At 56.6% G+C, this 92414-nt stretch carries 73 protein-coding genes (1 of these 73 only partly in view); 25 read left to right on the top strand and 48 right to left on the bottom strand.

What is annotated here, in order from left to right:
• Positions 1–149: 149 nt before the first annotated feature.
• A complete protein-coding gene (locus ACQCLF_RS14075) occupies positions 150–2438 on the bottom strand; it encodes a DNA translocase FtsK (RefSeq protein ID WP_426988377.1) in 2289 nt (762 codons plus the stop codon).
• A gap of 300 nt (positions 2439–2738) precedes the next feature.
• Here ACQCLF_RS14075 and trxB point away from each other — a divergent pair, with 300 nt between their 5' ends.
• The 4 genes from trxB to infA all read left to right on the top strand — a co-directional run bounded on the left by trxB (position 2739) and on the right by infA (position 5559).
• Positions 2739–3686, top strand: coding sequence for a thioredoxin-disulfide reductase (gene trxB / locus ACQCLF_RS14070; protein WP_426988355.1), 948 nt, complete (start codon positions 2739–2741; stop codon positions 3684–3686).
• A gap of 65 nt (positions 3687–3751) precedes the next feature.
• The gene (gene aat, locus ACQCLF_RS14065; RefSeq protein WP_426988353.1) at positions 3752–4456 is read left to right on the top strand and encodes a leucyl/phenylalanyl-tRNA--protein transferase; all 705 of its coding nucleotides are present in this window, start codon (positions 3752–3754) and stop codon (positions 4454–4456) included.
• Positions 4457–4479: 23 nt separating this feature from the next.
• Complete coding sequence (locus tag ACQCLF_RS14060) at positions 4480–5187, top strand: arginyltransferase (protein WP_426988351.1); 708 nt, start codon at positions 4480–4482, stop codon at positions 5185–5187.
• A gap of 153 nt (positions 5188–5340) precedes the next feature.
• Positions 5341–5559, top strand: a complete 219-nt coding sequence (infA, locus tag ACQCLF_RS14055) for a translation initiation factor IF-1 (protein ID WP_024460472.1) — start codon at positions 5341–5343, stop codon at positions 5557–5559.
• 132 nt (positions 5560–5691) lie between these two features.
• Here infA and clpA read toward each other — a convergent pair whose 3' ends face one another.
• Positions 5692–7965 carry an ATP-dependent Clp protease ATP-binding subunit ClpA gene (gene clpA, locus ACQCLF_RS14050; protein ID WP_426988349.1) on the bottom strand — a complete coding sequence of 758 codons (2274 nt, stop codon included), beginning with the start codon at positions 7963–7965 and terminating at the stop codon, positions 5692–5694.
• Positions 7966–7989: 24 nt separating this feature from the next.
• The gene (clpS, locus tag ACQCLF_RS14045; RefSeq protein ID WP_426988347.1) at positions 7990–8370 is read right to left on the bottom strand and encodes an ATP-dependent Clp protease adapter ClpS; all 381 of its coding nucleotides are present in this window, start codon (positions 8368–8370) and stop codon (positions 7990–7992) included.
• Between the two features lie 276 nt (positions 8371–8646).
• Between clpS and cspD the strand changes: the two genes are divergently transcribed.
• A complete protein-coding gene (gene cspD / locus ACQCLF_RS14040) occupies positions 8647–8952 on the top strand; it encodes a cold shock domain-containing protein CspD (RefSeq protein WP_426988345.1) in 306 nt (101 codons plus the stop codon).
• A gap of 108 nt (positions 8953–9060) precedes the next feature.
• Here the strand turns inward: cspD and ACQCLF_RS14035 are convergent, their stop codons facing one another.
• The gene (locus tag ACQCLF_RS14035) at positions 9061–11292 is read right to left on the bottom strand and encodes an NADP-dependent isocitrate dehydrogenase (RefSeq protein WP_426988343.1); all 2232 of its coding nucleotides are present in this window, start codon (positions 11290–11292) and stop codon (positions 9061–9063) included.
• Between the two features lie 99 nt (positions 11293–11391).
• Between ACQCLF_RS14035 and ACQCLF_RS14030 the strand changes: the two genes are divergently transcribed.
• Positions 11392–11979, top strand: coding sequence for a pseudouridine synthase (locus ACQCLF_RS14030; RefSeq protein ID WP_426988341.1), 588 nt, complete (start codon positions 11392–11394; stop codon positions 11977–11979).
• Between the two features lie 417 nt (positions 11980–12396).
• Here the strand turns inward: ACQCLF_RS14030 and sucD are convergent, their stop codons facing one another.
• The 9 genes from sucD to sdhC all read right to left on the bottom strand — a co-directional run bounded on the left by sucD (position 12397) and on the right by sdhC (position 23743).
• The gene (gene sucD / locus ACQCLF_RS14025; RefSeq protein WP_426988339.1) at positions 12397–13269 is read right to left on the bottom strand and encodes a succinate--CoA ligase subunit alpha; all 873 of its coding nucleotides are present in this window, start codon (positions 13267–13269) and stop codon (positions 12397–12399) included.
• On the bottom strand, positions 13269–14435 hold the full coding sequence (sucC, locus tag ACQCLF_RS14020) for an ADP-forming succinate--CoA ligase subunit beta (protein WP_426988337.1): 1167 nt from the start codon (positions 14433–14435) through the stop codon (positions 13269–13271). The genes sucD and sucC overlap by 1 nt, the downstream gene beginning before the upstream one ends.
• Positions 14436–14575: 140 nt before the next feature.
• Positions 14576–16015, bottom strand: a complete 1440-nt coding sequence (gene lpdA, locus ACQCLF_RS14015) for a dihydrolipoyl dehydrogenase (RefSeq protein ID WP_426988335.1) — start codon at positions 16013–16015, stop codon at positions 14576–14578.
• Between the two features lie 108 nt (positions 16016–16123).
• Positions 16124–17392: a 2-oxoglutarate dehydrogenase complex dihydrolipoyllysine-residue succinyltransferase gene (gene odhB / locus ACQCLF_RS14010; protein ID WP_426988333.1), complete on the bottom strand. Its 1269-nt coding sequence runs from the start codon at positions 17390–17392 to the stop codon at positions 16124–16126.
• Between the two features lie 50 nt (positions 17393–17442).
• The gene (locus ACQCLF_RS14005) at positions 17443–20277 is read right to left on the bottom strand and encodes a 2-oxoglutarate dehydrogenase E1 component (protein ID WP_426988331.1); all 2835 of its coding nucleotides are present in this window, start codon (positions 20275–20277) and stop codon (positions 17443–17445) included.
• Positions 20278–20523: 246 nt separating this feature from the next.
• Positions 20524–21228 (bottom strand): succinate dehydrogenase iron-sulfur subunit, encoded by a 705-nt coding sequence (locus ACQCLF_RS14000; RefSeq protein WP_426988329.1) that lies wholly within the window; start codon positions 21226–21228, stop codon positions 20524–20526.
• Between the two features lie 11 nt (positions 21229–21239).
• Complete coding sequence (sdhA, locus tag ACQCLF_RS13995; protein WP_426988327.1) at positions 21240–23003, bottom strand: succinate dehydrogenase flavoprotein subunit; 1764 nt, start codon at positions 23001–23003, stop codon at positions 21240–21242.
• 3 nt (positions 23004–23006) lie between these two features.
• A complete protein-coding gene (sdhD, locus tag ACQCLF_RS13990) occupies positions 23007–23375 on the bottom strand; it encodes a succinate dehydrogenase, hydrophobic membrane anchor protein (RefSeq protein WP_426988325.1) in 369 nt (122 codons plus the stop codon).
• Entirely contained in the window at positions 23369–23743 is a 375-nt protein-coding gene (sdhC, locus tag ACQCLF_RS13985) for a succinate dehydrogenase, cytochrome b556 subunit (protein ID WP_426988323.1), read from the bottom strand. The genes sdhD and sdhC overlap by 7 nt, the downstream gene beginning before the upstream one ends.
• 495 nt (positions 23744–24238) lie before the next feature.
• Here sdhC and ACQCLF_RS13980 point away from each other — a divergent pair, with 495 nt between their 5' ends.
• The 3 genes from ACQCLF_RS13980 (at position 24239) to xthA (ending at position 28741) form a co-directional block, all read left to right on the top strand.
• Complete coding sequence (locus tag ACQCLF_RS13980) at positions 24239–25516, top strand: citrate synthase (RefSeq protein WP_426988322.1); 1278 nt, start codon at positions 24239–24241, stop codon at positions 25514–25516.
• A 217-nt stretch (positions 25517–25733) separates the two neighbouring features.
• Positions 25734–27914, top strand: coding sequence for a carboxy terminal-processing peptidase (locus ACQCLF_RS13975; RefSeq protein WP_426988320.1), 2181 nt, complete (start codon positions 25734–25736; stop codon positions 27912–27914).
• Between the two features lie 14 nt (positions 27915–27928).
• Positions 27929–28741, top strand: a complete 813-nt coding sequence (gene xthA / locus ACQCLF_RS13970) for an exodeoxyribonuclease III (RefSeq protein WP_426988319.1) — start codon at positions 27929–27931, stop codon at positions 28739–28741.
• Between the two features lie 74 nt (positions 28742–28815).
• On the opposite strand, the gene ACQCLF_RS13965 is transcribed toward xthA, so the two are convergent.
• Together ACQCLF_RS13965 and ACQCLF_RS13960 are read right to left on the bottom strand one after the other, a co-directional pair.
• Positions 28816–31797: a TonB-dependent receptor gene (locus ACQCLF_RS13965; RefSeq protein ID WP_426988317.1), complete on the bottom strand. Its 2982-nt coding sequence runs from the start codon at positions 31795–31797 to the stop codon at positions 28816–28818.
• Between the two features lie 150 nt (positions 31798–31947).
• Complete coding sequence (locus ACQCLF_RS13960) at positions 31948–34401, bottom strand: glycoside hydrolase family 95 protein (RefSeq protein WP_426988315.1); 2454 nt, start codon at positions 34399–34401, stop codon at positions 31948–31950.
• Between the two features lie 440 nt (positions 34402–34841).
• Between ACQCLF_RS13960 and ACQCLF_RS13955 the strand changes: the two genes are divergently transcribed.
• Complete coding sequence (locus ACQCLF_RS13955; protein ID WP_426988313.1) at positions 34842–35249, top strand: HU family DNA-binding protein; 408 nt, start codon at positions 34842–34844, stop codon at positions 35247–35249.
• Positions 35250–35337: 88 nt separating this feature from the next.
• Here ACQCLF_RS13955 and ACQCLF_RS13950 read toward each other — a convergent pair whose 3' ends face one another.
• Positions 35338–35760 (bottom strand): HIT domain-containing protein, encoded by a 423-nt coding sequence (locus ACQCLF_RS13950; protein ID WP_426988311.1) that lies wholly within the window; start codon positions 35758–35760, stop codon positions 35338–35340.
• A gap of 129 nt (positions 35761–35889) precedes the next feature.
• Between ACQCLF_RS13950 and ACQCLF_RS13945 the strand changes: the two genes are divergently transcribed.
• Both ACQCLF_RS13945 and ACQCLF_RS13940 read left to right on the top strand, forming a co-directional pair.
• Entirely contained in the window at positions 35890–37617 is a 1728-nt protein-coding gene (locus ACQCLF_RS13945) for a proline--tRNA ligase (protein WP_426988309.1), read from the top strand.
• A gap of 40 nt (positions 37618–37657) precedes the next feature.
• Entirely contained in the window at positions 37658–38233 is a 576-nt protein-coding gene (locus tag ACQCLF_RS13940) for a lytic transglycosylase domain-containing protein (RefSeq protein ID WP_426988375.1), read from the top strand.
• On the opposite strand, the gene ACQCLF_RS13935 is transcribed toward ACQCLF_RS13940, so the two are convergent.
• The 4 genes from ACQCLF_RS13935 to ACQCLF_RS13920 form a co-directional block, all read right to left on the bottom strand.
• On the bottom strand, positions 38199–38687 hold the full coding sequence (locus ACQCLF_RS13935; RefSeq protein ID WP_426988307.1) for a regulatory protein RecX: 489 nt from the start codon (positions 38685–38687) through the stop codon (positions 38199–38201). The two genes, ACQCLF_RS13940 and ACQCLF_RS13935, sit on opposite strands and share 35 nt — an antisense overlap.
• Before the next feature lie 9 nt (positions 38688–38696).
• A complete protein-coding gene (locus ACQCLF_RS13930; RefSeq protein ID WP_426988373.1) occupies positions 38697–39263 on the bottom strand; it encodes a DUF4136 domain-containing protein in 567 nt (188 codons plus the stop codon).
• A gap of 112 nt (positions 39264–39375) precedes the next feature.
• Complete coding sequence (recA, locus tag ACQCLF_RS13925) at positions 39376–40407, bottom strand: recombinase RecA (protein WP_426988305.1); 1032 nt, start codon at positions 40405–40407, stop codon at positions 39376–39378.
• A gap of 111 nt (positions 40408–40518) precedes the next feature.
• Positions 40519–41064: a CinA family protein gene (locus tag ACQCLF_RS13920; RefSeq protein ID WP_426988303.1), complete on the bottom strand. Its 546-nt coding sequence runs from the start codon at positions 41062–41064 to the stop codon at positions 40519–40521.
• 163 nt (positions 41065–41227) lie between these two features.
• On the opposite strand from ACQCLF_RS13920, the gene ACQCLF_RS13915 reads away from it, so the two are divergent.
• The 6 genes from ACQCLF_RS13915 (at position 41228) to fdxA (ending at position 51350) form a co-directional block, all read left to right on the top strand.
• Positions 41228–42709 carry a Wadjet anti-phage system protein JetA family protein gene (locus ACQCLF_RS13915; RefSeq protein WP_426988301.1) on the top strand — a complete coding sequence of 494 codons (1482 nt, stop codon included), beginning with the start codon at positions 41228–41230 and terminating at the stop codon, positions 42707–42709.
• Positions 42648–43322: a DUF4194 domain-containing protein gene (locus ACQCLF_RS13910; protein WP_426988299.1), complete on the top strand. Its 675-nt coding sequence runs from the start codon at positions 42648–42650 to the stop codon at positions 43320–43322. The genes ACQCLF_RS13915 and ACQCLF_RS13910 overlap by 62 nt, the downstream gene beginning before the upstream one ends.
• A gap of 55 nt (positions 43323–43377) precedes the next feature.
• Positions 43378–47028 carry an ATP-binding protein gene (locus tag ACQCLF_RS13905; protein WP_426988297.1) on the top strand — a complete coding sequence of 1217 codons (3651 nt, stop codon included), beginning with the start codon at positions 43378–43380 and terminating at the stop codon, positions 47026–47028.
• The gene (locus tag ACQCLF_RS13900; protein WP_426988295.1) at positions 47025–48158 is read left to right on the top strand and encodes a Wadjet anti-phage system protein JetD domain-containing protein; all 1134 of its coding nucleotides are present in this window, start codon (positions 47025–47027) and stop codon (positions 48156–48158) included. The genes ACQCLF_RS13905 and ACQCLF_RS13900 overlap by 4 nt, the downstream gene beginning before the upstream one ends.
• Positions 48159–48351: 193 nt before the next feature.
• Entirely contained in the window at positions 48352–50976 is a 2625-nt protein-coding gene (gene mutS, locus ACQCLF_RS13895; RefSeq protein WP_426988293.1) for a DNA mismatch repair protein MutS, read from the top strand.
• A gap of 50 nt (positions 50977–51026) precedes the next feature.
• Positions 51027–51350, top strand: a complete 324-nt coding sequence (gene fdxA / locus ACQCLF_RS13890; RefSeq protein ID WP_426988291.1) for a ferredoxin FdxA — start codon at positions 51027–51029, stop codon at positions 51348–51350.
• A gap of 84 nt (positions 51351–51434) precedes the next feature.
• Here the strand turns inward: fdxA and rpoS are convergent, their stop codons facing one another.
• The 12 genes from rpoS to tilS all read right to left on the bottom strand — a co-directional run bounded on the left by rpoS (position 51435) and on the right by tilS (position 63523).
• Positions 51435–52442, bottom strand: coding sequence for an RNA polymerase sigma factor RpoS (gene rpoS / locus ACQCLF_RS13885; RefSeq protein WP_426988289.1), 1008 nt, complete (start codon positions 52440–52442; stop codon positions 51435–51437).
• Positions 52443–52569: 127 nt separating this feature from the next.
• Positions 52570–53418, bottom strand: coding sequence for a peptidoglycan DD-metalloendopeptidase family protein (locus tag ACQCLF_RS13880; RefSeq protein WP_426988287.1), 849 nt, complete (start codon positions 53416–53418; stop codon positions 52570–52572).
• A 92-nt stretch (positions 53419–53510) separates the two neighbouring features.
• Positions 53511–54425: a DUF368 domain-containing protein gene (locus ACQCLF_RS13875; protein WP_426988285.1), complete on the bottom strand. Its 915-nt coding sequence runs from the start codon at positions 54423–54425 to the stop codon at positions 53511–53513.
• Positions 54426–54502: 77 nt separating this feature from the next.
• Entirely contained in the window at positions 54503–55147 is a 645-nt protein-coding gene (locus ACQCLF_RS13870) for a protein-L-isoaspartate(D-aspartate) O-methyltransferase (protein WP_426988371.1), read from the bottom strand.
• Positions 55148–55234: 87 nt separating this feature from the next.
• Positions 55235–56233 (bottom strand): tRNA pseudouridine(13) synthase TruD, encoded by a 999-nt coding sequence (gene truD / locus ACQCLF_RS13865; RefSeq protein ID WP_426988283.1) that lies wholly within the window; start codon positions 56231–56233, stop codon positions 55235–55237.
• Positions 56234–56274: 41 nt separating this feature from the next.
• Positions 56275–56748: a 2-C-methyl-D-erythritol 2,4-cyclodiphosphate synthase gene (gene ispF / locus ACQCLF_RS13860; protein WP_426988281.1), complete on the bottom strand. Its 474-nt coding sequence runs from the start codon at positions 56746–56748 to the stop codon at positions 56275–56277.
• Positions 56739–57473 carry a 2-C-methyl-D-erythritol 4-phosphate cytidylyltransferase gene (gene ispD, locus ACQCLF_RS13855; protein ID WP_426988279.1) on the bottom strand — a complete coding sequence of 245 codons (735 nt, stop codon included), beginning with the start codon at positions 57471–57473 and terminating at the stop codon, positions 56739–56741. The genes ispF and ispD overlap by 10 nt, the downstream gene beginning before the upstream one ends.
• Before the next feature lie 69 nt (positions 57474–57542).
• On the bottom strand, positions 57543–57818 hold the full coding sequence (gene ftsB / locus ACQCLF_RS13850; RefSeq protein WP_426988369.1) for a cell division protein FtsB: 276 nt from the start codon (positions 57816–57818) through the stop codon (positions 57543–57545).
• 218 nt (positions 57819–58036) lie between these two features.
• Positions 58037–59326 (bottom strand): phosphopyruvate hydratase, encoded by a 1290-nt coding sequence (gene eno / locus ACQCLF_RS13845; RefSeq protein WP_426988277.1) that lies wholly within the window; start codon positions 59324–59326, stop codon positions 58037–58039.
• Between the two features lie 102 nt (positions 59327–59428).
• On the bottom strand, positions 59429–60280 hold the full coding sequence (gene kdsA, locus ACQCLF_RS13840) for a 3-deoxy-8-phosphooctulonate synthase (RefSeq protein ID WP_426988275.1): 852 nt from the start codon (positions 60278–60280) through the stop codon (positions 59429–59431).
• Between the two features lie 65 nt (positions 60281–60345).
• Positions 60346–61977, bottom strand: a complete 1632-nt coding sequence (locus ACQCLF_RS13835; RefSeq protein WP_426988273.1) for a CTP synthase — start codon at positions 61975–61977, stop codon at positions 60346–60348.
• Positions 61978–62098: 121 nt separating this feature from the next.
• The gene (gene tilS / locus ACQCLF_RS13830; RefSeq protein WP_426988271.1) at positions 62099–63523 is read right to left on the bottom strand and encodes a tRNA lysidine(34) synthetase TilS; all 1425 of its coding nucleotides are present in this window, start codon (positions 63521–63523) and stop codon (positions 62099–62101) included.
• Positions 63524–63933: 410 nt separating this feature from the next.
• On the opposite strand from tilS, the gene ACQCLF_RS13825 reads away from it, so the two are divergent.
• Positions 63934–65868: a S9 family peptidase gene (locus tag ACQCLF_RS13825; RefSeq protein ID WP_426988269.1), complete on the top strand. Its 1935-nt coding sequence runs from the start codon at positions 63934–63936 to the stop codon at positions 65866–65868.
• A 2-nt stretch (positions 65869–65870) separates the two neighbouring features.
• Positions 65871–66389: a transcription elongation factor GreB gene (gene greB, locus ACQCLF_RS13820; protein WP_426988267.1), complete on the top strand. Its 519-nt coding sequence runs from the start codon at positions 65871–65873 to the stop codon at positions 66387–66389.
• Positions 66390–66428: 39 nt separating this feature from the next.
• Here greB and mazG read toward each other — a convergent pair whose 3' ends face one another.
• The 4 genes from mazG to cysM are packed head-to-tail and all read right to left on the bottom strand — an operon-like array spanning position 66429 to position 71886.
• Positions 66429–67235 carry a nucleoside triphosphate pyrophosphohydrolase gene (mazG, locus tag ACQCLF_RS13815; protein ID WP_426988265.1) on the bottom strand — a complete coding sequence of 269 codons (807 nt, stop codon included), beginning with the start codon at positions 67233–67235 and terminating at the stop codon, positions 66429–66431.
• Positions 67236–67270: 35 nt separating this feature from the next.
• Positions 67271–69514: a GTP diphosphokinase gene (gene relA / locus ACQCLF_RS13810; protein ID WP_426988263.1), complete on the bottom strand. Its 2244-nt coding sequence runs from the start codon at positions 69512–69514 to the stop codon at positions 67271–67273.
• A 54-nt stretch (positions 69515–69568) separates the two neighbouring features.
• A complete protein-coding gene (gene rlmD / locus ACQCLF_RS13805) occupies positions 69569–70990 on the bottom strand; it encodes a 23S rRNA (uracil(1939)-C(5))-methyltransferase RlmD (RefSeq protein ID WP_426988261.1) in 1422 nt (473 codons plus the stop codon).
• Positions 70987–71886: a cysteine synthase CysM gene (gene cysM, locus ACQCLF_RS13800; protein WP_426988259.1), complete on the bottom strand. Its 900-nt coding sequence runs from the start codon at positions 71884–71886 to the stop codon at positions 70987–70989. Before cysM ends, rlmD begins: the two co-directional genes overlap by 4 nt.
• 144 nt (positions 71887–72030) lie before the next feature.
• On the opposite strand from cysM, the gene ACQCLF_RS13795 reads away from it, so the two are divergent.
• Together ACQCLF_RS13795 and ACQCLF_RS13790 are read left to right on the top strand one after the other, a co-directional pair.
• On the top strand, positions 72031–74850 hold the full coding sequence (locus ACQCLF_RS13795) for a response regulator (RefSeq protein ID WP_426988257.1): 2820 nt from the start codon (positions 72031–72033) through the stop codon (positions 74848–74850).
• A 178-nt stretch (positions 74851–75028) separates the two neighbouring features.
• Positions 75029–76660 (top strand): sodium:solute symporter, encoded by a 1632-nt coding sequence (locus ACQCLF_RS13790; RefSeq protein WP_426988255.1) that lies wholly within the window; start codon positions 75029–75031, stop codon positions 76658–76660.
• A gap of 99 nt (positions 76661–76759) precedes the next feature.
• On the opposite strand, the gene ACQCLF_RS13785 is transcribed toward ACQCLF_RS13790, so the two are convergent.
• The 9 genes from ACQCLF_RS13785 to ACQCLF_RS13745 all read right to left on the bottom strand — a co-directional run bounded on the left by ACQCLF_RS13785 (position 76760) and on the right by ACQCLF_RS13745 (position 87291).
• Positions 76760–78949 carry a galactose-1-epimerase gene (locus tag ACQCLF_RS13785; protein WP_426988253.1) on the bottom strand — a complete coding sequence of 730 codons (2190 nt, stop codon included), beginning with the start codon at positions 78947–78949 and terminating at the stop codon, positions 76760–76762.
• A 135-nt stretch (positions 78950–79084) separates the two neighbouring features.
• Entirely contained in the window at positions 79085–79819 is a 735-nt protein-coding gene (gene recO / locus ACQCLF_RS13780; protein WP_426988251.1) for a DNA repair protein RecO, read from the bottom strand.
• A 35-nt stretch (positions 79820–79854) separates the two neighbouring features.
• A complete protein-coding gene (gene era, locus ACQCLF_RS13775) occupies positions 79855–80760 on the bottom strand; it encodes a GTPase Era (RefSeq protein ID WP_426988249.1) in 906 nt (301 codons plus the stop codon).
• Positions 80757–81467: a ribonuclease III gene (gene rnc, locus ACQCLF_RS13770; protein WP_426988247.1), complete on the bottom strand. Its 711-nt coding sequence runs from the start codon at positions 81465–81467 to the stop codon at positions 80757–80759. Before rnc ends, era begins: the two co-directional genes overlap by 4 nt.
• Positions 81467–81886, bottom strand: a complete 420-nt coding sequence (locus tag ACQCLF_RS13765) for a DUF4845 domain-containing protein (protein ID WP_426988245.1) — start codon at positions 81884–81886, stop codon at positions 81467–81469. The genes rnc and ACQCLF_RS13765 overlap by 1 nt, the downstream gene beginning before the upstream one ends.
• Positions 81887–81901: 15 nt before the next feature.
• Entirely contained in the window at positions 81902–82783 is an 882-nt protein-coding gene (lepB, locus tag ACQCLF_RS13760; RefSeq protein WP_426988243.1) for a signal peptidase I, read from the bottom strand.
• A 77-nt stretch (positions 82784–82860) separates the two neighbouring features.
• Complete coding sequence (gene lepA / locus ACQCLF_RS13755; protein ID WP_426988241.1) at positions 82861–84660, bottom strand: translation elongation factor 4; 1800 nt, start codon at positions 84658–84660, stop codon at positions 82861–82863.
• A gap of 183 nt (positions 84661–84843) precedes the next feature.
• Positions 84844–86253: a DegQ family serine endoprotease gene (locus ACQCLF_RS13750; protein WP_426988239.1), complete on the bottom strand. Its 1410-nt coding sequence runs from the start codon at positions 86251–86253 to the stop codon at positions 84844–84846.
• A 126-nt stretch (positions 86254–86379) separates the two neighbouring features.
• Complete coding sequence (locus tag ACQCLF_RS13745; RefSeq protein ID WP_426988237.1) at positions 86380–87291, bottom strand: OmpA family protein; 912 nt, start codon at positions 87289–87291, stop codon at positions 86380–86382.
• Positions 87292–87423: 132 nt separating this feature from the next.
• Here ACQCLF_RS13745 and pyrC point away from each other — a divergent pair, with 132 nt between their 5' ends.
• Positions 87424–88473 carry a dihydroorotase gene (gene pyrC, locus ACQCLF_RS13740; protein ID WP_426988235.1) on the top strand — a complete coding sequence of 350 codons (1050 nt, stop codon included), beginning with the start codon at positions 87424–87426 and terminating at the stop codon, positions 88471–88473.
• Positions 88474–88508: 35 nt separating this feature from the next.
• Entirely contained in the window at positions 88509–89147 is a 639-nt protein-coding gene (rnt, locus tag ACQCLF_RS13735) for a ribonuclease T (protein WP_426988367.1), read from the top strand.
• On the opposite strand, the gene ACQCLF_RS13730 is transcribed toward rnt, so the two are convergent.
• Positions 89144–89308 carry a hypothetical protein gene (locus ACQCLF_RS13730; protein WP_426988233.1) on the bottom strand — a complete coding sequence of 55 codons (165 nt, stop codon included), beginning with the start codon at positions 89306–89308 and terminating at the stop codon, positions 89144–89146. The two genes, rnt and ACQCLF_RS13730, sit on opposite strands and share 4 nt — an antisense overlap.
• 259 nt (positions 89309–89567) lie before the next feature.
• Here ACQCLF_RS13730 and ACQCLF_RS13725 point away from each other — a divergent pair, with 259 nt between their 5' ends.
• Entirely contained in the window at positions 89568–90392 is an 825-nt protein-coding gene (locus ACQCLF_RS13725; RefSeq protein ID WP_426988231.1) for a universal stress protein, read from the top strand.
• Between the two features lie 80 nt (positions 90393–90472).
• On the opposite strand, the gene ACQCLF_RS13720 is transcribed toward ACQCLF_RS13725, so the two are convergent.
• On the bottom strand, positions 90473–91168 hold the full coding sequence (locus ACQCLF_RS13720; RefSeq protein WP_426988229.1) for a hypothetical protein: 696 nt from the start codon (positions 91166–91168) through the stop codon (positions 90473–90475).
• A gap of 24 nt (positions 91169–91192) precedes the next feature.
• On the bottom strand, positions 91193–92414 hold the final stretch of the coding sequence (purL, locus tag ACQCLF_RS13715; protein WP_426988227.1) for a phosphoribosylformylglycinamidine synthase. It continues 2645 nt past the right edge of the window; 1222 of the gene's 3867 nt are visible here — the last part of the coding sequence; its start codon lies beyond the right edge, outside the window — the gene reads right to left on this strand; it ends in the stop codon at positions 91193–91195.

The following is a 92414-nucleotide window of genomic DNA, read 5'->3' as shown; positions in this document are numbered from 1 at the left end:
GGAAGGGGGTTGCAGACTCTCTGAGGCATGGATGCCGAAGTGAAGCCCCCAGGGAAGGGTTTACGGCGTGTCTGCAACCCCCTTCCCGTCCAACCACCGGGCTCTCCGTTAACCCCCCGAGCTAGCCATTAAACCGGGGCAAACCACTATCAATTCTTCGGCACCAGCACTTCGCGATTGCCATTGTGCCCCGCTTCCGACACCACACCAGCGGCCTCCATCGTATCGATCAACCGTGCCGCCCGGTTGTAACCAATACGCAACTTACGTTGAACCCCCGAGATCGAAGCCTTGCGGGACTCAATGACAAACGCCACCGCCTGATCGTATAGCGCATCGCCTTCGCCATCATCACTACCGTCTTCCCCGCCCGACATACCCGGCACAGGAATTGAGCTGGTGGCACCCTCGTCCGTTACACCATCGATATAATTCGGCTCGCCACGCTTCTTCCAGTCGGCCACGACCTTATGTACTTCATGATCATCCACAAACGCCCCGTGGACACGAACCGGAACACTGGTGCCCGGCGGCAGATAGAGCATATCGCCGTGGCCCAGCAATTGCTCGGCGCCGCCCTGGTCCAAAATCGTGCGTGAATCAATTTTTGACGATACCTGAAAACCAATGCGAGTCGGCACGTTCGCCTTAATCAACCCCGTAATCACATCCACCGAGGGGCGCTGGGTCGCCAGAATCAAATGAATACCCGCCGCCCTCGCTTTTTGCGCAATGCGAGCAATCAACTGCTCCACTTTCTTGCCGACAATCATCATCATGTCGGCAAATTCATCAATGACCACCACAATGGCTGGCAGGTGCTCCAGATCCGGTGCGGTGGCTTCCTCAGCCCCTGCCTCAAAATGCTCATCCGGCTTGAACAGTGGATCTTTCAGCGGCTCGCCGGCCTTGCGCGCTTCATCCACTTTGCGGTTGTAACCCGCCAGGTTGCGCACGCCGAGCGCCGCCATGAGCTTGTAACGCCGCTCCATTTCCCCCACGCACCAACGCAGACCGTTGGCCGCATCTTTCATATCCGTAATAACCGGTGTCAACAAGTGAGGAACCCCCTCGTACACCGACAGTTCCAACATTTTCGGGTCGACCAGCATCAGCCTGACTTCCTCGGGGGAGGACTTATACAACAGACTGAGCAACATCACGTTAACGCCAACGGATTTACCGGAACCGGTAGTACCGGCCACCAGCAGATGTGGCATTTTGGCGAGATCGGCGACGATGGGTTCTCCGGAAATATCGTGCCCCAGTGCCATGGTCAACACGGATTTGGCCTTGTCGTAAACGTCCGAGGCCAGCACTTCGCTCAAGCGCACCATTTCCCGATGTTCGTTCGGAATCTCGATGCCCACCACGGATTTGCCGGGAATGACTTCAACCACACGCACGCTAATGACGGCCAGCGAGCGCGCCAGATCTTTCGCCAGATTGGTAATTCGGCTGGCTTTCACGCCCGGCGCAGGTTGAATCTCAAAGCGGGTAACCACTGGCCCCGGCTGCACAGACTCCACTTCGACATCAATGCCAAAGTCCTTGAGCTTCAGCTCCAACAGCCGGGACATAGCCTCCAGGGACTCTTTGGAAAACGCCTTGTCACTGTGCGCATCCGGCGGGTCCAGCAACGCCAGGGAAGGCAATTCCCCCTCCGGTGGCGAGCTGTCTTTGGTATCAAACAGGGACCCCTGCCGAGCCGGTTTGGATTGGGGTTTGGGGGGCGCCTTTTTTACGGGCTCGGAAATAGTGGGAGGCACCCGCTTCGCGGTTTTCTCCACTTGTTTTGCCACCGCTTCACGACGGTGCTCCTGCGCCGCTTTGGCCGCCTTACGTTCAGCCTGCTGTTGACGCCAGTGCTGCCAGGCGGTGCTGGCTCGCTCAATCAGTATCAGCGTCAAGCGACCCGTTTCATCCATCAGCCTTAACCAGGACAGGTCAGTAAAGATCGTAATACCAAACAGAAACACCGCCAGCAGAATCAACGTGCCACCGGTATAACTAAATGCCCCTTCTACCCCTTCAGACACCGAAGCCCCGAGCAGACCGCCATTGGAAAATGGCAGGTTCACGCCATCCGGGTAATGCAGGCTGGCGATGCCCGTGCCGGCCACCATCACCAGAAACAAGCCCACCACTCGCAGGGAAATCAAGAGCCAGTCAAACCCTGGCTGCCGGTTCCGGTCCCGAAACACCTGCCAGGCTCGATACGCCAGCAATACCGGGAACAGATACGCCAGATAGCCAAACAGCGAGAGAAACACATCGGCCAGCCAGGCGCCTGCGGGGCCACCGGCATTGCGAATGCGACCCCCCTCTCCGGTATGTGACCACCCGGGATCGCCGGCATCGTAGGTCATCAGCGCCAGCATGAGGTAGACACTGATGGCGGCCAAACCGATCAGAGCCCCCTCTTTCAGGATGCGCATCAACAAGCTATCGACCGATGCCGTGCTGCCGCTGGCGGCTTGGCTTTGTGAGCGTTTCAAACGAAGCGTTCCCCATTAAAACGGATTGGTGAGCAATGGCGGCTATTCTAGCGGCACGGAGGAGGTTTGCAAAAGCGATAGCCACAAACTCTGTTGAACACAGGTTACCATTAAAGAAAGCAATACTTCGCATTGGTTCATACTATTTTGCGGACCACACACGATTCACTTATGATGGGCGCCAAATCAGCGCTTACCCAAACATTCGACAATCTCAACACTTCCAAAGGACAGCAAATCATGAGCGACGCACAGCACCATCGCCTGATTATTCTCGGCTCCGGCCCCGCCGGTTATACGGCCGCGATATACGCCGCCAGGGCCAATCTCAAACCGGTTCTGATCACCGGCATGCAACAAGGCGGCCAATTGACCACCACCACTGAGGTGGAGAACTGGCCAGGTGGCATCTCGGACCTTCAGGGCCCAGACCTGATGGTGCAGATGCAGGAGCATGCCGAGCGCTTTGATACCCAGATCATCTTCGACCATATTCACGAAACCGATCTGAGTGGTCGCCCGTTCAAGCTCGTCGGCAATGAAACCTATACCTGTGATGCGCTGATTATCGCCACGGGGGCATCGGCCCAGTATCTCGGTTTGCCTTCCGAGGAAGCCTTTATGGGCAAAGGCGTCAGCGCCTGTGCCACTTGCGACGGCTTTTTCTATCGCGATCAGAAAGTAGCCGTAATTGGCGGCGGCAACACCGCTGTGGAAGAAGCCCTGTACCTGTCCAACATCGCCAGCGAGGTGATTCTCGTGCACCGTCGCGATAAGCTGCGTGCCGAGAAGATCCTCCAGGATAAGCTGTTCGCGAAGGAAAAGAACGGCAATGTGCGTATTGTCTGGGACCACACCCTGGATGAAGTCCTGGGCGACGACAATGGCGTGACCGGCGCCCGCCTGCGCAGCTCTCTGAATGACAGCACTCAGGAAGTTGATGTGCAGGGCGTATTTATTGCCATTGGTCACAAGCCCAATACCGACATCTTCGCCGGGCAGTTGGATATGAAGGACGGCTACATCAAAGTGACCAGCGGCTTGAACGGCAACGCCACCGCTACCAGTGTGCCCGGCGTGTTCGCCGCCGGCGACGTTTCAGACCACATCTACCGACAGGCCATCACGTCGGCTGGCGCGGGTTGTATGGCGGCTCTGGACGCCGAGAAATATCTGGACGACCTGTAACTGGCCCACACCTCCCGATCCTGGCGCCCCTGGGTGTCAGGATCAGGTTTAACCGCCCGGCGCTCATGATAACACTCCCCTGGCTCGATCCAGACACTCTGGACTTTCCCCCTACCCATGAAGCACTGACGGAGCCCAACGGCTTGTTGGCGGCTGGCGCCGACCTTTCAGCGGAGCGCTTGATTCACGCCTATCGCCACGGGATATTTCCCTGGTATGAGGCGGGGCAACCCACCCTGTGGTGGACACCCGACCCCCGGGCCGTGCTGTTTCCGGGCCGGTTGCACCTGTCCCGTTCTCTGCGCAAAACCATTCGACAACAACCCTTTGAGGTGTCCTGCGACAAGGCGTTCGAAGCCGTGATGCGGGCCTGCGCCGAGCCCAGAGACTATGGTGCCGGCACCTGGATTACCGATGAAATGCTGAGCGCCTACTGTCACCTGCACGAACAAGGCATCGCTCACTCAGTCGAGGTGTGGCAGAACGGCAACCTCGTCGGCGGGCTCTATGGCCTGGCGCTCGGCCGGGTTTTCTTTGGTGAGTCGATGTTCAGCCGGAAAGATAATGCCTCGAAGGTGGGTTTTGCTTATCTGGAAGCGCAACTGCGTGCCTGGAATTTCCAGGTGATCGACTGCCAGGTAGGCAGCGCTCATATGTTCAGCCTCGGCGCCGAGGAGATTTCCCGTGAAGCGTTCGAGCAAATCCTGCTAGACTGTGTGTATCTGCCCTCGGTGACAGGGCCGTGGGAACTGAACACGCCAGTGCTTTAACCACCAGGCAAAGAGAGGGCGCAATGACAGACCTGTCGAACCTCAAGCTCTTCGCCACACAGCCTCACCCCTGCAGCTATCTGGACGATCAAGAGGCCACCACGCTGTTTATCGATCCAAATGCGGCGGTGGATCAGGCGCTTTATACCCAGCTCTCCCAAATTGGCTTCCGACGTAGCGGCCCTCATTTGTACCGCCCTCACTGTGCCCATTGCAGTGCCTGTATCTCTTGCCGGATTCCGGTTGAAAGCTTTCGCCCCAATAGAAACCAGCGCCGTTGCTGGAACCGTAATACCGACCTTTCTCTCGAGCTGGTGACGGAGCCCGACCGCGACGAGCACTATCGTTTGTATGAGCACTATATCAACACTCGTCACGGGGACGGTGATATGTACCCCCCATCCCGAGCCCAGTACGATGCGTTCCTCAGCCGGGCCTGGGGTGTCACCCGATATCTGGAGGTACGCGAGGGGGATCAGCTGTTGGCTGTTGCTGTTTGCGACACCCTGAGCGATGGCTTGTCAGCGGTTTACACCTTCTTTGACAGCACGCAGCCGCGCCGCAGTCTCGGTGTGCTGGGTGTTCTCGCCCAGATCGAACAAGCCCGGGTGCTGTCCTTGCCGTATGTCTACCTCGGCTACTGGATCAAGCACTGCCGGAAAATGGACTATAAAACGCAATATCGGCCACTCGAAATGCTGGTCAATCGCCGCTGGGTGCGGGTAACGTAGCTTTATATCCCGCTAACACTTGGCCTTTCGGCTCATTTCAGGCACAATTCACGCCTATTTTCAGCCCGACCGGGCAACATTCAGACCAAACCCGTGCGGCAACCTGCCATCTGCGCAGGCCACGCACGTACTGAAAGCCGAGGAAACTGCCGAATGGCGAAAGAAGACAACATTGAATTTGAAGGCGAAGTGGTTGATACCCTGCCCAACACCACCTTCCGCGTTAAACTGGAGAACGGACATGTGGTCACGGCGCACATCTCCGGCAAGATGCGCAAAAACTACATTCGTATTCTTACTGGCGACAAGGTCAAGGTGGAAATGACCCCTTATGACCTCACAAAAGGCCGGATTACCTACCGCTCGCGTTGAGCCCCAGATCGTAAGACTGGCTGAGCCCCGCTGTTATTCCGTATTTAAACGCAAGAAGCCGCCCTCGGCGGCCTCCTGCGTAACGGTTTCCTGTGAGCGTTACTTTTACAGCGTCAGGAAAGCCCCTCGTCATCAGGACTTACCTTCGACCTTGATGGCCAGCGAATCCCCCTCCGGGGTGACGTCCACATAGACTGACCCACCGCTCTCCGAAAGATCACCAAATAATACCGCTTCCGCCAACGGCTTTTTGATCTTTTCCTGGATAAGTCGAGCCATGGGGCGCGCGCCCATTTTTTCATCATAGCCGTGCTCTGCGAGCCAGGTACGCGCCTCTTCAGAGACATCAAGCGTCACTTTCTTATCGTCCAACTGCGACTGAAGCTCAACCAGGAACTTGTCGACGACGGTTTTGATGACGTCCATGCTCAACACACCAAACTGCACCACTGCATCGAGACGGTTACGAAACTCGGGGGTAAACAACCGCTTGATCGCTTCTTTACCGTCCGTGCTGTGATCCTGCTGTGTGAACCCAATGGAGGGACGAATCATATCTTCCGCCCCTGCATTGGTGGTCATCACCAAAATCACGTTGCGGAAATCGGCCTTGCGACCATTGTTGTCAGTGAGCGTGCCGTGGTCCATGACCTGCAACAGCAAATTGAACACATCCGGGTGGGCTTTTTCAATCTCGTCGAGCAGAACCACACTGTGGGGATGCTTCGTCACGGCGTCTGTCAGCAAGCCGCCCTGGTCAAATCCCACGTAGCCGGGCGGCGCACCAATGAGGCGCGATACCGTGTGACGCTCCATATACTCGGACATATCAAAGCGAACCAGCTCCACGCCCAGGCAGGTCGCCAGCTGGCGGGTGACCTCAGTTTTGCCTACGCCCGTGGGGCCTGCAAACAGAAACGAACCGATGGGTTTTTCACCAGACCCCAGTCCTGCCCGGGAGAGTTTGATGGCCGAGGAGAGTGTATCGATTGCTTCGTCCTGACCAAAAACCGTCAGCTTGAGATTGTCATCCAGCTTCCGCAGCTGTTCTTTATCAGAAGAGGACACACTCTTCGGCGGAATCCGCGCAATCTTGGCCACCACGGCCTCAATATCGGACGCACCCACGGTTTTTTTCCGCTTGCTCGGTGGTTGCAGCTGCTGAAACGCACCCGCCTCGTCAATCACATCGATCGCCTTGTCGGGCAAGAAGCGCTCGCTGATATACCGCTCGGATAACTCAGCCGCCAGCCGGAGGGCCGGATCGGTGTAGCGCAGACCGTGATGCTTCTCAAAACGACTCTTAAGCCCTTTCAGTATCTGGTAGGTTTCATCGACCGTGGGTTCTTTGACGTCCACTTTCTGGAAGCGACGTGACAGCGCCCGGTCTTTTTCAAAGACACCCCGGTATTCCTGATAGGTGGTCGATCCCATGCAACGCAACTCGCCGGACGACAGCAAGGGCTTGAGCAGGTTGGAGGCGTCCATCACACCGCCGGAAGCCGCGCCCGCGCCAATAATGGTGTGAATCTCGTCGATAAACAGGATCGCGTTCTTTTGTTTCTTAAGCTCGCTGAGCAAGCCTTTGAAACGTTTTTCAAAGTCGCCGCGATACTTGGTGCCCGCCAGCAAGGCGCCCATGTCCAGAGAGTAAACGACCGCGTCAGCCAGTGCGTCTGGCACATCGCCATCCACAACGCGCTTGGCCAGGCCTTCAGCAATAGCCGTTTTACCCACGCCCGACTCGCCTACCAGCAACGGATTGTTCTTGCGGCGCCGGGACAAAATCTGACTGACGCGCTCGACTTCGTATTCACGGCCTACCAGAGGGTCAATACGCCCCTGCATTGCCTGTTCGTTCAGGTTAGCCGCAAAGCTCTCCAAGGGACTTTGCGTGCTGGACTCACCGCCGACCGCGTCGTCATCGTGCTGCTCTTGCCCCGCATCGCTGCCGTGATCAGACTGGCCGGCCACTTTGTGAATCCCGTGGGTGATGTAATTCACCACATCAATACGGGCAATACTTTGCTGCTTGAGATAGTACACGGCCTGGCTTTCCTGCTCGCTGAAAATAGCCACCAGGACATTCGCACCTGTTACCTCCTGCTTACCCGAGGACTGCACATGGAACACCGCTCGCTGCAACACTCGCTGAAAACCAAGTGTCGGCTGGGTTTCACGCTCGGTGTCCTCCTCGGGTATCAGCGGCGTGGTTGAATCCACAAATTCAATCAACTCTTTGCGCAACTGCCCAAGGTCTGCCCCGCAGGCACGCAGCACGTTGGCCGCTGAATCATTATCGATCAGCGCCAGCAATAAGTGCTCAACGGTCATGAACTCATGCCGTTTGGAGCGCGCGCCTTTAAAGGCGAGGTTCAGGGTAACTTCAAGATCTTTACTTAACATCGCTGATAACCTCTAACAACAGAGTCACCGGTCGTCGTCCTCCACCGCCTCTATTTCACACAGCAGTGGATGCTCGTTGTCCTTGGCGAACTGATTCACCTGGGCCGCTTTCGTTTCTGCAATATCCCTGGTGTACACACCGCACACGGCCTTTCCCTGCGTGTGCACTTTGATCATAACTTGCGTCGCCTTCTCCCGGTTCATGGAAAAAAAGATTTCCAGAGTTTCCACCACGAAGTCCATTGGCGTGAAGTCGTCATTAAACATGACCACTTTGTACATTGGCGGGCGCCGTAACTTCGGCTTGTCTTCCTGAACCGCTATACTGCCGTCATCTTCGGCATCACGTCCCGGTTCCCTAGCCAGCTTCGGCTCTGTATTTAAGATTAGATGAAAGATTGCCATTTTTCCCACAGGTGCCGTAAAAAGGTTGCGTAAAAAATTGTTTAGGGCCTTAGGTCCGTCAACGAGCCCAAACTTCATTGTACCGGATCAGGAGCCAACCCTCCTAACCACAAGCCAATTACACTTGACAGTGGCTTAAAACTCGGCTAAAACAACTAAGCCTGATCAAAAAACCACCAAATCCAGGTTAACACGGCAAAGGTGGTTATAAGCAGGCAAACTCTAATAACGAATTATGATGAGATGCTATATCTCACCAACCAGAAGGATTCCACCATGCCCACAGGTACCGTTAAGTGGTTCAACAATGCCAAAGGCTATGGCTTTATCCTGCCCGATGAGGGAGGCGAAGACCTGTTCGCGCACTATTCGGCCATCCAGATGGAAGGCTACAAAACCCTCAAGGCAGGTCAACTGGTCGCGTTCGATATCACCAAAGGTGATAAAGGTTTCCACGCCACGAACATCATTTCCTCGGATTCTCCTCAAGGGGCCGAGCGAATTGCCGCCGAGACCGCCCCGACAGAACGTGCCGATTTCGAGGCCAACAACAAGGCCCACGCTGCCGTCACAACACACTGACGGAGCGCCAGCCTCCTCCTTATATTGGGGCGCTGCCTGACAAACAAAACCCCCGACACCCTTTTGGGTGACGGGGGCTTCGCTATGAACCGTCTTACCGGGGCGGAATCAGGCGTTCTTCAACGCGTTTAGTGCCCCGTTAAGGGTGTCACTGGGGCGCATCGCCGACAGCGTTTTTCCCTTATTCGGACGATAATAGCCTTCAATATCGACGGGGTTGCCCTGAACCCCGTTCAGCTCACCCACAATGGTGGCTTCCTTAGCCTTCAGGGTTTCAGCCAGTTGGGTAAAGCGCTGCTTGAGTTCCGCGTCATCGGACTGTGCCGCCAGCGCTTCGGCCCAATACAGAGCAAGGTAAAAGTGGCTGCCGCGATTATCGAGCTCTCCCACTTTGCGGGAAGGGGACTTGTTGTTTTGCAGGAAAGCCGCATTCGCCTGGTCCAGCGTGTCTGCCAGGACTTTGGCTTTTGCATTCCCAGTGACCTTGCCGTAATGCCGCAGGGACTCAACCATGGCGAGAAACTCACCCAGCGAATCCCAACGCAAGTGGTTTTCTTCCAGGAACTGCTGAACGTGCTTCGGTGCCGAACCGCCCGCTCCCGTTTCGAACAGGCCACCGCCATTCATTAACGGGACAATGGAGAGCATTTTGGCACTCGTACCCAGTTCCATGATGGGGAACAAGTCTGTCAGATAGTCACGCAACACATTACCGGTAACGGAAATGGTGTCTTTACCCTGACGCAGACGCTCCAGAGAGAACTTCATGGCCTCTTCCGGGCTCATGATATGAATTTCCAGACCGCTGGTATCGTGATCCTTCAGATACTGCTCGACTTTTCTGGTCACTTGCGCATCGTGCGCACGTTTCGGATCCAACCAGAACACCGCCGGAGTACCGCTTTCCCGGGCACGATTTACCGCCAGCTTCACCCAGTCGCGAATCGGCGCGTCCTTGACCTGGCACATGCGGAAGATATCGCCCGCGTCCACAGACTGCTCCAGCAACACCTGACCTTCGCTATCCACTACCTGTACTTTGCCCGCCGTGGCGATTTCAAATGTCTTGTCGTGCGAGCCGTACTCTTCCGCTTTCTGAGCCATCAAACCCACATTGGACACACTACCCATGGTGGTAGGATCGAAGGCACCGTGCGTGCGGCAATCATCAATAACTGCCTGGTAAATAGTGGCGTAGCAGCGATCCGGAATCACCGCTTTGGCATCGTGGCGGGCGTTATCGGCGCCCCACATTTTGCCGGAATCGCGCAGCATCGCTGGCATAGACGCGTCGATAATCACATCGCTCGGCACATGCAGGTTGGTAATGCCTTTGTCGGAATTCACCATGGCCAGGCTGGGGCGATCCTGGTAGACCGCCTCCACATCGGCGATAACCGCTTTACGCTGATCTTCCGGCAGGTTTTCCACACAGGCATACAGATCGCCAATCCCATTATTGGGATCGAAGCCCACGGACTTCAGCGCGGCTTCATGCTTTTTCAGCGCATCCGCGTAGAACACCGATACGGCGTGACCAAACAGGATCGGATCGGACACTTTCATCATGGTCGCTTTCAGGTGCAGCGAGAACAGTACATCCTTGGCCTTGGCGTCGTTGATTTCCGCTTCCAGAAATTCCCGAAGCGCTTTCTTGCTCATCACCGCCGCGTCGATGATTTCACCGTCCAGCAAAGGCGTTTTTGCCTTCAGCACCTGGGTGTCGCCGGCTTCGGTCACCAGCTGGATTTTGACATCACCTTCCTTTTCCACCAGCACCGACTTTTCGCTGCCATAAAAATCGCCGTGAGACATATGCGACACATGCGATTTGGAATCAGCGCTCCAGGCCCCCATTTTATGCGGGTTGTGGCGGGCATACTGTTTGACTGAGGCCGGTGCACGGCGGTCAGAGTTGCCCTCGCGCAGCACCGGGTTCACCGCACTGCCTTTCACTTTGTCGTATTTGGCCTGAATGGTTTTCTCTTCGTCGGTCGACGGGTCTTCAGGATAGTCAGGCAGGTCGTAGCCCTGCTTTTGAAGTTCTTTGATGGCCGCTTTCAATTGGGGAATGGAGGCGCTGATATTGGGCAGCTTCACAATATTGGCTTCCGGTGTTTTGGCCAGTTCACCCAGCTCCGCCAGGTGGTCGTCAATGCGTTGTTCGTCGGTCAGGCGCTCCGGGAACTGGGAGATGATACGCCCTGAGAGGGAAATATCGCGGGTTTCGATGGCGACACCACAAGGCTCGGCAAACGCGCGAATAATAGGCAGCAATGAATAGGTCGCCAGTGCTGGCGCTTCGTCGGTTTCCGTGTAGATGATTTTGGATTCGGTCATGATAAGCTGTCACTCCATCTGTTCAGGGTGTGTGCCGATTTTTTGAACGCGCGCATTATACCAGTAATGGCCACGCCCGGCATGAATCGAGGTTGATCTGTGCCAAGTCTATTGCTATTTAACAAGCCTTACGGGGTCTTGTCCCAATTCACCGATACGGAAGGCCGTGAAACGCTGGCCCGCTACATTGATCGCCCAGGTGTCTACCCGGCCGGTCGCCTGGATCGAGACTCCGAGGGGCTGTTGCTGCTGACCGACGACGGTCAAGTGCAGCACCAGGTCGCCCATCCTCTCCACAAATTGCCCAAGGTGTACTGGGTACAAGTGGAGGGTAGCCCCGATCAGGCGGTCCTTGGGGCGCTCAGGCAGGGTGTCCGGCTCAATGATGGCCCGACACGACCCGCGAAGGCGAAGGTGATCTCCGAGCCACCATTGTGGTCGCGGAATCCGCCGGTTCGCTTTCGCCAATCGGTCCCGACCACATGGCTTGAGCTGACGATCTCGGAGGGCCGCAATCGGCAGGTACGACGGATGACGGCGGCGGTGGGCCACCCTACCCTGCGTCTGGTGCGAGTCCGTATCGGGACTTGGAATATTGAGTCATTGCAGCCTGGCGAGTATCGGGTTGAGCCGTTACATTTACCTAAAACCCCTCGCAGGCCTCAGCAACGATCTCGCAAACGTTAAGGCGGAAAGTCCGGCATCAGGGAGGGACCGGTGTTCGGAGACCCGCCGTGAATACATCCATGTAGGCTTCTCATCGGCATCCATGCCTCAGAGAGTCTCCGAACACCGGTCCCTCCCTGATGCCTCTGCGGCTTTAGCACCTTTTAAAAGCAAATATGTTCATATTTCAAAGGCCACACTACAATTTTGCACAGGGCGCTCAAAATAGACGGGTGGCACTGAGGCACAGGATAGGGCGCATCAGTTGGGGACTCTCTGAGGCATGGATGCCGATGAGAAGCCCCCATGGACGGGTTTACGGCGGGTCCCCAACTGATGCGCCCTATCCTGTGCCGGACTACCTAGTCGGCACCTCATGTGCACCCAAGCAGACACAAAAAAGGCGACCCGAGGGCCGCCTTTTTTGATCCGAAAGATTTACCACCCAGTGGCTTCTTTCAGCGCCTCGCCGATGTCGGCCAGACTGCGAACGGTTTTAACACCCGCATCTTCCAATGCGGCGAACTTCTCATCCGCCGTGCCTTTACCGCCGGCAATAATCGCACCAGCGTGGCCCATGCGCTTGCCTTTCGGCGCGGTAACACCCGCGATGTAGGAAACCACCGGCTTGGTGACGTTTTGCTTGATGTAAGCGGCGGCTTCTTCTTCCGCGCTGCCACCAATTTCACCAATCATTACGATCGCTTCGGTTTTAGGGTCGTTCTGAAACATTTCCAGAATGTCGATGAAGTTGGAGCCCGGAATCGGGTCACCACCAATACCCACGCACGTGGACTGGCCGAAACCGAAGTCGGTCGTTTGTTTGACCGCTTCGTAGGTCAGCGTCCCGGAGCGGGATACGATACCCACACGACCCGGCTTGTGAATGTGGCCCGGCATGATACCGATTTTGCTCTCGCCCGGCGTGATGACGCCCGGGCAGTTCGGACCAATCAGGCGAACACCCAACTCGTCACACTTCACTTTGCAGTCCAGCATGTCCAGTGTCGGAATGCCTTCGGTGATACATACGATGAGCTTGATACCGGCGTTGGCCGCTTCAAGAATCGAGTCTTTACAGAACGGAGCCGGTACGTAAATAACAGACGCTTCGGCACCTGTGGCTTCAACCGCTTCAGCAACGGTATTGAACACCGGCAGGCCCAAGTGGGTCTGGCCGCCTTTGCCCGGCGTAACGCCACCGACCATTTTGGTGCCGTACGCAATGGCTTGCTCAGAGTGGAAGGTGCCTTGAGCGCCTGTGAAACCCTGGCAGATTACTTTGGTGTCTTTGTTGATCAAAATGCTCATTATTTACCCTCCGCTGCTTTAACCACTTGCTGAGCAGCGTCAGTCAAGCTGGTCGCGGCGATGATATTCAAACCGCTGTCCGCCAGTACTTTGGCACCCAGTTCGGCGTTGTTACCTTCCAGACGCACCACCACAGGCACTTTCACACCCACTTCTTCCACAGCGCCGATCACGCCTTCGGCGATCAGATCGCAGCGAACGATACCACCGAAGATGTTGATCAAAACGGCTTTGACGTTTTCGTCGGACAGAATGATCTTAAACGCCTCGACCACGCGCTCTTTGGTGGCACCGCCGCCGACATCCAAGAAATTTGCCGGCGCACCGCCATGCAATTTCACGATATCCATGGTACCCATGGCCAGACCGGCACCATTGACCATACAACCAATGTTACCGTCGAGTGCTACGTAGTTGAGTTCCCACTGCGCCGCATGCGCTTCACGCGAGTCTTCCTGAGAGGGGTCGTGCATTTCCTGCAGGTCCTGATGGCGGTACAGCGCGTTACCATCAATGGCTACTTTGGCGTCCAGACAATGCAAGTCACCTTGTGTGGTGATGACCAGAGGGTTAATCTCGATCAGCGCCACGTCTTTTTCTTTAAACAGTTTCGCCAGTCCCAGAAAAATCTGGACGAACTGTTTGATCTGCTTGCCTTCCAGGCCCAGCTTGAACGCCAGGTCACGGCCTTGGTAAGGCTGTGCACCGACCAGCGGATCGATGGTGGCTTTCAGGATTTTTTCCGGGGTTTCTTCCGCCACTTTCTCGATTTCGACACCACCTTCGGTGGACGCCATGAACACGATACGGCGAGTGGCGCGGTCTACCACAGCACCCAGGTACAGCTCTTTATCGATATCGGTGCAGGTCTCGACCAAAATACGGCTGACCGGCTGACCTTTTTCATCCGTCTGGTAGGTCACCAGATTCTTGCCGAGCCACTGCTTGGCAAACGCTTCGATGTCCGCTTTGGATTTAACCAGCTTGACGCCTCCGGCCTTACCGCGTCCACCGGCGTGAACCTGTGCCTTCACGACAAATTCACTACCACCAATAGTGTCAGCGGCAGCAGCAGCTTCCGCGGGGGTCTTGGCAGCGATGCCCTTGGAGACTGGCAGTCCGTACTGGGCGAATAACTGCTTACCCTGATATTCGTGCAAATTCATGGTGCAATTCCACATTGTCTGACGCCGGGCCGAGGAGTCCTGCGGCAAGTCCGGCTTAAATGACCAAATGGCAGACCGTTCCAAAACGGCCTGCCCCCTTGGGTTGAGTTCGCAAACTCAGTGTTGTTTCTGGTTATTATTTAGCGCTTCTTCTTGTTGGCGACATGGATCGCATGTCCATGAACCGCCAGAGCGGCTTCGTGTACTGCCTCGGACAGAGTCGGATGGCCGAACACCATCAGACCCAGGTCTTCGGCGCTGCTGCCGAATTCCATTGCAATCGCGACTTGCTGGATCAAATCAGCAGCACTCGGGCCTACGATATGGGCGCCCAGCACTCGATCCGTTTCCGCATGTGCGATGATTTTTACCAGGCCTTGGGTTTCATTCGCAGCCATGGCGCGACCGCTCGCCGCAAACGGGAAAGTACCGACTTTATAGGGTTCACCGTCCGCTTTCAGCTGCTCTTCGTTACGGCCCACGGAAGCCACTTCGGGGTGGGTATAAATGACATTGGGGATGACGTCGTAATTCATGACGGTTTTTTGTCCGGCGATACGCTCGGCCACCATGACCCCCTCTTCTGAGCCTTTATGGGCCAGCATAGGGCCACGGACCACATCGCCGATTGCCCACACGCCCGGCGCGTCAGTCGCGCACAAGTCGTTGACGTAAATAAAACCACGTTCGTCCAGGTTGACACCACTGTCTTCTGACAGCAAACCTTCTGTGTAAGGACGGCGGCCAACGCAAACAATCAGTTTATCGAACGTTTCTTTCTGCTCTTTACCTTCTTTATCGGTAAAGGTGACCGTCACTTTCTTGCCTTTGACTTCTGAGCCGGTTACCCGGCAGCTCAGACGAATATCCAAACCTTGTTTGGTCAGGATTTTCTGGGTTTCTTTCGCAATCTGCTGATCCATGATGGAAAGAAAGCTCTCCATCGCCTCCAGGACCACCACTTCGGAACCCAGACGATTCCACACACTGCCCAGCTCCAGACCGATAACCCCGGCCCCAATCACGCCTAGGCGTTTCGGTACACTGTCGAACTCCAGAGCACCTGTGGAATCCACGATAACCTTATCGTCGACTTTGGCCACGGGAATATCGATGGGCTTGGAGCCGGAAGCCAGGATGACGTTGTCCGCTTCCAGAGTCTGGGTTTTGCCATCAAGACCGGTGACTTCCACTTTGCGATTCGACAGCAACTTTCCGGTACCGAAAACAGACGTCACGCCATTCGCTTTGAACAGCGCAGAAATCCCGCCGGTCAGTTGTTTGACGATGTTGTTTTTGCGCTCAATCATGGAGGGTACATTAATATCGATACCCTTGGTGCTGATGCCGTGTACGCTGAAGTCGTCTTTCGCTTCGTGATACTTGTAGGAGCTGTCCAACAACGCCTTGGAGGGGATACAACCAACGTTCAGGCAGGTTCCGCCATTGACGCCCTTACCCTCGGCATTCTGCCACTTCTCGATACAGGCGGTTTTGAGACCGAGTTGCGCAGCGCGAATGGCCGCCACGTAACCAGCGGGCCCGGAACCGATGACAACAACATCAAATTTATCAGACATAATACCTTTCCCAAATGTGTAAAGCGGTTTATCTCAGCGGGGAACATGCATTCCGCCGGGATCAACGAACCAGTGGCAAAGCGGGCAGTTTCCTGCCCGCTTCAAACATTAAATTTCCAACAGGATGCGCGCCGGATCTTCCAGCAGATCCTTGATGGTCACCAGGAACTGCACCGCTTCTTTTCCATCCAGCAAACGGTGATCATAAGAAAGCGCCAGGTACATCATCGGCAGGATTTTGACCTCCCCATTAACGGCCATGGGCCGCTCCTGAATTTTATGCATACCCAGAATCGCAGACTGAGGCATATTCAGAATCGGGGTGGACAGCAATGACCCAAACACACCGCCGTTGGTGATCGTGAAGGTACCGCCAGTCATTTCTTCAATACCCAGCTTGCCATCGCGCGCCCGCAGACCGTAATCGCGGATGGTGCTTTCAATGTCGGCAAGCCCCATGTTCTCGGCGTTGCGCAGCACCGGCACCACCAGACCTTTATCAGTGGAAACCGCCACACCAATGTCCTGGTAACCGTGGTAAACCACATCGTTGTTATCGATGGATGCGTTCACCGCCGGGAAACGGCGCAACGCCTCGACCGCCGCCTTCACGAAAAAGCCCATGAAGCCCAGGCGAGTACCGTCGTGTGCTTTTTCAAACTTGTCTTTGTATTTGGAGCGCAGCTCCATAATGGGCGCCATGTTCACTTCGTTGAACGTGGTCAGCATAGCCGTCGTGTTGGAGGCCTCCAGCAGACGCTCTGCAATACGCTTGCGCAACCGCGTCATCGGCACACGTTTCTCGGCACGCTCTCCCTGAGGCGCCTCCACCGGGGCTTCCGCCGTCGAGGAACCACTGGCTTTTGACGGTTCGCTTTTACCGCCACCGGATTTGAGGAAGTTGGCAACGTCTTCTTTGGTGACGCGACCGTCTTTTCCTGTGCCGGGAACGCTGTTCGGGTCGATATTGTTTTCATCGGCCATTTTTCGCGCTGCCGGACTCAACAGTTTGTCATCGCTGCTGGAGCTGTCACCGGTGTCAGCCGATTCACCGGACTTGGTGCTCTGTGCCGGGCTTTTTTCCTCGGCCGCTGGCTTCTCATCCTTACCGTCAGAGCCGCCTTTCGCGGAACCTGCAGCGCCCTCTTCAAATTTGGCAATCACTTCGTTGCTTTCAACCGTGTCACCCTCTTCTTTGAGGATTTCGGAGAGGCTGCCATCCGCGGGCGCCACCACTTCCATAACAACTTTATCGGTTTCAATATCAACAATCAGCTCATCGCGGGAAACGGACTCACCGGGCTTTTTGTGCCAAGTGGCAATGCTCCCGTCCTGAACGGATTCGGGAAAAGTCGGGGCTTTGATCTCTATAGTCATTCTTTGTCCTTAGCAATCGCTGTGGATTCTTTGTCGAACACAGGTCCGAGCTAAACGCTCAGGGCCTCGTTAATGAAACGCTTCTGCTCTTCCAGGTGCACCGAGGGGTAACCCGCCGCCGGAGCGGCTGAGGGGTCGCGACCCACGTAGCTGAGATACAGATCCGGGTTGTGATCGTTCACCACACGCCGCATGTGATGCTGACTGCTGTACCAGGCGCCCTGGTTCATCGGCTCTTCCTGACACCAAACGACATCTTTAAGCTTCTTAAAGGGAGCCAGCGCCTTCTTCAGTTCTTCTTCCGGGAAGGGGTACAATTGCTCCAGCCGAATCAGAGCCACGTCGTCCTGCTCACGCTCCATACGCTCTTCCAAAAGGTGGTAATACACCTTGCCGGAACAGAGCACGACTCGTTTGGCTTTTGCCGGATCGACCTGCTCATCGGTAATCACGTTGTGGAAACGACCGTTGGCCAAGTCTTCCAGGCTTGAAGTCGCCAGCTTATGCCGCAAAATCCATTTGGGACTCATGACAACGAGAGGCCGACGCATCGGACGGATTACCTGACGTCGCAGCATATGGAATACCTGAGCGGGCGTCGTGGGTACACAGACCTGGATATTGTGCTCAGCACACAATTGCAGGAAGCGTTCAAGACGCGCCGAGGAGTGCTCTGGCCCCTGCCCTTCATAGCCGTGGGGAAGCAGCATGGTCAAGCCGCACAGACGCCCCCATTTGTGTTCGCCACTGGTAATAAATTGATCGATCACCACCTGGGCGCCGTTGGCGAAATCGCCAAATTGCGCCTCCCAGATGATAAGGCCGTTCGGCGTCGTGGTCGCATAGCCATACTCAAACGCCAGCACCGCCTCCTCGGACAGGAAGGAGTCGTAAAGATCAAAAGCGGGCTGCCCTTCTTTCAAGTGGCGCAGCGGAATATAGGTGGAACCGTCTTTTTGGCTATGCACCACCGCGTGACGGTGGGAGAAGGTCCCACGCCCTACGTCCTGCCCCGTCAAACGAACGCCATAACCTTCGTCGAGCAAGGTCGCGTAGGCCAGCGTTTCCCCCATGCCCCAGTTAATAGGCAGCGCGCCACCGGCCATTTTCCGGCGATCATCGTAAATTTTACCCACTTGTTTCTGGGCCACTACGCCGTCGGGAATCTCACACATTTTCTGTCCGAGTTCCTGCAAGCGCTTCAGGTCTACGCTGGTATCGCCCTTGGCACTCCAGTCGTGGCCGATATACGCGGACCAGTCGACGAACAGTGAGCGGTCGGGCTCGGTCACCAGGCCATTGGCGACGTTTTCGCCGCGATCCAGCGCCGCCCGGTAACTGTTCATCATATCGTCGACTTTTTCACTGTCGACGATGCCCGCTTCCACCAGTTTGTCCGCGTACAACGCACGGGTGGTTTTGTGCTTGCGAATATTTTGGTACATCAGCGGCTGGGTGGCCGAGGGATCGTCGGCCTCGTTGTGGCCGCGGCGCCGATAGCAAACCAGATCGATCACCACGTCTTTTTTGAATTCGTAGCGGTAATCCGCCGCCAGCTGCGCCACAAACAACACTGCATCCGGATCATCGCCATTAACGTGGAAAATCGGCGCTTCAACCATCTTAGCGACATCGGTACAGTATTCGGTGGAGCGCATATCCTCACGCTTGCTGGTAGTGAAGCCTACCTGATTGTTAATCACCAGATGGACCGTACCGCCCGTGGAGTAGGCACGGGTCTGGGACATCTGGAAGGTTTCCATCACCACGCCCTGGCCCGCGAACGCGGCATCACCATGCACCACTATGGGCAGAACCTTGGCACCGATTGGGTCGTCGCGACGATCCTGACGAGCCCGCACAGACCCTTCCACGACAGGAGACACAATTTCCAGGTGCGACGGGTTAAATGCCATCGCCATGTGCAATTCGCCGCCCGGCGTCATAACATTGGACGAGAAGCCCTGGTGGTATTTCACATCCCCTGAGGTATCCACCAACCGTTTGGTGCCTTCAAATTCACCGAACAGCTCGGCCGGACTTTTACCGAAGATATTCACCAGTGTATTCAGGCGGCCCCGGTGAGCCATGCCCAGTACAATTTCTTTGGCACCGTAACCACCGGCGCGCTTTACAATCGCATCGACCAACGGAATGAAGCTTTCGCCCCCTTCCAGGCCAAACCGTTTTGTACCGGGGTATTTGCTATCCAGATGGCGCTCAAGCCCCTCGGCGGCCACCAAGCGATCGAGCACGGCCAGGCGTTGCTCGTTACTGAAGTCCGGCTTGGATCGCACACTTTCCAATCGCTGCTGCAACCACTGTTTTTCAGCCAGATTGGTAATGTGCATGATCTCCGGACCCACGTGTCCGCAGTAGGTCTGTTCCAGCACTTCAACAATATCGCGCAGAGGCGCTTCTTCGCGACCGATAAAGAGGTTGCCAGTGTTGAAATGGGTATCCAGATCCGCGTCGGTCAGGCCATGGAACCCCAGTTCGAGATCGGGCACTCGCTCGCGTTCCATTAGATTCAGGGGGTCGAGTTCGGCTTTCTGGTGTCCGCGAAAACGGTAGGAGCTGATTAACTGGAGAACTTTGACCTGCTTGCGCTCGTGTTCGAGGCTTACGGAGCCGGCCACATTGGTTGACGCTGTAGCGGAACGGGTTTTGGCGAGACGCTCAAACTGCTCACGGACAACGGAGTGCGGGATGTCCTGGGTAACGACCCCGTCGACCCGGGGTAACTGTTCAAAATAATTACGCCACTCTTCAGGAACCGCGTTGGGATCGTGTAAATATGTGTCGTAGAGCGCTTCGACATAGGCGGCATTCCCACCGGAGATATGGGACGTGCGCCAAAAATGCTCCATGATGCTGTCTTGCATTACACCCACCTTGTCATGGGGTCTCCAACTGTCCCCGCCAGGGGGCGGCCGACAGTCAGCTCGGGTGTTACCCGATACTCCCCTGCTAGTCTCTAGCCATTAGCTACCATAACGTCCCCCGCTTTTGGCAGGAGTCGCCGCTCGAAAAAGCGGACAGGCCGCAAGGGGTCTGTCCGTCGGCGGATTCGCCGAATCCGCCATTTATGCCACTGATCGCAGGCAAGTGGCTTGCCGTTTAGCGGTATTCTACGTGGCGCTTCGCAGCAACATTGAGCGAATATGCCCGATTGCCCGAGTCGGGTTCAACCCTTTTGGGCAAACTGCCACACAGTTTTGAATACTGTGGCAGCGGAAAACACTAAACGGGTCGTCCAGATTCGACAACCGCTTTTCTGTCGCCAGGTCGCGGCTGTCCGCCAGGAAGCGATACGCCTGCAGCAAACCAGCCGGTCCAATAAATTTCTCCGGGTTCCACCAGAACGAAGGGCAACTGGTGGAGCAGCACGCACACAGAATGCACTCATAGAGACCATCCAGTTTGGCGCGATCTTCCGGAGATTGTAACCGCTCAATAGCCGGAGCGGGCGTATCATTTTGCAAATAGGGCTCGATTTTGCGGTATTGCTCGTAGAACTGGCCCATATCAATGACCAGGTCGCGGATGACCGGTAAGCCGGGCAGCGGGCGAACAATCAATTTGCCCTTTTTCACCACCTGGGACAACGGGGTCACACACGCTAACCCATTGACGCCGTTAATGTTCATGCCGTCGGACCCACACACCCCTTCGCGGCAAGAGCGGCGGAAGGCAAGGGTTGAGTCCTCGGCCTTGAGCATTTCCAGCACGTCCAGAACCATCAGATCCTTACCCTGAGTATCGACCTCATAGGTCTTCATGTAAGGGGCCTGATCGGTTTCGGGGTTATAGCGATAGACTTCTACCTTCAACATAACATCACCCCTTAATACGTGCGAACTTTGGGTTCAAAAGCTTCCATGGTGCGCGGTGCAAAGTTCACCTGACGCTTGCCCACCCGTTTTTCTGTAGGGTAGTACATGGAGTGGCACAGCCAGTTCTTGTCGTCACGCTCCTGGTAGTCATCGCGGGCATGGGCACCGCGAGACTCTGTGCGCTCATTGGCCGCAATGGCTGTTGCCTCGGCCACTTCCAGCAGATTTTGCAGTTCCAGCGCCTCAATACGGGCCGTATTGAAGGCCTGGCTCTTGTCTTCCAGAACCACATTGGCGATGCGCTCGCGCAAATCGGCCAGTTTTTTGATGCCTTCTTCCATGAACTCACCCTTACGGAACACACCAAAGTGGTTCTGCATAACGGTTTGCAGCTCGGTGCGCAGGGCCGCGGCGCTTTCACCGGACTTGGACTCGTTCAGGCGATTCAACCGGTTGGTAGCGGCCTCCAAATCGTCACGAGACGCGTCGCGGTGTTCCACCCCTTCGCGCAACGCTTTTTCGATGTACTGACCCGCCGCACGGCCGAAGACCACCAGGTCCAGCAGTGAGTTGCCACCCAGGCGATTGGCGCCGTGAACGGAAACACACGCCACTTCGCCACAGGCAAACAAGCCATCGATGGGCTTGTCATTACCATTGGCATCGACCGTCAGGGCCTGTCCGTGAACATTGGTCGGGATGCCGCCCATCATGTAGTGGCAGGTCGGAACCACAGGAATCGGCGCCTTGACCGGGTCTACGTGGGCAAAGGTGCGCGACAGTTCACAAATCCCCGGGAGACGGCTTTCCAGCACTTCTTCACCCAGGTGATCCAGCTTCAGCAGCACGTGATCGCCATTTTCGCCGCAACCGCGACCTTCCAGAATTTCCATTACCATCGAACGCGCCACGACATCGCGGCCCGCCAGATCCTTGGCATTCGGAGCATAACGCTCCATGAAGCGCTCACCATCCTTATTAACGAGGTAACCGCCCTCGCCTCGACAACCTTCCGTCACCAGCACACCAGCGCCGGCAATACCGGTCGGGTGGAACTGCCACATCTCGATGTCCTGAACCGGAAAACCGGCGCGCAGGGCCATCCCGATACCGTCACCGGTATTGATATGGGCATTAGTAGTAGAGGCATAAATACGCCCGGCACCGCCAGTCGCCAAAACCGTGGCTTTGGAGTGAACGAAGACGGTTTCACCGTCTTCCATATTAATAGCGATTACGCCCACCACCGCGCCGTCCTGGTTCTTCACCAGGTCCACGGCGTACCATTCATTCATGAAAACGGTGTTGCTCTTGACGTTGCTCTGGTACAGCGTGTGCAGCAGTGCGTGACCGGTCCGGTCAGCGGCGGCACAGGTGCGGGCCGCCTGGCCACCTTTACCGAAATCTTTGGACTGCCCGCCGAACGGGCGCTGGTAAATGCGACCTTCCTCGGTACGAGAGAATGGCAGACCCATGTGCTCGAGTTCGAACACCGCTTCAGGTCCGACAGAACACATATATTCAATAGCTTCCTGATCACCGATATAGTCAGAGCCTTTCACGGTGTCGTACATGTGCCAGCGCCAGTCATCATTCGGGTCGGAACTGGCAATCGCGCACGTAATCCCACCTTGCGCAGACACAGTGTGGGAGCGGGTTGGAAACACTTTGGTAATTACAGCGGTTTTGTAACCGGAACTGGCCAACTGCAACGCCGCTCGCATACCGGCACCACCGCCGCCAATTACGATGCCGTCAAAAGAGATTGTCCGCATTGTTCAAAACCCCCAGATAATTTCAACACCCCACAGGGTGTATGTCACAGCGACCAGCGCGAGCAATACTTGAGCCAAAAGACGCAAGACGGTCGCCTTGCCGCCCATCATTCGCTCGGTCAGGTAGTCTGTCAGCACCGACCAGAGACCAATCCAGGCATGCGTCACCGCTGACAGCAGGGTCAGCAGGGTAAATATCCGCATCCACAAATGGTCAAACAGCGCTTGCCACTGCTCGAAGGACAAATCGGGGGTAAAAATCAGATAGGCCGCAATAAAAATCGTATAAGCCGCCAGAATAACGGCGCTCACACGTTGAATCAGCCAGTCAAACAGGCCGCTTCGGCCCAGGTTCGTTACTGCGGTTACCATACCCACACTCCCGCCAGAACAATCAGTACCAGGGACAGAACGACAACAATGACTGCGCCGAGTCGCCCACCTTGAAGGCTTTCACCAATGCCGCAGTCCATAATCAAATGGCGAACGCCCGCCACCAGGTGATAAGCCAATGCAGCCAGGACGGCCCAAATGATAAATTGCCATAAAGGACGGGTTAACGCTTCCTGAAGGGCTACAAACTGCTCTTCCGAGGCCAGACTGGCATCAAGGAGCCACAACAGCACCGCCACCCCGGCGAACAGGACCACACCGGACATGCGGTGGAGAATGGAAACAATAGCGGTGATCGGAAACTTGATGGTGGAGATTTCTAGATTGACAGGTCGTTGGTTTTTCACGGTTGATAGTCACCTTCTAGCCCGCACGGTCGGGCAGGTTAGCGAAATAGCGCCAGGCGCATCTCTCCAAACGCACACAGGGCGGCTGCCAGGTTGATTTCGTTGTGCACCGCCCCGTCCGAAAATCGGGATGATGAAGGCTCTCTCACCGCTGCCTGCAAGACGCGGCGTATTATAGAGAGTCACGGCATGAAACACAAACAAAAACCCGCGCCAAAAAACGCGGCAAAAGCCCTGATGACGCACATTGGAAGAGCCATAGCCAGAAGTTATAACAACGCTCACGAATACCGCAGGGCACATTTTTCCGCAGCCGAACCGCCAAACGCTACCGAAAAGGCGGCTTCTCCTCTATAATGCCGCCTCCCAATCAACCCGTGGGCCGTTTGACAAACCCACGCCGGGGCTTATAGTGACGCCTCGATTTTTTATCCAGTCTGGCCATCCTGCCATTCCTGGAAGCCTTAAAAGAGTTTGTAAATACAGGAGTCCGTAATGACTGACAGAAAAGCACGGTTAACGGTCGACGGCCTGGATGCGCCCATTGATCTGCCTGTTTACCCGAGCACTGCCGGCCCCGACGTGATCGATGTTTCCGGTCTGACCAAGAAAGGCTTTTTCACCTACGACCCGGGCTTTATGTCCACTGCGCCCTGCGAGTCCAAGATTACGTTCATCGATGGCGCCAAGGGCATTCTGTTGCACCGCGGCTATCCCATCGACCAACTCGCCGAGCACTCCGATTACCTCGAAACCTGCTACCTCCTTTTAAACGGCGAACTGCCCAGCCAGGCGCAAAAAGAAACCTTCGTCGCCGAAGTTAAACAGCACTCAACCGTTGATGAGTCTGTGGCCAACGTTATTCGTGGCTTCAGCCGCGACGCCCACCCGATGGCCATTCTCGGCAGCGCCGTGGGCGCTCTCGCAGCGGTATACAACAACGATACCGACATCACCAGCGAAGAAAGCCGCCGCATAACAGCCTATCGCCTGATCGGGCAAATGCCTGCTCTGGCCGCCATGGCCCACAAGCACCGCCAGGGCGAGGAATTTATCGCGGCTGACGCCGATCTGGCCTACGCGGAAAATTACCTGAACATGACATTTGGCACCGCCGGGCAGGCACCCAAAGTCAATCAGGTACTGGCCAAGGCGATGGATCGCATCTTCCTACTGCACGCCGATCACGAGCAGAACGCCTCCACCTCGACCGTACGGCTTTCCGGCTCTTCGGGCACCAATCCGTTCGCAGCCATTGCCGCCGGCATTGCGACACTGTGGGGCCCGGCACACGGCGGCGCCAATGAAGCCGTTTTGAATATGCTGGAAGAAATTGGCAGCGTCGATAACATCGACACTTACGTAGCCAAAGCGAAAGACAAAGAGGACCCGTTCCGCCTGATGGGCTTCGGGCACCGTGTGTACAAGAACTTCGATCCTCGTGCCAAGGTGATGAAACTGGCCGCGGACGAAGTGCTGTCCGAACTGGGCCTTGAGAACGATCCGCTGCTCGCTATCGCCAAGCGGCTGGAAAAAATCGCACTGGAAGACGAGTATTTCATCCAGAAAAAACTCTACCCCAACGTCGATTTCTACTCCGGCATCATCATGAAAGCTATCGGCATTCCGTCCGAGGCCTTTACCGTCATTTTTGCCACAGGCCGCGCCGTCGGCTGGTATGCACACTGGCAGGAAATGGTTAGCGCTCCCTACAAAATCGGGCGCCCCCGCCAGCTCTACACCGGCTACGCCAAGCGGGACTACCCTGCCTGACACAATCGCCTGGATTTTACGTCGGCACCGACAACGGGGGCTGCACCGAGAGGGCAGCCCCCGTTGCATTTCGCGCCACCGCTGGGAACCTCGCGCTCCCGCTCGCCTCTAAGGCCCAGCGGTGGTGCTGTCTCAAGCCCTGTAGTAGTATGAAACATTGAGACTCAAATCCCTATTTCTCATAGGTCAGTCCCTGACGTACAGCAGGAAAGAAGTTATGCCCGACATCAAGACGCTTCTGCGCAACAGCACCATCGCCCTTTTGTTGCTGCTCGGCTCCCCTACTCTGTGGGCCGAGGCGCTGGAGCCACTCAAGATTAGCGAACAACATCAAGAGGTCACTGCCAGCGTGGTGCGACAGCTGAGCGAGCACCATTATCGGGAACAGGCACTGAACGACCAGCTTTCCTCTGAGTTTCTCGACAACTACCTGAAAACGCTCGACCCGACCAAGAGTTATTTTTTCCAGGCCGACATCGACAGTTTCAACAAGAGTCGCCGCAAATTCGATGACTGGCTGGCCAAAGGCAACCTGACCGAGGCATTCCGGGTTTTCGATGTCTATCGCCAACGATTGGTCACCCGACTGGAATCCGTCATTGCGTCTCTCGAAAGCGACGAGATCAAATACGATTTTACTAAAGACGATACCCTGGTCGTGGACTGGGAGAAAGCCGAGTGGCCAAAAGACAAACAAACCGCCGATGAGCTCTGGCACAGACGGATTAAAGCCGCCCTGCTCGATCTAAGCCTGGCGGGCAAGGACTTGGAAGACAGCAAGGAACTGTTGCATAAGCGCTATACCAACCAACTGCGCCGCGTAAAGCAGCAAGAGAGCGAGGATGCCTTTGAGGTGATCGTCAACAGCCTCACCACCCTATACGATCCACACACCAACTACCTCTCTCCACGCACGCTGGAAAACTTCAATATCAATATGTCGCTGTCCCTGGAAGGCATCGGCGCCGTACTTCAAACGGAAGACGAATACACCAAAGTCATGCGCTTGGTGCCCGCCGGTCCGGCTGACAAACAAGGCGAACTGCGACCCGCTGACCGTATTATCTCCGTCGGACAGGGCGAGAAAGGAGAGATGACGGACGTCGTGGGCTGGCGCCTTGACGAAGTCGTTGATCAGATAAGAGGGAAAAAGGGCACGGTGGTACGCCTTGAGGTGCTGCCTTCGAAAGCGCCTGCGGATAGCGCCACCAAAACCATTATCATCACCCGCGACAAAGTAAAACTGGAAGAGCAGGCCGCCCAACATGAAGTGTTCGAACTGAACAGTGGCCGTGACCGCTATAAAATTGGCGTTATTAAAGTGCCGACCTTCTACATGGATTTCGAGGCGTATCGCAACCGTGACCCCAATTTCAAAAGCACCACCCGCGATGTACTGAAGATTTTGGGCAAGCTCGAGAAAGAAAACGTGGATGGCATCATTCTCGATTTACGAGGCAACGGCGGCGGGTCTCTCCAGGAAGCCACAACCCTGACCGACCTGTTTATTGATCGCGGCCCCGTGGTACAGATTCGCCAGACCAATTCCCTGATTTCCCGCAACTATCAGGCACACTCACCGGCCGCATATCGAGGCCCGCTGTTGGTGCTGATTGACCGGCTCAGCGCCTCCGCTTCGGAGATTTTCGCTGGCGCCATTCAGGATTACGGTCGAGGGTTAATTGTCGGCAGCCAGAGCTTTGGCAAGGGCTCGGTTCAGTCACTTGTGCCCGTGGAAGCCGGCCAGCTGAAACTCACCGAGTCCAAATTCTACCGCGTCTCAGGCGACAGCACCCAACATCGCGGCATCATTCCCGACATGACGCTCCCCAGCCTTGTAGACGCCGAGGAAGTGGGTGAAAGCAGCTATGACCACGCCCTGCCCTGGGACAGAATCCATGCGGTTTCGCACGAAAAGTACTACGACGTCAATGCGCTGCTCCCAAAGTTAAACCCGGCACACGAAAGCCGCGTGACTCAAAACCCCGACTTCACGTACCTGAATGGCCAAATGACGTTGACCCGCAAAAACAAAGACCGGAAAGTGGTTTCCCTGAACGAACAGGCCCGACTGAAGGAGCAGGAAACGTTTGAGGAGAAACTGTTGGCTCTCGAGAATCAACGCCGCAAAGCAAAAGGCTTGTCTTTATATGAAAGTTACGACGACATCGACGGCGTAGCCGATGACACTCAATCTGATGAAGAAGGCTCTAACGATGAAGCCGCTAATGACGACGGCATGGAAGAAGACCTGGTCGACTTCACCGCTCAGTCTCACAGCAAAATCGATCCGGAAAAAGACCCCTTCCTGAACGAGTCCGGCTACATCCTGATTGACTTTATTGAACTGTTGTCCGATATGGACGAGCAAGAACGCAATCGCGTAGCCAACTGGTAAGAGTAACAAGCATCATGAAAGCCGTATCATTCAACGTTAACAGTATTCGCACCCGCCTGCATCAACTTGAAGCAGTCGTGGAGAAATACCAACCGGACTTTATCGGGCTACAGGAAACCAAAGTAACGGACGATCAATTTCCTGTAGACGACATTCGCGCCCTGGGGTATCACGTCGAATTTTACGGTCAAAAAACGCACTATGGCGTGGCTTTGCTGTCACTCCACCCTTTCCAAAAAGTGATCAAAGGGTTTCCAGGAGATCTTGAAGAGTCACAGCGGCGGTTTATTGGTGGTGTCTTTGAGTCCCCACTCGGGGGAGAGATTACGGTATTGAATGGCTATTTCCCGCAGGGAGAGAACCGCGAACACCCGACCAAGTTTCCAAACAAGAAAAAATTCTACGAAGATCTGCACCAGTTTCTCGACAGTGAGTGCAAGGCCGAAGAACAAGTACTGGTAATGGGCGATATGAATGTCTCCCACACCGACCTCGATATCGGCATTGGGGAACAAAACCGAAAGCGTTGGCTGCGTGAGGGGAAGTGCAGTTTCCTGCCGGAGGAGCGCGAGTGGCTGCAAGGCATTTTAGACCTGGGCCTGAAAGACACCTTTCGTCATCATCAACCGGACGATGAGCGCACCTTCAGCTGGTTTGACTACCGCAGCAAAGGTTTTGATGCCGATCCAAAACGCGGATTGCGTATTGACCTGATTCTGGCCAATCAACACCTCCTTGAACACTGCAAAGACGCGGGAGTGGACTACGACATTCGAGGCATGGAACGGCCTTCTGATCACTGCCCGATTTGGGCGACATTTGCCTGAACCTAAAAACTCCCACAAAAAAAGCCGGCACAAAGTGCCGGCATTAAGTCAAGCTTCAGAAAACAGTTGAAAATTTAGAACGTAGCTCTAAGCGTCAACGCATAGCGAGTGTCATTAACAAAGTAAGAAGAGTAATGACGACCTGCACCGCCCTCTTTCTGTTGCATGATGGTGCGCGTCTGCTCGTTGGTGAGATTATTCATTTCCAAACCGATAGACAAATTGTCATTGATATCGTAGAAAATGGACCCATCGAGCTGACCGCTTGCATCACTGTAAACCGGTAATTTCCAATAGATTGCGTCACCGGCATCTCCAGCACTGCTATTGACTCCACCGTTATCGCCATTAAATCCATTGGCACCCACTGACATCAGGTACTCATCTCTCCAGCTCCAAGCCAAGCGAATAGACAGTTTATCTTTTTCATACATGCCTACCAGATTGTACGCGTGCTCGGACAATCCTTCATACGGGAGATTTTGCGCAAACACCGTACCATCCGTATCGGTAGGGGCAATCAAAGCACCTGTTTCTGGGTCAATGCTATTAGGAATATCGGTGCTGCTGTCAATGTAGGTGTAGTTTGCTTGCATGCCAAGGCCATCAAACGGCGCTGGCAAAAAGTCGAAAAACTGGCTGTAACCCAATTCAAAGCCTTTGATTTTCGCACTGCCTGCATTCACCGGGCGCGTTACCGTATAGGTTTGCATATCGCCATTCAGGTCGGGATACTGCTCTGCCACCGTTTGGTTGCGAATGATGCCCTCAACGTCCTTGTAGAACAGATTCAAGTGCGCCATGCCACCTGCGTCATCAAAATAGTATTCCAACGACAGGTCTGCCTGATCCGACTCCATCGGCTTAAGGTTGGGGTTGTTCCAGGAACCAGAAGTCAAATTAACACTTTGACTTTCCTCATCCATTGTGGCGTCCAAAATCTGATATGCCTGCATTTCAGAAAAGCTGGGCCGCGACATGGCTTTGGAGAGAGCGAAGCGGGCAACCAGCTCATCCGTTATTTTCATGCGCAGGTTCAAACTGGGCAACACATTATCGTAATCATTATTGACACTAATGGGTTCCATTTGACCATTACCATACGGAGCCAGCGAAGGGTAAACCAGGAAGCCATCTGATTGCGAGCTGGTGTCTACATAACGCACCCCGACATTACCGTCAATCGGCATCGGCAGATCATCAAAGCCAAAACGCACTACACCGTACACCGCGTAAGTGTCTTCAGACTGCAGATTGCGCCACTCCGGATCAGCCGGGTTTCGGAGTTGGTAAGCTCCATTGACTTCCGAGTAGGGGTGACCCAATGAGTCAGCATACTCGGCAGCGTCTCCATACAAGTCCACATAGCTGTCCGGATATCCTTCTGCAATTTCCTTATTCGGTGCCCATACTACGCCTGTCAGGTTGGCATCGCCACGGAAGAAGTCATCAAACGTGTTTAAAGACATCTTCGAGCTGTCATTAATATGAGGCATCCCCAGATCGTTGATATTCAGGCCGCCGCCCCAATCCGTGGTCATCCAAGAAGCAAAGATCGCCTGCCAATCATAGCCGGTATTGATGTTATCGGCTTCCCGGTTAGTAAGGCGCACACCGCCTTTAATGGATTTGATGATGGAGTCATCGATAAAAAACTCTGCATCAGCTCGCCACGCAAACTGCTCCGCTTTGCTATCTTCGATATGCGGCATGGCAAACGCCCAGTAATAGTTACTGGGATCAGCCAAATAATCTTCATCCGTGGTGATTTCCGGAGGTTCTGCCGCCGCATTGATTGTCAATGTTTCCAAGCTGATCCCTGTGGCAACGGTACTATCGAGTGTGTCAGTTTTTGAGTCAGTGTATTGGAATTCTGTGCTGAATTCCCAAGCACTGCTCGGCATCCACTTCCAGCCAGCCGCGTAATCCGTGGTTACTGAGTTACGGGCTGACACACGAATGTCCGCACCAAATGGAATACCGGGTGCTTGAGGCGCGCCCTCGGGAGGTTCCGCATTGGTTAAAGTGCCGCTCTGGAAAACGCCGTTGGCATCGAACTGTGAATCATCCGACAGCTGAATAGACCAGGGATCATTGTCCACAAAGATCGCATCTTCGTCCCACTGCATGTCGTATTCGCTGCGGAATACTGTAAAGTAAAATTCTTGATCACTATTAGGGCGCCACTGAAACGCCGCGTAACTGCCTTCACGCTCTCGATTGAAATCCATTCGACGCCAGTCTGCACCACGAGGAACCCAGGCAGTTTGGTCTTCGAGAATATCTGTACGAGCAAAGAAAGGCCGAAGAAAAATGCCGTCCGTGCGGGTGGAGATTTCAGAGTAAGCGTAATTCAACAAAAGCCCAAATTCACCGGCATCAGTATCCCAGCTATTGCTGTAGAGGATAGAAGCTGAAGGGTCAGCCTCCTCAATAAAGTCACCATAGTTTACGCTGACAGAACCAGATAGCACCTGGCCGTCACTGTCAAGGGGCATGCGAGTTCGCAAGTCAACTGTACCGCCAATGCCCCCTTCAATCATGTCGGCAGAGGGGTTTTTGTAAACATCAACTCCCGCCATCAACTCGGCGGGAACATCTTCAAAGCTCAAACTTCGTCCGCCGCTGGCAGAGAATGTGTCACGGCCATTCAGCTCGCTTCGAACGTGTTTCATACCCCGTACAGCGACACCGCTCCCCTCGGCAGAGAAATGCTCGGGATCGCCGATGTCCATAAACCGCTCAATCGTAACGCCGGGTACACGTTGCAGCGTTTCGGTCACCGAACGATCAGGAAGTTTTCCAATATCATCAGCAACAATTGAGTCTACAATTTGCTCGGCATTTTGCTTAATCAGTTGCGCCGATTGAATACTCTCACGCTGACCAGACACCACAATTTCTTCCAGTGCCATAGCAGATGGCTGCGCCTCGCTATCTTGAGCTATGGCAGCGCTCTGCCAGCCTAATGCGCCAAACACTATGGCATGAGAGGCCCATCGAATGGACTTGGCGAGAGCCTTGCGTTTAAATATTTCGTTTGTCTTAGTAGTCATAGTAGGTCGTGTTTGTTGGGTTATTATCATGTGCTTAAGTCTCCACTTTCCCCAGTGAATGTTAACATTTAGGGTTAATGAACCTATCTCCTGGCGGTATCGGTCTAGAGAAACTACCTCTCGACCCTATTTCGTGAAACCACTGTCTATTCAGATCGTTTCACGTGACGGATTGCATTTTCCAAATGCCACCCGATAACTGTGTCCGGCTATGGTTTCCCATCGACTTATGTTGCTCGAATCGCCTGACACAGAAACTTTTTGTTTTTTACCTATATCCACAACGGATACTTCGTCTGATGAACAGATTGAGCGAAGACTAATCTCTCTCGAGTTCAACGCTTTTATCATTAAATTTGTTGGCTTACCATCTTGCCAGTCCAGACTCACAGTCACACCGCCCCTGGCGCGCAGCCCTTTTACCGAACCTTTTGGCCAGGCATCGGGGAGCGCCGGTAATACGTGGATGGCATCGCCATGACTTTGCAACAGCATTTCGGCAATACCGGCTGTTGCGCCGAAATTGCCGTCGATTTGAAACGGCGGGTGCGTATCCCATAGGTTTGGTAGCGTACTGTCGCGCAGTTGATCCGCTAACAGCTTGTGAGCCCGGTTGCCCTCCTTGAGTCGCGCCCATAAATTAACTTTCCAGGCCTGAGCCCACCCAGTGCCACCATCGCCTCTGGCGTTCAACGTCGTGCGCGCAGCGGCCAGAAGCTCTGGCTCATCAGCCGTTATTTGTCGACCGGGATGAAGCGCAAACAGGTGTGACACATGGCGATGATGATTATCCGCTTCGTCCAAGTCCTGCCGCCACTCTTGTAACTGGCCCCACCGGCCAATCCGCAAGCCCGGATCCAATGCGATCAGTTTGGCTTGCACTTGTCGAGCAAACGCCTCATCCCCCACCTCTTCCGCGGCTTGTCGAGTATTGTTCAGCAGGTCCCACACCAACTGCTGGGACATCGCCGCGCCTTCGGTAAAATCACCGTGCTCCGGCGAGTAACTGGGAGACACTATCCATTGCTCATTTGCCGCATCACGCACCAGCGCTTTCAGCCACACAGCTGCTGCTGCTCGCATGACCGGATATGCCCGCTCTTTGAGAAACCGCTTGTCACCACTGAACAGGTAGTGCTCGTAATAATGTTGCGCCAACCAGGCACCGGCTTCAGGCTGCCAGAAGGCGGTGGGCCAATCGATAACGCCAGCAAAACCCCAAATATTAGTATTCAAAAACAGCGTCCAGCCGTCTGCCCCGAAAAACTGTTTGGCAGAACGACGGCCTGGCTCAACCAGTGCGTCCACAAAATCAAACAGTGGATCAGCGGTTTCGCTCAAGTTGGTGACTTCCGCCGGCCAGTAATTCATCTGCAAATTGATATTCACATGATAATCGGCATTCCATGGCGGCGTTTTTGAGTGATTCCACACGCCCTGTAAGTTGGCCGGCAAGGAGCCGCTACGAGAAGAGCTGATCAAAAGATAGCGACCAAATTGAAAGTACAAGGCTTCCAGCTGCCGGTCTTCGGCGGCAGAGTTGCTCTCGGAATAGCCCGCCAACAGCGCTGGGGTGGTTTTCTCTGATGACGCCTGGCCAAGATAGAGGGCTACGCGATTAAACAGCGCCTGATAATCCTCACGATGACGAGCCTGCAGCTGTGTATACTCATGCAAGTTAGCGGCCTGGAGTACAGCATTAACTTCGGGCGTGGGGTCATCGCCCCGATAGTGCGGGTACTGCATCTTATAATCAGTGGCCGCGCTCAAACGGAGCACCACCTCGTCGGCGTTACGAATGTGCCATTTCCCGGTTTCCTCATCCGCTTGGGCATTGCCTCCCTTTACCTGAACTCCGAGCAGTGCAGCGTAGGCCAGCCCATTGTCATCCAGCGTCCCACTGACCTGGAGGCTCTGCTCGCCCCAGCGAAGCGCCACAGAACGATTATCCGGCATTGAAAATCCGACATTCACATTGATCTTGCCACGCTGATCAGCGGCCAATCGCATGACAATCACCTGATCGGGATAACTGGCAAAGTAAGTACGCTGGTAGTTCACACCCTCGTGCCGAAAACTAACGCTGGCTTCACCCAGCTCAAGATTTAACGCTCGACGGTACGCCGTTACCTCCCCGGAAAGCCCGGGGTACTCGAGTGTTACATCGCCGAAGCTTTGGTAGAAACCGTAGTGGTGTGCCTGTCTGCCCAATAGGTCGGCAACGGCCTCCGGTGCCATAGACCCTTCGGCGCGCAGGCGTTTTTGCACCTCTTGCAGCTTGCTTACATAGGACTCCGACGGGATACCGTAATCGTAGGTTTCCCCAGCCTGAGGGCCTCCGGTCCACAAGGTCTTTTCGTTGAACTGCAGAACCTCTTGCTGCACCCCGCCTTGCACGGCAGCACCTAATGCCCCATTGCCCACAGGCAACACTTCTTCCTCCCCCCGTTCGGCGGGGTGGTCAAACCAGATAACAGCAGAAGCATGTGCATCATCAGGGGAGCTTAAAGCGCTGAGCGGTAAACACATCAATGCCACGGCCAGTCCGCATAACGCCCGGCCACACCATTGGTGCGCGATGTGCTTGAACAAGCCTGTCTTCATTACACTATTATCTTTATAAGTCTGTATGGTCATTGCCGAGGCCGGAGCAGTTCACGCCGACTTATAGTCATTTATAACCTCTTTTTTTTATTAGCGCAACCAATTTCTTATATGATAAGCATCCAGCCAATCCCTTTCGGCACTGTCAGGGCATCTTTTCCAGGAGTCGTTTGCCAGAGTAATGAACAGCGCCCAGAGGGGCTTGATCGCCTTGAGCAGCACCGCTCCAGACCCTTTGCCCCCGATATTATGTGGAAGAAAACGCCCCACTGATGCGTATTACCCGTTTCCCCGGCGAAATAACCACGTTTTGGTTGCTGAGTCGCGTTTTATCCTTTATATATAGTGCCAGCCGCACCGAGTGTGGCCTTTACTTTTCGTTTGCGGGGGGGTTACCCTGCGGTTTTTCACTGTTTTGACATTCAATAAAGGATCACACTATGGCTGCTCGCAAAGCTACCGCCAAAAAGGCAACTGCCAAAAAAACCACCGCCAAGAAAGTTGCGGCCAAACAGCCCAACACGCGTAAGGTTAAGGCCGTTTCCGAGCGTTACAATAAGACTCAGATCCTCAACCAGATTGCCGAGAATACCGAACTGAGTAAAAAGCAGGTGCAGTCGGTCCTGGACGAACTGTCCGACATCATTGAAGGTCACGTCAAGAAGCGTGCCTGTGGCGAATTTGTTCTGCCCGGCCTGCTGAAAATCACCACCGTCAAAAAGCCCGCCACCAAAGCACGCAAGGGCATCAACCCCTTCACGGGCGAAGAGACCGTCTTCAAGGCCAAACCGGCCTCCACCGCCATTAAGGTGCGCCCCCTGAAGAAGCTTAAGGAAATGGCGGTATAACCGTTATTGCCAAAGCGGTCGGGGCTACCCATGGCAGCCCCGACCCTTTCGATCAATCGCAAGACGCGCCAAGCTGACGACTAACAGACTAAAGAGACTCGAACTCCTCCCCTACCAACGCTGACCGAATGTGCGCCAAACGGTCTTCGAGCTGCTCGGGCGTATAGTCCACGACAGGCACCACATCCCACACAGGCTTTGGCCAGGCGGGATCATGCTCAAAGCGCGCGATATGATGCAGGTGCAATTGTTTTACCCTATTGCCGAGCGCCGCCACATTCATTTTATGAGCATCAAACACGCTGGCCATCATCTCGGCCAGGCAACAGGACTCCGTCATCAACTGCCGCTGATCCTCTTCCCCCAAATGGTGAATTTCAAACACATCCTCTCGCTGAGGTACCAGGATGCACCAGGGGTAATTGGCGTCTTTACTCAGTAGCAGCAACGACAGTGGAAACCGGCCCACCACCACAGAATCTTCCGCCAGACGCGAATGCAGTTCAAACATAACACCTGCCCTCCCCGGGCCAACCGTTAAAAGCCTTATACCGCCGTCGAGAGTCTGTACCCGAACAGCCAAGCACCGTAGAATAGTGCTTTAATCACTTTACCAGTATAGCCACTAAGAATTCGACTTATGCGAGCCAGCCGCTTTTTGATTGCCACCCTTAAAGAAACACCTTCGGACGCCGAGGTGATCAGCCACCAGTTGATGCTGCGCGCCGGCATGATCCGCAAGCTCGCGTCGGGCCTGTATACCTGGATGCCTTTGGGGCTGAGGGTACTGCGGAAGGTGGAACGCATCATTCGTGAAGAAATGGATCGCTCCGGCGCTCAAGAAGTACTCATGCCGGTGGTGCAACCTGCCGAGTTATGGGAGCAGTCCGGGCGCTGGCATGAGTACGGCCCCGAGCTGTTGCGTATCAATGATCGCCACCAGCGCGCCTTTTGTCTGGGGCCCACCCACGAAGAGGTCATCACAGATTTGATTCGCGGGGAGATCAATAGCTACAAGCAGCTGCCCGCCAACTTTTACCAGATCCAAACCAAATTCCGCGACGAAATCCGGCCGCGTTTCGGCGTGATGCGAGCGCGTGAATTCACCATGAAGGACGCTTACTCTTTCCATTTGACCGAGGCGTCTCTTCAGGAAACCTACGATGTCATGCATCGCACTTACTGTGCGATTTTTGACCGTATTGGTTTGGGCTACCGTCCGGTTCTGGCTGATACGGGATCGATCGGCGGTGCTTTCTCTCACGAGTTTCATGTGCTGGCGGAGAGCGGTGAAGATGACATCGTCTTCAGCGATAGCAGCCGCTATGCCGCGAACGTGGAAAAAGCCGAGGCCCTGGCACCCACCGGGGAACGCCCTGCGCCCCAGGCAACTATGTCGGAGGTCGCCACACCCGACCAGGAAAGCATTACGCAGGTCAGTGAATTCCTGAAGGTCGATCCCGCACAAACCCTGAAAACACTCATTGTGCTGGGAGAGGAAAACGAGGATGGCCAGCAACCGCTGGTGGCTTTGGTACTGCGCGGCGACCATGCCCTCAACGACATCAAAGCCGAAAAGCTCCAGGGCGTTCAGGCACCGCTTACCTTTGCCCCAGAGGCACGCATCGAGAAAGAACTGGGCGCCACTACGGGATCCCTGGGTCCTGTGGGGCTTAATATTAAAGTCTGGGCCGACCGTGCCGCAGCGGGCCTGTCGGACTTCGTATGCGGTGCCAACCGCGACGGATACCACCTGACAGGGGTGAATTGGGAGCGTGATGTCGCGCTGCCTGAGGTTGCAGACCTGCGTAACGTGGTGGCAGGCGATCCCAGCCCGGACGGCCAAGGCCAGCTTGAGATCAAACGCGGCATTGAAGTGGGCCATATTTTCCAGTTGGGCACCAAGTACAGCCAGGCCATGAACGCTCGGGTGCTGGATGAAAACGGCAAGGAGCAACCCATGATCATGGGTTGCTACGGCATTGGTGTTTCTCGAGTAGTGGCCGCCGCCATTGAACAAAACCACGACGACAAAGGTATTATCTGGCCCAAAAATATCGCTCCGTTCCAACTGGCCCTGATTCCCATCAATGCGCATAAATCACCCACCGTCACTGACCAGTGCGAACGGCTTTACGAACAACTGACTCAAAACGGTGTGGACGTACTCTACATGGACGAAGAAAAGGCTCGACTCGGCGTTATGCTGGCCAATACCGATTTGATGGGCATCCCGCATCGGCTGGTCGTAGGAGACCGGGGCTTACAAAACGGTACCGTCGAGTACAAAGGGCGCCGGGATGAAGCGTCGCGCGATATCGCTGTGGAGCAGATAGCGACGTTTATCTCGGACGAATTACAGAGGTAAGTCCGTGACAAGGCTTCAGCACCACGTTCTGACAGCCACCCTGCTCTGCGCAGGCGCTGTCATCAGTGGTTTTCCCGAACGGGGCTGGAGCCAGCCACCAGCGGTTGCCTATGCCGAGGCGAACCACGATATTGATGAAAGCCTAAGGCAGAAGCTCCTGGACAATATCGCCGCGGCTGACAGCTTCGTTGATCACTATGAAGCGGAAGCCTGGCTGATGTTGATGGCTGGCCGAATGGAACGTTTTGTCGATAACCCCGACCAGCGTTTCGCGCTGTTGCGAAAAATTCATAGCGAAGCACGACGGGCAGAACTCGCCCCAGAGCTGGTGTTGGCAGTGATCGAGGTGGAAAGCCACTTCAACCATTACGCCGTATCGCCCGTGGGCGCTCAGGGTATTATGCAGGTAATGCCTTTTTGGAAAAATGAAATTGGCCGCCCCGAAGACAACTTGATCCACCTGGAGACCAACCTTCGTTATGGCTGTACCATTCTAAAACACTATATGGATCGCTCGAATGGTCGTCTTGCCGAAGCCTTGGCCCGCTACAACGGCAGCTATGGCAGCTACCGCTATGCAGCTAAGGTGATGGATGCCTGGGAGCGCTGGCGATAGCATCCCGTGCCTGCTCCGGGGAAAACCCTCTGTATTGCAGAAAGCGGGCCTGCTTGGCCTTATCTTTCGGTGATAGCACAGGCTGGTCGCCAAAACGCTTAACACGCACTTCCCGGGCAAGTGCCCACCATCGCTCATCCCTATCATCAAGACAAGCGTCGATGAGCGAGTCGTCAACGCCTTTAAACCGCAGCTCCTGCATTATTCGCATCGGGCCTTTACCCTGAGATTCCCGACTGCGCACAAACGCCTCGGCAAAACGTTCATCACTTTGCAATGACTGCTCCTTCAGTCTCTCCAATACCTCGTTGAGTTGTTCCGCCATCGCCGTGTCACTAAAACGCCTCGACAGCTTCTCGTGCAGCTCAGCTCGGCTGTGTTCTCGGCGCGCCAGCAGATTCATGGCAGCGAGCCGAATATCCGACGTGTTGACCGTTTGCTTTACTTCATCCATGGCAAACGATCAGCGTACCGGAGGGAACTGCGCCATAATATCGGTGACGGTGCCAGAAAGCCGCTGGCGTTGCTCTTGAGGGGTTAACCCTTCGTACAAGCGCCGTTCCGATACACCCCGCCAAAGCGGCTTGTTATCGTCCCCACGCGAGATATCAATAATCAACGTGCCTTGACGATACATACGAGGGTTCGGTGAGGGAGCGTAAGGGTAGCGATACCAAGGCCCGTAACCGTAGTAACCAAAGCCATAACGCTGATCATAGCTGCGTACATCCAGCCGATCCTCTACGACAATGTGATAGCGCACCACAAAGTCCGGCTCGGACTCCACCGCGGTATAGCGGGAGGACAACTGGTTGTGGATGACGGTTTGCAAGTGGCTGAGAGTGAACGGTGAAATCAGCAGGCTGTTGGCATCTTCCTGCTGAGTGGCTTCTACCCGAAAGGTTTTCAGCGACCCGAAACTGACGTCAGGGTCATAGTCCGTTACTACCGAGGGCGTACTGCTACAGCCCGCCAGTAGTGCCAGAATGACCAAAGTCAGCCATGGGAACAAACGTTTTAGCTGTACCATGCTTACCACGTCAGCTACCTCCTCAATGATTCGTTACGTGGGCCGGAAAACCAGCCCATGACCATTAATTAGACATCTGAGGCGCCACTTCGGTTCATTCTTTCCCGCACTCTCAGGCGTCAGACTCTTCCTCAGCACGCTCCTCGGCGGGGGCCGGTATGTTCAGTAACTCTCCTCGAACCCGCCTCTCCATTTCTTCAGCCACGGTAGGATTTTCCTGCAGGAACTTGACCACATTGTTCTTGCCCTGACCGATCTTATCACCATTATAGCTATACCAGGCCCCGGCTTTATCGACGATGCCCAGTTTTACGCCGTAATCAATGACTTCGCCCAGCCGGTTGATACCAATTCCGTACAAGATCTGGAATTCCGTTTGCTTGAACGGCGGCGCCACTTTGTTCTTGACCACTTTGACGCGAGTTTCGTTGCCGATAACCTCGTCGCCTTCTTTCACGGAACCAATGCGACGGATATCCAGCCGCACTGATGAGTAAAACTTGAGCGCGTTACCACCGGTGGTGGTTTCCGGGCTGCCAAACATAACACCAATTTTCATACGAATCTGGTTAATAAAAATGACCAGACAGTTGGCATTTTTGATATTACCGGTGATTTTACGCAACGCCTGGGACATCAATCGCGCCTGCAGGCCAACGTGCTGGTCACCCATCTCACCTTCAATTTCCGCCCTGGGGGTCAATGCCGCCACCGAGTCGACTACCAGTACATCCACGGCCCCAGACCGCACCAGCATATCGCTCACTTCCAACGCCTGCTCTCCTGTGTCAGGCTGGGAGATGATCAAGTCATCCACGTTGACGCCCAGCTTCTCGGCGTAGATTGGGTCCAGCGCGTGCTCGGCATCCACAAAGGCGCAGGTGCCCCCCTTGCGCTGGGCCTCGGCAATCACCTGCAAGGTCAGAGTGGTTTTACCGGAGGACTCCGGCCCGTAAATTTCTACCACTCGCCCTTTGGGCAGGCCGCCGATACCGAGAGCGGCATCCAGCCCCAGAGAACCTGTGGAAATCGCCGGAATCGCCACGCGCTCCCGGTCACCCATGCGCATCACCGTGCCCTTGCCAAACTGACGTTCAATCTGGCCCAGAGCCGCCTGCAGCGCCTTCTCTTTATTCGCGTCCATCCGACACCTCGATCAATAACCGTAAACTGATTGAAAAAATGAAACTGAACAACTCATCTGTGCATTAAAGCATACACCAAAAACCTGTATGCGCAAACAGTATATCGATATTTATACAGTATTCCGGGAATCCCCGGCCAGCGCCAGCAGCTGTCTCAAGGCAGCCGCCACCACCTGCTCACGCACCCCGCGCCGGTCGCCTTCAAAGTGGTGACACGTCGCATCCACAACGACGTTTTCTCCCGTGCGTCGCGCCCACCCGATCCAAACGGTACCAACCGGCTTGTCCGATGAACCTCCATCCGGACCCGCGACGCCGCTGACCGATACCGCCAGATCCGCCCCGGACACCCGCAAGGCGCCCTGAGCCATTTCCATCACCACCGACTCACTGACCGCGCCATCACGCGACAAGCTTTCAGCCGAAACCCCAAGCAACGACACCTTGGCCCGGTTGGCGTAGGTCACCAGGCCGTACTCGAACCACGCGGAACTACCGGGCACCTCGGTGATAGCCGCAGAAATGCCTCCCCCAGTACAGGACTCAGCCGTCGCGACTCGCCAGTTACGCGCCTGCAGCGCTTTCCCCAGGTCCAGGGCCAGCTCAAGAATATCCCGGCTGTCCGCCGGCACTTCAGGGGGAAATAGAGTATTCATAATGCCACGTTATGCCAGCCGCAGGGTGAGTGCAAGCCCCTGCGCTTTCCCGTAGAATACAGTCGTTTTGAAACGTGCCGAGCATGTCCGAGGCAATAGACCTGATCATGGGACCAACCCCTCCTGATTGGGCTGAAGCCCGTTACTCATATGACCTAAAGCCATGTTTTTCAGCGATGAGCGCGCACAATTTTTCAAGCCCCTGACCGGCAAATATCGCGAACAGGTTGTCGAATGCCTTCGCCTGCTGCACGAGCGGCTGTACAGCGCCCAGGCGGATTATGGGGAATCTCTCAAGCGCGACCAGGTATTGGATGTATTCAGCGAAGCCCTGGAGCGGGCACCCTTGCTGGACGGCGACGAAGACAATACCCGCTTTCGCAACAACCGCGAGCAGGCCGGCTGGGTACTCACTCTGCTGGTGGAGCATGGCTGGCTGAAACGGGACAAGGACGAAGCGTCCTTTCAGTCTACCTATCCCTTCAGCCGCACTGGTCGGCTGTTCACCCAGACCCTGGCCGAGATTGACGGGCGCAGTGTGCGCACCCGCCATCGCAATACGCGCAACACCCTCAACGCCCTGTCAGCCTTTATGGATCGCGGCGAAGTCTACGACCTGCTCGACGCCCACGAACACTCCGAGCGCATCATCGCCGACTTCACTGACATCATCGCCGAACTGGAAGAGCGCAAGCGGGAACTGGTGAAGGAAGTGGAAGCCCAGCAGTTAGTACAACAGGCCAGTGACCAGTTCTTCGAATTCATGGAAAAACGCTTCCAGCCGGACGTGGCTATTCGCATGTCCGCCGACAGTGTAGAAAAGCACCGCGACCGCATCCGCCACACCATTGAAAAGATCAAGCGCAAACCCAGGGCCTGGAAAACCCTCGCGGAACAAGAGCTGCGCCGCCTGGCCCCGGACCTGGTCGTCAGCCAGGATGCCTCGGTGCTGTTTCAGCTGCTGGACAGTATCGACACGCGCATGCGAAACGCGTCGGAGATCATGCTCCCTGCCCTGCGCCGCACGCTACAGGGGTTCACCCGCCGGGCCGACATTATCATCCGCCAGCTCAGCTACCTGCACAGCCAGAAACACAATGATATTGTCGGCCTTTGCCAGCAACTCTCCGAGCTGGACGAAACAACGTATGATCAGCGACTTGCCCAGGCCGGCGATGCCATGGCCAGCCTGCATCTGGGCCTCATCGACCCGGCCCAGGTACGCTTGCGGGAACAGCGCACGAAACGCCTCGTAAACAACCGCATGGTGGAACTGGATGAGCCCGACACTGCCACCCGACGCGAGCTGGCGACCCAACAGTTGCTGGAAAAAGCCTTCAATATCAATGGCGGCGCACTGCGCGATTATCTACGCGAAGCCCTGGGAGCCAGTCGCCGCATCGACAACCGCGACCTGCCTGTTAACAACGCCCGCGACCTGCTGGCCATGAGCCACATCATTGAGCTGGGCAGCGCCGATCATGCCGCCGCAGGCTTGCGTCTGCGTATCGAACCCACCGAGCCGATTCGCGACGAACACTATTTCGTGCACCGCGATGGCTTCCTGCTGGAACTGGAACTCGATGACTCAGCACACACTAGATCAGCACACTCGGCAACAGCCCCTGCAACACGCCCTGAATGACGCGCTGGAGGCCCGTGGGGTCTCCCAGGCGCAGTTCTCGGAGTTAATGATCCGCCTGCTCGACCACGGCGTGTTGTGCCGTGACGAAAGTAAAAAGGAGGCGGAGCTCTACGATCGCTACCTGCAAATCCCAGAACTGGTGGAAGATTACCTTAGCGTCCTGCATATTCGCCTGCATCACGAACGCCGCTTCACCTCCTTGCGGCTGTTCCCGCCCGGCGCGGAAATCCCCGGTGAAGCGGATCAGGACGAGGGCGTCAGCAGCGGGCTGCGCAATCGCCTCAGCCAGCAGGAAGTGGCACTGATACTGGTACTGCGCGCGGAATACGACAAATCCCTGCGCGATGGCCAGATTGACGAGCACGGCCAGGCCACCCTTCCGCTGGAAGCCATCAATCTGGCCAGCAAGAACCTGCTCGGTCGTCCATTGCCGGAGGGCCGCACCGAACGCGAGGTTCTATTCCGCCGCATGCGACAGCTACGACTAATCCGCAGCGGCGATGCCAGCCTGGAAGAGAGCGAAAGCTGGCTCACCATCCGGCCGGACATCACCAGTCTGGTCACCGACACCGTGCTTTCGCAACTGCTCGGTGCCAGCGAGGAAACGGCATGACCCGCACTCACATTTCGTCACTCTATTGCGATAATTTTCATAATCAGGCTCGCCCATGTATCTGAAGCGTTCAATTACCGTCAACTGGGGCAACCTGCCCGCCGGCGAGCTGGAATACGGCCCGGTGAACCTGTTCTCCGGCGGCAACGGCTCCGGCAAGACCACCGCCGCTGATGCCCTGCAAACCTTGATGACCGCCGCCCACGACAACCTGTTTACCTATAATCCCGGGCAAGACGAAACCACGCAGCGCGGCCGGGGCGGCAAACAGGTGCGCACCCTCGCCTCCTACGTACTCGGCTGTGACGATGGTGCCTTCGCTCGCCCCTATAACAGCGACGGCTATATTGCCGGGATTTTTCACCCCACCAAAGGCGAAACCGCAGAACCTTTCACCGCTGTCATCGGCGTGCGCGCGCACCTGGACAATGCGGGCAGCAGCGCCCAGGCCCGGCAAAACGAATTGCTGCTGATGATCGTGCCCGGCGAGATGCTCAGTCTGTCCCATTTTGTTCGCGAGTACCCGGATGGCAAGCACGCGGTGCCCGTCACCGAGCTCGCCAGCCTGCTGCGCCAGCAGTTTGGCAAAAAAGCCGTGGAAACCTACGACAAAAAAGGCGCCTATCTGGCACGGCTGTATGGGGCCCTGCGTGGCAAGCGCGACGCGGTATCGCAAAACGAAGCCCGCAATGCCGCTCGTACCTTCGCCCGCTTCATGGCCTACAAGCCGGTGGAGTCCATCAGCCAGTTTGTCGCCAGCGAAGTACTTGAACCCCACGATATGGGCGACACCCTGCGGCGCATCCGCGACCTGATGCGCACCGTTCACGGCATGGCTGAAGAGGCGGAGCAACTCAGACAGAACGTGAACCTGCTCGGCCAGTCGAAAAGCCAGACAGAACACTATCTGGAAACCTGGCTTGAGCTTACCACCCAGGCCTACGGTGCCGCCGTACAACAGTTCCAGCGCAACCAGAAGCAGTACCTGGACAAAAAAGAAGAACAGAACACCCTGCGCCAGCAACAGGAAGGCAACCGCGAAGAAGCCGAACAGGTCCAACAACGCCTCGATCAGGCATACAACGAAAGGGTGGAGCTGGAAGCACGCATCCTCGGCATTCCCGCCCTGCGCGACAAACAGCAGCTCGAAAGCCAGCGCGACCAGCTCACCCAACAACTCCAGGACGGCGCGCGCCCGCTGCTGGAGCAGGATCAACAACGCGACGCCAACCTGGAAGCCCTGCGCAATATCCAGAGCCTGCTGGCCCGCCACAGCATCGAACTGGAACTGCCCGAGCTGGCCAGTAAACACTGGCGTGCTACCAGCAAGGCTCTGCTCTCCGAACGGCACACCGCACTGCCCGATCTCAACCAGATGCTGGGCCGGGACTGGATCGACCTGTCACCCCTGGAAGAAGGCCTTACCCGGGTGCGCAGCGAACAACAGCTGCACAACCAACTGGCCGAACAACTGCACAGCGAGCGGCCAGACCAAACCGGCCAGGAAGCCTCCTCCATAACGCAACGGCTGGACAGGCTGGTCAGCAAACGAGGCCAGGCCCTGGATTCTCTGGACCAGCAGCAACAGAAAATCGAACAACAGATTCGCAACCTGGAGTCCAAACGAGTGAACTACCCACAGGATGTGGACGTTGCCCTCCAGGCCATCCGCCAGGAATGCCCCCAGGCAGAACCACGGGTGCTGTGCGACCATGTGGAAGTGCAAGATGAAAAATGGGCCATGTCCATCGAGGGGTATATCGGCGGCGCCCGCTTTGGCATTCTGGTGGAGCCGGAATATGAAGCCGAAGCCATTCGTATCGTCCGCCGTCTGGCCGGTAAACAACGCAATCGTGCCCGAGTCATCCAGGGAGAACAGGCCCGCCGCGATGCCGAAAAAATCTCCCTCCCCGACAACTCCCTGTTCCATGCCCTGCGTTTCAGCCACCGCACCGCCGAACATTATCTGAAAGCCTCCTACGGCAATGTAGTTCGCGTGAACGATGCCGAAACCCTCCGCACCACCCGCCGTGGCATCACCGTCGATGGTCTTGGTTCCGGCAACTACGCCCTGTTCCGCTGTGACCTTCCCGACAGCGACCTGGTTTTCGGTGAAGCCGCCCGCGAACGCAACCTGCTCGCCCAGCGTAACGCGCTCACAGAGCTACAGGAAAACTACCAGAACGCCGCCGATATCTACCAGGCAGTAAAACAACTGCACAACCAGATCAAAACCTTCCAGCCTCTTGACTGGGTCAGTGCCGCCACCCACTTATTGAATGCCCAGCGGCAACTGGAGGAAACCGAAAAGGCCCTGGCCAATCTGGACCTGAGCGATCACCAGGAGCTTGAAAAGAAACAACAAAAGGCCAAGGCCCTGCATCAGGATCTCGAAGCCAGGCAGAAAACCCTCACCGAGGCCCACGGCAAGCTCAGCGAAAAACTCAGCGCCTGCACCTCAGCCATCACCAAGCTGGCGGACCAGAGCGAGCACTTTCAGGAATCTCAGGATGAAGCCGAAGCCAACTTGCACGCGTGCATAAAATACTGGCCAGGCCTCAATGTGAAACCACGAATCGAAGCCATGGACGAGCGTCTCAACAACGCCCAAGGTGACATCGACTTTGTTGAAGAAAGCAAGACGCTAACCAATCAACTACACCAAGCCACCGCAGACGTAATTCGAACGCTTGATCGTTATAACCAGCAAGCTCAACCCGCTGATCAAATAATGACAGACTCAGCAGAAGAGCCGCACAGCGCACCCTTCTTCGGTCATATCCACAACCTGAACCAGCAGCTGGACAAGCTGCACAACCGCCTGAGCAATAATGTCCTACTGGAAAAACAGGAAAAACTGGCGAGCCTGCGCGACACCTTCAACACCACCTTTGTCAGTGACCTGTGCAGTCAGATTCACCAGGCCATCAAGGATGGCGAGCGCATTCTCAAAAGCCTTAACGACGAACTGGAACACCATCAATTCGGTGCCGACCGGGAGCGCTTCGAATTCAAATGGGAGTGGATACCGGAATACAAGGAGTACTGGAGTTTCTTCAAGGAAGTCATCGACATCCCCAACCTGGGAGACGGCACCAGCCTGTTCGACACCCCCCTGTCAGCCAAGGCCGAAGCCGTGCGCGACCGGCTACTCAAACTGCTGCTCGATGGCGACGAGCAGCAGGCCCTGCGCGAACTGGAACGCATCAGCGACTACCGCCGCTACCGCCAGTACGACATTCTCAAGCACCCGGAAGGCAAGCAGCCCATCAGCCTCAGCCAGTATGGCACCGGCTCCGGCGGCCAACTGGAAACCCCGGCCTACATCATTCGCGCCGCCGCGATCACCAGCGCTTTTCGTTTCAACGAAGGCGACAGCCACCTGCGCATGGTGATTGTCGACGAAGCTTTTATGCATATGGACGAGAGCCGTTCCAAGAGCGTTATCAACTATCTTACCAATACCCTGGGACTGCAACTGATCTTCATCATGCCCACCAGCAAGGCCGGGCCTTTCCTGGACCTGATCAGCAATCAGTTTGTGTTCAGCAAAGTGCCCAGCCCAGTGCCCGTGGGCGAACTCAATACCCGCGTGCTGGTAGACCGGCAACAACTCAACCGCGAGCGTATCGGCGAGCTGTGGGAACAACATCGCCGCGTGATTCGCCAGCAGGGGGCACTCGACTTTATGGAAGATGTGCAATGAGCAGGCCCGTCTGGCTCAACGACGAACCCTGGCTGGCAACATGGCTGGGCTGGTTTCTGGACCGACTGGATGAAAAAGAGGGTCACCAGCGCGAGCGCGCCATTACCCGTCGTGTCAAGAAAAGCACACTACCCGCGCTTTACGAGTTCGCCGAGGATACCGGAGATCGCTGGCAACTGTTGAATGACCTGGCGGTCAAACATAGCCTGTTTACCATCGTTCCCGACCCCAGGCTGGCCCCTTTTCACGAGCCCTACGAAAACGCCCAGTTCCGCCTTAATCCAGACTGCGAACCGCTGCTGAGAGACTGGCTGAACCGCCCCAGGCAGGACCCGCTCACCCTCGCCTGGGAACAGGCCATTGGAAAACACCGGGACAGCTTCATCGACCAGGGCAAATCCCTGCTCACTCAGCGCCCCACCATTGCCGGGTTGAGCCCGGAACATATCACCACCGCCTTTGCCGGCATCAAACACTACCTGGAACAGAACCTGACCCTCCGGGAGATTGCCGCCCGTTGCTTTGACGGCAATTCCAAAGCGCTGGACAGCCGCCAGGATCTGCTCATCAAACTCTTTGGTGAACAGGCCAACAGCATCCAGGCCAGACCGTTGTTGCTCACGGCCTGGGCGCCACCCGGCTTTACCAGACTGCTGATCGTGGAAAACCAGGACAGTTTCCTTCGCTTAACCGAGCAGCCTCCAGAAGGCTACGCTCTGCTCTACAGCGGCGGCTTTCGCGCCAGTGCCACCCGCCTCGGCAGCGTACACACCCGCTTCGCTTTCCTCCCCGGCAGCGGGCCGGAATACTTTCGGCAACACTGGCTCAGCGAAGCCCTGCCCTGCTACTTCTGGGGCGACCTGGACTTTGCCGGCATGGGGATTTTAAAGGCGCTTAGAAACAGCCTGCCAAACTTGCGGGCCTGGCAACCGGGTTATGCCCCGATGTTGAACATACTGCAAAGTGGCGGAGGACATACACCCGAACAGGCCGGGAAAACCGGGCAAAGCGACCCGGGACAGACAGCTTGCGCCTATAGTGACAGCACGCTGCTGCCAGCACTGCGCCGACAAAGGCGTTCGCTGGATCAGGAAGCCATTATCCCTGAAAACTGCACCAGCGCCTCTTGACACCCTCCCCCATAAATAAGAGATAAGGTAGAATGGCGCCTTTCACAAGCACGCTGAGATCGTAAGCCGTGCACCTCCCTCCTTCACGGAAAAGGACACCACTGGACGGAAAAGAACACCGCCGGGGAACGACAACGTCATGCCACATTTGCCCCCGCAAAGTCACAGCAGAAGTTCTAACTGATTGTTTTATATGAGTAATATTGATAACTCCACGCACACCCCGATGATGCAACAGTATTTGCGCATCAAAGCTGAACATCCGCAGGAGCTGGTGTTCTATCGAATGGGCGACTTCTACGAACTCTTCTATGAGGATGCCAAACGGGCGGCGGAACTTCTGGATGTCACCCTGACCGCGCGCGGGAAATCCAATGGCGAACCCATCCCCATGGCCGGCATTCCGTTCCACGCCGCCGACGGCTATCTGGCAAAGCTGGTGCGCGCGGGGGTGTCTGTTGCCATCTGCGAACAAATCGGTGACCCCGCTACCAGTAAAGGACCCGTGGAGCGCAAGGTCGTGCGCATCGTCACACCGGGTACCGTCAGTGATGAAGCGCTGCTGGATGCCGGTCGAGACAACCTGTTGGTGGCGCTGCAACAACGCGGGGACACCTTTGGGATGGCGTCACTGGATATGGCCAGCGGCCGCTTCCAGATTTTGGAGGTCGAGGGGCTGGACGCCGCCCTGGGCGAATTGCAGCGCATTCAGCCCGCCGAGTTACTGATCAGCGATGACCTGACCACACCGGAGCTGGTGGAAAACCGGCGCGGCTTGCGCCGCCGCGCCCCCTGGGAATTCGAGCTAGACAGTGCCCGCCGATTATTGACGCAGCAGTTCGGCACTCAGGATTTAGCCGGCTTCGGTTGCGATCACCTGGACACCGCACTCGCGGCTGCCGGCTGCCTGCTCGGGTACGCCCGGGAGACGCAGCGCACCGCCCTGCCTCACGTTCGTGGCTTGAGTCACGAAAACCGTGACCAGGCCGTCATTATGGATGCGGCCACCCGCCGCAATCTGGAGCTGGACATTAACCTTGGTGGCCACGAGGAAAACACTCTGTTCAGCGTGGTGAATCGCTGTGCCACCACCATGGGCGCGCGCCTTCTGCGGCGCTGGCTTAACCGCCCATTGCGCGATCTGCACACGCTCCAGGCAAGACAGGACGCGGTCAACGAGTTCGGGCAGGACTATCGCTTCGAAATCCTACACCGCATTCTCAAGCGGGTCGGCGATATGGAGCGCATTCTCGGCCGACTGGCGCTGCGCTCGGCTCGCCCTCGAGATCTGTCACGACTGCACGCCTCGCTGGCCTGCTACCCGGAGCTGCAGAGCGAACTCTCCAGACTGACCTCTCCTCACCTGGCCGAATTGGCAAACCAGATCGGGGAGTTCCCGGAGGCTGTCGCACTACTCGGCCGAGCGCTGGTAGAAAACCCTCCGGTGGTTATTCGTGACGGTGGCGTGATCGCCGAAGGCTACGATGAAGAGCTGGACGAGCTGCGCAACATCAGTAGCAATGCCGGTCAGTATTTGGTAGATCTGGAAACCCGCGAGCGGGAGCGCACCGGCATCACCACACTCAAAGTGGGTTACAACCGGGTCCACGGTTACTTTATTGAGCTGAGCCGCGCCCAGGCCGAACAGGCACCCGCTGACTATATTCGGCGCCAGACGCTGAAGAATGCCGAGCGGTTTATCACGCCGGAGCTTAAAGAGTTTGAAGATAAAGCGCTGTCAGCCAAAAGCCGTGCGCTGGCACGTGAGAAGCTGCTGTACGAGCACCTGATTGACAAACTGAACGACGATTTGCAGCTCCTTCAGCAATCGGCCAGCGCAGTGGCCGAGCTTGATCTACTGACAAATCTGGCGGAGCGTGCCGACACCCTGGGCTGGTCACGCCCCACTCTCACGAAGGAAGCGGGCATGGATATCGAAGGGGGTCGTCACCCCGTCGTGGAGCAGGTCAGCGATGCGCCTTTCGTGCCCAATGACCTCGCGTTCAATGAGCAGCGGCACATGCTGGTGGTCACCGGCCCCAACATGGGGGGTAAATCCACCTACATGCGTCAGGCCGCGCTGATCGCGGTTCTGGCGCATATCGGCAGCTTTGTCCCGGCAGCCCGTGCGCGGGTGGGCATGCTGGACCGAATCTTCACCCGCATCGGTTCTTCGGATGACCTGGCGGGCGGGCGCTCTACCTTCATGGTGGAAATGACTGAAACCGCCAATATTCTGCATAACGCCACGCCACGCAGCCTGGTGTTGATGGACGAAATTGGCCGGGGTACCAGTACGTTCGACGGTCTGGCGCTCGCCTGGGCCTGCGCCCGCCATCTGGCGGAAAACGTGCGGGCTTACACCTTGTTCGCCACCCACTATTTCGAGTTGACGCGGCTGCCAGAGGAACGTCCAGGCATTGCCAACGTTCACCTGGATGCCACGGAGCACCACGATAGTATTGTCTTTCTGCACAAAGTACAGGAAGGCCCCGCCAGTAAGAGTTACGGGCTGCAGGTCGCGAAGCTGGCAGGCATTCCCGAAGGTGTGCTGGCACAGGCGAAGCAGCAGCTGGCAGAACTGGAGGGCCAACAACACGCTCCCACCGAGCCCTCAAAACCGGCGCAAAATATGCCTGCTGCCGCAGCGACACCCGTGCCCGCCGCCAACGGGCCGGTACAGGGTGGCTTGTTCGACAGCACACCACATCCGGTAGTGGAGGCTCTGGACGGTGTGGATCCGGATGAGCTGACCCCACGACAAGCGCTGGAACAGCTCTATGCCCTGAAAGCCTTGATGGCTGGTAAAAACCCATAATGCTGATAGAATGAGCGCCCAAATCAGAACCGTGTTAGTTGGAGTTCACTATGACATTTGTTGTTGGGGAAAACTGCATCAAATGCAAACACACAGACTGCGTGGAAGTCTGCCCCGTTGACTGCTTTTATGAAGGCCCCAATTTTCTGGTCATTCATCCGGATGAGTGCATTGATTGCGCACTGTGTGAGCCGGAATGCCCGGTAGATGCCATCTTCTCAGAAGACGAACTGCCCGAGGGTCAAGAGGTATTTCTGGAGCTGAATTCCGAGTTGGCGGAAGTCTGGCCGAATATTACCGAGAAAAAAGACGCCCCTGCCGATGCTGAAGAATGGGACGGGGTGGAAGGCAAGCTGCAATACCTCGAGCGTTAGTCAACTTCCTGTTGATCGCTCTCCCATAAAAAAACGGGCTGCCTCATCCAGCCCGTTTTTTATGTTGGGAACTGACGTCTATCTTTAGAGACTGAACAACGCCTCGCTGCTCAAGCCCTGCTTTTCAATGATTTCACGCAGACGCCGCAGGGCCTCCACCTGAATTTGGCGCACTCGTTCACGCGTTAGGCCAATTTCCTGGCCCACTTCTTCCAGCGTACATACTTCGTGGCCGCGCAGACCAAAGCGCCGGGCGAGCACCTCTCGCTGTTTCTCGCTAAGGTCATCCAGCCAGCGGTCAAGGCTTTCGTTCAGATCCCCATCCTGCATTAAAAAAGCGGGATCGGAATTATTCTGGTCCGGAATCGTGTCCACCACCGTGCGTTCTGAGGCGCTGCCAATCGGGTTATCGACCGACGTAACCCGCTCGTTCAACCCCAGCATACGCTCCACATCCGCCACCGGCTTGTGCAGCATTTGTGCAATCTCATCCGCCGACGGCTCGTGATCCAGCTTTTGAGTCAGCTCTCGCGCCGCTCGCAGATAGATGTTCAGCTCTTTCACCACGTGAATGGGCAGACGAATGGTGCGGGTCTGATTCATAATCGCCCGCTCGATGGTCTGGCGAATCCACCAGGTAGCGTAGGTGGAAAAGCGAAACCCCCGCTCGGGATCGAATTTCTCCACCGCCCGGATCAGCCCGAGGTTGCCCTCTTCGATCAAGTCCAGCAAGGCCAGTCCACGGTTCACATAGCGTCGGGAAATTTTTACAACCAGGCGCAGATTACTCTCAATCATGCGCTTACGCGCCGCAGCGTTACCCTGTAAAGCCTGACGCGCGAAATAAACCTCTTCCTGTGCGGTGAGCAGCGGAGAAAAACCAATTTCATTGAGATAGAGCTGTGTCGCATCAAGGCTCTTGGACAAGTGATCGTCCATAACGCGCTCAACGCGATTTTTTGAAGTCTTTCTGGTAGAGGCGGGTTTTTCCTCGCTATCGTCCAACAGCGAGACGTCATCATTGAAGTCAATTTCATGAGGTGTTGCGGCAACCTCATGTTCCCGTTTTACATCCCGTTCCTGCAGTGCCATAGATCACCCCTTGCTCTCTAATAGGCCTGTCATGTCGGCTTTCGCCGTTTAAGGAGACGTGCGCAGCGTCTTATCGTTATCCTGCAACCTCTCCCCACACCGCCACTGCGGCCATCCACTCCGCAGTTTACCGCTTGGGCAAATATCGAATCGGGTCCACCGGTTTACCGTTCCGCCGGATTTCAAAGTGAAGCCGGACGCTATTCTCACCGCTGGCCGTACCACTGGAGCCCATTTCTGCAATGACCTCCTGCGCTTTGACCGAGTCACCCTCGGCCACCCGCAAACGTCGATTGTGCGCATAGGCACTGAGATAGGTGTCATTATGTTTAATAATCACCAAATTCCCGTACCCACGCAAGCCACTGCCCGCGTACACCACCTGCCCTGCGGCAGCAGCCCGTACAGAATCTCCCAAATTTCCGGCGATATCAATACCCTGGTTTAAACCCGTTGCGGCGCCGTACGCTCGAATGACTTTGCCATCGGCTGGCCAGCGCCACTCTGGAGCCTGGCTGAGCAGGGAGGGAGGAGACGTGGCCGAGGATTTGGGTGTTTGATTTTTAGAACGAGAGGCACTGGCCGGAGGTGACGTTGAGGCCGCAGGTGGCGCCTTGGTAGCACGGCCGGAAGAACGGGAAGGTCTGGTCACACTCACCGCTGGCGCGTTCTGCACATCGAGCCGCAATTGCTGCCCCGGATAAATGGTAAAAGGCTCCCGGATGCCATTAACACGCGCCAGCAGTCGGTGATCAACGTCGTAACGCCAGGCAATCGAGTAGAGAGTTTCACCGGCGCTAACGCGATGCTGTTGAATTTTTCGTGACGGCGGCTGCTCTCTGGTAATGACAGAGGCAGGCTGAGTATGACAGGCACTAAGCAGGAACAGGCCGATTAAAATATAAATCAACCCTGGGAGATTGATATCACCGTCAGCGGATTTTTCCTGCATAAACGCACTCGCAGAGGGGAGCATGGAAGCTACCCGGATTAGTCGTTTTGGCAATTACCACGCAACACTTATTCTAAAATACTCTAAAGCAAGGGTTGCCTCATGGCCATAACAATCTACCGGGTCTCCTCTTCGGGCTCAATGGCTTTCAGCGGCTGACGCGACGCCCAGAACTCCAGGCCGAACACTATCAGCAGGCCAACCATCATCATCAGCACAACGGCCAGCCAGCGCGACGGTTCACCCGTCTCCACCGCGTACTGCCAGGGCACCACATTCTCTTGCACCAGCGGGACCGCTTCGCCGTGGCGGTCGATATAGGTTTCAAGCGTTTGCTTCCAGGGCCAGATCACGTTGAGGGACCCCACCAGAAAACCCGTCAACACCGCCAGGGTGCGCTGAGGAAACTCCCGCAGCAGCCAACTCAGAAAGTGTGAGAACAATAACAGCCCCGTGACACAACCGGCGGCAAAAAAGCCCAACACCCACCAGTTGAGTTCCGCCACTGCGCGGATGAACACCGGATACATGCCCATCAGCAATAACAGAAAACTGCCGGATATCCCGGGGAGGATCATCGCACAAATGGCAATACTGCCTGCAAAGTACACCATCCACCAGGTGGCCGGCAGTTCCACCGGTTTGGCGAACGACACCAGTAGCGCCGCCAGTGTGCCCAGCAGCAGGGCAATCCATACATCAAGGGCTTTCAACGACAACCCGCGCCCGATATACACCGCCGAGGCCATGACCAAGCCGAAGAAAAAGCCCCACACCAGCAGCGGGTACACCTCTAGCGCGTGGGTCACCAGAGTGGCCAGAGAGAAAATGCTGATCAACACGCCACTGAACAGCACCAGCAAAAAGGCGCCATTTACATGCTTCCAGAACGCTGCAAACCCGTGGCGCTTCCAGATAAGCAGCGCCGAGGGCGTCCAGCACCGCAGAGAATTTAGTAGCTCTTCATAGATGCCCGAAATAAAGGCAATGGTGCCGCCCGATACCCCGGGGACAACATCCGCTGCCCCCATCGCCATGCCCTTAAGCAAGAGAAGAAGCCGGGACTTAAGTGAAGTGGGCCGGGAGGAAAACTCTGAACGCCCTGCCCTCATCGGGTTGTCCCCGATAGCAGTGGTACGAATTTAACCGGCTCAAGCGTCTGGGTTATAAATTTATCGCTGTCACCGTCGCGAATGACCAGCGTTAAGGATTGCTCCTGGCTGCCCACCGGGATCACCAGCACACCATCGGGGGCCAATTGCTGTTGCAGCTCTTCCGGGACGAACCGGGGCGCTGCGGTGCTCAGGATACCATCGAACGGGCCAGCCTCCGGCCAACCAAAACCACCATCGGCGTGACGCATCTGCACGTTGCGCAGACCGAGCGTGCGCAACCGCTCCCGGGCTTTATCCTGGAGGGGTTTAATACGCTCAACACTGTAGACTTCATCAACCAGTTGCGAGAGCACACTGGTCTGATAACCGGACCCGGTGCCCACTTCCAGGACCCGATGCAAGCGGCCCCCGGCGGCGCCGAGTAGAATTTCCGTCATGCGCGCCACAATGTAGGGCTGGGAGAGGGTTTGGCCGTAGCCGATCGGGAGAGCGGTATCTTCATAGGCCCGATGGGCCAGCGCTTCATCCAGAAACCAGTGGCGAGGGGTGTTGCGAATGGTATCCAGCACTTGAAGGTTGGTGACCCCTTTGTCCGCCAGACGCTGCACGAGACGCTCCCGCGTACGCTGGGAGGTCATTCCCACACCTTCCAAAGTCAGAGTTGTCACTGCCCGTATTCCCCTGCCATCGTTGGACCGTTCATCAGTGTATAAATCAAGCGCTCACTATAGCATAGCGACGCCGGAAGCCGCTTTCGGAACGGCGACTTTCAAGTGCGCCAGTTCGGCCAATACGGCCGTTGCAAAGGTGCCGGGAGGCAAAGAGAACACCAGTTCCAGGTCGTTGTCGTCCCAGCGCCAATGCAGGTCATCCGGTTTAAGAACCAGCGGTCGACGCTCTTGCTGTAACCCAACGTGCTCGAGGCCTTCACACCATCTCGCCCAGGGCTCCATTGCGCGCGCTTCAAGCGCCGCACAAGCGTCGCTGCTCAGAGGCCTGCCGCGCCCCCAGAGCGGGCCGCTTGGGGACGACGCGGGATCGCCGCTTAACGGTTCGCGCCAAGTGCCTTCTCTGACCCGCTCCGCCAGCACCGCATTGAAGAGCCACGCCCGAGCTGCTGACATGACCAGGCTGCGCTGTTGCCGCTGCCGGATCGTCTGCCCATCCACCAGCCAATGGTGGGCCTGGACCAAATTCTGTCCACCTCGTCCGAAGCGCTGCTCACCGAAATAGTTGGGCACACCGAAGGCCTTGACGCGCTCCAGCCGTTCATTGAGCGCGTCCCGGGTCTGTCCCGACACCGGCGTTACGTCCCTCAGGCGAATAACAAATTCATTCCGACGATGCTGGCCGCGCCGAAGCTTGCGCGGATGACGGGCAATCGACAGCAGTTGAATGCTCTCGCTGTTCACCGCCGGCCAATCCGGAGCGGCCCCTTTTGGTTGATGAATACTAAACCACTGGGTTGTGACAGCGTGCCGGTCTTTAAGCCCGCAATACCCCACGTCCCGCACCGGCACGCCCGCACAACGAGCCAGTTGGCCGGCCACCCATGGGGTGTTATCGCCCCGTTTGCGCACGTTTAACAACCAGTGTTCACCGTCACCTTCCGGTTCAAAGCCCAGGTCTTCATTCACCCGAAAGTCTTCCGGCACCGTGCGAAACCCCGCGTTGGCAACAGGCCCCCCGTGAGCGGCGGGTTGTCTCAGATCGAAATCAGGCATCAAATATCCTTGGTCGGATCAATGGTTCAACAGGTTGACATTCAGACAGCGGATAACAGCACGACGGCCTGCGCCGCAATACCTTCCTCTCGCCCGACAAAACCCAACCGCTCCGTGGTGGTGGCCTTGACGTTGATCTGAGAGACGTCAGTTTCGAGGTCAGCGGCTATTCGCTCCACCATGGCTGGAACATGACCAGACATACGCGGCGCCTGCGCAATCACCGTCATATCCGCATTGAGCAAACGCCAGCCAGCCGCCTTGACCTTGGCATACACCATCCGCAACAGCGCCCGGCTGTCCGCGTTTTTATAACCGGGGTCCGTGTCGGGAAAGTGTCGACCGATATCCCCCAGCCCGGCCGCGCCAAGAAGCGCGTCACACAGGGCATGCAACAATACATCGCCATCAGAATGCGCCACCAGCCCCCGCTTGTGAGGAATAACCACGCCGCCGATAACCACTTTGTCTCCCGGCCCAAAAGCATGGACATCGAACCCCTGCCCTACCCGCATCGTGCGCTCTCCTGTTGTTGCAGAATCGCCTCGGCCAGTACCAGATCCTCCGGCCGGGTGATTTTGATGTTGTCCGAACGCCCTTCCACCATCGCGGGATGATAGCCTGCCAACTCCAGTGCCGAGGCTTCGTCAGTGACGCTTTCCCCCTGGGCCAGAGCGCGGGTAAGACATTGGTGAAGCAGTTGGTATCGAAACAATTGCGGGGTTTGCGCCTGCCATAAACCACGTCGATCCTCAGTGGCCTGGATGCAGTGGTCGCTGCCAACCTTTTTCAACGTGTCACCCACCGGCACCCCCAGAATGCCACCAACCTCGTGCTCAGAGAGATGACGACGCAGCCCGGCAATCATATTGGCGGTCACACAGGGTCGCGCCGCATCATGTACCAACACCCAGTCGCGAGCCTTGGCCTGTAACGTCAGGTAATTCAGCGCATTAAGCACTGAACGGCTGCGCTCTGCGCCGCCATCGACAATGGCAATACGACCGTTGCCCGCCATAGGCAGACGCTCCCAATACGAGTCTGTAGCCGCCAGCGCGAGAACAATACCACTGATGTTCGGAAGCCCCAGAAGGCGCTCAAGCGTGCACTCAAGCAGCGTTTTTCCGCGCAACGATAGATATTGTTTGGGCAGTTCCGACCGCATGCGGGTGCCAATGCCAGCGGCAGGCACAACAATCCAGCAACGGGTGTCTGAGGGAGGGTCGGTCGTGTTTGCCATACGTCTCATCGGAAAATTGTGGGGCTGGCAGAATGGGTGGGCACAAAAAGCAACGCTTAAGCAGAAAGATTAACGGGGCTCTACCACCATATAAAATGTTTCTCCGTCGCCAACCATGCCCAGATTTTCGCGCGCCCTTTCTTCTACGCTATCCAGACCGCTTTTCAGCTCTTCCACATCAATGGCCAAACGCCGGTTACGTTCAATAAGACGCTCATTTTCCGCCGATTGCTTTTCGATGTCCCGGTCCAGTCGCGCCACATCAGCCCAACTGCCTTCGGCGACCCACAGTCGGTACTGCAGGCCAGTAAACAACACCAGCAGGAAAACCAATAACCATTTCATCATGACAGTGCCCCGGATTGCGGGCCTCTTGATTATCGCCCATCAGGAACAACGTCGGGCGCTCTGAAAGCGATCACTGAGCGGGGAGTTTACACGAAATAAGGGCGCTTGTTCAGACACGGCGTGCGGAAAGCGTGGGGAGGGAGGAGCGGATCTCATCACCCGGCCAGCCGGGTGATGAGTGAAAGACGCATTGACGAATGCGTCCAGTCGTAGTTTTACGCCTTGAACTCAGCGAGACCACGATACGGAGCCGAACCATTCAGTTCCGCTTCGATACGCAGCAAGCGGTTGTATTTGGCGACACGATCAGAACGGCACAAAGAGCCGGTTTTGATTTGCCCTGCAGCAGTAGCTACGGCCAGGTCGGCGATGGTGGTGTCTTCGGTTTCGCCAGAGCGGTGCGAAATCACAGCGGTGTAACCAGCCTCTTGCGCCATCTTGATGGCGTCCAGGGTTTCACTCAAGGAGCCGATCTGGTTGAACTTGATCAGGATGGAGTTGGCGATCTTTTTATCGATGCCTTCTTTCAGGATCTTGGTGTTGGTCACAAACAGGTCATCACCCACCAGCTGTACCTTGTCACCCACCTTCTCGGTCAGCTGTGCCCAACCCTCCCAATCGCTTTCATCCATACCGTCTTCGATAGAGATGATCGGGTAACGCTGGGACAGGTCGGCCAGGTAGTCGGCAAATTCACCGGCATTGAAGGTTTTGCCTTCCCCGGACAGGTTGTACTCGCCGTCTTTGTAGAACTCAGAGGAAGCGCAGTCCAGCGCCAGGGTGACGTCCTCACCCAGTTTGTAACCCGCTTTTTCCACGGCCTGACCGATCACCTGCAGCGCTTCTTCGTTGGAAGGCAGGTTCGGGGCAAAACCACCTTCATCGCCCACCGCTGTGTTCAGGCCTTTCTCGTTCAACACTTTTTTCAGTGCATGGAAAATTTCTGCACCTGTGCGCAACGCTTCGGAGAAGCTTTTGGCGCCCACGGGCTGCACCATGAATTCCTGAATATCAACGTTGTTGTCGGCGTGTTCGCCACCATTGAGGATATTCATCATCGGTACCGGCATGGAGTACTTACCTTCCGTGCCGTTGAGTTGTGCGATGTGCTGGTACAGGGGGATGCCTTTATCGATGGCAGCGGCTTTAGCGGCCGCCAGGGAGACCGCCAGTATGGCATTGGCGCCCAGCGTGGCTTTGTTATCGGTGCCGTCCGCTTCGATCATGGCGTTGTCCAAAGCGCGCTGATCGGCGGCATTTTTACCCAATAACAGGCTGCGAATGGTGGTGTTGATGTTATCAACGGCTTTCAAAACACCTTTACCCAAATAGCGGGATTTGTCGCCGTCGCGCAGTTCCAGCGCCTCACGGGAACCGGTGGACGCACCAGAGGGCGCACAGGCGGAACCGACCGCACCGCTTTCCAGAATCACTTCTGCACTGACCGTCGGGTTACCGCGGCTGTCCAGTACTTCGAAGGCTTTGATGTCAACAATTTTGCTCATGCGTAGATTGCTCCGTTTACCAATTTACCGATGATTACCAATGTTCGTTCAATCAAGATGTCTTCAAACAGGGAAGCTTCAAATAGGGAAACTTCAAAAGGGCTACTGTATATCCAGTGGTGGCAACGCTTTGATGACATCGTCCACTGCTTTGATCTGCGCCAGAAATGGCTCCAGCTTATCCAATGGCAACGCGCTGGGCCCGTCGCATTTGGCGTTGTCCGGGTCCGGGTGAGCCTCCAGGAATAAACCGGCCAACCCAACCGCCATACCCGCACGCGCCAACTCGGCCACCTGGTGACGGCGCCCACCGGAGGCTTCGCCCAGCGGATCGCGGCACTGCAGCGCATGGGTGGCATCGAAGATAATCGGCGCACCCTCACTGACCTCTTTCATGGTGCGAAAACCCAGCATATCCACCACCAGGTTGTCATAACCGAAGTTGCTGCCGCGTTCACACAGGATAATCTGGTCATTGCCACATTCGCGAAACTTTTCCACGATGTTCTTCATTTGACCGGGGCTTAAAAATTGAGGCTTTTTGATGTTAATCACCGCACCGGTTTCCGCCATCGCCTTGACCAGATCAGTCTGGCGGGCCAGAAACGCTGGCAGCTGAATCACGTCGCACACGTCGGCCACGGGCTGGCACTGGAAGGTTTCGTGAACATCGGTGATGACCGGCACACCGAAGGTGCTTTTGATGTCGCTGAAAATCTTCAGGCCTTCATCCATACCGGGGCCGCGAAAAGAATGAATCGATGAGCGGTTAGCCTTGTCGAACGATGCTTTGAAAACGTAGGGAATACCCAGCTTCTCAGTAACCTGAACGTAGGCCTCTGCCACCCGCAACGCCATATCCCGGGACTCAAGTACGTTCATACCACCAAACAAGGTGAATGGACGGTGATTTCCGACATTGAGGCCGGCAACAGCGATATCTTTATCAGTCACAACTCTCTCTCTTTTTTCTCACTTTCCTGTCACTTTTTGATGACCGTCATTTAACCAGGGTCTCGTCACTGCGAATGTTCACGCCGGGTCAGAGCCGCTTTTACAAAACTGGTAAACAGCGGATGCCCGTCCCGCGGAGTGGATGTAAATTCCGGGTGAAACTGGCAGGCAACGAACCAGGGGTGATCCGGCAGTTCTACCACCTCCACCAGCGTATCATCGGCGGACCAGCCGCCAATACGCAGACCGGCCTGTTGCATCTGATCGACGTAATTGTTGTTCACCTCATAGCGGTGACGATGGCGCTCCAGAATCACGTCTTTGCCGTAGATATCACGGGTTTTGGAGCCAGAGACGAGTCGGCTTTCCTGGCCACCGAGGCGCATGGTGCCTCCGAGATCGGAGTTATCGTCCCGCTTTTCGCGACGACCGCTGGTGTCCACCCACTCGGTAATCAGCCCCACTACCGGGTCCGGGGTGTGTTTATCAAACTCGGTACTGTTGGCATTTTTCAGCCCCAGTACATTGCGGGCGAACTCGATCACCACCGACTGCATACCGAGGCAAATGCCCAGGTAAGGCACCTTATTCTCGCGGGCGTAGCGCACCGCCATCAATTTGCCTTCCACCCCGCGATTGCCAAACCCGCCGGGTACGAGAATGGCATCGGCGTCGCTGATCAAGTCAACGCCCTGCTCTTCAAGTTGTTCGGCATCGACATACCGCATGTTCACTTTGGTACGCGCGTGAATGCCGGCGTGGCTCATGGCTTCAATCAGGGACTTATAGGCATCGAGCAACTCCATGTATTTGCCAACCATGGCAATGGTCACTTCATGCTCCGGATTGATCTTGCCATCAACGACGCGATCCCACTCACTTAAATCCGCCGCGCCACAGCTCAGTTCGAATTGCTCGACGATAATGTCGTCCAGGCCGAACTCGTGCAACATCCGGGGAATGGCGTAAATGGTGCCCGCATCAGGCAGTGGTACGACCGCTCGCTCATCCACGTTGGTAAACAATGCAATTTTGCGGCGCGAGTCTTCATCGACCTCACGCTCGGACCGACACAGCAGAATATTGGGCTGCAAGCCAATGGAGCGCAACTCTTTGACAGAGTGCTGGGTGGGCTTGGTTTTGGTCTCACCAGCCGTGGCAATGTAGGGCACCAGCGTCAAGTGCATCAGCAGTGAGTTCTTCGGTCCGAGCTCCACTTTCAACTGACGCACCGCTTCCAGAAAGGGTTGCGATTCAATATCCCCCACCGTACCGCCGATCTCCACCAAGGCCACATCGGCGTCGCGTCCGCCTTCAAGAATCCGGCGCTTGATCTCATCGGTAATATGGGGAATCACTTGTACGGTGCCACCCAGATAATCGCCACGGCGCTCTTTGCGCAACACGGTTTCATACACCCGGCCCGTGGTGAAGTTGTTGCGACGCGTCATCTTGGTCCGCACAAACCGCTCGTAATGACCCAGGTCAAGATCAGTTTCGGCGCCATCCTCGGTGACAAACACCTCACCGTGCTGAAAAGGGCTCATGGTGCCTGGGTCAACGTTAATATAGGGGTCCAGCTTCAGAATGGTGACCTTTAGCCCCCGGGATTCAAGAATGGCCGCCAGCGAAGCGGAGGCGATGCCTTTACCCAAAGAAGAAACCACACCGCCGGTAACGAAAATGTATCGCGTCATGTATAACCTTGCTTCAATACGATCGAGGGACAGACAAATACCGGGGGGCAACGCCTTGCATTAAGCGCTCGGCATTTGTCTTCAGGACGGGGCGCCAGAGTACCAGAAAGGCCGGGATGCCTCAATCAAAACTTACCGTCGTCTCCTCCTCGGGAGCGGAACCGATGTGCCAGGCAATACCGTAACCGGGCTGGCCGGGCGGCGCCTCATAACCCTCGCAAATCCACACGTCTCCCACGGCGACCAGCTCATCATCGCTGTAGATCAAAGGAATTCGTTGGCGCCACCATGGAGGAACGGCGTACTCCTGCAGCAGCCTTTTCAATGTTTGCGAGTGCCCTCGCCCCGCCGGACGACAGCGCTCTCCACCCTGGCGATACCGAACATGCAACGGCGCCAGCCCCGCCACAAGCCGCCGACCATGGGCAAGACGTTCGAATACCAGCTGATCGCCCCCAGGTAAATCAACCACCGAGCGATCATGGGTCAGGTCGCACAGCAATGTGCCCGCTCGACTGGGCCAGCCCAGGGCATCCACCCCGGCAGGCAATAGATATAAACCATCGCGGTAACGGCGCAACGATCCGCCCCGCCAATCAACCCGGCAGTCAGTGGTGGCATCAAATGGCTCGCCGTCCGTACCAGCGACACCCCCCAACTGGCGGTCCAGTTCCGCCAACCGCGCTCGCGGTAACGACGACAGGCCTGCGTCAGCCAACCATGTGCGAACCACCAGACGACGACGCGGCGCCGACAAACGCCCCAGTTCACTGATGCTTAGCGCCTGATGGCGGCCCCATTCCCCGCCATTGAGCAGCAAGCGGCGAATATCCTGCCGGGCGTAATCCCGCAGTAAATCATCGCCTTCAGCGCACCAGAGCGCGCTTTGCGCCCAGGACAAGGCCACCTCTGGCCAGCGTCGCCGTAACGCCGGCACCACTGTGTGACGAAGGTAGTTGCGATCAAAGCGCTCATCACCATTGCTGTCGTCCTCAATCCAGTGAAGATTCAGCCCTCGGGCCCTCGCTTCCAACGCGGCCCGGGGAAAGGACAGCAAGGGGCGCCATAATTGCCCTTTCCCCAGAGGCCGCCGCTCTGCCATGCCGCGCAAACCAGTGAGGCCACTGCCACGCGCCAGCCTCAACAGTAGCGTTTCCAGTTGGTCATCGGCGTGGTGTGCCATGAGTAAGGTTTCTCCGATGCGCAGACTGCGCTCAAAGGCCTGGTAGCGAACCTCGCGAGCCGCTGCCTCCAGCCCCTGCCCATCCGGCGTCACCTGGACCGGGCAGACGACCAGCTCAATCCCCAGATGAGTACATGCTGCCTCACAGTGTGCCTGCCATTGATCGGCGTTCGGTGATAGACCATGGTTCACATGAATCGCTCGCAAGCGATCAGCAGGCACCCGCTGGGCGACTTCATGTAGGAGGAGAGAGGAATCCAGGCCACCGCTGAGTGCCACACAAAAATGGCTCTCGCCACCCATGCCCTGATCCAACGCGTAACCAATATCCCGCCCTTCGAGAGGATCTTGCATGCCATGCATAAAGCTTGCTTCCCGAGCCGCAACGTAAACGCTATAAACCCTGTGGCGACCCGTTGCGAAACGCGGGCCGATCACTGACAATTGAGACTATTGTCAATGTTACGCAACAGCTTGTCCACGAGCACCGATTACCGGTAACGGCTGCGCGCAAACGTGACAATGTGCAGCATAGAAAGCACAAAAACACACTGACGGTAATGGCACTGAGTTAAGCGATTGGGAGTTCATCCTCCGGTCACTGCTTCCGGAGCCTTCTTCCGAGACACGCCGTAAACCCATCCATGGGGGCTCGAACGCAGCATCCATGCTGCATACGGTCTCGGAAGAAGGCTCCGGAAGCAGCGCCCTCGCTACGAGCTGGGGCTTAACTCAGTACCATTCCACACTGACAGTATTTAGACAGGAGTTCTATGACCACCGCCGCCTATGGTTGCTGGCAATCCCCCATTACGGCCGCCACGCTGACAAAAGGTGCTGTGCGCCTGAGTGAGCCTCATTTCGACGGCACTCATATTTATTGGCTCGAATCCCGACCGCAGGAGAAGGGTCGCAATGTGCTGATGCGCAGTGATCTCGAAGGAGAGCCTGAGGAATACCTCCCTGCCCCGCATAGTGTCCGCACCCGAGCCCACGAGTACGGCGGTGGCAGCTACTGCGTTGCGAACGGCACTGTTTATTTTGTGCTGGATACTGACCAGCGTATCTATCAGTGGCGCGACGGCCAGCTCCAGCCGCTCACCAATGAGGGGCTGTTTCGCTATGCGGACCTGACCCCGGACCCAACACGCCAGCGCCTGTTGTGTGTTCGGGAGGATCACCGGCAGGCCGGAGAGGAAGAACGAAGCGAAGTGGTGGCGATACCGCTGGACGGTTCCGGCGAGGTTCAAGTGCTGGCTTCTGGCGCTGACTTCTACAGCAACCCGCGTCCCAGCCCGGATGGCTCACAGCTGGTGTACCTGTGCTGGCACCATCCCGACATGCCGTGGGATGCCACCGAACTACACCTTGGCACCGTCGCTGCGAATGGCTCCCTGACAAACGATCAAGTCATCGCCGGTGGCGAGGAAGAGTCTGTTTTTCAGCCACGTTGGTCCCCTGAAGGAACGCTGTATTTTGTATCGGACCGCAGCAACTGGTGGAATCTCTACCGCTGGAATAATGGCCAACCCGAGGCGCTCTGCCAGATGGAGGCGGAATTTGCGACCCCTCAGTGGGTGTTCGGCATGTCGACCTACGATTTTCTCGATGCGCACACTCTGCTCTGCACCTTTACCGAAGACGGCCAGTGGCAGCTGGCGCGCCTGGACCTTGTGCACGGCAGCCTGACCCGAATCGATACAGGCCTCACAGACATCAGCAACGTACAGTGCCACCATGGAGACGGCATTTTCCTCGGTGCCAACGCCCGGCAGAGCGCCAGCCTGTGGCATTTCCAACCCAACGCCATCGAACCGCTGACCATTGTGGCGCGCTCTGTCGACACCGATCCCAATGGGCGCTACTTATCCGCCCCCGAGCCATTGACCTTCGACACCGACGACGGCGAGCAGGCTCATGGCTTTTTCTATCCCCCTCACAATCCCGACTACCAGGCTCCAGAGCAGGAGCGTCCGCCGCTGCTGGTCATGTGCCACGGCGGTCCGACCGGGGCCACACAAACCGCCCTGAATCTCAAGATTCAGTTCTGGACCAGCCGCGGATTCGCGGTACTGGATGTGAACTACCGTGGCAGCACCGGCTATGGGCGTCGCTACCGGGACCGCCTGAAAGACAACTGGGGCGTTACCGATGTCATTGATGTCGCCAGCGGTACCAGAGCACTGGCCGAGCGCGGACTGGTCGATGCCCAGCGCTGTGCCATTCGCGGCAGCAGCGCAGGCGGCTACACCGTTCTGGCTGCGCTGACCTTTACCAATGCGTTCCATGCCGGGGCCAGTTACTACGGCATTGGCGACCTGGAGGCGCTGGCGCGCGATACCCACAAGTTTGAGTCTCGCTACCTGGATACGTTGATCGGCCCCTACCCTGAGCAGCGCGAACGCTATAGGGAGCGGTCACCCATTCAGCACGTTGACCAGTTGCATTGCCCGGTGATTTTTCTTCAGGGCGAAGACGATAAAGTGGTGCCACCGAACCAGGCAAAGGCAATGACCGACGCATTGACAGACAAGGGCATCCCCAACGCGCTGGTCTTGTTCCCCGGGGAGGGACACGGTTTCCGTCAGGCACCCGCGATTGAGCGTGCCCTGGCAGCGGAGCTGTATTTTTATGGGCGGGTTTTCGGTTTTACGCCAGCCGATGCGCTCAAGCCAGTGGACATTACACACCTCCCGGAGACACACTGAATATGGGTCGTTGGCGTCCCCCTTCTCCCAAAAGCTCACCCTACATTACCCCTGCCGGCGCCCGGCGCCTGCAGGAAGAGTTGCGTCATTTATGGAAGGTCGAACGACCTCAGGTGACTCAGGCGGTGCATGAGGCGGCCAAAAATGGGGATCGCTCGGAAAATGGCGACTACATTTACGGCAAGAAGCGATTACGGGAAATTGACCGCCGGGTCAGGTACCTCAGCAAGCGTCTGGATACCCTGACGGTGGTAGACCGACTTCCCGAAGACCGGGACAAGATCTTTTTCGGCGCCTGGGTCACTGTAGAAGACGAAGACGGTGTCGAGCGCACCTATCAAATTGTGGGACCCGACGAATTTGACCTCTCCAGCGGCCAACTCAGCGTCGACGCTCCGCTTGCCCGACGCTTGCTGGGCAAACGAGTCGACGACGAAGTCGCTGTCCCCACCCCGGAACAGGGTGAGGTGTCTTACTGGGTGACAGGTATCGAGTATCGGCCTTATGACGATGGGCTGTAGCAGCCTTTAAGTTCCGTTACGTTAGAGCACCCAGTCTACTTACAGAGAGGATTTCTCTGAGGCTTTTGCCCGATTCCACAGGGCATCCAGCGTTTCCTCGGAAAGTTCCTGCAACGGCGCTGCGGCTTCTGCCTCTACGGCACCGAAGCGCCTCTCGAACTTCCGATTTGCGGAACGCAGCGCTGCTTCCGGATCAATTTTCAGATGACGCGCTACGTTAGTCACTGTAAAGAGCAGGTCGCCCAACTCCTCTGTTATCGCTTCGTGGTCTTGCTCCGCGATGGCTTCAACCAGCTCATCGGTTTCTTCCCGCACCTTGTCCAACGGGCCATTGACCGCCGGCCAGTCGAAGCCAACGCCCGCCGCGCGCTTTTGCAGTTTTGCGGCCCGAGTCAAGGCGGGCAGGTTCAACGGTACGTCATCAAGTGTACCGCGAACCCCTTTGGCCTCGCGCTCCTGTTGCTTGATGGTTTCCCATCGCTGCTTGACCTCAACTGGCAGCGCTTTTTGATCGTCGATTCGGCTTTCCAGCGTACCCTCCGGGAAAACATGCGGGTGCCGCCGAATCAGTTTTTGCACCAATCCATCGACAATGCCCGCAAAATCAAACCGCTCGTCTTCATGCCCCAACTGACTGTAGAAAATTACCTGAAACAGCAAGTCACCCAGTTCTTCGCGCAAGTGGTTATAGTCACCACGCTCAATGGTATCTACTACCTCGTAGGCTTCTTCCAGCGTGGAGGGCGCGATGCTCCGATAGGATTGTTTTAAATCCCAAGGGCAACCGGAGCCCGGCTCGCGCAGGCGAGCCATAAGATATAACAGATCATCAATGGAATAAGGCATGCTGACAGACAGCTCCGGTATTAACAGAGGGTAGATTACAGTTTACGGCGCGCCGAAGCGATATTGGGCAACTGATTCAAGCGCGTGAGGATACGGCTCAATTCATCAATACTTCGAATTTCCGCCGTCACCAGCATATCCACGGTATTTTTGCGCTTGTCAGACAGTGTTTGCATGGCGCTGATGTTGATGCGCTCGTTGTCCAGCATGGCCGTGATATCGCGCAGCAAACCCTGGCGGTCATAAGCTTCAATGATGATCTCGACCGAGTAGCTGCTTTCCGGCGTGGCGCCCCAGGACACCTTGATTATTCGCTGGGGCTCGTCAGCCTGTAGCTGCAGAATATTACTGCAATCCTGACGGTGGATCGATACGCCTTTGCCTAGCGTGATGTAACCAGTGATCGCATCACCGGGAACCGGATTACAACAACTGGCAATCTGAGTGAGCAGGTTACCGACGCCCTCAATATACACATCCGATTCTTTTTTACGCTTGCTGGACTTGGCCTTGAACGGAATGACCGGCTCTTCGGGTCGCGACGCTTTGAGCAAACGCTGGGCCGCATTGAGCACCTGCCCTACTCCGATATCACTGGCTCCCACCGCCGCGTACAGGTCGTCCAGGCTGTGCATGTTCAACCGCTGAGCCAGCGCCTCAAAGTCCAGATCGAGCAACGCCAGGCGTTTGAACTCCCGATCCAGCAGCGCCTGCCCTTCGGCAATGTTTTGGTCACGCGCCTGAACTTTGAACCAGTGCTGCACTTTGGCACGGGCTCGCGGGGTATTGATATAACCCAGAGCTGGCGCTAACCAGTCACGACTCGGTGCCTCGCGCTTTCCGGTGAGAATTTCCACTTGGTCGGCGGTATTCAAATGATAGTTCAGCGGCACGATACGATTATTGACCTTGGCGCCACGACACCGGTGCCCGACGTCCGTATGGATACGATAGGCGAAATCCAGCGGTGTGGCCGATTTGGGTAAGTCGACGACATGACCTTCCGGCGTGAATACGTAGATGCGGTCCTGATCGACCGCCCGCAGGCCCTCCTTCAGCGAATTGCCATCCGCCCCCAGCTCATCATGCCATTCCAGCACCTGCCGCAACCAGGCGATTTTTTGCTCGTAGCTTTTCTCTCCGGCGTCGATGTCTGTACCTTTATAGCGCCAATGGGCACACACCCCCAATTCCGCTTCATCGTGCATCGCGAACGTGCGCACTTGAATTTCCAGAACTTTATTCTCGGGGCCAATGACCGCGGTGTGTAGAGAGCGGTAGCCATTCTCTTTGGGCGAGGCAATGTAGTCGTCAAATTCGTGGGGAATGTTTCTCCAAAGGCTGTGGACAATGCCCAGTACGGTGTAACAGTCACGAACGGTCGGCACCAGGATACGCACAGCGCGAATGTCGTAGACCTGAGAGAAACTAATGCCCTTGCGCTGCATCTTTCTCCAGATGCTGTAAATATGCTTGGCCCGGCCTGAGACTTCCCCCTCAATCTGGGCATCGCTCAACTCATCGCGCAATTTAGAGAGAACCGATTCGATGTATTCCTGCCGGGCCAGACGCCGCTCATCCAGCAATTTGGCAATACGTTTGTAATCAGCGGGTTCCAGATAACGAAACGCCAGATCCTCCAGCTCCCATTTAATATGGCCAATTCCTAAACGGTGCGCCAACGGTGCGTACACGTCCGACACTTCACGAGCCACCTGGCGACGGCGCTGGGCGCTGGCGTCCTTGACAGCACGAATCGCACAGGTGCGTTCGGCCAGCTTGATCAAGGCCACGCGCACATCGTCTACCATAGCCACCAGCATTTTCCGGATGTTTTCGGCCTGCTCTTCCGACTGGCGACCAAACACACGCTCATCGCTCTCGCCGCGCTGGTAGCTGATGGCCGCCATGCGCAGCACACCGCTGATCAGCTTGGTCACGGTTTCGCCAAACTGTTTTTGGACGCTGTCGAGCGATAACTTCTCTTCCCGCACGGCGCGATAGAGAATGGCGGCCACCAGAGATTCCTGATCCAGCTGCAAGTCTGCCAGCAGTTCGGCCATATCCAGGCCGATAATCAGGCAACTGCTGTACTCCCCCCAGCCGTGCTCGGAGGTGATTGCCTTGTGGTCGGCTTCCGCACTCATCGCGCAGGCCTGGCCGAGCTGCTCGCGCTGAACGAGAGAGCGCTCGGTCGCACCAGGAAGCCGTTCTATCCAGGCGACGATGTCAATGCGACCGTCTTCGGTGACGGGGTGGTCTTCTCGAACTTTTACCATCGGTAGTCTTCACCTTGGCGCAGCACTGCGTCACAAAGCGCCTTTCTGTCGGTGTCAGCGGCGCCTGAAAAGCGCCATGGATTCCACGTGCTCGGTGTGGGGGAACATATCCAGCACGCCAAGTGATTGCAAGTCGTATCCGGCTACGGCCAATTCTCCGGCGTCCCTCGCCAGGGTGGCCGGATTGCAGGACACATAGACCAGTCGCTCGGGCTTGAGTTGCGCCAACGGTGCCAAAATCTCTCGCGCTCCGTCCCGGGGCGGGTCCAGCAGCACGGCATCCGGCCCTGGCGCCGACGATCCGCCTCTGAAGCCGCCACGCCAGAGCGTTCCGGGCGTTCGTCCCGCATCAGCAAGGTTGGCAGTTTCGAACACCACGTCCAGCCCATTGCGCCGCGCGTTTTGTCGTCCACGCTCCACCATCGTGGCAGAGCCCTCCAGGCCCACCAGACGGGCGCCGCTTCGCGCCAAAGGCAAGGTGAAGTTGCCCATACCACAAAACAGATCCAGCACCCGCTCGCCCGGTTGTGGCGCCAGCCACTGCACCGCCTGTGCCACCATACGCTGGTTAACGGTAGCGTTTACCTGAGTGAAATCACGCGGATGAAAGGCGAGGGTTACATCAAAATCGGGCAGTTGATAACTCAGCCTGGGGTCCACTTCCTGTCCCTCCACGCCCACCAACAACTCGTCTTTCGGGGGCTGGAACCAGATATGCTCTGGCGCCACGGTCGGCAGCCTGTTCGCAAGACCCCATCGGTCTGTCCGTGCCAGTGTTTTGACTTGCCGTATTACCAGGGCAGGCCCTTCCTCGGCCAGCAGTAACTCAACGTGGCTGACGGCGTCCCGGGGGGAAAGAGCGCTGAGCCACTCTCTGAGGGGAGGCAGCAGTGCATTGAGGGGTTCGGCCAGCACCGCACAGTGTTCAATATCCACTAATTGATTCTGTCGCCGACGGCGGAACCCCAGCGTCACGGTCCCGCCACGGTCTGTTCTAACCCCCAGGCGTGCGCGATGCCGGTAGCCCTCGCTGGGTGAGGTGATGGGAGTGGCAAGATACTGGGGCTCAAGACTTGCCCAACGGGCGAGTTGATCCAATACCGTGTTCTGTTTCTGCACCAGTTGGGCCGCTGGCGCCAGATGCTGGAGCTGACACCCGCCGCACTGATCGTAGTGCTCGCACGGTGGCGCCTGGCGCTCCGGCGACTGGGTCTGCCAGGCAATCACCTGGGCCTCGGTAAAGCGCGTCTGCTCCGCCACCAACCGCACGTCCACCCGCTCGCCCGGCAGGCCTCCCACCACGAACATGGTCTTGCCCTGCCAGTGCGCGATACCGCGCCCATCATGGCTCAGGCGTTCTATCGTCACCGGCTCGGGGAGGATAACGGGTTTAAACCTCGGAGCCGGGCCTTTCTGGGCTTTCCTATGACCCGTATGCCGATGGCTCGCAGGCGTCAGCGGTGACCGTCGTTTCATGCTCCGAACACACCCGAGGAGAGATAGCGATCTCCCCGGTCACAGATAATAGCCACGATAACGGCATTCTCTACCTCGCGACTCAACGCCAGCGCTGCAGCCACAGCGCCTCCCGAGGATACACCAGCAAAAATACCTTCTTCCCGAGCCAGCGCACGCATGCTCTCCTCGGCTTGTCGCTGTGACATATTCACAATTCGATCCACGCGAGAGGCCTCAAAAATGGAGGGCAGGTACGCCTCGGGCCAGCGGCGAATTCCGGGAATACTTGCTCCCTCCTCCGGCTGCAGGCCGATAATTTCCACTTCGGGGTTCTGTTCCTTAAAAAACCGGGAGCAACCCATAATCGTGCCGGTCGTGCCCATGGAGCTGACAAAATGGGTGAGGCGCCCTTGAGTCTGCCGCCAGATCTCCGGGCCTGTGGTTTCATAGTGCGCCTGAGGGTTGGCGGCATTACCAAACTGGTCCAGAACGCGGCCTTTTCCTTCTGCCTGCATCTTCAATGCCAGATCTCTGGCGCCTTCCATGCCTTCAGCTTCGGTGACGGGTATCAATTCGGCGCCGTAGGCCGCCATGGCATCTTTGCGCTCCTGGGTACTATTAGCCGGCATAATCAGAATCATCCGGTAGCCTTTAATCGCCGCCACCATCGCCAACGCAATGCCGGTATTGCCGCTGGTGGCCTCAATCAGCGTGTCCCCCGGCTTGATCAAGCCCTGAGCCTCTGCCTGCTGAATCATCCACAGCGCCGGGCGATCCTTCACGGAGCCAGCCGGGTTGTTACCTTCCAGCTTCAGCAGTATCTCGTTGCCGGTCTCGCCCGCCAGGCGCTGCAAGCGAACCAGCGGCGTATTGCCAACACAGGACTCGATGGTGGGAAAAGGGGAAGCCGCCATAGACAAACCGTCAATAGTGAGGTGAAGGCCGGCCAGCTCGCGGTGCCGGGGGCCGAAAGCCCGCTATTCTACCGCTGAATATGCTATGGTGAAACCAAGATGCGGCTGGGGCCGCACACGGACTGGAACGCCGAATCACGACTCATGAGACTGACTGACCTGAAATCCCAGATCTGGCGAATGGTGCTGTTCCCCGCTCTGGGCGTCACCCTGATCCTCGCCGCCACCTTGACACACCTGTATCTCACACAGTTGAACAAGTTCGTCAGCCAGCGCGGCAGCGCACTCAGCGAAAAACTGGCCGAACTCAGCCAGGAAACGCTCTCCCGCAACGACCCCGAGCTACTGCGCGCCATCATCACGGCGTCGCTGGAAGAGCCGTATATTCGAGCCGTAGAGCTGTATTTGAACGACAGTGGCACCACCGTTCACAGTGGCCCTCGCATGCTGCCTCTGTTGAACCCGGGCCCGGCTGACCTGACTCAACCCCAGCAGCGGGACACCACCAAATCCATCCGGTTTTCTCATCCGCTGCCTGCGGCGGCTGGCGAGTCGTCCCCCGGCTGGATCGAGGTGGAACTGCTCTCCTCGCCTTTTCTCGTACTGCGTTATCAGACGATCCTTATCACCGTACTGCTCACTCTGCTCTGCCTGGCCTTGTGCGCCTGGTTCTCTGCGCGCCTCTACCGACGCCTGACTACCCCGCTGGAAAATATCAGGGCGACGATTCAGGGGATGGCGAGAGGCCAAATGGATCGCCGACTGCCAGCCATGGAGAGCCGCGAGCTAAACGCGCTGGCCCAGGCTGTGAATGACACCGCCGAATCCCTAGAGCAAGCGCACCGTGATATGCAGGTGCATATTGACCAGTCCACCGAAGATCTGCGGGAAACACTGGAAACCATCGAAATACAGAACATCGAACTCAATATTGCCCGCAAAGAGGCCCTGGAGGCGAGCCGTATTAAATCCGAGTTTCTGGCCAACACCAGCCACGAAATACGCACACCACTCAATGGTATTCTCGGGTTCACCAACCTGGCTTTGAAAACCGAACTGGATGAGCAACAAAGGGAATACCTGCAAACCATTCGCGACTCCTCTCAAAACCTGCTGACGGTGATCAATGATATTCTGGACTTTTCCAAAATCGAAGCCGGTAAGCTGACCCTGGAGTATGTACCCGTACCCCTGCGCAAAGTGGTGGAAGAGGCGGTGCATATTCTGGCGCCGGATGCGCACGAAAAACACCTGCAACTGATCAGCCTGATTGACGATGACTTACCCCTGCATCTGCTCGGCGACCCGTTGCGCTTCAAGCAGGTATTAACCAACCTGCTGAGCAATGCCATCAAGTTCAGCCAGCAGGGCAACATCGTGGCCCACGCCTCCCTGATCAACCGACAGGAAACGCAAATCACCCTGAAAATCACCATCCGGGACAGTGGCATTGGACTGACCGAAGCGCAAAAAAACCAGCTCTTCAGCGCGTTCAACCAGGTAGATACCTCCTGCTCCCGCGAATACGGCGGCACGGGCCTCGGTCTGGTGATTTGCAAAGGGCTGGTGGAGCGTATGGGGGGTGAAATCGGCGTAGACAGTCAACCCGGCCAAGGCTCACGCTTCTGGTTTACGGCCAAATTCGGCATCGATAAAAGCCAGCCACAGGCACCCGCCGAGCGGCTATTGCTCGGAGAGCGAATCCTGCTGTGCAGTGACAACCCTCCGTCCTGCCGACAACTGGAGCAACTGCTCCAGCAATGGCAGGCCGATACCGAAACCATCAGTGCCATACACGATATTTTTCCGACCATGCGGGAGGCGCGTCAACAAGGGAGAGGCTTCCGACTGATTATTCTCGACGTCGCACCCAACGAGCGGCAGCTGCAGCCCGCTCTGCTGGAGAACCTAAGCCAGCAGGTTCGATCCGAGTTCGACTGTCTGCTGTTTGTGTGTTGCACACCCGCGCATCAGAGGCTGTTCCGCCAGGAAACAGAACCTTGCACCACGGTGTTCCTCAACAAACCCATCGCTTACGATGCCCTGCTGGAAACACTTGCCCACCAACTGGATATTCCGTTGCACTCGGGCCCAGCGCCCTCCCCTTCAAGCGTCAATAAAGAGGAGGCACCGCGCGCCCGTATTCTGGTGGTCGACGACAACCCCGCCAACCTGCAATTGGCCAGTGAGCTGCTGCGAGGTCTGAATACGGAGGTAACGCAGGCGGCCAATGGACAGGAAGCACTCAAACTGTACGAGAGCCAGCATTTTGATCTGATCTTTATGGATATCCAGATGCCGGGCATGGACGGTATTGAGACCACCCGCTTATTGCGACAGGCGCACCCGGACCAGCGCACCCCGATTATTGCGTTAACCGCGCATTCTCTAACCGAACAAAAAGCGGAACTGCTCATTGCCGGCATGGATGACTGCGTCAGTAAACCCGTCAGTGAGACCCAATTGGCTCATATCGTCAACCGCTGGGTAACCCTTAATGGCCGCAAGCTCCCGACGCCCGAACCTCCGACTGGCGCCACACCCACCCAGCCTCGCCTACCCGTCTTGGACCTTCAAGCCGTGGACCTTCAGGAGGGTGATCAGCCCTCCCCGGTGGATATTCTGCTGAGTTTGCGGCTGGCCAACCATAAACCCGCCCTCGCCCGGGACATGTTGACGATGCTGGTGCAGAACCTGGGCGGCGAGCAGGCCGCCATTAACCGGGCCTTTGAGGCCAAAGACTTTGCCCAACTGGAAGAACTGGTTCATCGGCTTTACGGGAGCTGCTGTTACTGTGGCGTGCCCCGACTGAAACGTATCAGCGGACTTTTGGACAAGATTCTCCAGGCTCGCCAATACGATCAAATCGCCAACCCCATTACCGCGCTCAACCACGAAATTGAGGAAATCCTGCGCTGGAGTTACGCGCGGGATATTGATGCGCTGTTTCAAATTGATGCTTGACGACCCACAATCCTCTCAGTCCTCTCCAGTCCGAGCACGGTAAGACGAATCCGCCACCGGCAGCCACGACACAGCATTCTCAACCGCCGCCTTAAATGATATGATAATAATTCAATAAAAAGACCTTGCCCGGCGAGGTCCACACAATAGCCAATAAGCGAACAGGTGGTAGATAACAATGATTCCATTCAGTGGCCTGGACTGGGCAGTGCTCGGTCTGTTCTTTCTAATATTGCTGGGGGTCGTCGTCTGGTCCTTTATGAAAAAGGAGAACGACACGGCCGATTACTTTCTAGCGGGGCGCAATGCGGGCTGGCTGGTGATTGGGGCATCAATCTTCGCCTCCAACATCGGCTCGGAACACTTGGTGGGGCTCTCTGGCGCGGGCGCTCAGACCGGCATGGCCATGGCCCACTGGGAGCTGCAGTCCTGGATTATTATTTTACTCGGCTGGGTCTTCGCGCCCTTCTACTGGAGCGCCAAAGTCTACACCATGCCAGAGTATCTTGAGAGACGCTATTCCAGCAGCTCACGTACCTTCCTCTCGTTTATTTCGCTGGTCAGCTACGTACTCACCAAAGTGTCCGTTACGGTTTACGCCGGCGGGGTGGTGTTGAAAACCGTTCTCGGTATTGACTCTATCTGGGGTATCGACTTCTTCTGGATAGCGGCCATGGGCCTGGTGCTGATTACCGGTCTTTACACGGTGGCTGGCGGGATGAAAGCGATTCTGGTGACCTCCGTCATTCAAACGCCCATTTTGATTATCGGCTCCCTCGTCATTCTGTTCGTCGGTCTGGATAAAGTCGGCGGACTCGGCGAACTGGAGCGCATTAACGCCGAGCGCATGAGTCTGATCCGACCGTTGGACGATCCGGACTTTCCCTGGCTGGGCGTCATTGGCGGGTCAATCATTATTGGTTTGTGGTACTGGTGTACGGACCAATATATCGTTCAGCGGGTTCTGAGTGCCAAGGGCATACAGGCGGCCCGGCGCGGGACCATCTTCGCTGGTTACCTGAAGCTGCTGCCGGTGTTTATTTTCCTGTTCCCCGGCATGATCGCCTTTGCGTTACATCAACAGGGGCAAATCAACCTGACCAGCGCCGATCAGGCTTTTGCCACACTGGTCACTGAGCTGCTGCCCTCGGGAATCAAAGGGATTGTTATCGGCGGTTTGATCGCCGCGTTGATGAGTTCTCTGGCATCGCTATTTAATTCATCGGCCACACTGTTCACTATCGACTTCTACAAAAAGTACAAACCTGAATCCAGTGAGCAACACCTGGTCAAGGTGGGGCGTATCGCTACGGTGGCAGTAGTGGCTCTGGGCATCCTCTGGATTCCCATTATGCAGTCCATCGCGGATGTCCTGTACGAATATCTGCAACTGGTTCAGTCCCTGATTGCCCCGGGCATCGCAGCGGTCTTTTTACTGGGCGTGTTCTCGCGCCGCATTACGCCCGCTGCGGGCTTTACCGGTTTGGTCGCGGGCTTCGTTATCGGTATGACACGGCTGGTGTTGACGATTTTCGAGGACAGTTTGCCCGAAGGCAGCATGTGGCTGAGCATGGTCGAGCTGAATTGGCTCTACTTCTGCTCGATTCTCTTTATCGTCATTGTATTGCTGGTGATCGGCGTCAGTCTGTTCACTCGCCAAGCCAGCGATGAACAGGTGGCGGGACTGACTTACGGTTCCATTAGTAAAGAGCAGCGTGCGGAAATCCGAAACGGTATTGATAAGTGGGACATTATTCATACGGTAATTATTGTGGGGATTACCGCGTTTATCTATTTCAGGTTCTGGTAGTGTATTGCCGGGCAGGGAAGCTTCGGGAACATCTCAAAAACGGCTCACCTTTCGGTGGGCCGTTTTTTGTTTGAGGGTGTGATCCCCTCCGCCACTGATTTACTGCACGCTGAACCGATAGCTCATGCTGGTTTCATACACTTCTCCCGGTTCCAGAATCGTGCTCGGGAAGTCCGGTTGATTGGGGGAGTCCGGGTAATGCTGAGGCTCAAGACACAAAGCACCGCGACGCTCAAAGGTTCGCTCGCCATCGCTCAAGGTGCCGTCCAGAAAGTTACCGGAGTAGAACTGGATGCCCGGCTCCTCCGTGAGTACTTCCAGAACACGGCCGGACGTCGGGTCCTCCACGCGCGCCGCTACCACGCGCCCTTCGTCATCGTCACGATTCAGAACATAGTTATGATCGTAACCGCCCCCGAGTTTCAACTGCGCATTATCGGCATTAATATCTTGTCCGATGGGCTTGGGTTCGGTGAAGTCAAACGCCGTGCCCTCTACGGAAGCCAGTTCACCCGTGGGAATCAGGCCATCATCCACCGGCGTATAACGATCCGCATTGATCTGCAACACATGATCGAGAATATCGTCTTTACCAGAAAGATTGAAATACGTGTGTTGGGTCAAATTAACCGGGGTCGCCTTATCGGTTTCCGCGCGGTATTCAGTCAGCAGTTCATTATCATCTGTCAGTACGTAGCGAACGGTGACGGCGAGATTGCCCGGATACCCCTGGTCGCCATCTTCACTGAGCAAGGTCAGTTCGACCGCCGGACCACGCTCGTCGGAAATAAACCGGCTGTCCCATAGCTTCTTGTCAAAGCCCACGACACCACCGTGCAAGTGGTTATCGCCATCGTTCTGATCCAGCTCGTACTCCGTTCCTTCAAGTTCAAAGCGCCCTTGAGCAATGCGGTTGCCGTAACGGCCAATCAAGGCACCAAAGTATGGCGGTTGCTGCTCCAGATAATCCTTCAACGAATTAAACCCGAGCACAACATTGTCCATGTTCCCATCGCTGTCCGGCACCCTCAAATGCGTAATAATGCCGCCATAGTTCATCAGCTTCACTTCCATGCCTTCGCCATTGTTCAGTGTGTAGCGAGTCACTTCCCGTCCGTCGGCCAGTTCGCCGAAGGGTTCACGGCTAACAAATGCATGCCCGTACTTTCCAGAAGTGGAGGCGCTGACCTGGCCGTCCTGATGATAGTTATCGGGCTCATCTTGATGAAAAACCGGAAAGCCATTGGAATCCCACTCGATCATACGCACATGAGCGTGGCGGTTCGGATCCGTCAGGGGCGAGCCGCGCAGCTCTTTGTAGTTGCGTGCATGGTAAACCATCAAATCTGTCTTACCATCCTCAGCCAGCGTGAAACTGTTGTGGCCCGGCCCATAGCGATTTAGATCGGCATTGGTGGAAAAGACCGGCTCTGGAGATTTCTTCCAGGATGCGGAATCAAGCAGATCCGCGTCCTGATCGGCCCACAACAAACCCATGGCGTAGTTGTGATCGGTGGCCGCCGCCGAGTATGTCACAAAAATACGGCCATCGTGTTTGATAACGGCCGCGCCTTCGTTGACTTTATAACCGACGCGTTCCCAATCCATGTCCGGCTCACTGATACTGATCACCGGCTCCTGAATGGAGGTGGGAGAGTCCATTTGAGCAAGATACAAGGCGGAGTTATACCGCTCCTCGGGGTCTTTCTGTGCCCAAATGAGATAGCGTTTCCCGTTGTGCTCGAATGTGGTGGCATCCAAGGCAAAGCTGTCCCAGGGAGTGTCGATTTGGCCTTCCTCTACCCACTCGCCCTCCATGGGATTGTCGCTACGATTGGACAGCACGTGCATGCGCATGCGGAACGGGTCATCCGAATCACCCAACGCGACATGTACGTACCACACGCCATCAATCCGGTGCAGCTCCGGTGCCCACACATTCCCTCCCCCGGAGCCCTCGCGGGGCCGGTGCCAGATGACCGTGGGCTCCGCGTCGGTCAACCCGTTAAGGGTGTCGGCCGTAGCCAGCTCAATCCGATCAAATTCGGGGGCCGTGGAAATGAAGTAATACTGACCCTGCTCTGTCCGGTAGACCCAGGGGTCAGCGCCGTACTCGACCAGAGGGCTGTTGTACTCCGGCCGCTCGCTTTCAGCCGATGCGGTCGGCGTCGTAGCGGCGGGTGCTTCATTGGGGTCGGAGCAAGCCGACAAACCCAGACCAGTCAGCGCCAGGAGGCCACTGGCGAACAGGCGTCGCCGGGAACTCGTGCTTGTTAGAAAGATAGGCATAGGGAGAGCACCTTTAGTGGTTGTCGTTATTCAGGAAGATGTTCAATGATTCACTTAACCGAGATCGAGTACATTCTACGAAACGGGTTATTATAATACAATAATTCGGCGCGCCCCCCCATCGCTGTCAGTGTATCAGCCACCTGGCCGAAAAAACTCCCGGCTCTTCAGCGGACGACTCCCCAACAACGGCTGTAGCATTTGACGATTAAGGCGTTTGGCCACAGCCAATACGTCAGGGTTGGAGAAATCCGTTTCGGCGCATTTCAACAGATCGCGGCCCTGAAACAGGCTCGGGGTTCCCTGCGGGGGCCGACTGCTGTAGGTCGGCACAAAGCCCGCTTCGGGATCGAATCGATAGAGCGCGTCGGCGCGAATCGCTGCTCCGGTCTCGGCCTCTTCGGTAAAACTGACGCCATAGCCCAGGGTGTCGAGCAAGCGCCATTCGAACTGCCTAAGAAGTGGCTCGGGGCTTTGTCCCGGCTCCAAACTGGCCAGGGTGGTGAGTGTCCAGCGGTAGCCATCAAACAGCGCGGGCTCCGGGTCGTTCTCTCCCAACAGGCGTACCAATAGCTCATTGACATAAAAACCGCTGTACAAGGCAACGCCCTGCAGGCGATGTCCGGCACTGTTCACCTCGACCTCCGCCTCTACGGCCGTCAGGGTTTTTAGCGCGCTGTTTCCGCTGAGGGACACCAGGAGAGGCTGGAAGGGGTTGAGCAGAGGCCGCCGCTGGCTTTTGCCGCGACGAACGCCTTTGGCCACCGCGCCCAGGCGACCGTAATCCGGCGTTAGCAGATCGAGCAACAGACTGGTGTCCCGATAAGGGCGGGCGTGCAACACATACGCGGGCTGAAATTCAATGCGCACGGTGGCGGCCTCCGAGGCGAACCCGTCAGTGTGTGTTAAACATCGTCGTAGCCCAGACTGCGCAGTGCGCGGCTGTCATCGGACCAACCGGATTTAACCTTCACCCATAGTTTGAGCATGACTTTTTGGCCAAACAGGTTTTCCATATCCAGCCTCGCTTGCTGGCCAATTTGCTTGATACGCTCTCCGCGCTCACCGATCAGAATGCGCTTCTGTCCGTCACGCTCGACCAGAATCAGGGCAGAAATGTGCAGCGTTTTGCCGTCGTCCTTAAACTCTTCAATTTCCACGGCCATTTGGTAGGGCAACTCATCCCCCAGCTGGCGTGTCACTTTTTCCCGAACCATCTCCGCCGCCATAAACCGGGAGCTGCGGTCGGTCAACTGGTCGTCCGGATAGAAATGTTCACTCTCCGGCAAATGAGTAATTAACAACGCTTCCAGTCGATCCAGATTGGTGTTGCGCAGTGCGGACAATGGAATGATTTCCGCCTGCGGGAACCGTTCACCCAGCACTTGCAGGTGCGGCAGGAGGCTGTTTTTATCATCCACCTTATCCACTTTGTTAATCGCAATGATCAACGGGCAGCGCAGTCCCTCAAGGCGCTGGGCCACCATTTCATCCTCATCGGTCCAGGTCAGCCGGTCCACCAGAAAAACCACCGCATCCACGTCGCGAATCGCACTGGTAGCCGCCTGGTTCATGTAACGGTTGATCGCCTTTTTTTGTCCCTGATGAAGTCCCGGGGTATCGACAAAAACAATCTGGTTGGTGCCGTCTGTTTTAATACCCCGAACGTTGTTACGAGTGGTTTGGGGTTTGCGCGAGGTGATGCTGACTTTCTGCCCCAGCATGTGGTTCAGAAGCGTGGATTTACCCACGTTGGGGCGACCGACGATCGCCACATAACCACATCGGGTGGGAAGGCTGGTTTCGCTCATGAAGTCCTCTTGCGACCGTTTTTCAGTGGCAGTTTCTGCAGTTTTTCCAGAACCTCGGCGGCGGCCTGCTTTTCCGCCACGCGACGGCTGCTGGCTTGCGCTCTCGCCACCTCTTTCAGCGACGACACACGGCATTCAATGGTAAAGCGGTGCGCGTGGGCTTCGCCTTCCACCTCTACCACCACGTATTCGGGCAACGGTAATTGGTGCGCCTGAAGAAATTCCTGCAAGCGGGTTTTGGCGTCTTTTGCCGGCGCTTCCAACGACAAGCCATCCAGCCGAGTCTGGTACCAGGCTCGCACTTGCTCAGCACAACGCTCAAAGCCAGCTTCCTGATACATCGCACCAATCAATGCTTCGACGGTGTCCGCCAAGATGGATTCGCGGCGATGCCCGCCGCTTTTCATCTCGCCCTCGCCCAAGCGCAGGCACTCGCCCAACTCTAATTCACGAGCCAGCGCCGCCAACGTTTCTCCCTTTACCATCTGGGAGCGAAGGCGGCTCAACTGACCCTCCCGGGCCTCCGGAAAACGCCGAAACAGCGCCTCTCCAATCACGAAGTTGAGAATAGAGTCGCCCAGAAACTCAAGGCGCTCATTATTTCTGGCTCCATGACTGCGATGGGTCAACGCCAAATCAAGCAACGCTGCGTCGCGAAATTCATAACCGAGGCGCCGCTGCAGCCGCTGTTGAATAAGATCAAGCACTAGTTACCCGCAGAATGGCTGTCCAGCGGCTGACAGCAGCGCTCCGGGAGGGCGCTGTCGAGCTGGTTGTTGAAAGAAAAGACCAGGTCAATGTTGTAAATGAAGTCGATGCGCTCTTCATAAGCAATGGTGATGACCACACGACTGGAGCGTTTATCGATATCAATATTTTTGCGCCCTTCAGTGCGCACATTATTGACCGTATAGAACTTGGATAATTGGGAGCGAATCTGTGCCGGAGTACGACTGAACAAATCCTCGTTATTGTCGGCCAGCGATTTCAGCGCGGCAACAATGTAGCGATTCTCGACATAAGGCGGCACCACTCTGAAAGCCGTAAATAACACCGCAATGCCGACCAGAATCAAAAATACAAATCCAAGTGTCGAAATGCCACGCTGGGTATGCAGACCAGTCATCACGTCGTCCTCTTGTCAGTCAATCTTTCCCGCACGATCAAAACCGGGCAGGCTGAACAAATCATCCCAGTGCATCCAGATGGCGAAGGCGTGCCCGACGATTGCATCTTCAGACACAAAGCTCCAATCGGCGGCTACCCCTGGGTTGAGATCGTTCCAGCCACGACTGTCAAAACTGCCGTCACGGTTATCGCCCATCATAAAGTAATGACCTTCCGGTACGGTCCAGGAGCCATAGCGGCTGTATCGACTCGGCGTCAAATGCTTGCGCACGGTATAAGTATTATCGCCCAGGGTCTCCTTGACGACCCGATAGGCAGGATTGGCGTTGCGGTTGACCTCCACCACTTCCTCCGGCACCGGCTCACCGTTGACGGTCAGCTGGTTGTCAATATAGGTAATGGTATCCCCCGGCAGCCCGATCACTCGCTTGATGAAGTAGGTCTCCGGCTGATGCGGCGGGAAAAACACCATCACTTCGCCGCGCTTGGGATCATTGACCGGGATGACCTCATGGTTCAGCACAGGCAACCGAATACCGTAGGTGAACTTGTTCACTACGATAAAATCCCCTACTTCCAGTGTCGGCTCCATGGACCCGGAGGGGATTTGAAACGGCTCGGCAATAAATGAGCGCAATACAAATACCAGAGCCAACACGGGGAAAAAGGACTTGGAATATTCCACCCAGACCGGCTCTTTGGATGCCGCTGAACGCGCCTCTTCGTAGGCGTCCCGTTGGGGTTTTTCATTCAGGTCTGCCCGCTCGAACTGCTTTTCCACAGCGGCAAGCTTTTCCCGGCGCGGCCTGGACAACACCAGCCAGTCGTACAACCAGACCAGACCGGTCACAAACACCGCGAGGGTCAGGATCAGGGGCAGGTTAATACTGCTCATAAGCGTTCCCATTGTTCTTGGCCAAAACGGTTAGTCCGAGGCCATTATGCTGGTTAAATCCATCCGGCTGACTGACTCTAGCTGTCGACCTTGAGCACCGCCAGGAACGCATCCTGGGGAATTTCCACCCGGCCCACCTGCTTCATGCGCTTTTTACCCGCCTTTTGTTTTTCCAGCAGCTTTTTCTTGCGCGAGGCATCGCCGCCGTAACATTTGGCCGTCACGTTCTTGCGCAACGCTTTAACGGTTGAGCGGGCGATAATGTGTCCACCGATGGCCGCCTGGATAGCCACATCAAACATTTGGCGGGGAATTAATTCCTGCATTTTTTCCACCAGAGAGCGACCGATACCCTGAGCGTGGTCCCGGTGCACAATCAGCGCCAGCGCATCCACTTTCTCGCTGTTGATCAGGACATCGAGCCGCACCAGTTTGGCCGGTTCGAAGCGATCAAAGCTGTAGTCCAGCGACGCAAAACCCCGACTGGCGGACTTCAGGCGATCAAAAAAGTCCAGCACCACTTCATTCATGGGCAGGTCGTAACGCAGCGACACCTGGGTGCCGGTGTATTGCATATCCTTTTGAATCCCACGCTTTTCACTGCAGAGGGTAATCACGTTGCCCAGATATTCCTGAGGCACCAGGATGTTGGCCTCGGCGATGGGCTCGCGCATTTCTTCAATATCGCCCGGGTCTGGAAGCGCGGAGGGGCTCGACACGTAGTGGGTCTCTCCCTTAGTATTCAGCACTTCGTAGACCACAGTCGGGGCGGTGGTAATCAGGTCCAGGTCGTACTCACGCTCCAGGCGTTCCTGGATGATTTCCATGTGCAGCATGCCGAGAAAACCGCAGCGAAAACCAAAACCCAGCGCATCGGAACTCTCTGGCTCGAAGAACAGGGAGGCATCGTTCAGGGTCAGCTTGGAGAGAGCATCCCGGAAGTCCTCAAAATCATCGGCGTTCACCGGGAACATACCAGCGTAAACCTGGGGTTTCACCTTTTTAAACCCGGGCAGCGCAGCGGTATCAGGCGTATTGGCGTGAGTCAGTGTGTCCCCCACCGGGGCGCCGAGAATTTCCTTGATACCGGCGATCACAAAGCCTACTTCACCCGCCTTCAATTCCTTGAGCTTGGTCAGTTTCGGGTTGAATACCCCGAGACTGTCCACCACGTGGGATTTGCCGATAGACTTGGTGATGATTTTGTCTTTAACTTTCAATGTGCCCTGCTTGACGCGCACCAGCGACACGACGCCCATGTATTTGTCGAACCAGGAGTCAATAATCAGCGCTTGCAGCGGGGCGTCCACATCACCTTCTGGCGGGGGCACGAGGCGTACCAGCTCTTCCAGAACATCTTCCACTCCCATACCGGACTTGGCACTGCAACGCACCGCTTCGGTCGCTTCAATGCCAATAATGTCTTCAATTTCCTGAGCGACACGCTCTGGCTCCGCCTGTGGCAGATCCATCTTGTTCAACACCGGAATGACTTCCAGCCCCTGCTCAATGGCTGTGTAGCAGTTGGCCACCGACTGGGCCTCAACGCCCTGCCCTGCGTCCACCACCAACAGCGCCCCTTCACAGGCGTACAACGAGCGTGACACTTCGTAGGAAAAGTCGACGTGGCCGGGGGTATCAATAAAATTCAGTTGATAGGTTTTGCCGTCGCGGGCCTTATAGTTCAACGTAACACTTTGCGCCTTGATGGTAATACCGCGCTCACGCTCAAGATCCATGGAGTCGAGCACTTGCTCGGCCATTTCGCGGTCCGTCAGTCCACCGCAAACCTGAATGAAGCGGTCGGCAATGGTGGATTTACCGTGATCGATGTGGGCGATGATGGAAAAATTGCGAATATGGCTGAGATCAGTCACTGGGCGTCTATCTTAGGTTGGTCGGATGGGTCAGATCCGGCGAGATTGCAGATCTGCAGGGAAAAGGCGTTTGAAAGCCTTTCGCTACGCCCGAATCAAACGGGCCGCCGGGCAAAGGCGGCCAGTTTAGCGTATTTGACCGAACCCGGCTATGGGCCGGGACCGGTCACCTCCAGAGAAGGCTTATTTAAGAGTAAGCGTGGTGAACGCGGGTTGCCCTTGACGCAGGAAGCGCACCGCCACGGGTTTGTCGTTGGGGAGGTCACGCACCAGCGAACGATATTGCTCTACGGAGCTCACGGTGTCATAGCCTAACTGGCTGATGACGTCGCCAGGTCTCAAACCTGCCTCGGCTGCCACGCTATCGCGCGCCACCTGGCGGATCAGCACACCTTCTTCGTCGGCGTTATCAGGCAAGGCTTCCACGGTCAAGCCCAATGGGTCGCCCGAGGAGGACTCACCGCCGGACTGTCGCCCGGCTACCTCGCCATAGCTGTCGGGGAGCAGACCGACTTCCACCTCGATCGTTTGCTTTTCACCGCGCCGCATGACCACCATGGACACATTTTTACCCGGTTTTGTGCGGCCCACCAGCGGGGGTAAATCACCGGAGCTGCTGATATCACGACCGTTGTACTCAAGAATGATGTCGCTGATCCGCAAATCCGATTTCGCCGCCGGACCATCAGGCTCCATGCTGGTCACGATGGCGCCAGTGGGCTTCTTCAGTCCCATTGAGAGTGCCAGGTCCCGGCTGATGTCCTGAATAGCCACACCCAGCCAGCCACGCTGCACATGGCCGCCATCTTTCAGTTGCGCCACCACCTCTTTGGCCAGATTGGACGGGATGGCAAACGAGAGACCAATGGAGCCCCCCGAACGGGTATAGATCTGGGAGTTGATGCCAACCACCTCGCCATCGAGATTGAACAGCGGGCCACCGGAGTTACCCGGATTAATCGCGACATCCGTCTGGATAAACGGGACATAAGTGTCGTTGTTAGGCCCGGGAATACTGCGGCCCATGGCACTGACAATGCCGGAGCTGACGGAATAATCCAGACCAAACGGAGAACCGATGGCCAGGACCCATTCACCCACTTTCACGGTGTCGGAATCCGCAAACTCCAGGTAGGGCAAATCATCGGCGTCAACCTTCAGCAGCGCCAGATCCGAGCGCGGATCTGTACCGATCACTTCAGCGGTAAACTCGCGACGGTCGTTGAGCCGCACGTAAATATTGTCCGCGTTTTCCACGACATGGTTGTTGGTGAGGATATAGCCATCCTCAGAGATGACAAACCCGGAGCCCATGGCCCGGACATCGCGCTCCTGAGGCATGCGCCGCTCAAAAAAGTCGCGAAAAATATCGGGCACATCATCCCCATAAGGCGTCCGCTGCCCGGCATTCACCGTGCCCTGGGTTGTAATCTTTACCACGGCGGGAGAGTGCTCTTCCACCAAGGCGGTGAAATCGGGAAGCGAGCGAGCCTGAGTGGAAGCCACCCAGGCCATCAGACACATCAAACCCATCAAACTAACCAAGCCAAAACGATACACCCGCCATGGGGCGCGAAACGCAATCTGGGGCATGGGAAAATCCTCTTGCTATACTGCTAATGCAAACGAACGTCTGTCAGGGCCGATTTGGACCCGCACTGGCACGATAAATTCCCTGCTCGGTGATGACATTGACAAGAGGTTTTACAGGCTTGGGACTCAGCGGGCGCTCAGACGATCGTCACTGCGCTCCAGACGCACCGTCACACGACGGTTTTCCGTCCGTCCTTCCTCGGTGCGATTAGAGCCTACGGGGTAACGCTCCCCGTGCCAGCGAGTGATAATGCGGTCCTGTGGAATCCCCCGATCAGTCAGGTACTGCGTGATCAGTTCGGCGCGCTCCTGGGACAACTCGAGATTCTCCGCACGCAGACCCGTGCCATCGGTGTGGCCATCCACGTATAAACGCACCACTTTTTCATCGGCCTTGGCATACTCCGCGATGCGATTCAATTTATCGACTTCGGTCTCGGGAATATCATTGAAGCCTGCGGGAAAATACAGCGCCGTGCGCTCAACCTGATCAAAATTGACCGGCAACAAGTCACTCAGACAATCCGTAAAGGTGGTAAACCCATCGCGAAAACCCACCGGCTCGACCATGACGTTGACGGGCCGATCCGTTTCGGCCCAGGCGCGATGGGAAAACACCAGGCGCCGCCCTTCACGCAGTGCGGAAGCCAGTTTTTGCGACCCTTGCCAGTCCATCGCCAGCGCATCGTCACCCGAGGCCGACACGACACCCAGTGCCTGCGGGTCAACCATTTCGCGCCACTCCGGATTCTCTGCACGGATGCCGGCCTCGCCGGCGGCGAGCACGCGATTGTTTGAGTGCAGCACAAACCGCTGCTCCTCCCCGGCCCGCCGGGTAAATATCGCCGCGCCAAACTGAGCAATAGGCTGAACCAGACGACACTCAAACACGGACGTCTCCGGGTGCCACGCGGCCCCGGAAAACTGGTTGCGAAAGGTCTCCGCCCACACTGGCGTGAGCGGCATCAGGCCACACGCTAAAAGCGCCGCCCACCGCACGACCCACCGCCGGAACGATTGCCCTGACACTGATCTCATAACCCCATCTGCCACCGTGTTACACACCGTTACAAAAAGCCATACTCGGTTATCGGCTTGGTCCGGCTGCGCTTTAGCGGCAATTTTGGTAGCATGCCCGCTCTCTGACCGAATCCCGACCGACGGACCCCAATGACCGAACAGCTGATTCTAGACCGCCCCGATGACTGGCACATCCACCTGCGAGACGACGATGCCTTGCCGCGCACCGTGGGCGATGCCGCCGAGCAGTTCCACCGCGCCATCGTAATGCCCAATCTGGTACCGCCGGTCACCACCGCCGACATGGCAACCGCCTATCGGGACCGTATTCTGGCCGCACGCCCGGCGGGAAGTCAGTTTGAGCCGCTGATGGTGCTCTACCTGACCGACCAGACCACACCGGAGCAAATCCAGGCAGCCAAAGCCGCCGGCGTGGTAGCGTGCAAACTCTACCCGGCTGGAGCCACCACCAATTCCGCCTCGGGCGTTACCGATGTCCGCCGGGTATACCCCGCTTTGGAAGCCATGGAGCGCGAGGGGTTGCGTTTTCTGGTTCACGGAGAGGTGACCGACGCGGAAATCGATATTTTTGATCGGGAAAAAACCTTTCTTGACCGGACTTTTCGACATATTGTGGCCGACTTTCCGGGCCTCTACACCGTATTGGAGCACATCACCACCTCGGACTCGGTCGACTTTGTCCAGTCCGCCGGAGCGCGCGTAGCCGCCACCATTACGGCACACCACCTGCTGTTTAACCGCAATCATATGCTGGCGGGCGGCATTCGGCCGCATTACTATTGCCTGCCTATCCTCAAGCGCAACCGCCATCAGGAAGCGCTGATCAAAGCCGCCACCAGCGGCAGCCCCAAGTTTTTCCTGGGCACCGACTCCGCACCACACGCCCGCCACCGCAAAGAGGCATGCTGCGGCTGTGCCGGATGTTATACGGCATGTGCCGCCCTGGAACTCTACGCCGAGGCATTTGAACAGGCGGGGGCACTCGACAAACTGGAAGCCTTCGCCAGCCACTACGGACCGGACTTCTATCAACTGCCTCGCAATCAAGAGAAAGTTTGCCTGGTGCGTGAGGACTGGACCATGCCGGACACGCTCACGCTCGGCGAAGACGCCCTGGTGCCGCTGCGAGCAGGCGAGACATTGCGCTGGAAACTCAAACCCACGGGAGGCAGCGCGTGAACCAGCCGGAAGCCGCCAAGGACCCCAACTCCCCCATGGCCAGCCGTTTTCGCGGCTACCTGCCGGTCGTGATCGATGTGGAAACCGGGGGGTTCAACGCCGCCACCGACGCGCTGCTGGAGGTAGCGGCTGTGACCCTGACGATGGACCCGGATGGCACCCTGCGGCCCGATGAAACCTTTGATTTTCACGTCGAACCGTTTGAGGGAGCCAATATTGAGCAGGCCGCTCTGGATTTCACAGGCATTGATCCGGAAAGCCCGGATCGACTGGCCGAACCGGAGTCCATGGTGATTCCAGAGCTTATGAAGGCTATTCGCAAGGCCGTGCGTGATCACGGCTGTACCCGGGCGGTCATGGTGGCGCACAACGCCCACTTTGACCTGGGCTTTGTGAATGCGGCTGTCGCCCGGTGTCAATTTCGGCGCAACCCTTTTCACCCCTTCTCCTGTTTCGATACCGCCACACTGGCCGGACTGGCCTGCGGTCACACGGTGCTTGCCAAGGCTTGCCGGGTAGCCGGTATCGAGTTCAGCAACAGCGAAGCCCACAGTGCCAGCTACGACGCGGGCAAAACCGCTGATCTGTTTTGCTACATCGTCAACCAGTGGAAACAGCTCGGCGGCTGGACTCCGCCCATTCCCGGGCTACCTGTTAACGAGCAGGACGTTTAGCGGTTTTCCGAGTCCGGTGTGGCGCGCGTGGGATTCCCGACCGTTTTATCCGCACCCACCTTACCTGAGCGTGTCATTCCGGCCTCTTTGCGCTTGCGCGACTCATGACTCGCTTTTACCCACTCGTCTGAACGTCGTTGCCATGATTGATCATTCGCCATTATGGTCTCCTGCCAAAAAGCGGGATGGCTCCCGTACGCGCTCCAGTGTACTCCTTCCATGCGGCAGGTAAACCCGCCCTGAAATCCGATAGCACCGCAAGCCCTGCCTTTGCCAACACCTTTAAACCGACGCCCTTAAGCCAACGCCACGAAACCGGGGCCGCTAAATTTCCGCTGTAAAAAATGTTTGCCGGTTGCTATGCTTAAGGCTTAACTTTAATAAACTCGGTTTCGAATCAGGAATTTAGCAGGAGCCACTATGACGACCCCTCACCAGCAAAAGATTTTTGTCGTTGTCGACCCCAACGATGAGCAGCATATCGCGCTGGAGCGCGTCACCAAAACGGGCAAGCTGCTGGATGTCAAACCCTTCGTTTATGTCTACGTAGCCGTAGATGGCGACGCAGTAGACACCCGCGCCAGTAACGACAAGCTGTTTCGCGATCAGCGTTGGTTCGACGCCACGATCAAAAAGCCACTGGAAGATGCCGGCATCGAGTATTTGATCGAAGTGTCCTGGTCCAGTGAGTGGCAACTGTCCATCATGAAGGCCGCGAAACGCTTCAGTGCCGACCTCATTTACCTGCCGGTGCACGCCAAAGTGAATTACACCCGCTTCTCATTCACCGAGTCCAAATGGGAACTGTTAAAAGGCGCCCACTGCCCGGTCGTTTTGATTCGCCCCGGCGCGAAAGAAGAGCGGAAAGTCATTCTTGCGGCGGTTAACTTCCAGGCACAGCGCGAGGTTCAGCGTGAACTGAACAAAATCATTCTCGAGCAGGCTCGTCACTATGCGCACCTGTACAGCGCGGACCTGCATGTGGTGAATGCGTACCTGGATTCGATGAATTACCCGGATCGCGGGCGGCTGGTGCGTGAAACCGGCATTGACCAGGAACATATCCATGTTCGCAATGGCTACACCTCCGAAGTCGTTGCCGAGGTGGCTGAAGACATCAATGCCGACCTGGTGGTGATGGGTACACTGGGACAGAATGGCATGACCACCTCCCGCCGCGGAAACACCGCCGAACGGCTTATCGCTGCTCTGGATGACGACGTGATGGTGATCAACCACGAGTAACACTTCACCGCACGAGTGACGCTCACTTCCGGCCGTTTTCAAGCGCTCTGGAAGTGAGCCACCTCCCTTTTTACCAGCGCTTAACTACCTGCGCGAAGCGCGTCCAGTTCAGTGCGAAACCAGGACATCCACTCGATAAACGCCCGCTGAATCTGCATGGACGTTAACGGACTGTTGCGTTCATTCATCGATCGGTCAATGGGCTGCCGACGACTCATGGTCGCCACCAGCTCCCCCGTTTGGGAGTCGTGAAGATCCAGCGTCAACAGCATCATCACCGTGCCTCTCGGGCGCAGCGGATCGCGTTGCCCATCGGCGGCCTGAATCCCCTGCCGCAAATTGGCCCGCACTTCCAGCACCTCTGGCCCAGGATCCATGGCCAGACTGTACTCCCCTTCCATGACCAGGCTGTGCACCAGCGTTTGCGAGTAGGTGGTTTGAATAAACTCGCGATCATTGCGGTTCAGCGCCCGCAGCGGCAGCTCCTGGCCAACGGGACGCCACTGGCTCAGGTCGATAGCGGGTATCAGCAAACCCAGGTAACCGCTGAAATCCGTGCCGGGCACGACAAACACACCATCCAGAGAGGGATCGGACAACCAGGCGCTATCACTCAGGGGATCGGAGGCATTACGAGAACCCGAGGTTTCTCGCGACGCGCTATCCTCACTCTGCCTTGATGAGGGAGTGCTCTGACAGCCCAGCATGCTTACAATCAGGCATAACGCGATCAGAACGCTTCCGTTGTGCCGTGCGTTTCGCCCCACTCTCGACATGATGCACCTCCGCTAAGGCATTCCTTAATCCACAAAAACCCGAGCATTGCGGAACAGCCGCAACCAGGGGCCATCTTCACCCCACTCTTCCGGGTGCCAGGAGTTAGTAACAGTTCGGAATACGCGTTCCGGGTGCGGCATCATAATGGTCGCCCGGCCGTCCTGGCTCGTTACCCCGGTAATTCCTCGGGGAGACCCGTTCGGGTTGGCCGGATAGCGCTCAGCCACTTGCAGCGTATTATCCAAATAACGCAGCGACACCAGCCCGCTGCCATCACAATCAGACAGCTGCTGATCGGAAAATTCAGCGCGGCCTTCCCCATGAGCCACGGCCACCGGTAAATGCGAACCGGCCATGCCACTGAGCAGAACCGAGGGAGACTGCTCGATACGTACCAGATTGACACGGGCTTCAAACTGCTCGGAGCGGTTGCGCACAAAATGCGGCCAGTGTTCAGTGCCTGGAATCAGCGATTTCAGGTTGGACATCATCTGGCAGCCATTACAGACGCCAAGGCTGAACGTGTCTGTACGCTCGAAGAACGCCGCGAACTGATCGCGCGCCATCGCATTGAACAGCACCGTTTTCGCCCACCCCTCGCCGGCACCGAGCACATCACCGTAGGAAAACCCACCACAGGCGACCAGGCCTTTGAATTCTTCCAACGAAAGACGCCCGGACAAAATATCGCTCATATGAACGTCCACGGCACGGAAGCCCGCGCGATCAAATGCGGCCGCCATTTCCACCTGGCCATTCACACCCTGCTCGCGCAGTACTGCCACTGCAGGCCGTACACCCGTCTGTATGTAGGGCGCCGCCACATCGTTCGACGGATCAAAACTCAGGTCGGCACTCAAACCCGGATCCTGCGTCAGCAACTGTTCGAACTCCTGCTGCGCACATTCGGGGTTGTCCCGCAGCGCCTGCATCCGGTAACTGGTTTCCGCCCAAAGCGTCTGCAGGATGGCTCGGGACTGGTCAAACAACAGCTGGTCATCCTGGCGAATACGCAGCCAATCGTCATCGTTGGTGGCGCCGATCACACACGCCGCCACACCAGTCTGTTCAAAGAGCGCCAGCACGGCATCGCGGTCGTCCCGGCGAACCTGAATCACAGCCCCCGGCTCTTCGCTAAAGAGGGTCGCCAGTGCATCGTCGCCCAGCCCCGACAGATCAATATCAACCCCACAGTGGCCCGCGAACATCATTTCCGCCAGGGTGACAAACAAACCGCCATCACTG

The sequence above is a fragment of the Marinimicrobium sp. ARAG 43.8 genome (assembly GCF_050113635.1).
In the GTDB taxonomy this organism is placed as follows: Bacteria; Pseudomonadota; Gammaproteobacteria; order Pseudomonadales; family Cellvibrionaceae; genus Marinimicrobium.
The sequence above is the reverse complement of the archived record's forward strand: the minus strand, read 5'-3'. Positions and strand labels throughout refer to the sequence as shown.

Bases quoted from the DNA above. Each gene is read 5' to 3' on its own strand.
- ACQCLF_RS14000 (WP_426988329.1), bottom strand. From the start codon at position 21,228: ATGTTGAAGGTAGAAGTCTATCGCTATAACCCCGAAACCGATCAGGCC.
- ACQCLF_RS13795 (WP_426988257.1), top strand. From the start codon at position 72,031: ATGAGACTGACTGACCTGAAATCCCAGATCTGGCGAATGGTGCTGTTC.
- ACQCLF_RS13825 (WP_426988269.1), top strand. From the start codon at position 63,934: ATGACCACCGCCGCCTATGGTTGCTGGCAATCCCCCATTACGGCCGCC.
- pyrC (WP_426988235.1), top strand. From the start codon at position 87,424: ATGACCGAACAGCTGATTCTAGACCGCCCCGATGACTGGCACATCCAC.
- ACQCLF_RS13910 (WP_426988299.1), top strand. From the start codon at position 42,648: ATGACTCAGCACACACTAGATCAGCACACTCGGCAACAGCCCCTGCAA.
- ACQCLF_RS13905 (WP_426988297.1), top strand. From the start codon at position 43,378: ATGTATCTGAAGCGTTCAATTACCGTCAACTGGGGCAACCTGCCCGCC.
- ACQCLF_RS14035 (WP_426988343.1), bottom strand. From the start codon at position 11,292: ATGACCGAATCCAAAATCATCTACACGGAAACCGACGAAGCGCCAGCA.
- ACQCLF_RS13790 (WP_426988255.1), top strand. From the start codon at position 75,029: ATGATTCCATTCAGTGGCCTGGACTGGGCAGTGCTCGGTCTGTTCTTT.
- rnt (WP_426988367.1), top strand. From the start codon at position 88,509: ATGGCCAGCCGTTTTCGCGGCTACCTGCCGGTCGTGATCGATGTGGAA.
- ACQCLF_RS13875 (WP_426988285.1), bottom strand. From the start codon at position 54,425: ATGGGGGCAGCGGATGTTGTCCCCGGGGTATCGGGCGGCACCATTGCC.
- greB (WP_426988267.1), top strand. From the start codon at position 65,871: ATGGGTCGTTGGCGTCCCCCTTCTCCCAAAAGCTCACCCTACATTACC.
- ispD (WP_426988279.1), bottom strand. From the start codon at position 57,473: ATGGCAAACACGACCGACCCTCCCTCAGACACCCGTTGCTGGATTGTT.
- cysM (WP_426988259.1), bottom strand. From the start codon at position 71,886: ATGGCGGCTTCCCCTTTTCCCACCATCGAGTCCTGTGTTGGCAATACG.
- ftsB (WP_426988369.1), bottom strand. From the start codon at position 57,818: ATGAAATGGTTATTGGTTTTCCTGCTGGTGTTGTTTACTGGCCTGCAG.
- ACQCLF_RS13730 (WP_426988233.1), bottom strand. From the start codon at position 89,308: ATGGCGAATGATCAATCATGGCAACGACGTTCAGACGAGTGGGTAAAA.
- trxB (WP_426988355.1), top strand. From the start codon at position 2,739: ATGAGCGACGCACAGCACCATCGCCTGATTATTCTCGGCTCCGGCCCC.
- ACQCLF_RS13945 (WP_426988309.1), top strand. From the start codon at position 35,890: ATGCGAGCCAGCCGCTTTTTGATTGCCACCCTTAAAGAAACACCTTCG.
- mutS (WP_426988293.1), top strand. From the start codon at position 48,352: ATGAGTAATATTGATAACTCCACGCACACCCCGATGATGCAACAGTAT.
- rlmD (WP_426988261.1), bottom strand. From the start codon at position 70,990: ATGAAACGACGGTCACCGCTGACGCCTGCGAGCCATCGGCATACGGGT.
- clpS (WP_426988347.1), bottom strand. From the start codon at position 8,370: ATGGCAATCTTTCATCTAATCTTAAATACAGAGCCGAAGCTGGCTAGG.
- sucD (WP_426988339.1), bottom strand. From the start codon at position 13,269: ATGAGCATTTTGATCAACAAAGACACCAAAGTAATCTGCCAGGGTTTC.
- ACQCLF_RS13880 (WP_426988287.1), bottom strand. From the start codon at position 53,418: ATGCTCCCCTCTGCGAGTGCGTTTATGCAGGAAAAATCCGCTGACGGT.
- xthA (WP_426988319.1), top strand. From the start codon at position 27,929: ATGAAAGCCGTATCATTCAACGTTAACAGTATTCGCACCCGCCTGCAT.
- ACQCLF_RS13965 (WP_426988317.1), bottom strand. From the start codon at position 31,797: ATGACTACTAAGACAAACGAAATATTTAAACGCAAGGCTCTCGCCAAG.
- ACQCLF_RS13720 (WP_426988229.1), bottom strand. From the start codon at position 91,168: ATGTCGAGAGTGGGGCGAAACGCACGGCACAACGGAAGCGTTCTGATC.
- ispF (WP_426988281.1), bottom strand. From the start codon at position 56,748: ATGCGGGTAGGGCAGGGGTTCGATGTCCATGCTTTTGGGCCGGGAGAC.
- ACQCLF_RS13750 (WP_426988239.1), bottom strand. From the start codon at position 86,253: ATGCCCCAGATTGCGTTTCGCGCCCCATGGCGGGTGTATCGTTTTGGC.
- sucC (WP_426988337.1), bottom strand. From the start codon at position 14,435: ATGAATTTGCACGAATATCAGGGTAAGCAGTTATTCGCCCAGTACGGA.
- cspD (WP_426988345.1), top strand. From the start codon at position 8,647: ATGCCCACAGGTACCGTTAAGTGGTTCAACAATGCCAAAGGCTATGGC.
- era (WP_426988249.1), bottom strand. From the start codon at position 80,760: ATGAGCGAAACCAGCCTTCCCACCCGATGTGGTTATGTGGCGATCGTC.
- lepB (WP_426988243.1), bottom strand. From the start codon at position 82,783: ATGAGCAGTATTAACCTGCCCCTGATCCTGACCCTCGCGGTGTTTGTG.
- ACQCLF_RS13955 (WP_426988313.1), top strand. From the start codon at position 34,842: ATGGCTGCTCGCAAAGCTACCGCCAAAAAGGCAACTGCCAAAAAAACC.
- fdxA (WP_426988291.1), top strand. From the start codon at position 51,027: ATGACATTTGTTGTTGGGGAAAACTGCATCAAATGCAAACACACAGAC.
- recA (WP_426988305.1), bottom strand. From the start codon at position 40,407: ATGGACGCGAATAAAGAGAAGGCGCTGCAGGCGGCTCTGGGCCAGATT.
- ACQCLF_RS13935 (WP_426988307.1), bottom strand. From the start codon at position 38,687: ATGGATGAAGTAAAGCAAACGGTCAACACGTCGGATATTCGGCTCGCT.
- ACQCLF_RS13765 (WP_426988245.1), bottom strand. From the start codon at position 81,886: ATGACTGGTCTGCATACCCAGCGTGGCATTTCGACACTTGGATTTGTA.
- ACQCLF_RS14075 (WP_426988377.1), bottom strand. From the start codon at position 2,438: ATGCGCATCCTGAAAGAGGGGGCTCTGATCGGTTTGGCCGCCATCAGT.
- ACQCLF_RS14005 (WP_426988331.1), bottom strand. From the start codon at position 20,277: ATGCAAGACAGCATCATGGAGCATTTTTGGCGCACGTCCCATATCTCC.
- ACQCLF_RS13725 (WP_426988231.1), top strand. From the start codon at position 89,568: ATGACGACCCCTCACCAGCAAAAGATTTTTGTCGTTGTCGACCCCAAC.
- tilS (WP_426988271.1), bottom strand. From the start codon at position 63,523: ATGCATGGCATGCAAGATCCTCTCGAAGGGCGGGATATTGGTTACGCG.
- eno (WP_426988277.1), bottom strand. From the start codon at position 59,326: ATGAGCAAAATTGTTGACATCAAAGCCTTCGAAGTACTGGACAGCCGC.
- aat (WP_426988353.1), top strand. From the start codon at position 3,752: ATGATAACACTCCCCTGGCTCGATCCAGACACTCTGGACTTTCCCCCT.
- odhB (WP_426988333.1), bottom strand. From the start codon at position 17,392: ATGACTATAGAGATCAAAGCCCCGACTTTTCCCGAATCCGTTCAGGAC.
- truD (WP_426988283.1), bottom strand. From the start codon at position 56,233: ATGCCTGATTTCGATCTGAGACAACCCGCCGCTCACGGGGGGCCTGTT.
- sdhA (WP_426988327.1), bottom strand. From the start codon at position 23,003: ATGCGGACAATCTCTTTTGACGGCATCGTAATTGGCGGCGGTGGTGCC.
- ACQCLF_RS13915 (WP_426988301.1), top strand. From the start codon at position 41,228: ATGTTTTTCAGCGATGAGCGCGCACAATTTTTCAAGCCCCTGACCGGC.
- relA (WP_426988263.1), bottom strand. From the start codon at position 69,514: ATGGTAAAAGTTCGAGAAGACCACCCCGTCACCGAAGACGGTCGCATT.
- infA (WP_024460472.1), top strand. From the start codon at position 5,341: ATGGCGAAAGAAGACAACATTGAATTTGAAGGCGAAGTGGTTGATACC.
- sdhD (WP_426988325.1), bottom strand. From the start codon at position 23,375: ATGGTAACCGCAGTAACGAACCTGGGCCGAAGCGGCCTGTTTGACTGG.
- ACQCLF_RS13900 (WP_426988295.1), top strand. From the start codon at position 47,025: ATGAGCAGGCCCGTCTGGCTCAACGACGAACCCTGGCTGGCAACATGG.
- ACQCLF_RS13980 (WP_426988322.1), top strand. From the start codon at position 24,239: ATGACTGACAGAAAAGCACGGTTAACGGTCGACGGCCTGGATGCGCCC.
- ACQCLF_RS13960 (WP_426988315.1), bottom strand. From the start codon at position 34,401: ATGAAGACAGGCTTGTTCAAGCACATCGCGCACCAATGGTGTGGCCGG.
- ACQCLF_RS13870 (WP_426988371.1), bottom strand. From the start codon at position 55,147: ATGACCTCCCAGCGTACGCGGGAGCGTCTCGTGCAGCGTCTGGCGGAC.
- mazG (WP_426988265.1), bottom strand. From the start codon at position 67,235: ATGCCTTATTCCATTGATGATCTGTTATATCTTATGGCTCGCCTGCGC.
- ACQCLF_RS14060 (WP_426988351.1), top strand. From the start codon at position 4,480: ATGACAGACCTGTCGAACCTCAAGCTCTTCGCCACACAGCCTCACCCC.
- ACQCLF_RS13920 (WP_426988303.1), bottom strand. From the start codon at position 41,064: ATGAATACTCTATTTCCCCCTGAAGTGCCGGCGGACAGCCGGGATATT.
- ACQCLF_RS13975 (WP_426988320.1), top strand. From the start codon at position 25,734: ATGCCCGACATCAAGACGCTTCTGCGCAACAGCACCATCGCCCTTTTG.
- clpA (WP_426988349.1), bottom strand. From the start codon at position 7,965: ATGTTAAGTAAAGATCTTGAAGTTACCCTGAACCTCGCCTTTAAAGGC.
- rpoS (WP_426988289.1), bottom strand. From the start codon at position 52,442: ATGGCACTGCAGGAACGGGATGTAAAACGGGAACATGAGGTTGCCGCA.
- lpdA (WP_426988335.1), bottom strand. From the start codon at position 16,015: ATGTCTGATAAATTTGATGTTGTTGTCATCGGTTCCGGGCCCGCTGGT.
- ACQCLF_RS13785 (WP_426988253.1), bottom strand. From the start codon at position 78,949: ATGCCTATCTTTCTAACAAGCACGAGTTCCCGGCGACGCCTGTTCGCC.
- ACQCLF_RS13930 (WP_426988373.1), bottom strand. From the start codon at position 39,263: ATGGTACAGCTAAAACGTTTGTTCCCATGGCTGACTTTGGTCATTCTG.
- ACQCLF_RS13950 (WP_426988311.1), bottom strand. From the start codon at position 35,760: ATGTTTGAACTGCATTCGCGTCTGGCGGAAGATTCTGTGGTGGTGGGC.
- ACQCLF_RS13745 (WP_426988237.1), bottom strand. From the start codon at position 87,291: ATGAGATCAGTGTCAGGGCAATCGTTCCGGCGGTGGGTCGTGCGGTGG.
- ACQCLF_RS13835 (WP_426988273.1), bottom strand. From the start codon at position 61,977: ATGACGCGATACATTTTCGTTACCGGCGGTGTGGTTTCTTCTTTGGGT.